The organism is Sphingomonas zeae, from assembly GCF_014197135.1.
GTDB lineage: Bacteria > Pseudomonadota > Alphaproteobacteria > Sphingomonadales > Sphingomonadaceae > Sphingomonas > Sphingomonas zeae.
Map to the genome: position 1 here is coordinate 1 of NZ_JACIFA010000001.1, position 114,254 is coordinate 114,254.

At 66.7% G+C, this 114,254-nt stretch carries 103 protein-coding genes, 1 tRNA gene, 1 other RNA gene and 1 riboswitch (1 of these 106 running past the window's edge); of the genes, 52 read left to right on the top strand and 53 right to left on the bottom strand.

Annotated elements, in window-relative coordinates:
* Positions 1-149 precede the first annotated feature (149 nt).
* Positions 150-236, bottom strand: a tRNA-Leu gene (locus tag GGR45_RS00005).
* 104 nt (positions 237-340) lie between these two features.
* Between GGR45_RS00005 and GGR45_RS00010 the strand changes: the two genes are divergently transcribed.
* From GGR45_RS00010 to GGR45_RS00045, 8 genes are all read left to right on the top strand, one after another.
* Positions 341-1,273, top strand: coding sequence for a complex I NDUFA9 subunit family protein (locus GGR45_RS00010; RefSeq protein ID WP_175313136.1), 933 nt, complete (start codon positions 341-343; stop codon positions 1,271-1,273).
* Between the two features lie 88 nt (positions 1,274-1,361).
* Positions 1,362-2,171: an undecaprenyl-diphosphate phosphatase gene (locus tag GGR45_RS00015; RefSeq protein ID WP_175313139.1), complete on the top strand. Its 810-nt coding sequence runs from the start codon at positions 1,362-1,364 to the stop codon at positions 2,169-2,171.
* Positions 2,172-2,324: 153 nt separating this feature from the next.
* Complete coding sequence (locus tag GGR45_RS00020; protein ID WP_175313141.1) at positions 2,325-3,776, top strand: NAD(P)-dependent oxidoreductase; 1,452 nt, start codon at positions 2,325-2,327, stop codon at positions 3,774-3,776.
* Positions 3,776-4,354, top strand: a complete 579-nt coding sequence (locus tag GGR45_RS00025) for a DUF2059 domain-containing protein (RefSeq protein WP_246358003.1) — start codon at positions 3,776-3,778, stop codon at positions 4,352-4,354. Before GGR45_RS00020 ends, GGR45_RS00025 begins: the two co-directional genes overlap by 1 nt.
* The gene (gene gltB, locus GGR45_RS00030) at positions 4,354-8,868 is read left to right on the top strand and encodes a glutamate synthase large subunit (protein WP_175313152.1); all 4,515 of its coding nucleotides are present in this window, start codon (positions 4,354-4,356) and stop codon (positions 8,866-8,868) included. Before GGR45_RS00025 ends, gltB begins: the two co-directional genes overlap by 1 nt.
* 132 nt (positions 8,869-9,000) lie before the next feature.
* Positions 9,001-10,083, top strand: coding sequence for an AI-2E family transporter (locus tag GGR45_RS00035; RefSeq protein WP_175313154.1), 1,083 nt, complete (start codon positions 9,001-9,003; stop codon positions 10,081-10,083).
* A gap of 122 nt (positions 10,084-10,205) precedes the next feature.
* Positions 10,206-10,754 (top strand): OmpA family protein, encoded by a 549-nt coding sequence (locus GGR45_RS00040; RefSeq protein WP_175313157.1) that lies wholly within the window; start codon positions 10,206-10,208, stop codon positions 10,752-10,754.
* 40 nt (positions 10,755-10,794) lie between these two features.
* Positions 10,795-11,136, top strand: coding sequence for a hypothetical protein (locus GGR45_RS00045; RefSeq protein ID WP_175313159.1), 342 nt, complete (start codon positions 10,795-10,797; stop codon positions 11,134-11,136).
* A 253-nt stretch (positions 11,137-11,389) separates the two neighbouring features.
* Here GGR45_RS00045 and GGR45_RS00050 read toward each other — a convergent pair whose 3' ends face one another.
* The gene (locus tag GGR45_RS00050; protein ID WP_217498112.1) at positions 11,390-12,433 is read right to left on the bottom strand and encodes a threonine aldolase family protein; all 1,044 of its coding nucleotides are present in this window, start codon (positions 12,431-12,433) and stop codon (positions 11,390-11,392) included.
* A gap of 57 nt (positions 12,434-12,490) precedes the next feature.
* Positions 12,491-12,600, bottom strand: a riboswitch (SAM-I-IV-variant riboswitch).
* 94 nt (positions 12,601-12,694) lie between these two features.
* On the opposite strand from GGR45_RS00050, the gene GGR45_RS00055 reads away from it, so the two are divergent.
* Together GGR45_RS00055 and GGR45_RS00060 are read left to right on the top strand one after the other, a co-directional pair.
* Complete coding sequence (locus GGR45_RS00055) at positions 12,695-13,762, top strand: LacI family DNA-binding transcriptional regulator (protein ID WP_175313163.1); 1,068 nt, start codon at positions 12,695-12,697, stop codon at positions 13,760-13,762.
* A gap of 402 nt (positions 13,763-14,164) precedes the next feature.
* A complete protein-coding gene (locus GGR45_RS00060; protein WP_175313165.1) occupies positions 14,165-15,586 on the top strand; it encodes a sugar porter family MFS transporter in 1,422 nt (473 codons plus the stop codon).
* 134 nt (positions 15,587-15,720) lie between these two features.
* Here the strand turns inward: GGR45_RS00060 and GGR45_RS00065 are convergent, their stop codons facing one another.
* The gene (locus GGR45_RS00065; protein WP_175313167.1) at positions 15,721-16,947 is read right to left on the bottom strand and encodes an ROK family protein; all 1,227 of its coding nucleotides are present in this window, start codon (positions 16,945-16,947) and stop codon (positions 15,721-15,723) included.
* Positions 16,948-17,126: 179 nt separating this feature from the next.
* Positions 17,127-18,329 carry a PQQ-dependent sugar dehydrogenase gene (locus GGR45_RS00070; protein WP_175313169.1) on the bottom strand — a complete coding sequence of 401 codons (1,203 nt, stop codon included), beginning with the start codon at positions 18,327-18,329 and terminating at the stop codon, positions 17,127-17,129.
* A gap of 175 nt (positions 18,330-18,504) precedes the next feature.
* On the opposite strand from GGR45_RS00070, the gene rimP reads away from it, so the two are divergent.
* The 6 genes from rimP to rbfA all read left to right on the top strand — a co-directional run bounded on the left by rimP (position 18,505) and on the right by rbfA (position 25,114).
* Entirely contained in the window at positions 18,505-19,083 is a 579-nt protein-coding gene (gene rimP, locus GGR45_RS00075; protein WP_175313170.1) for a ribosome maturation protein RimP, read from the top strand.
* Positions 19,083-20,708, top strand: coding sequence for a transcription termination factor NusA (nusA, locus tag GGR45_RS00080; protein ID WP_175313172.1), 1,626 nt, complete (start codon positions 19,083-19,085; stop codon positions 20,706-20,708). Before rimP ends, nusA begins: the two co-directional genes overlap by 1 nt.
* Entirely contained in the window at positions 20,708-20,944 is a 237-nt protein-coding gene (locus GGR45_RS00085) for a tautomerase family protein (RefSeq protein ID WP_175313175.1), read from the top strand. Before nusA ends, GGR45_RS00085 begins: the two co-directional genes overlap by 1 nt.
* The gene (locus tag GGR45_RS00090) at positions 20,925-21,728 is read left to right on the top strand and encodes a DUF448 domain-containing protein (RefSeq protein ID WP_246357968.1); all 804 of its coding nucleotides are present in this window, start codon (positions 20,925-20,927) and stop codon (positions 21,726-21,728) included. Before GGR45_RS00085 ends, GGR45_RS00090 begins: the two co-directional genes overlap by 20 nt.
* Positions 21,725-24,601, top strand: a complete 2,877-nt coding sequence (gene infB / locus GGR45_RS00095) for a translation initiation factor IF-2 (protein WP_175313177.1) — start codon at positions 21,725-21,727, stop codon at positions 24,599-24,601. Before GGR45_RS00090 ends, infB begins: the two co-directional genes overlap by 4 nt.
* Positions 24,602-24,706: 105 nt before the next feature.
* Positions 24,707-25,114 carry a 30S ribosome-binding factor RbfA gene (rbfA, locus tag GGR45_RS00100; protein WP_175313179.1) on the top strand — a complete coding sequence of 136 codons (408 nt, stop codon included), beginning with the start codon at positions 24,707-24,709 and terminating at the stop codon, positions 25,112-25,114.
* A 383-nt stretch (positions 25,115-25,497) separates the two neighbouring features.
* On the opposite strand, the gene GGR45_RS00105 is transcribed toward rbfA, so the two are convergent.
* Positions 25,498-26,082 (bottom strand): YceI family protein, encoded by a 585-nt coding sequence (locus GGR45_RS00105; RefSeq protein ID WP_175313181.1) that lies wholly within the window; start codon positions 26,080-26,082, stop codon positions 25,498-25,500.
* Positions 26,083-26,133: 51 nt separating this feature from the next.
* Between GGR45_RS00105 and GGR45_RS00110 the strand changes: the two genes are divergently transcribed.
* The 5 genes from GGR45_RS00110 (at position 26,134) to GGR45_RS00130 (ending at position 32,277) form a co-directional block, all read left to right on the top strand.
* Positions 26,134-26,745, top strand: a complete 612-nt coding sequence (locus GGR45_RS00110; RefSeq protein WP_175313183.1) for a thymidine kinase — start codon at positions 26,134-26,136, stop codon at positions 26,743-26,745.
* Between the two features lie 10 nt (positions 26,746-26,755).
* Positions 26,756-27,763 carry a tRNA pseudouridine(55) synthase TruB gene (gene truB, locus GGR45_RS00115; protein WP_175313185.1) on the top strand — a complete coding sequence of 336 codons (1,008 nt, stop codon included), beginning with the start codon at positions 26,756-26,758 and terminating at the stop codon, positions 27,761-27,763.
* 12 nt (positions 27,764-27,775) lie between these two features.
* Positions 27,776-28,045, top strand: a complete 270-nt coding sequence (rpsO, locus tag GGR45_RS00120) for a 30S ribosomal protein S15 (protein ID WP_007406197.1) — start codon at positions 27,776-27,778, stop codon at positions 28,043-28,045.
* Between the two features lie 245 nt (positions 28,046-28,290).
* The gene (gene pnp / locus GGR45_RS00125) at positions 28,291-30,639 is read left to right on the top strand and encodes a polyribonucleotide nucleotidyltransferase (RefSeq protein ID WP_175313187.1); all 2,349 of its coding nucleotides are present in this window, start codon (positions 28,291-28,293) and stop codon (positions 30,637-30,639) included.
* 231 nt (positions 30,640-30,870) lie between these two features.
* Complete coding sequence (locus GGR45_RS00130; protein WP_175313189.1) at positions 30,871-32,277, top strand: methyl-accepting chemotaxis protein; 1,407 nt, start codon at positions 30,871-30,873, stop codon at positions 32,275-32,277.
* Between the two features lie 30 nt (positions 32,278-32,307).
* On the opposite strand, the gene GGR45_RS00135 is transcribed toward GGR45_RS00130, so the two are convergent.
* From GGR45_RS00135 to GGR45_RS00165, 7 genes are all read right to left on the bottom strand, one after another.
* Positions 32,308-33,297 carry a glycosyltransferase family 2 protein gene (locus tag GGR45_RS00135; protein WP_175313191.1) on the bottom strand — a complete coding sequence of 330 codons (990 nt, stop codon included), beginning with the start codon at positions 33,295-33,297 and terminating at the stop codon, positions 32,308-32,310.
* Positions 33,298-33,331: 34 nt separating this feature from the next.
* On the bottom strand, positions 33,332-34,747 hold the full coding sequence (locus tag GGR45_RS00140; RefSeq protein ID WP_175313194.1) for a M48 family metalloprotease: 1,416 nt from the start codon (positions 34,745-34,747) through the stop codon (positions 33,332-33,334).
* A 372-nt stretch (positions 34,748-35,119) separates the two neighbouring features.
* Positions 35,120-37,219, bottom strand: a complete 2,100-nt coding sequence (locus tag GGR45_RS00145) for a RelA/SpoT family protein (RefSeq protein WP_175313195.1) — start codon at positions 37,217-37,219, stop codon at positions 35,120-35,122.
* 334 nt (positions 37,220-37,553) lie between these two features.
* Positions 37,554-38,090, bottom strand: a complete 537-nt coding sequence (gene nusG / locus GGR45_RS00150; RefSeq protein ID WP_175313196.1) for a transcription termination/antitermination protein NusG — start codon at positions 38,088-38,090, stop codon at positions 37,554-37,556.
* A gap of 10 nt (positions 38,091-38,100) precedes the next feature.
* Positions 38,101-38,298 (bottom strand): preprotein translocase subunit SecE, encoded by a 198-nt coding sequence (gene secE, locus GGR45_RS00155; protein ID WP_175313198.1) that lies wholly within the window; start codon positions 38,296-38,298, stop codon positions 38,101-38,103.
* A 415-nt stretch (positions 38,299-38,713) separates the two neighbouring features.
* The gene (locus GGR45_RS00160) at positions 38,714-38,896 is read right to left on the bottom strand and encodes a YbdD/YjiX family protein (protein WP_175313200.1); all 183 of its coding nucleotides are present in this window, start codon (positions 38,894-38,896) and stop codon (positions 38,714-38,716) included.
* On the bottom strand, positions 38,893-40,938 hold the full coding sequence (locus tag GGR45_RS00165) for a carbon starvation CstA family protein (protein ID WP_175313202.1): 2,046 nt from the start codon (positions 40,936-40,938) through the stop codon (positions 38,893-38,895). The genes GGR45_RS00160 and GGR45_RS00165 overlap by 4 nt, the downstream gene beginning before the upstream one ends.
* 264 nt (positions 40,939-41,202) lie before the next feature.
* Here GGR45_RS00165 and GGR45_RS00170 point away from each other — a divergent pair, with 264 nt between their 5' ends.
* Entirely contained in the window at positions 41,203-41,412 is a 210-nt protein-coding gene (locus GGR45_RS00170; RefSeq protein WP_175313204.1) for a cold-shock protein, read from the top strand.
* A gap of 57 nt (positions 41,413-41,469) precedes the next feature.
* Positions 41,470-41,655, top strand: a complete 186-nt coding sequence (locus GGR45_RS00175) for a hypothetical protein (protein WP_175313206.1) — start codon at positions 41,470-41,472, stop codon at positions 41,653-41,655.
* On the opposite strand, the gene GGR45_RS00180 is transcribed toward GGR45_RS00175, so the two are convergent.
* Positions 41,650-42,489 carry a MipA/OmpV family protein gene (locus GGR45_RS00180; protein ID WP_175313208.1) on the bottom strand — a complete coding sequence of 280 codons (840 nt, stop codon included), beginning with the start codon at positions 42,487-42,489 and terminating at the stop codon, positions 41,650-41,652. The two genes, GGR45_RS00175 and GGR45_RS00180, sit on opposite strands and share 6 nt — an antisense overlap.
* A 111-nt stretch (positions 42,490-42,600) precedes the next feature.
* Here GGR45_RS00180 and GGR45_RS00185 point away from each other — a divergent pair, with 111 nt between their 5' ends.
* Positions 42,601-43,194 (top strand): NADPH-dependent FMN reductase, encoded by a 594-nt coding sequence (locus GGR45_RS00185; protein WP_175313210.1) that lies wholly within the window; start codon positions 42,601-42,603, stop codon positions 43,192-43,194.
* Positions 43,195-43,465: 271 nt separating this feature from the next.
* Here the strand turns inward: GGR45_RS00185 and GGR45_RS00190 are convergent, their stop codons facing one another.
* Entirely contained in the window at positions 43,466-44,137 is a 672-nt protein-coding gene (locus GGR45_RS00190) for a nucleoside/nucleotide kinase family protein (protein WP_175313213.1), read from the bottom strand.
* A complete protein-coding gene (locus tag GGR45_RS00195; protein ID WP_175313215.1) occupies positions 44,137-44,415 on the bottom strand; it encodes a chorismate mutase in 279 nt (92 codons plus the stop codon). The genes GGR45_RS00190 and GGR45_RS00195 overlap by 1 nt, the downstream gene beginning before the upstream one ends.
* Before the next feature lie 109 nt (positions 44,416-44,524).
* Between GGR45_RS00195 and GGR45_RS00200 the strand changes: the two genes are divergently transcribed.
* The 3 genes from GGR45_RS00200 to GGR45_RS00210 all read left to right on the top strand — a co-directional run bounded on the left by GGR45_RS00200 (position 44,525) and on the right by GGR45_RS00210 (position 48,388).
* A complete protein-coding gene (locus GGR45_RS00200; RefSeq protein WP_175313217.1) occupies positions 44,525-45,535 on the top strand; it encodes a polyprenyl synthetase family protein in 1,011 nt (336 codons plus the stop codon).
* A 108-nt stretch (positions 45,536-45,643) separates the two neighbouring features.
* Entirely contained in the window at positions 45,644-48,094 is a 2,451-nt protein-coding gene (hrpB, locus tag GGR45_RS00205; RefSeq protein WP_175313219.1) for an ATP-dependent helicase HrpB, read from the top strand.
* Positions 48,095-48,106: 12 nt separating this feature from the next.
* Entirely contained in the window at positions 48,107-48,388 is a 282-nt protein-coding gene (locus tag GGR45_RS00210) for an ETC complex I subunit (RefSeq protein ID WP_058715464.1), read from the top strand.
* A gap of 434 nt (positions 48,389-48,822) precedes the next feature.
* Here GGR45_RS00210 and GGR45_RS00215 read toward each other — a convergent pair whose 3' ends face one another.
* From GGR45_RS00215 to GGR45_RS00230, 4 genes are read right to left on the bottom strand one after another with little or no spacing between them, the layout of a single operon-like run.
* Complete coding sequence (locus GGR45_RS00215; protein ID WP_175313221.1) at positions 48,823-49,356, bottom strand: NUDIX hydrolase; 534 nt, start codon at positions 49,354-49,356, stop codon at positions 48,823-48,825.
* Positions 49,353-50,018: a TPM domain-containing protein gene (locus GGR45_RS00220; RefSeq protein ID WP_175313223.1), complete on the bottom strand. Its 666-nt coding sequence runs from the start codon at positions 50,016-50,018 to the stop codon at positions 49,353-49,355. The genes GGR45_RS00215 and GGR45_RS00220 overlap by 4 nt, the downstream gene beginning before the upstream one ends.
* A 1-nt stretch (position 50,019) precedes the next feature.
* Positions 50,020-50,919, bottom strand: coding sequence for a TPM domain-containing protein (locus GGR45_RS00225; RefSeq protein ID WP_175313225.1), 900 nt, complete (start codon positions 50,917-50,919; stop codon positions 50,020-50,022).
* 10 nt (positions 50,920-50,929) lie between these two features.
* Complete coding sequence (locus GGR45_RS00230) at positions 50,930-51,523, bottom strand: LemA family protein (protein WP_175313227.1); 594 nt, start codon at positions 51,521-51,523, stop codon at positions 50,930-50,932.
* A 106-nt stretch (positions 51,524-51,629) separates the two neighbouring features.
* On the opposite strand from GGR45_RS00230, the gene mscL reads away from it, so the two are divergent.
* A complete protein-coding gene (gene mscL / locus GGR45_RS00235; protein ID WP_175313230.1) occupies positions 51,630-52,082 on the top strand; it encodes a large conductance mechanosensitive channel protein MscL in 453 nt (150 codons plus the stop codon).
* Positions 52,083-52,126: 44 nt separating this feature from the next.
* On the opposite strand, the gene GGR45_RS00240 is transcribed toward mscL, so the two are convergent.
* Complete coding sequence (locus GGR45_RS00240) at positions 52,127-52,558, bottom strand: RrF2 family transcriptional regulator (RefSeq protein WP_175313232.1); 432 nt, start codon at positions 52,556-52,558, stop codon at positions 52,127-52,129.
* A 37-nt stretch (positions 52,559-52,595) separates the two neighbouring features.
* On the opposite strand from GGR45_RS00240, the gene ssrA reads away from it, so the two are divergent.
* Positions 52,596-52,942, top strand: a transfer-messenger RNA (tmRNA) gene (ssrA, locus tag GGR45_RS00245).
* Positions 52,943-53,151: 209 nt separating this feature from the next.
* Here the strand turns inward: ssrA and mutS are convergent.
* Positions 53,152-55,722, bottom strand: coding sequence for a DNA mismatch repair protein MutS (mutS, locus tag GGR45_RS00250; protein WP_175314110.1), 2,571 nt, complete (start codon positions 55,720-55,722; stop codon positions 53,152-53,154).
* A 634-nt stretch (positions 55,723-56,356) separates the two neighbouring features.
* Between mutS and GGR45_RS00255 the strand changes: the two genes are divergently transcribed.
* Together GGR45_RS00255 and GGR45_RS00260 are read left to right on the top strand one after the other, a co-directional pair.
* A complete protein-coding gene (locus GGR45_RS00255; protein WP_175313234.1) occupies positions 56,357-58,615 on the top strand; it encodes an NADP-dependent malic enzyme in 2,259 nt (752 codons plus the stop codon).
* Positions 58,616-58,923: 308 nt separating this feature from the next.
* Complete coding sequence (locus tag GGR45_RS00260; protein ID WP_175313236.1) at positions 58,924-61,314, top strand: TonB-dependent receptor; 2,391 nt, start codon at positions 58,924-58,926, stop codon at positions 61,312-61,314.
* A 133-nt stretch (positions 61,315-61,447) separates the two neighbouring features.
* Here GGR45_RS00260 and GGR45_RS00265 read toward each other — a convergent pair whose 3' ends face one another.
* Positions 61,448-62,731, bottom strand: coding sequence for an Hsp70 family protein (locus GGR45_RS00265; RefSeq protein WP_175313238.1), 1,284 nt, complete (start codon positions 62,729-62,731; stop codon positions 61,448-61,450).
* Between the two features lie 119 nt (positions 62,732-62,850).
* Entirely contained in the window at positions 62,851-65,262 is a 2,412-nt protein-coding gene (locus GGR45_RS00270) for a ligase-associated DNA damage response DEXH box helicase (protein WP_175313240.1), read from the bottom strand.
* A gap of 19 nt (positions 65,263-65,281) precedes the next feature.
* On the opposite strand from GGR45_RS00270, the gene GGR45_RS00275 reads away from it, so the two are divergent.
* A complete protein-coding gene (locus GGR45_RS00275; protein ID WP_175314112.1) occupies positions 65,282-66,280 on the top strand; it encodes a ligase-associated DNA damage response exonuclease in 999 nt (332 codons plus the stop codon).
* 23 nt (positions 66,281-66,303) lie between these two features.
* Here the strand turns inward: GGR45_RS00275 and mdoH are convergent, their stop codons facing one another.
* The gene (gene mdoH / locus GGR45_RS00280) at positions 66,304-68,103 is read right to left on the bottom strand and encodes a glucans biosynthesis glucosyltransferase MdoH (RefSeq protein WP_246357969.1); all 1,800 of its coding nucleotides are present in this window, start codon (positions 68,101-68,103) and stop codon (positions 66,304-66,306) included.
* Entirely contained in the window at positions 68,100-69,623 is a 1,524-nt protein-coding gene (locus tag GGR45_RS00285; protein ID WP_175313242.1) for an OpgD/OpgG family glucan biosynthesis protein, read from the bottom strand. Before GGR45_RS00285 ends, mdoH begins: the two co-directional genes overlap by 4 nt.
* Before the next feature lie 211 nt (positions 69,624-69,834).
* Between GGR45_RS00285 and GGR45_RS00290 the strand changes: the two genes are divergently transcribed.
* Positions 69,835-72,771 (top strand): TonB-dependent receptor domain-containing protein, encoded by a 2,937-nt coding sequence (locus tag GGR45_RS00290; protein ID WP_175313244.1) that lies wholly within the window; start codon positions 69,835-69,837, stop codon positions 72,769-72,771.
* A gap of 105 nt (positions 72,772-72,876) precedes the next feature.
* Here GGR45_RS00290 and GGR45_RS00295 read toward each other — a convergent pair whose 3' ends face one another.
* On the bottom strand, positions 72,877-73,482 hold the full coding sequence (locus GGR45_RS00295; protein WP_175313245.1) for a TlpA family protein disulfide reductase: 606 nt from the start codon (positions 73,480-73,482) through the stop codon (positions 72,877-72,879).
* A gap of 16 nt (positions 73,483-73,498) precedes the next feature.
* On the opposite strand from GGR45_RS00295, the gene argH reads away from it, so the two are divergent.
* Genes argH through GGR45_RS00320 form a run of 5 tightly spaced genes read left to right on the top strand, consistent with a single transcriptional unit; the run spans position 73,499 to position 78,132 of the window.
* On the top strand, positions 73,499-74,866 hold the full coding sequence (gene argH, locus GGR45_RS00300; RefSeq protein ID WP_175314116.1) for an argininosuccinate lyase: 1,368 nt from the start codon (positions 73,499-73,501) through the stop codon (positions 74,864-74,866).
* On the top strand, positions 74,863-75,099 hold the full coding sequence (locus GGR45_RS00305; protein ID WP_175313247.1) for a hypothetical protein: 237 nt from the start codon (positions 74,863-74,865) through the stop codon (positions 75,097-75,099). The genes argH and GGR45_RS00305 overlap by 4 nt, the downstream gene beginning before the upstream one ends.
* Positions 75,099-76,361: a diaminopimelate decarboxylase gene (gene lysA / locus GGR45_RS00310; RefSeq protein ID WP_175313249.1), complete on the top strand. Its 1,263-nt coding sequence runs from the start codon at positions 75,099-75,101 to the stop codon at positions 76,359-76,361. The genes GGR45_RS00305 and lysA overlap by 1 nt, the downstream gene beginning before the upstream one ends.
* 47 nt (positions 76,362-76,408) lie before the next feature.
* Complete coding sequence (locus GGR45_RS00315) at positions 76,409-77,182, top strand: precorrin-2 dehydrogenase/sirohydrochlorin ferrochelatase family protein (RefSeq protein WP_175313250.1); 774 nt, start codon at positions 76,409-76,411, stop codon at positions 77,180-77,182.
* Positions 77,179-78,132: a zinc transporter ZntB gene (locus tag GGR45_RS00320; RefSeq protein WP_175313251.1), complete on the top strand. Its 954-nt coding sequence runs from the start codon at positions 77,179-77,181 to the stop codon at positions 78,130-78,132. Before GGR45_RS00315 ends, GGR45_RS00320 begins: the two co-directional genes overlap by 4 nt.
* A 69-nt stretch (positions 78,133-78,201) precedes the next feature.
* On the opposite strand, the gene fliS is transcribed toward GGR45_RS00320, so the two are convergent.
* From fliS to GGR45_RS00410, 18 genes are all read right to left on the bottom strand, one after another.
* Positions 78,202-78,621 carry a flagellar export chaperone FliS gene (gene fliS / locus GGR45_RS00325; protein ID WP_175313252.1) on the bottom strand — a complete coding sequence of 140 codons (420 nt, stop codon included), beginning with the start codon at positions 78,619-78,621 and terminating at the stop codon, positions 78,202-78,204.
* Between the two features lies 1 nt (position 78,622).
* Positions 78,623-80,119 carry a flagellar filament capping protein FliD gene (fliD, locus tag GGR45_RS00330; protein ID WP_175313253.1) on the bottom strand — a complete coding sequence of 499 codons (1,497 nt, stop codon included), beginning with the start codon at positions 80,117-80,119 and terminating at the stop codon, positions 78,623-78,625.
* A 103-nt stretch (positions 80,120-80,222) separates the two neighbouring features.
* A complete protein-coding gene (locus GGR45_RS00335) occupies positions 80,223-81,350 on the bottom strand; it encodes an EscU/YscU/HrcU family type III secretion system export apparatus switch protein (RefSeq protein ID WP_175313254.1) in 1,128 nt (375 codons plus the stop codon).
* The gene (gene fliR, locus GGR45_RS00340) at positions 81,350-82,123 is read right to left on the bottom strand and encodes a flagellar biosynthetic protein FliR (RefSeq protein ID WP_175313255.1); all 774 of its coding nucleotides are present in this window, start codon (positions 82,121-82,123) and stop codon (positions 81,350-81,352) included. Before fliR ends, GGR45_RS00335 begins: the two co-directional genes overlap by 1 nt.
* An 18-nt stretch (positions 82,124-82,141) precedes the next feature.
* Complete coding sequence (fliQ, locus tag GGR45_RS00345) at positions 82,142-82,411, bottom strand: flagellar biosynthesis protein FliQ (RefSeq protein ID WP_175313256.1); 270 nt, start codon at positions 82,409-82,411, stop codon at positions 82,142-82,144.
* 175 nt (positions 82,412-82,586) lie between these two features.
* Positions 82,587-83,480 carry a flagellar type III secretion system pore protein FliP gene (fliP, locus tag GGR45_RS00350; RefSeq protein WP_175313257.1) on the bottom strand — a complete coding sequence of 298 codons (894 nt, stop codon included), beginning with the start codon at positions 83,478-83,480 and terminating at the stop codon, positions 82,587-82,589.
* Positions 83,477-83,833 carry a flagellar biosynthetic protein FliO gene (locus tag GGR45_RS00355; protein ID WP_175313259.1) on the bottom strand — a complete coding sequence of 119 codons (357 nt, stop codon included), beginning with the start codon at positions 83,831-83,833 and terminating at the stop codon, positions 83,477-83,479. Before GGR45_RS00355 ends, fliP begins: the two co-directional genes overlap by 4 nt.
* A gap of 7 nt (positions 83,834-83,840) precedes the next feature.
* The gene (gene fliN, locus GGR45_RS00360; protein WP_042487397.1) at positions 83,841-84,131 is read right to left on the bottom strand and encodes a flagellar motor switch protein FliN; all 291 of its coding nucleotides are present in this window, start codon (positions 84,129-84,131) and stop codon (positions 83,841-83,843) included.
* A complete protein-coding gene (locus GGR45_RS00365) occupies positions 84,128-85,105 on the bottom strand; it encodes a flagellar motor switch protein FliM (protein WP_175313262.1) in 978 nt (325 codons plus the stop codon). The genes fliN and GGR45_RS00365 overlap by 4 nt, the downstream gene beginning before the upstream one ends.
* A 3-nt stretch (positions 85,106-85,108) precedes the next feature.
* On the bottom strand, positions 85,109-85,810 hold the full coding sequence (locus GGR45_RS00370; RefSeq protein ID WP_175313264.1) for a flagellar basal body-associated FliL family protein: 702 nt from the start codon (positions 85,808-85,810) through the stop codon (positions 85,109-85,111).
* Positions 85,811-85,820: 10 nt separating this feature from the next.
* Entirely contained in the window at positions 85,821-87,443 is a 1,623-nt protein-coding gene (locus tag GGR45_RS00375) for a flagellar hook-length control protein FliK (RefSeq protein WP_175313266.1), read from the bottom strand.
* A gap of 10 nt (positions 87,444-87,453) precedes the next feature.
* Positions 87,454-87,894, bottom strand: a complete 441-nt coding sequence (locus GGR45_RS00380) for a hypothetical protein (protein ID WP_246357970.1) — start codon at positions 87,892-87,894, stop codon at positions 87,454-87,456.
* Positions 87,895-87,919: 25 nt separating this feature from the next.
* Positions 87,920-89,257 (bottom strand): FliI/YscN family ATPase, encoded by a 1,338-nt coding sequence (locus GGR45_RS00385; RefSeq protein WP_175313268.1) that lies wholly within the window; start codon positions 89,255-89,257, stop codon positions 87,920-87,922.
* Complete coding sequence (locus GGR45_RS00390; protein WP_175313270.1) at positions 89,251-90,048, bottom strand: FliH/SctL family protein; 798 nt, start codon at positions 90,046-90,048, stop codon at positions 89,251-89,253. Before GGR45_RS00390 ends, GGR45_RS00385 begins: the two co-directional genes overlap by 7 nt.
* Positions 90,041-91,054: a flagellar motor switch protein FliG gene (gene fliG / locus GGR45_RS00395; RefSeq protein WP_175313272.1), complete on the bottom strand. Its 1,014-nt coding sequence runs from the start codon at positions 91,052-91,054 to the stop codon at positions 90,041-90,043. Before fliG ends, GGR45_RS00390 begins: the two co-directional genes overlap by 8 nt.
* Complete coding sequence (fliF, locus tag GGR45_RS00400) at positions 91,054-92,802, bottom strand: flagellar basal-body MS-ring/collar protein FliF (protein WP_175313274.1); 1,749 nt, start codon at positions 92,800-92,802, stop codon at positions 91,054-91,056. The genes fliG and fliF overlap by 1 nt, the downstream gene beginning before the upstream one ends.
* A 1-nt stretch (position 92,803) precedes the next feature.
* A complete protein-coding gene (gene fliE, locus GGR45_RS00405) occupies positions 92,804-93,178 on the bottom strand; it encodes a flagellar hook-basal body complex protein FliE (RefSeq protein ID WP_007406156.1) in 375 nt (124 codons plus the stop codon).
* Positions 93,175-94,458, bottom strand: a complete 1,284-nt coding sequence (locus GGR45_RS00410; protein ID WP_175313276.1) for a sigma-54 interaction domain-containing protein — start codon at positions 94,456-94,458, stop codon at positions 93,175-93,177. The genes fliE and GGR45_RS00410 overlap by 4 nt, the downstream gene beginning before the upstream one ends.
* Before the next feature lie 286 nt (positions 94,459-94,744).
* Between GGR45_RS00410 and GGR45_RS00415 the strand changes: the two genes are divergently transcribed.
* Positions 94,745-95,611, top strand: a complete 867-nt coding sequence (locus tag GGR45_RS00415) for a flagellin N-terminal helical domain-containing protein (RefSeq protein ID WP_175313277.1) — start codon at positions 94,745-94,747, stop codon at positions 95,609-95,611.
* Positions 95,612-95,823: 212 nt separating this feature from the next.
* Positions 95,824-96,669, top strand: coding sequence for a flagellin N-terminal helical domain-containing protein (locus GGR45_RS00420; RefSeq protein WP_175313279.1), 846 nt, complete (start codon positions 95,824-95,826; stop codon positions 96,667-96,669).
* A 131-nt stretch (positions 96,670-96,800) separates the two neighbouring features.
* On the opposite strand, the gene GGR45_RS00425 is transcribed toward GGR45_RS00420, so the two are convergent.
* From GGR45_RS00425 to GGR45_RS00465, 9 genes are all read right to left on the bottom strand, one after another.
* On the bottom strand, positions 96,801-98,030 hold the full coding sequence (locus GGR45_RS00425) for an FtsX-like permease family protein (protein ID WP_175313281.1): 1,230 nt from the start codon (positions 98,028-98,030) through the stop codon (positions 96,801-96,803).
* Between the two features lie 195 nt (positions 98,031-98,225).
* Positions 98,226-99,044, bottom strand: coding sequence for a sigma-70 family RNA polymerase sigma factor (locus tag GGR45_RS00430; protein WP_175313283.1), 819 nt, complete (start codon positions 99,042-99,044; stop codon positions 98,226-98,228).
* Positions 99,041-101,122 carry a flagellar biosynthesis protein FlhA gene (gene flhA, locus GGR45_RS00435; RefSeq protein WP_175313285.1) on the bottom strand — a complete coding sequence of 694 codons (2,082 nt, stop codon included), beginning with the start codon at positions 101,120-101,122 and terminating at the stop codon, positions 99,041-99,043. Before flhA ends, GGR45_RS00430 begins: the two co-directional genes overlap by 4 nt.
* 3 nt (positions 101,123-101,125) lie before the next feature.
* Positions 101,126-101,983, bottom strand: coding sequence for a lytic transglycosylase domain-containing protein (locus tag GGR45_RS00440; RefSeq protein ID WP_175313287.1), 858 nt, complete (start codon positions 101,981-101,983; stop codon positions 101,126-101,128).
* 222 nt (positions 101,984-102,205) lie between these two features.
* Positions 102,206-102,517 (bottom strand): flagellar protein FlgN, encoded by a 312-nt coding sequence (locus GGR45_RS00445; RefSeq protein WP_175313289.1) that lies wholly within the window; start codon positions 102,515-102,517, stop codon positions 102,206-102,208.
* Positions 102,514-102,807 (bottom strand): flagellar biosynthesis anti-sigma factor FlgM, encoded by a 294-nt coding sequence (gene flgM / locus GGR45_RS00450; RefSeq protein ID WP_175313297.1) that lies wholly within the window; start codon positions 102,805-102,807, stop codon positions 102,514-102,516. The genes GGR45_RS00445 and flgM overlap by 4 nt, the downstream gene beginning before the upstream one ends.
* 94 nt (positions 102,808-102,901) lie before the next feature.
* The gene (locus tag GGR45_RS00455; RefSeq protein ID WP_175313299.1) at positions 102,902-103,399 is read right to left on the bottom strand and encodes a flagella basal body P-ring formation protein FlgA; all 498 of its coding nucleotides are present in this window, start codon (positions 103,397-103,399) and stop codon (positions 102,902-102,904) included.
* Entirely contained in the window at positions 103,396-103,947 is a 552-nt protein-coding gene (locus tag GGR45_RS00460) for a hypothetical protein (RefSeq protein ID WP_217498114.1), read from the bottom strand. Before GGR45_RS00460 ends, GGR45_RS00455 begins: the two co-directional genes overlap by 4 nt.
* A complete protein-coding gene (locus tag GGR45_RS00465; RefSeq protein ID WP_175313301.1) occupies positions 103,944-104,639 on the bottom strand; it encodes a motility protein A in 696 nt (231 codons plus the stop codon). The genes GGR45_RS00460 and GGR45_RS00465 overlap by 4 nt, the downstream gene beginning before the upstream one ends.
* A 223-nt stretch (positions 104,640-104,862) precedes the next feature.
* Between GGR45_RS00465 and flgB the strand changes: the two genes are divergently transcribed.
* The 12 genes from flgB to motA form a co-directional block, all read left to right on the top strand.
* Complete coding sequence (flgB, locus tag GGR45_RS00470) at positions 104,863-105,213, top strand: flagellar basal body rod protein FlgB (RefSeq protein WP_175313303.1); 351 nt, start codon at positions 104,863-104,865, stop codon at positions 105,211-105,213.
* Positions 105,214-105,216: 3 nt separating this feature from the next.
* Positions 105,217-105,627, top strand: a complete 411-nt coding sequence (gene flgC / locus GGR45_RS00475) for a flagellar basal body rod protein FlgC (protein WP_175313305.1) — start codon at positions 105,217-105,219, stop codon at positions 105,625-105,627.
* Positions 105,628-105,644: 17 nt separating this feature from the next.
* The gene (locus GGR45_RS00480; RefSeq protein WP_336621448.1) at positions 105,645-106,328 is read left to right on the top strand and encodes a flagellar hook assembly protein FlgD; all 684 of its coding nucleotides are present in this window, start codon (positions 105,645-105,647) and stop codon (positions 106,326-106,328) included.
* Between the two features lie 28 nt (positions 106,329-106,356).
* Positions 106,357-107,646 carry a flagellar hook protein FlgE gene (locus GGR45_RS00485; protein ID WP_175313310.1) on the top strand — a complete coding sequence of 430 codons (1,290 nt, stop codon included), beginning with the start codon at positions 106,357-106,359 and terminating at the stop codon, positions 107,644-107,646.
* Positions 107,647-107,676: 30 nt separating this feature from the next.
* The gene (locus GGR45_RS00490) at positions 107,677-108,432 is read left to right on the top strand and encodes a flagellar basal body rod protein FlgF (RefSeq protein WP_175313312.1); all 756 of its coding nucleotides are present in this window, start codon (positions 107,677-107,679) and stop codon (positions 108,430-108,432) included.
* Positions 108,433-108,445: 13 nt separating this feature from the next.
* Positions 108,446-109,234: a flagellar basal-body rod protein FlgG gene (gene flgG / locus GGR45_RS00495; RefSeq protein WP_175313314.1), complete on the top strand. Its 789-nt coding sequence runs from the start codon at positions 108,446-108,448 to the stop codon at positions 109,232-109,234.
* 74 nt (positions 109,235-109,308) lie between these two features.
* On the top strand, positions 109,309-109,977 hold the full coding sequence (locus GGR45_RS00500; protein WP_175314122.1) for a flagellar basal body L-ring protein FlgH: 669 nt from the start codon (positions 109,309-109,311) through the stop codon (positions 109,975-109,977).
* An 11-nt stretch (positions 109,978-109,988) separates the two neighbouring features.
* On the top strand, positions 109,989-111,086 hold the full coding sequence (locus GGR45_RS00505) for a flagellar basal body P-ring protein FlgI (RefSeq protein WP_175313316.1): 1,098 nt from the start codon (positions 109,989-109,991) through the stop codon (positions 111,084-111,086).
* The gene (locus GGR45_RS00510) at positions 111,083-111,412 is read left to right on the top strand and encodes a rod-binding protein (protein ID WP_175313317.1); all 330 of its coding nucleotides are present in this window, start codon (positions 111,083-111,085) and stop codon (positions 111,410-111,412) included. The genes GGR45_RS00505 and GGR45_RS00510 overlap by 4 nt, the downstream gene beginning before the upstream one ends.
* Before the next feature lie 15 nt (positions 111,413-111,427).
* Positions 111,428-112,771, top strand: coding sequence for a flagellar hook-associated protein FlgK (gene flgK / locus GGR45_RS00515; RefSeq protein WP_175313319.1), 1,344 nt, complete (start codon positions 111,428-111,430; stop codon positions 112,769-112,771).
* Positions 112,772-112,776: 5 nt separating this feature from the next.
* The gene (gene flgL, locus GGR45_RS00520; protein ID WP_175313321.1) at positions 112,777-113,673 is read left to right on the top strand and encodes a flagellar hook-associated protein FlgL; all 897 of its coding nucleotides are present in this window, start codon (positions 112,777-112,779) and stop codon (positions 113,671-113,673) included.
* Between the two features lie 102 nt (positions 113,674-113,775).
* Positions 113,776-114,254: the 5' portion of a flagellar motor stator protein MotA gene (gene motA, locus GGR45_RS00525; protein WP_007406209.1), read on the top strand. Its footprint extends 385 nt past the window's final position; 479 of the gene's 864 nt are visible here — the first part of the coding sequence; the start codon lies at positions 113,776-113,778; its stop codon lies off the right edge, out of view.

Sequence of the window (114,254 nt, forward strand, 5' to 3'; positions counted from 1 at the left end):
GTAGCAAACGCGCTCCTCAGCAGGGACGGTTCTCCGCGACTTTCGGCCTGACGATAAGCCATTTTCCCGTAGCAATGTAGGGTAGCAAACGCTCTCGGGAGACCGTCTTTTCGACGATCTCCGTGCATTTTCAATGCTTTGAGAACAAATGGTGCCCAGAAGAGGACTCGAACCTCCACGACCTTGCGATCGCCAGCACCTGAAGCTGGTGCGTCTACCAATTCCGCCATCTGGGCACGGGGTAGGCCCGCGCCTTTAGGGTAGGCTTCGAATCCTTGTCAACGGCTTTTTTGCGGGGCAAAGGGGCGTTGCACAAAAAATCTGGCGAATAAGGACGGTCATGACGAACAAGCTGGTGACGCTGATCGGCGGCGGGGGCTTTCTGGGTCGCTATGTCGCACGCGAACTGATGCGCGACGGGACGCGCGTCCGAGTGGCGCAGCGCGATCCGCGCCAGGCCTATTTCCTGCGCACCCAGGGCGGACTGGGCCAGACCCAGTTCGTCGCGGCCGACATCGCCCGGCCCGAGACGGTCGCGCGCGCGGTCGAGGGGGCGGACGCGGTCGTGAACCTGGTCGGCGTGATGGGCGGCAATATGCAGCGCATCCATGTCGACGGTGCGCGTGCCGTGGCCGAAGCCGCTCGCAATGCCGGTGCTGGCGCGCTGGTCCATGTCTCGGCGATCGGCGCGGACGCGAGTGGCGCGGCGGCCTATGCCCGGTCCAAGGGGCAGGGCGAGGCGGCGGTCCGCGACGCCTTCCCGAATGCCACCATCCTGCGCCCCTCGATCGTGTTCGGGCGCGAGGATCAGTTCGTGAATCGCTTTGCGGGCATGATGGCCGCGCCGATCGTCCCGGTGCTTCGCGCGGGCGTGAAGTTCCAGCCGGTCTTCGCCGGAGACGTGGGCGAGGCGGTCGCCAACGCGCTGCGCGATCCCGAATCGTACGGGCACAAGACCTATGAACTGGGCGGGCCGGACGTGCTTTCGATGGGTGAGCTGCTCCGCTGGATTGCGCAGGCGCTGGGCCGCAAGCCCAACTTCCTCGAGATTCCCGATTTCGCGGGGGCGCTCCTGGCGCGGCTGCCGGGCTCGCCGATCAGCTGGGACCAGTGGCTGATGCTGCAGCAGGACAATGTCGTCGCCGCCGGCGCGCCGGGTCTGGCCGCGCTGGGCGTCGAAGCTGAGCCGCTCGCGGCGGTCGCCCCCGAATATCTGATCCGTTTCCGCAAGTCGGGCCGGTTCGGGCGTCGGGCGGAGACGCTGGCGGCCTGAACCGTCCCGACCTGACAGTCTTTATCATTTCGCTGACAGCCCCGTCGCCCTATGGCGGCGGGGCTGCCTTTGCTTGTGGGGGACTCGTGTGAACGATCTGATTGCCGCCATCATCCTCGGGATCGTCGAGGGTGTCACCGAATTCCTGCCGGTGTCCTCCACCGGCCACCTGATCCTCGCGGGCGCGCTGCTCGGCTATGACGATGCGCGCTGGCAGATGTTCAACATCGTCATCCAGCTGGGCGCGATCCTGGCGGTGGTGGTGCTCTACTGGCGGACCTTCTGGACGGTGATGGTCGGGCTGGCCAAGCGTGATCCGGGTTCGATCCGCTTCGTGCGCAACCTGCTGATCGCCTTTATCCCCGCCGCGGTGATCGGCGTGCTGGCCAAGAAGCACATCGAGGCGCTGCTGCTCCAGCCCAAGGTCGTCGCGATCGCGCTGATCGTCGGCGGCATCGCGATCCTGGTGATCGAGCGGGTGGTCAAGCCCGGCACGACGCGGGGCATTGCGGCGGTTCCGGCCAGGACGGCGCTGGGCGTCGGTTTCCTTCAGTGTCTGGCGATGATCCCGGGCGTCAGTCGGTCGGGCGCGACGATCCTGGGCGCGTTGACCCTGGGCGTCGAGCGGCGGACCGCCGCGGAATTCAGCTTCTTCCTTGCCATTCCCACCATGTTGGGCGCCAGCGTCGTCGAGACGGCGGGGCATATGGATGCCATGCGCGCCGGAAACAGCGTCGGGCCGCTGGAGATCGCGATCGGTTTCGTCGTCGCCTTCATCGTCGCACTGCTGGTCGTCCGCTGGTTCGTGGGGATCGTCGGACGCCATGGATTTGGTCCCTTTGCCTGGTACCGAATCGTCGCGGGCAGCCTCGCGCTGGCCCTGCTGACCCTGCATTGATACCGGATCGGACCCTTTTTGTTGCGGGTTTGTCGCAATAAAAAGGTGGGGGCCTCGAAATCCCATTTTAGTTAGTCAGTAATGCTGACCTATATGTCGATTTCGAGGTGACATCAGGGCGTTCGCGCAATATCCGCATCTTCGGAGGCGCATATGGCGAACGATTCTATGCTGAAGTTTGTGGGTCGCGAGCAGGTTTATCCTGCCAAGCGGGCCGCATCGGACCGTGCGGATGATTTCCGCGAGATTGCCGAACGCTATGCCCCTCCGGCGGCGGAGGACCAGGCGGGGCGCTGCTCGCAATGCGGCGTGCCCTATTGTTCGGTCCATTGTCCGCTGCACAACCATATTCCCGACTGGCTGCGCCTGACCGCCGAGGGGCGGCTGCGCGAAGCCTATGAACTGTCCAACGCCACCTCGACCATGCCGGAGATTTGCGGCCGCATCTGTCCGCAGGACCGTCTGTGCGAGGGCAATTGCGTCATCGAATTTTCGGGCCACGGCGCGGTCACGATCGGCTCGGTCGAGAAATTCATCACCGACACCGCCTGGGAAGAGGGCTGGGTCGAGCCGCTGGTGCCGGGGCCGGATCGGGGCCAGTCGGTCGCGGTGATCGGCGCGGGGCCTGCGGGCCTGACGGCGGCCGAATATCTGCGCGTGTCGGGTTATGAGGTCCATGTCTATGACCGGCACGACCGCGCCGGGGGCTTGCTGACCTATGGCATCCCCGGCTTCAAGCTGGAAAAGCCCGTTGTCATGCGCCGGGTCGAGCGCCTGAAGGCGGGCGGTATCGTCTTCCATGAGGGCTTTGCGGTCGGCGAGGATGCGACGCTGGAGGAATTGCGCCGTCGCCATGACGCGGTGCTGATCGCGACCGGCGTGTACAAGGCGCGCAACGTCGATGTGGACGGCGCGGGCGCGAACGGCGTGATCGCTGCGCTCGACTATCTGACCGCGTCGAACCGCAAGAGCTTCGGCGACACGGTCGAGGCGTTCGAGAATGGCTCGCTGAACGCCGAGGGCAAGAACGTCGTCGTGATCGGCGGCGGCGACACCGCGATGGACTGCGTCCGTACCGCGATCCGCCAGGGCGCCAAGTCGGTGAAGTGTCTCTATCGCCGCGACCGCGCCAACATGCCGGGCTCGCAGCGCGAAGTCGCCAATGCCGAGGAAGAAGGCGCCGAATTCGTCTGGCTGTCCGCGCCGCTCGGTTTCGAGGGCGGCGATACGGTGACCGGCGTCCGCGCCGCCAAGATGCGGCTGGGTGCGCCCGACGCCAGCGGCCGCCGTGCGCCGGAGGCCGAGCCGGGTGCCGACCATCTGCTCGAGGCGGACATGGTCATCAAGGCGCTGGGCTTCGACGCCGAGGACCTGCCGAGCCTGTTCGGCACCGCCGAGTTGGGCGTCAGCCGCTGGGGTACGGTGCTGGTCGACGGCCGCACGCTGATGACCAGCCTGGACGGCGTGTTCGCGGCGGGCGACATCGTGCGCGGTGCGTCGCTGGTGGTGTGGGCGATCCGCGACGGCCGCGACGTGGCCAAGACCATGCACCAGTGGCTGAAGGCGCGGGCGAAGACCGGCGCGCGTGAGAAGGTGGCCGCGTGATGCGCCTGCTCGCCGCGCTGGCCCTGCTACTCGCGGCCCCGGTCGCGGCACAGACGGGACCGACCGAGCCGACGCCCGATGCGGGCGGCCGGATCGAAACCGCCCGCGCGCTGGTCGCCAAGATGAAGCTCGATCAGATGCTGGATTTCCAGTTCGCGAACTTGATGCCGTTGGTAACGGGAAATCTGCTCGGTGCGATGCAGACGATGTCCGACGCGCCGAACGGGGTTAGGCCGCTCTTGGTGACTCCGGAGGGCAGGGCCAAGGTCAGCGCCATCGTCAGTGAGGAAATGATGGCGGCCATGCGCGCCCGCTATCCCGACATTCGCGAGGCGGCGGCCGAGGAATATCGCCGAAATTTCTCCGAAGACGATTTGAAGGCGATCACCGCCTTCTTCAACACGCCGGCAGGGCAGCACTGGCTCGCCCTGCAGCCGCAATTGCAGCAGCGTCTGGCCGAGTTCGGCAAGGGGATGGGCCGCGATGCCGGCATGGCCGCCTTCCCCAAGATTCGCGCGCGCATTGAGGCCCTGGCCAAGACTCAAGCCCCCGCCGCGACCAAGCAGGATAAGAAGTGATGACCGACCAGCGCCAATATTTCGCCGAGCATGGCATGTACCGCCCCGAATTCGAGGGCGATGCGTGCGGCGTCGGCATGGTCGCGGCCACCGATGGCCAGCCCTCGCGCCGGGTCGTCCAGTCGGCGATCGATGCGCTGAAGGCCGTGTGGCATCGCGGCGCGGTCGATGCGGACGGCAAGACCGGCGACGGCGCGGGTCTGCACGTCGACCTGCCGCACCGCTTCTTCGACGATGCGATCGCCGCGTCGGGGCATAAGGTCCTGCCCAACCGGCTGGCGGTCGGCATGATCTTCATGCCGCGCACCGACCTGGGCGCGCAGGAGACCTGCCGCACCATCGTCGAGAGCGTCATCATCGAGGCGGGCTACACCATCTATGGCTGGCGTCAGGTGCCGGTCGACGTCTCGGTCATCGGCTTGAAGGCGCAGGCGACCCGCCCCGAGATCGAGCAGATCATGATCGCCGGGCCGATGCCCGACGAGGTCGATGCCGCCGAGTTCGAGAAGAACCTGTACCTGATCCGTAGGCGGATCGAAAAGCGGGTGATCGCGGCGCAGATCAGCGGCTTCTATATCTGTTCGCTGTCCTGCCGCTCGATCATCTACAAGGGGCTGTTCCTGGCCGAGAGCCTGTCGGTCTTCTATCCCGACCTGCAGGACCACCGGTTCGAGAGCCGCGTGGCAATCTTCCACCAGCGTTATTCGACCAACACCTTCCCGCAATGGTGGCTGGCGCAGCCCTTCCGCTGCCTAGCGCATAACGGTGAGATCAACACGATCCGTGGCAACAAGAACTGGATGCTCAGCCACGAGATCCGCATGGCCAGTATCGCGTTCGGCGACAATTCGGAGGACATCAAGCCGGTGATCCCGGCGGGTGCGTCCGATACCGCCGCACTCGACGCGGTGTTCGAGGCGATCTGCCGCTCGGGCCGCGACGCGCCGACCGCCAAGCTGATGCTGGTGCCCGAGGCGTGGCAGAAGGACCTCGACACGCCCAAGGCGCATGCCGAGATGTACCAGTATCTGGCCTCGGTGATGGAGCCGTGGGATGGTCCGGCCGCGCTGGCCATGACCGATGGCCGCTGGGCGGTGGCGGGCATGGACCGTAACGCGCTGCGTCCGCTTCGCTATACGCTGACTGCCGACGGCCTGCTGATTGTCGGCTCGGAAAGCGGCATGGTCGTGGTCCCCGAATCGACCATCACCGCCAAGGGCCGACTGGGTCCGGGGCAGATGATCGCCGTCGATCTGGCCGAGGGCAAGCTGTACGACGATCGCGCGATCAAGGATCAGATTTCGGGCGAGCAGGACTATGCCGCGATGATCGGCGAGTTCCTGACCATGGACCAGCTGCCCCAGCCTTCGGAGGAAGAGGCGCTGGTACGGATGCCGCGCGGCGAAATGCTGCGCCGGCAGGTTGCGGCAGGCCAGACCATGGAGGATATGGAGCTGATCCTGTCGCCCATGGCGGAAGGGGGCAAGGAAGCCATCGGTTCGATGGGCGACGACACGCCGCTGGCGGTCATCTCCGACAAGCCGCGCCTGATCAGCCAGTTCTTCCGCCAGAATTTCAGCCAGGTCACGAATCCACCGATCGACAGCTTGCGCGAACGCTATGTGATGTCGCTCAAGACCCGGTTCGGCAATCTCGCCAACATCCTCGACACCGAGGATCGGCGCGAGCGTGTGCTGGTCCTGCCGTCCCCGGTGCTGACCGGCGCCGACTGGCACCGGCTGAAGGCGCATTTTGGCCGTTCGGCGGCCGAGATCGACTGCACCTTCGAGGCGGAGGGCGGCCCCGACCGTCTGCGCGCCGCGATCCAGCGCATCCGCAACCAGGCCGAACAGGCGGTGCGTGAAGGCCGGTCCGAGCTGTTCCTGACCGACGAGCATGTCTCCGAGGGCCGTGTCGCGATTGCGGGCGTGCTGGCGGCGGCGGCGGTGCATACGCATCTCGTCCGCCGGGGGCTGCGCTCTTATGCGTCAATCAACGTGCGGTCGGCCGAGTGCCTCGACACCCATTATTATGCGGTGCTGATCGGCGTCGGCGCGACCACGGTGAATGCCTATCTGGCCGAGGCCGCGATCGTCGACCGTCATGGCCGTGGCCTGTTCGGCGATCTGACCATCGAACAATGCCTGGCCAATCATCGCACCGCGATCGAGGACGGGCTGCTCAAGATCATGGCCAAGATGGGGATCGCGGTAATCTCCAGCTATCGCGGCGGCTATAATTTCGAGGCGGTCGGCCTGTCCCGTGCGCTGGTCAACGACCTGTTCCCCGGCATGCCCGCCAAGATTTCGGGCGAGGGGTATAACTCGCTCCATTACTCGGCCATGCTCCGTCACGAAGCGGCCTGGGACCAGCATGTCGCGACGCTGCCGATCGGTGGCTTTTATCGCCAGCGCGACGGCGGCGAGACCCATGCCTATTCGGCGCAGCTGATGCACCTGCTCCAGACGGCGGTCGCGACCGACAGCTACTCCACCTATCTGCAATTCGCGCGCGGCGTCGGCGACCTGCCGCCGGTCTATTTGCGCGACCTGCTCCAGTTCAACTTCCCGAACGAGGGCGTGCCGGTCGATCAGGTCGAGGCGATCACCGAGATCCGCAAGCGGTTCGTGACGCCGGGCATGTCGCTGGGCGCGCTCTCGCCCGAAGCGCATGAGACGCTGGCGATTGCGATGAACCGGATCGGCGCCAAGGCGGTGTCGGGCGAGGGCGGCGAGGACAAGCTGCGCTATCAGCCCTACGACAATGGCGACAACGCCAACTCGACGATCAAGCAGATCGCGAGCGGTCGCTTCGGCGTGACGGCGGAATATCTGAACGCCTGCGACGAGATCGAGATCAAGGTCGCGCAGGGTGCCAAGCCCGGTGAGGGCGGGCAGCTGCCCGGCTTCAAGGTGACCGAGTTCATCGCCAAGCTACGCCACGCAACGCCGGGCGTGACCCTCATCTCGCCGCCGCCGCACCACGACATCTACTCGATCGAGGATCTCGCGCAGCTCATCTATGACTGCAAGCAGATCAACCCGCGCGCGCGCGTCTGCGTGAAGCTCGTCTCCTCGGCGGGCATCGGCACGGTCGCGGCGGGTGTGGCCAAGGCGCATGCCGACGTCATCCTGGTGTCGGGCCATGTCGGCGGTACCGGCGCTTCGCCCCAGACGTCGATCAAGTACGCCGGTACGCCCTGGGAAATGGGCCTGTCGGAGGTCAACCAGACGCTGACCCTCAACGGCCTGCGCGGTCGTATCCGCCTGCGCGCCGATGGTGGCCTGAAGACCGGCCGCGACATCGTGATCGCGGCGATCCTGGGGGCGGAGGAATTCGGCATCGGTACGCTCAGCCTCGTGGCGATGGGCTGCATCATGGTGCGCCAGTGCCATAGCAATACCTGCCCGGTGGGCGTCTGCGTGCAGGACGAACGCTTGCGCGCCAAGTTCACCGGTACGCCGGAAAAGGTCATCAACCTGATGACCTTCATCGCCGAGGAAGTCCGCGACATCCTGGCGCGTCTCGGCGTACGGTCGCTGGACGAGGTGATCGGGCGGACCGAGTTGCTGCGCCAGGTCAGCCGCGGGGCCGAGCATCTCGACGATCTCGACCTCAATCCGGTGCTGGCCAAGGTCGATGCGACCGATGCCGAGCGGCGGTTCAGCCTGTCGACCTTCCGCAACGAAGTGCCCGACAGCCTGGATGCGCAGATCATCAAGGACGCCGCTGCCGTCTTCTCGCGCGGCGAGAAGATGCAGCTGACCTATTCGGTGCGCAACACGCACCGTGCGGTCGGCACGCGCCTGTCGTCGGAGATCACCCGCACGTTCGGGATGAGCAAGCTGGCCGATGGCCACGTCACCGTGCGTCTGCGTGGGAGCGCGGGCCAGTCGCTGGGCGCGTTCCTGTGCAAGGGCATCACGCTGGAGGTGTTTGGCGATGCCAATGACTATGTCGGCAAGGGCCTGTCGGGCGGGACCATCATTGTGCGGCCCGCGGTCAGCTCGCCGCTGGCCAGCCAGAACAATACGATCATCGGCAACACCGTCCTTTACGGCGCGACCTCCGGCAAGCTGTTTGCGGCGGGCCAGGCGGGCGAGCGTTTCGCGGTCCGCAATTCGGGCGCGACCGTGGTGGTCGAAGGCTGCGGCGCGAATGGCTGCGAATATATGACCGGCGGCGTCGCCGTAGTGCTGGGTCAGGTCGGCGCCAATTTCGGCGCGGGCATGACGGGCGGCATGGCCTTCCTTTACGATCCCGAGGAGCGCTTCGCCCGGCGCGCCAATCCCGAGAGCATCGTGTGGCGGCGGCTGGCCTCGGCGCACTGGGAAGGCGTGCTCCGCGACCTGGTCGAGGAACATGCCGCGCGGACCGACAGCAAATGGTCCAAGGGGCTGCTGGAGGACTGGGAGCGTGTGGCCGGGCATTTCTGGCAGGTGGTGCCCAAGGAAATGCTGACCCGGCTGGCGCACCCGCTTGACGACTCGATCGAGGCCGTGGCGGCGGAGTAAGCAGACGGTCCTCCCCGGCGGGGAGGACCGGGCTTCCCTATCCGTGACATCACCGTCATTCTCTTAACCCAGATCACGGAACCGTTCCGACGCCGTGACGGTTGGGGCGCGATGCGGAAAGGGGATAGCAGCATGACCATCGATCGCGACAGGATCGAAAGAGGGGGATTCATCCTCTTTCTGGCGCTCATCACCGTCGGGCTGGTCGCGGTCGTGTCCGGCTTTCTGGTCGCGATGCTCTGGGCGGCGCTGGCGGCGATCCTGTTCCGGGCGCTGTTCCACTGGCTGCTGGACAGGACCGGCGGACGACGCAATCTCGCCGCCGGACTGACCATGCTCATCATCACCTTTGCGGTGGTGGTGCCGACCTTGCTGATCGGCAGCATGGTCGTCGATCAGGCATCGGGCGTCTATCTGAAGATGCGCAGCGGCCAGATCGATTTCGCGCAATATTTCCAGCAGGTTCGCGATGCGCTGCCCACCCGCTTGCGGCAGGCGATGGACAATTGGGGCGTCGGCAGCATCGAAGGGCTGCAAGCCCGCATCTCGCGCACGCTCAGCAGCAGCGTCAGCCAGATCGCGTCCCAGGCGCTGTCGATCGGCCGCAACGCCTTTGCCTTTGCGCTGGCTTTCGGCGTCGGGCTCTATGTCGCCTTCTTCCTGATTCGTGACGGCGATCGGCTGGGTCCCGCCTTTGTCCGCGCGCTGCCGCTGGAGCAGGGCGTGGCGGCGCGGCTGGTCGATACTTTCGTGGCGGTGGTGCGGGCGACCATCAAGGGGTCGGTCATCGTCGGGCTGGTGCAGGGCGCGCTGGGGGCGATCACCTTCTGGATCGTCGGGGTACCCGCCGCCCTGCTCTGGGGTGTGCTGATGGCCATCGCCGCGCTGCTGCCTGCGATCGGCCCGGCGATCATCTGGGGGCCGGTCGCCATCTATCTGCTCGCGACCGGTGCGGTGTGGCAGGGCGCGGTGGTCGTCGCCTCGGGCGTGCTGGTCATCGGATTGGCCGACAATCTCCTGCGCCCCATCCTGGTCGGGCGCGACACCGGATTGCCCGACTGGATCGTGCTGCTGACCACGCTGGGCGGGATCGACCTGCTCGGTTTGAGCGGCATCGTCGTCGGCCCGGTGGTCGCCGCGCTGTTCTTGGCGGGATGGCGCATCCTGAGCGAGGAGCGCGGCGTGGTACCTGGAGAAGGCGAGGCGGCGGCGTAAAGGCTGGCCCAGATCGAGCCGTTCTTACCCACAAAGCCGGTTTGCGCTGCAACATCGTGCTGCCTATGGTCCGCGCCGTGCGGACCGCCCGGGGGGATCGGGCCGGATGATGGGGTAGCAAGATGCGATTGCCTTTGGGGGCCTGGAAATTGACGGCCGGGCTGGCTTGTATGCTGGCGGGGTGCGGCGGTGATGATGTCGCGCGCCAGGCGGGGGCCAATGGGGCCTCGATCGAAATGCCGGTGCCCGCGCCGTCTCCCTCGAAAGCGCCTGCCAAGGCCGACACCCTGCCCGGCGAGATCGCCGCCAACCCGGGCGCCAGCCTGACCACCATCGGCTTTCCGCAAGGCGGCGGCGGACTGAACGACGTCGCAAAGGCGGCGCTCGACCGGCTGGCGGCCGATCCGGCGGTCAAGGGCGGCAAGCTGATCCTGCGGGGGCATTCGGACAGCGAGGGCGATGACGAGGCCAACCGCATCATGTCGCGCAAACGGGCCGAGGCGGTGCGCGAGTATCTGGCTCGCAAGGGTTTGGAGCGGAGCCGGATGCGCGTGATCGCGCTGGGCGAGACCCGCCCGATCGCGCCCAATGCCAAGCCCGACGGCAGCGACGACAGCGCAGGCCGCGCGCGCAACCGCCGGGTGGAGATCGAGCTGGACCGCGCGGGCTAAGCCGATTGCCGACCCGGCCGCCGCGTCTTAAGGCCGGGGGATGGCCAAGGGTGATCGACTGGCGCGGCTCGACGCGCACCGCGAGGAGATGGAAAGCGAATATCGCGAGGCGCTGATCGCGGCGCTGCGGACGACGGCCGCTGGCAAATGGGGATTGTTTGACCATCGCAAGGACCGGGTCGCGCGCGCGGCGGCGGCTCCGATCGTAGCGCAACTGACCGACATGGGCGAGGAGATCGACGCGGCGCGGGAACAGCTGGGCCTGCCGCCCTTCGCGCTCCACGCCGAATTTCTCGCCTCGCGCGGGCCGGTGGGACCGGAAGCGGTGGGGGAACCGAAACAGGCCCAGGCCTGGCTCGATCGGCTGAGCGCGGAGGACTGAAAATCATTCCTCCTCTGCAAGGGGAGGGTGTGCTGGCTTTGACATGCCCCTGGCACGTCAAGATGGTGCCGGGGGCACCATCTCGCCCGCACACATGCGCAGCATGGTGGAGGGGAGTGGCAGGTCGAACCCGCCCTGCGGGTTCGAGGATTGCCGGGGGCAATCCGACCTGCCGCTCCCTCTCGATAGCGGGGCACCCCTCCGTCAGGCCTCCGGCCTGCCACCTCCCCTTACAGGGGAGGAATATTTGCCCTTACGCCGCCTGCAACGCCTCCGTCGCGACCTCGGCGATAGCGTCGCCCAGTTCGTCGACCCGCGCCGGATCGGCGTCCCAGGCGAACATGAACCGCGCCCCCCCGCCGATGAAGGTATAGAAGCGCCAGCCGCGTGCACGCAGGCCGTCGAGCACAGCAGGCGGGGCGCTGAGGAACACGGCATTCGCCTCGACCGGGAACATCGGGGCGATGCCGGGCAGCCCCGCCACCCGCGCCGCCAGCCGCTGCGCACAGGCATTGGCATGGGCGGCATTGGTCAGCCATGCGCCGGTGTCGAGCATCCCGATCCAGGGCGCGGCCAGATAACGCATCTTGGACGCCAGCTGCCCCGCCTGTTTGCAGCGATAGTCGAAATCCTCCGCCAGCACGGGGTCGAAGAACAGGATCGCCTCGCCGACCGCCATGCCGTTCTTGGTGCCGCCGAAGCACAGCACGTCGACGCCGGCGCGCCACGTCATATCGGCGGGCGAGCAGTTCAGCGCCGCACAGGCATTGGCGAAGCGCGCCCCGTCCATGTGCAGCCGCAGGCCCAGTTCGCGGCACACCGCCGACAGGGCATGGATTTCGGCCAGCGTATAGACCTGCCCCGTCTCGGTCGGCTGGGTGATCGTCACCGCACGGGGCTTGGGGAAATGGATGTCCGACCGGCCGGTGGCGAGCGCGCGGACGGCGTCGGGGGTCAGCTTGCCGTCCTCGGTCTGCGCGACCAGCAGCTTGGATCCGTTGGAGAAGAATTCGGGCGCGCCGCACTCGTCGGTCTCGACATGCGCGGAGGCCGAACAGATGACGCTGTGATAGCTCTGGCAGAGCGCGGCCAGCGCCAGCGAATTGGCCGCCGTGCCGTTGAAGGCGAAAAAGACCTCGCATTTGGTCTGGAACAGCGTGCGGAAGGCGTCGGCGGCGCGGTCGGTATAGGGGTCCTCGCCATAAGCCGGGACATAGCCCCGGTTCGCCTCGGCCATGGCGGCCCAGGCCTCGGGACAGATTCCGGCATAATTGTCGCTGGCAAATTGCTGGGGCATGGCCGTTTCCATCACAAATCCTTCTTGCCTATGGCGAGCCAGGATGAGGAAAGTGGCGGTTCGTCCCGTTGTTGCCGGTTCGGCCACATCCCTCTCCATCTGGAGAGGCACCACCTTGCCGGGGGGCAGGTTGGTGCCGGGCGACGGCCCGGCTCTTGATGCTGGCGCCGTCTTTAGCGAGACAGAGTGCGACGGGCAAGAGGACGCCGCAGCTTCGCAAAGCATTGCGTATCGCGGACGAAAGGTAGAAGCGTAAACGTTATGAGCATCAGGACTTCGCGCCGCGGCAGCAGCGCTCCCACGATCAGCGATGTCGCACGCGCGGCAGGCGTGTCATTGATGACCGTTTCGCGCGTCATCAACAACGAGGCCAATGTCCGCCCCGTCACCCGCGAAAAGGTTGAGGCGGCGATCGCGCAGCTCAACTATGCCCCCAACCCGGCGGCCCGCAGTCTGGCGGGCGCGGCGCAGATCCGGATCGGGATGCTCTACAGCAACCCCAGCCAGGGCTTCCTCAGCGAGTTCCTGCTTGGAACCCTTGATCAGGCGTCGCGGCTGGACGTTCAGATGGTGGTCGAGAAATGCGAGATCGGCGACCATGAGGTCGAGGTCGCGCGCCACCTGATCGCGGGGGGCATCGATGGGGTCGTCCTGCCGCCGCCGCTATGCGAGGCGGAAGCGGTGCTGACCCTGTTGCGTGAGGCGGGGGTGCCCGCGGTGGTCGTCGCGACCGGCCGTGCGCCCGAGGAGATGCCCGAATCGGCGATGGCGGTCCAGATCGACGACCGCGCGGCGGCCGAGGAAATGACCCGCCATGTAATGACTTTGGGCCATCGTCGGATCGGCTTCATCTGCGGCAACCCCAATCTGACCGCCAGCGCGCGCCGTTATGAGGGGTTCCGCGCCGCGCTGGAGGCGGTGGGCGTGCCGTTCGACGCGGAACTGGTCGCGCCGGGCCTCTATACCTATCGATCCGGGCTGGACGCGGCGGAGCGGCTGCTCGACCTGGCCGAGCCGCCGACCGCAATCCTCGCGTCGAACGACGATATGGCGGCGGCGACCGTGGCGGTGGCGCATCGCCGCGGACTGGACGTGCCGAGCGACCTGACCGTCTGCGGTTTCGACGACACCACCTTGTCGACGACGATCTGGCCCGAACTGACCACCATTCACCAGCCGATCGCCGACATGGCGCGCGCGGCGGTGGAGATGATGGCGACCGTCATCCGCCAGAAAAACGCCGAGCCGCCCGCGCATCGTATGCTCGACTACAGCCTGATCCGGCGTCAGTCGGACGCCGCACCCCGGCGCAGGCCACGCGGGATTTAGGCAGCAGTTCTTCCCTCGCCCCTCGCAGAGGGGAGAGGGTTGCGCAGACTTGGGCTTTGCGTAGCAAAGGCTTAGTCGGAGCTGGGTGAGGGGTGCTGCGCTCGCTGGGCGAGCGCGCGAGCCAAAGGCTGGCTCAACCCCTCACCCAAGCTGCGCGAGCCAGCCAAGCTGGCAAGCTCCGCTATCCCTCTCCCCTGTCCAGGGGCGAGGGGAAGAGTTGTTGCGCCCGGAACCGGGCGTCGCTCTGCGGCGAAGTGGGACGAACCACGCCTACAGGTGCTTGACGGCGCGATGTTTTAAGATAGCGTTACCATCATGGCTGGCCGTGCATCTTGCCCGGTGACAGGACATTGCCGTGCGGATAGGCCAAGATGCCACGCACGGATCAGGAGAGGGCCGGAAGTGACCGACACAAGGGGATTGGACGCCGCGCGCGTCAATCATGGTTTCATCGCCGCGATCGTCGTTGTCGCGACCATCGGCGGTTTCATGTTCGGCTATGACTCGGGCGTCATCAACGGCACCCAGAAGGGGCTGGAGGCTGCATTCGACCTCGGTCGCCTGGGCGTGGGCGTCAATGTCGGCGCGATCCTGGTCGGCTCGGCGATCGGCGCGTTCGGTGCAGGGCGGTTGGCCGACGCGATCGGCCGCCGCAATGTCATGATGTTGTCCGCCGCGCTATTCCTGGTCAGCGCGATCCTGGCCGGTGCGGCGAGCGCGTCGAGCATCTTCATCCTGGCCCGCATCATCGGCGGCCTGGGGGTCGGCGCGGCCAGCGTCATCTCGCCCGTCTATATCTCCGAAGTGACCCCGGCCTCGATTCGCGGGCGCTTGTCGAGCGTGCAGCAGGTGATGATCATCACCGGCCTGACCGGCGCCTTCGTCGCGAACTTCGCGCTGGCGCGCTATGCTGGCGGCTCGACCGCCGAGTTCTGGCTGGGCTATCCGGCGTGGCGCTGGATGTTCTGGCTTCAGGCGATCCCGGCGGCGATCTATTTCGCAGCGCTTTCAATCATCCCGGAAAGCCCGCGTTTCCTGGTCGCCAAGGGTCGCGATGCCGAGGCGCATACCGTGCTGACCAAGCTGTTCGGTGAGGCCGAGGCGACCCGCAAGGTGGCCGAAATCCGTGGCAGCCTGTCCGCCGATCAGCACAAGCCCAAGCTGTCCGACCTGATCGACAAGACCACGGGCAAGATCCGTCCGATCCTGTGGGCGGGCATCGGCCTGGCCGTGTTCCAGCAGCTCGTCGGCATCAACGTCGTCTTCTATTACGGCGCGACTTTGTGGGAAGCGGTCGGCTTCTCGGAAGATTATGCGCTTCAGACGAACATCCTGTCGGGCGTGCTGTCGATCGCGGCCTGCCTGTTCACCATCGCGACGGTCGACAAGATCGGTCGCAAGCCGCTGCTGCTGATCGGCTCGGCGGGCATGGCGGTGACGCTGGCGATCGTGGCCTATGCCTTCTCGACCGCCGTCACCGGCGCGAATGGCGCAGTGAGCCTGCCCGGCAACAATGGCGTGATCGCGCTGGTTGCGGCGAACCTGTACGTCATCTTCTTCAACGCCAGCTGGGGGCCTGTAATGTGGGTCATGCTGGGCGAGATGTTCCCGAACCAGATTCGCGGATCGGGCCTGGCCGTCTCGGGCTTTGCCCAGTGGATCGCCAACGCCGCCATCTCGGTCAGCTTCCCCGCGCTTGCCGTGTCGCCGGGATTGAGCGTGACCTATTTCGGGTACGCCTTCTTTGCGGCGGTGTCGTTCTTCTTCGTCCGCGCGATGGTCAACGAGACGCGCGGCCGCGAGCTGGAAGACATGGCGGGCTGATACAAGAATAGTCCCCGAGAGCCTGACAGGCCCGCTTCCCGATGGGAGGCGGGCCTTTTCTTTTGCCGGAACTCTACCGCCCTTCCGCCCGAACACAGTCGAAGGCTGAACGGCGGTCGGGAAGGCGGGAAGCTTTACCCGCGCCCGGCCTGGATCAGGATCGAGTCGGACGGCAACAGCCGGTCCATGAAGGGCAGCATCGCCGCGCCGATCGCGGGCGCGTCCTGCGCGGTGCGGGCGGGGCGGATCGCCGGGCGGACGGGCAGCTCGACCCCGGCCAGCCCCTCGCTCAAACCGTCCGCCAGCCGGCTCAGCAACCGGCCGGGCAGCCGGCCGCCGATCAGGATCGCATCGGGATCGAACAGGGTCGTCACCGCGACGATGGGCTGGAGCAGCGCGGCGATCGAATCCTCGATCCACTGGTCGATGATCGCGGCTAGTATCGGGTCGTCGCCGTCGGCCAGCGTCTCGGGCGAATCGAGCCGATAGCCCGCCGCCTTCAACCGCACCTCAAGGCCTGCCAGCGACACCGTATCCTGCACGATCGCGCCGGGCCGCCCCGCCGTAGGGTCGGGCATCAGCCCGATTTCGCCCGACCGGCGATGCGCGCCGCGATGATAGGTCCGGTCGATGACCAGCCCGCCGCCCAGCCCGGCGGTGATGAGCAGGTAGAAGAAGCTGGGGCAGGCGAAATCATGATCATGCTGCGCCTCACCCAGCGCGGCGGCCGCGGCGTCATTGTCGCGGTAGAGCGGCCAGGGGAGCAGCGGCGCGAGCAGCGCCTCCAAATCGACCCCGACCCAGGCGTCATAGCCACGCGTCTGGTTGGGCAGAGAGCGGTCGACGCCGTCCGGCATCGCCACCCCGACGCCTAGCACGCGCGAGCGGTCGACCTGCCCCTCGGCCAGCGCAGGCTCCAGCGTGTCATGGATAAAGGCCAGCACGTCACCGGGCGTCGCAAAGGCGATCTCGCGTTTCGCACGGGCTCGTACGGTGCCGCCCAGGTCGAGGATCGCGATGGCCAGGTGGTCGCGGTCGATGGTCAGACCGATGCCGAACGCACCGCTGGGGCACAGCTCGATGCGGAGCGCAGGCTGGCCCCGCCCACGATGCAGCCGTCCGGCGGTGCGGACCAACTCCATCTCGATCAGTCGCCCGGTGATATTGGCGATGGTCGCCGGGGTCAGCCCCGTCTGGTTGGCGATGGCGATCCGCGTCGTCTGGCGGTGGAAGCGGATGACCTGGAGCACGGTGCGCAGATTATAGTCGCCCGCCCGCTCCAAATTGGTGCCCGACAGGCCCCGCGACAGACGGGACTCGCGCGAATGCGCCTCGACGACAGGCCCCCGCTCCGATGACATGGGTTGCGATGATGACATCATCTGGTTGCGTCTCCTGCAGGTGGAGCGAACCTGGATCGCCCGTCTTTGCCACAGGATCGGCGCGGGGCCATGGCCGGTCAAGGCCCATCACGGTACCAGAGCATACCACCCTGAGCATTGGTCTTGTTTTCCAAGACTTAGCCCAGGGCGGTTTGAGATCAGGCGGGCGTCAGCTTGATGAGCCGCCCTTGCGAATCGCCGCCATCCTCCAGCACATAGATGGCGCCGTCCGGCCCCTGCTCGACCTCGCGGATGCGGGCGCCCATGTCCCACTGGTCGCCCTTGGCGGCGTTGGTACCGTTCAGGTCGACGCGGATCAGCGCCTTGCTCGAAAGCCCGCCGATAAAGACGTCGCCGCGCCATTGCGGGAAGAGCGAGCCCGAATAGATCATCAGCCCGCCCGGTGAAATCACCGGGTTCCACCAGACCTTGGGCGCTTCATAGCCATCGCCCGCGCGGTGATCGGGAATGTCGCGCCCGTCATAATGCGATCCGTTGGACGCATTGGGCCAGCCATAATTGCGGCCAGGCAGGATCAGATTGACCTCGTCGCCGCCCTTGGGACCCATTTCCTGCTCCCACAAATTGCCCGCGCCATCGAAGGCGATGCCCAGTAGGTTGCGATGGCCATAGGACCAGACGGCCGGATCATATCCTTGCGCTGCCAGCGGATTGCCGGGGGCGGGCTGGCCGTCCGGGGTCAGGCGCAGCACCTTGCCCAAAGTCGCCTTGGGGTCCTGGGCAGGCGTGAATTTCTGCCGATCGCCCGCCGTGAAGAACAGATATTGGCCGTCGGGCGAAAAGGCGATGCGGCCCGAATAATGGCCTTCGCCGGTGACGGCGGGGCTGGCGGCCCATAAGGTTTCGATGCCGGTCAGCTGCGCAGTGCCGTTCGCCTCCTGCAATCGCCCGCGCGCCAGCACGACGCGCTTGCCGCCATCCGCCGCCGCCGAATAGCTGAAATAGACGCGGCCGCTCTGCGCGAAATCGGGAGCCAGGACCACGTCCATCAGCCCGCCTTGCCCTGCCGCATCGACCGCGATCCGCGCGATCGTCTGCCGCTGCTGCCCGTCCGCCGTGACGAGCAGCATCCGCCCGTCCTTCTCGGTCACCAGCATCCGCCGGTCGGGCAGGAAGGTCATCGCCCAGGGCGCGTCGAAATCGGCGATGACGGTTCGGCCGAAGGGCTGCCCGTCCACGACCGTCGCGGGTGGCGTGGCCGAGGCGGACGGCGAGGGGCTGGGTGTGCCGCCGGGCGTGACCGTCACCGGGGGCATGCTGCCCGTCTCGTCGGGGCCGGGTCCATTGCCCGAACAGGCGAGAAGGGCCACCGGCAACGCGGCAAGCAATGGCAGTTTCATCTTATATTCTCCCGGTAAGGCCCCTGACCGGCCCGATGGGCCGACAACGCCTTGGCATGGATGCTTGTTTCGTCTGCGGTTCCTGTGTATAGACTGCACCATTCTCTTACATCGTCGGGTGAAAGAGGCTGCGGGACGGGTTCCGCGGCACCGATCCGGCACATCTGGAGCTTTCATGGCGGATATCGCCCTTCTGACGCAACTCATCGAACCCGAGGCCAAGGCGCTCGGCTTCGAGCTCGTGCGCGTGAAGATGTATGGCGGCACGTCGGACCCCACGCTCCAGGTGATGGCCGAGCGTCCCGACACGCGCCAGCTGAACATCGACGATTGCGCCGACCTGTCGCGCCGTATTTCCGACGTGATGGATGCGCTGGAGGAGCAGGGCCGCGACCCGATCGACCATGCGTACCGGCTGGAGGTGTCCTCGCCCGGTATCGACCGTCCGCTGACCCGGCTGAAGGACTTCGCCGACTGGGCGGGGCATGAGGCGCGGATCACGCTGGCCGAGAAGCTCAATGGCCGCAAGCAATTCAAGGGCGATCTGGCCGGGGTCGAGGGCGCGAATGTTGTCATCGTCGATGGGGAAGAGGTTCGCCACGAACTGCCTTTCACCGCGATCGAAGACGCCAAGCTCGTCATGACCGACCGGCTGATCGCCGCGACGGTGCCGCTGTCTCCCGAAGGCGCGGAAGAGGTTTATTATCAGGATGCGCCCGAACAGGACGGCGCCACCACGGAAGGACGGCACTGATGGCTACCGCCATTTCCGCCAACAAGGCGGAACTGATCGCGATCGCGAATGCGGTCGCCTCGGAAAAGATGATCGACAAGGGCATCGTCATCGAGGCGATGGAGGACGCGATCCAGCGCGCCGCCCGCGCCCGCTACGGCGCCGAGAACGACATTCGCGCGAAGCTCGATCCGAACTCGGGCGATCTGCGTCTGTGGCGCGTCGTCGAGGTGGTCGAGCAGGTCGACGACTATTACAAGCAGATCGACCTGAAGGGTGCCGAGAAGCTTCAGAAGGGTGCCGCGATCGGCGACTTCATCGTCGACCCGCTGCCCCCGATCGAATTTGGCCGCATCGCGGCGCAGGCGGCCAAGCAGGTCATCTTCCAGAAGGTCCGCGATGCCGAGCGCGACCGTCAGTTCGATGAGTTCAAGGACCGCCAGGGCGAGATCATCACCGGCGTCGTCAAGCGCGTTGAGTTCGGTCACATCGTCGTCGATCTGGGCCGCGCCGAGGGCGTGATTCGTCGCGACCAGCAGATTCCGCGCGAAGTCGTCCGCGTGAACGACCGCATCCGCTCGCTGATCCTGAACGTCCGCCGCGAAAATCGCGGGCCGCAGATCTTCCTGTCTCGCGCGCACCCCGACTTCATGAAGAAGCTGTTCGCGCAGGAAGTGCCCGAAATCTATGACGGCATCATCGAGATCAAGGCCGCCGCGCGCGATCCGGGCAGCCGCGCCAAGATCGGCGTCATCAGTCACGACTCGAGCATCGATCCGGTCGGCGCCTGCGTCGGCATGAAGGGCAGCCGCGTTCAGGCCGTCGTGCAGGAAATGCAGGGCGAGAAGATCGACATCATCCCCTGGTCGCCCGACACCGCGACCTTCGTGGTGAACGCGCTCCAGCCCGCGAACGTCAGCCGCGTCGTGATCGACGAGGAAGAGGACCGGATCGAGGTCGTCGTCCCCGACGATCAGCTCAGCCTCGCCATCGGTCGTCGCGGTCAGAATGTCCGTCTGGCCAGCCAGCTGACCGCCAAGGCGATCGACATCTTGACCGAGGCCGACGCGTCGGAGAAGCGCCAGAAGGAATTCGTGGCCAACTCCGAACTGTTCCAGAACGAACTGGACGTGGACGAGACGCTGGCGCAGCTGCTGGTCGCCGAAGGCTTCGGCGCGCTGGAAGAGGTCGCCTATGTCGAGCTGGACGAACTGGCCGCGATCGAAGGGTTCGACGAGGACCTGGCGCAGGAGCTGCAAAGCCGTGCGCAGGAAGCGCTGGACCGCCGCGAACAGGCCGCCCGCGACGAGCGTCGCGCCCTGGGCGTCGACGACGCGCTGGCCGAGATGCCCTATCTGACCGAGGCGATGCTGGTCACGCTGGGCAAGGCGGGCATCAAGACGCTCGACGACCTCGCCGATCTCGCGACCGACGAGCTGGTCGAGAAGAAGCGGTCCGAGCCGCGCCGCCGTGGCGACGATACCCCGCGCGCTGCCCCCAAGGGCGGTATCCTGGCCGAATATGGCCTGAGCGACGAGCAGGGTAACGAGATCATCATGGCGGCCCGCGCGCACTGGTTCACCGATGAGGAGGAACCCGTCGCCGCCGAAGCCGGTGCGTCGGAAGCGGAGGGCGAGGAAGCCTGATGCCGTTCGTCTCGATCCGTCTGGCGGGCACCGCCTCCAAGCAGCAAAAGGCCGAGATCGTCGCCGACGTGACTCGTTCGCTGGTGGAGCGGCTGGGTAAGAACCCGGCCGCCGTCCAGATCGTGATCGAGGAGGTTTCGACCGAAAATTACGGCGCGGGCGGCCAGCTGATCGCCGACCGTGATGCCCCCACCTCTCAACCCCGGGGAGACGCGCATGCGGAACCGGGACAATGAGCGTGGCGACGTAAAATCCTCTCCGGCCGCCAAGGGCCGGAGCCCCAGAGCCTCGGCGAAGGCCGCCCGCGACTCGATCGACGGGCCGGTCCGCCGCTGCGTCCTGTCGGGCGAGCATGACGCACGCCCGCACTTGATCCGTCTGGCGCTCGCGCCCGACGGGCGGGTGCTGCCCGATGTCCGCGCCAAGGCGCCGGGACGGGGCGGCTGGATCGGCGTGACTCGCGGCGAACTGGAAACCGCGATGGCGAAGGGCAAGTTGAAGGGGGCACTGGCGCGCGCGTTCAAGACGGGCGAGTTTTCCATTCCCGACAATCTGCCCGACCTCATCACCACGGCGCTGGAGCGTAACGCGCTCGATCGGCTGGGGCTTGAGTCGCGCTCGGGGATGCTGCTGACCGGATCGGACAAGATCGCGACGGCGGCGCGCTCGGGCCAGTTGCACGCACTCTATCATGCGTCCGATGCGGGCGAGGATGGATGCCGCAAGCTGGCGCAGGCATGGCGTGTGGGATCGGATCGTGAAGGTTCCGATCTCAAGGGGTTGGCACTGCCCGCCACACGCCCCATATTGTCAATGGCGTTGGGCCGCGAAAATGTGGTACACATCGGCCTGACAGATCGTAACGCGGCAAAGCGGGTGAGCGAAGCGCTCGACCGCTGGCTGCATTTTATCGGACCCGACCCTGTGGCAACGCCTTGCGAAACGGCCTCGCAAGGCGCATCGGCGTCCGACATTACCGGTGACCGAACGGCCGTGACCGTACACGAGGATTTTGAGTGAGCGAGACCGACAACGACAAGCCGAAACTCGGAATGCGCCAGCCTTTGGGGCTGAAGCGCACGGTCGAGACCGGCAAGGTGAAGCAGAGCTTCAGCCACGGCCGCTCGAACACCGTGATCGTCGAGACGAAGCGCCGTCGCGTCCTGGGTCCGCAGGGTGGCGCGCCCGAAACGGCCGCCCCTGCGCCGACTCCGGCCCCGGCCACGGCCGCCCCTGCGGCGGCGCCGGTCGCCCCGTCGCGTCCCGTTCCGTCGAACGAGACGGCGCAGGAGCGTCAGGCCCGCCTGTTGCGAGAGGCCGAGGAACAGCGCCTCGCCATGCAGGAGGAAGCACGTCGCCGTGCGGATGCCGAGCGTCAGCAGCGCGCCGAGGACGATCGTGCCCGTGCCGAGGAACGCGCCCGTGCGGAAGCGGAAGCCGCCGCTGCGGCTGCCGCGCCCGCTCCGGAGCCGACCCCGGCACCGGCACCGGCTTCAAACCCGGTCGCCGAAGCGCCTGTGCAGGCCGAAGCGCCCGCTGCGCCGACCATCTCGGTCCAGCCGCGTCCCTTCCGTCCGGTCGAGCGGCCGGTGATCCCGGCGCCGGAACCCAAGGCCGAGGAGCCCGCCAAGGAATCCGCAGTTGAGGCACCTGCCCCGGCGCCTGCGCCGACGCCCGCCCCGGCTCCGGTCGCGGCGAAGCCGGCGCCCGCTCCGGCCCCTGCGCCAGTGGTGACGACGCCCCCGATCCTGGGTCGCGATCCGTCGATGCCCGCGCCGCGCCGCTTCTCGCCGGTGCAGCGTCCCGAGATTCCGAAGCCCGCGCCCAAGCCCGCAGCGGCTCCCGCGCCCGCTGCGACGGCCAGCACGCCGAGCGCGCCAAGCAACAACGCCGCGTCCGCCCCGTCGGGCGGTGCTCCGCGCTCGATGCCCTCGGGTCAGCCGACGCCGCGTAACGCGCCTCCGGGCCGTCCGCAGCAGCGTGACCGCAAGGGCGACGAGCGTCGCGGCGGCAAGCTGACCGTCACGCGCGCGCTGAACGAGGACGGCGCCCGCGCCCGCTCGCTCGCCGCGCTCAAGCGTGCCCGCGAGAAGGAGAAGCGTGGCTTTGGCGGCCCGCGTGAGCCGCAGATCAAGCAGGTCCGCGACGTGCAGGTGCCGGAAGCGATCACCGTCCAGGAACTGGCCAACCGTATGGCCGAAAAGGGCGCGGATCTGGTCAAGGCACTGTTCAAGATGGGCATGCCCGTCACGATGACGCAGACCATCGACCAGGATACGGCCGAGCTGCTGGTGACCGAATTCGGCCACAACATCGTGCGCGTGTCGGACAGCGACATCGACCTGGCGCTCGACACCACGGAGGATGCGGTCGAATCCTTGCGTCCGCGCCCGCCGGTCGTGACGATCATGGGCCATGTCGACCATGGCAAGACCTCGCTGCTCGACGCGCTGCGCGGGACGGACGTGGTGCGCGGTGAGGCCGGTGGCATCACCCAGCATATCGGCGCCTATCAGGTCACGCTGAAGGACAAGTCGAAGGTCACCTTCCTCGACACGCCGGGCCACGAGGCCTTCACCCAGATGCGCGCCCGCGGTGCCGACGTCACGGATATCGTGGTGCTGGTGGTGGCGGCCGATGACGGGCTGATGCCGCAGACGATCGAGGCGATCAACCACACCAAGGCGGCGGGCAAGCCGATGATCGTGGCGATCAACAAGATCGACAAGCACGACGCCAATGCCCAGCGCGTCCGCGAGCGTCTGCTCGAGCATGACGTGCAGGTCGAGGACATGGGCGGCGAGACCCAGGACGTCGAGGTGTCGGCGCTCAAGAAGATCGGTCTGGATACGCTGATCGAGAAGATCCAGCTTCAGGCCGAACTGCTCGAGCTGACCGCCAACCCCGATCGTGCGGCCGAGGGCAGCGTGGTCGAGGCCAAGCTCGACAAGGGCCGTGGTCCGGTCGCGACCGTGCTCGTCACGCGCGGCACGCTGAAGGTCGGCGATGTGTTCGTCGTCGGTGCGGAAAGCGGCAAGGTCCGTGCGCTGGTCGACGACAAGGGCCGTCAGGTGAAGGAAGCGGGTCCGGCGATGCCGGTCGAGGTCCTCGGCCTGTCGGGCGTGCCCCAGGCGGGCGACCTGCTCCAGGTCGTCGAGAACGAAGCCCGCGCCCGCGAGGTCGCCGAATACCGCCAGAGCGTGCTGCTCCAGAAGCGCACGACCTCGGCCCCGGCCAGCCTGGAGTCGATGTTCTCGGCTTTGAAGGCGAACCAGGCCAAGGAATATCCGCTGGTCGTCAAGGCGGATACGCAGGGCACGGTCGAGGCGATCGTGGCGTCGATCAACAAGATCGCGTCCGACCTCATCAAGGCGCGTATCCTGCACTCGGGCGTCGGTGGCATCACCGAGTCGGACGTGACGCTGGCCGCCGCGAGCGGTGCGCCGATCATCGGCTTCAACGTCCGTGCGAACGCCAAGGCGCGTGAGATCGCCGAGCGGAACAAGGTGGCGCTCAAATATTACGACGTCATCTATGACCTGATCGACGAGATTCGTGCGGGCATGGCCGGCGAGCTGGGTCCCGAGGCTTTCGAAACGGTCGTCGGCCGCGCCGAAATCCGCGAGGTCTTCTCGGCGGGCAAGATCGGCAAGGCCGCCGGTCTGCTGGTCACCGAGGGTGTCATCCGCAAGGCGCTCAAGGCGCGCATCACGCGCAACGACGTCATCATCTACCAGGGCGAGATCAACTCGCTCCGCCGGTTCAAGGATGATGTCGCCGAGGTTCGCGCCGGTCTGGAATGCGGTGTGACGTTCACGCAGAACTTCACCGACATCAAGCCGGGCGACTATCTCGAAACCTTCGAGGTCGAACTGCGCGAGCGTTCGCTCTGATGATCGCGGGGCGGCGGGACAGGTCCTGCCGCCTACGCATCATGCCGGAATGGATCGCGGTCGCCTGCCCGGCGGCCGCGATTTTCGTTTGAGAAGAAACTGAACATGGTCCAGTCCAAAAACCCCGCCGAACCCTCGGTCCGCCTGCTGCGCGTCGGCGAGCAGGTCCGCCACATCCTGTCCGAAATCCTCGCGCGCGGCGACGTGCATGACGAGACGCTCGCCAAGCACATGGTCAGCGTGACCGAAGTGCGCATGTCCCCCGACCTGCGCCACGCGACCGTCTTCGTGAAGCCGCTGCTGGGCAAGGACGAGGAGGTGGTCATCAAGGCTTTGCGCACCAACACCGCGTACCTGCAGCGTGAGGTCGCGCACCGGGTGAAGATGAAATATGCCGCCAAGCTGAAGTTCCTGGCGGACGAGAGCTTCGACGAGGGCAGCCATATCGACTCGCTCCTCCGCTCGCCCAAGGTGTCGCAGGATCTGGACGAAGGAGAGCAGGCGGAGGGCTGACACTCGCCCTCTGTTCAGCGAAGGCCACGTTGAGACGGCCGGGAATAGGGTTCACGCGAAGCCGCGAAGCCGCGAAGGTTTTTGGTTCGCGCAGAGGCGCAAAGAGCGCAGAGAAGAAGACCCTGCGTCCGATAGGGCACCCCGCCCCGGCGAAGGCCGGGGTCCAGTATCTTCCGGGTCAATGGAGCGCTACGCCAAGGCGGGGAGGCAAATGCCTCGCGCCATCGTATATCCATCCCAACTAGACCCCGGCCTTCGCCGGGGTGGTGCAGTAGGTGGCCGTTTGGCGAAACCTTCTCTGCGTCCTCCGCGCCTCTGCGCGAACCAAGATCAAACCGTTTCCCTTGGCCTTCGACTTCGCTCAGGCTGAACGGGGGTAGGGGTTACCCCCCGACCGGCAGCAGATCCGCGTCGATCCCGATCGTCACCAGCCGCCCGACGATCAGCGGATAGGCCGTCATTCCGAAGTCCCGCCGGTCGATCCGGGTCGTGGCGGCGATATGCACCGACTCCCGCCCCGTCATCGCGGCAAAGTCGCGCGAAAAGTCGACCGCCAGCATCGCCGGCCGGGTAACACCCCGGGCGGAGATCGTACCCGTTACCGTCGCGCTGTGCGGCCCGGTGCGGGTCAAGCCGGTCGCATGGAAGGTGACGCGGGGATAATGATCGACATCGAAAAAGTCCGGCCCCCGCAATCGCGATCGGGTGAGCGCGTCGCCCGCCTCCAGCGTCTGGGTATCGATCCGCACGTCGAGCGTCACCGCCTTCGCATCGCGGTCGGACAGGGCGACATGCCCCTCGATATGGGGGAAGCGCGCGGTCTTGCTGCCCAGGCCGAAAAAGCCGACCTTGGCCTGTACGCGGGCATGGGCGGGATCGATGGTGTAGCTCATCGCGCCGGTGCCGCTGGCCGGGGCCATCGTCCCCAGCGTCGCCATCGCGACCGCCACGACTTTTGCAATTCTCAACCCACGCACCCCATGCTCGATATGACGGCGTCCTTCCGATAAGGGCGGCGCATGGCCAAGCTCTATTTTTACTATGCCAGCATGAATGCCGGGAAATCGACCATGCTGTTGCAGGCTGATTTCAACTATCGCGAGCGCGGAATGAACACGATGCTGTTCACCGCCGCGATCGACGATCGCTTCGCCTATGGCACCATCGCTTCGCGCATCGGCCTGTCGCAGCCCGCGACGCCGTTCCACGCCTCGACCGATCTGGAGGCCTGTGCGCTCGACCAGCACGGTCGCACGCCGCTCGCCTGTATCCTGGTCGATGAAGCGCAGTTCCTGACGCCGGACCAGGTGGATCAGTTGGCCCGGCTCGCCGATCGGCATCGCATTCCGGTGCTGTGTTATGGCCTGCGCACCGACTTCAAGGGGCAGTTGTTTCCCGGATCGGCGCGGCTGCTGGCGCTCGCCGATGCGCTCAGCGAGATCAAGTCGGTCTGCGTGTGCGGGGCCAAGGCGACGATGAACCTGCGTGTCGACGGGCAGGGCAAGGCGATTGCCGAGGGCGCGCAGACCGAGATCGGGGGCAATGACCGCTATGTCGCGCTGTGCCGCCGCCATTTCGGCGAGGCGCTGGCGGGGGAGCCGGTGCTTGAGGGGAAAGCGAAGCCCGACTAACGCCTTGGCAATGCATGGATGGATCATTCTCGACAAGCCGCTGGGGCTGGGTTCGACGCAAGGGGTAAGCGCGGTCAAGCGCTGCTTGCGCCAGGGCGGCTATGGCAAGGGCATCAAGGTCGGGCATGGTGGGACGCTCGACCCGCTGGCGATCGGCGTGCTGCCGATCGCGGTGGGCGAGGCGACCAAGCTGGCGGGGCGGATGCTCGACAGCGACAAGGTGTATGACTTCACCATCCGTTTCGGCGAGCAGACCTCCACGCTGGATGCCGAGGGCGAGGTGGTGGCGACCAGTGACGTTCGCCCGACTCGCGCGGCGCTGGAGGCGGTGCTGCCGCGCTTCACCGGGCCGATTAACCAAGTGCCGCCCGCCTATTCCGCGCTGAAGATCGACGGCGAGCGGGCGTACGACCTCGCCCGCGCCGGGGAAGAGGTGGTGCTGGCGAGCAGGGCGGTGACCATCCACAGCCTCATATCCTCCCCGGAACGGGGAGGGGGACCGTTCGCGCCAGCGAATGGTGGAGGGGGAGAGCCTCTAAGTGATTCCGTGGAGGAAGCCCCCCTCCACCATCCTGCGGATGGTCCCCCTCCCCGTGCCGGGGAGGATATATTGGAGAACATCACCCTTACCGCGCATGTCTCCAAGGGCACCTATATCCGCTCGCTCGCCCGCGACATCGCGCTGGCGCTTGGCACGGTCGGCCATGTCACCATGCTTCGCCGCATCAAGGCTGGGCCGTTCACCCTGGCCCCGGCGATATCGCTGGACAAATTGAACGAAATGGGGCAGGCGCGCACCCTTGAACAGATACTCCTGCCGCTGAGGGCGGGGCTGGACGACATCCCGGCTCTTGCTCTCGACCCCGACCAGGCAGGGGCGCTCCGTCAGGGGCGTGTGCTGGCCGGGATTGCCGTGGACGATGGCCAATATTTCGCGATGCTGGGGGAAACCCCGGTGGCGCTGGTAGAGGCGCTGGACGAACAGGTCCGGGTCGTTCGGGGTTTCAACCTCGATTAAGAAAGGATCACGATGTCGATCACCGCTGAACGCCGCCAGGAAATCATCAAGGATCATGCCCGCGCCGAGGGTGACACGGGTTCGCCCGAAGTCCAGGTCGCGATCCTGACCCAGCGTATTCAGAACCTGACCGAGCACTTCAAGACTCACGCGAAGGACAACCATTCGCGTCGCGGCCTGCTGATGCTGGTCAACAAGCGTCGCTCGCTGCTCGACTATCTGCGTCATAAGGATGGCGATCGCTATCTGGCGCTGATCGCCAAGCTCGGCCTGCGCAAGTAAGCCACGGGCGAACGCCACGAGAAAGGGCACTCCCATCGGGGGGTGCCCTTTTTTGTTGGCTGGTGTATGAAGCACCGGGCCGACCGGATGCCGCAAGAGCGCATCCCCAAAGCCTCTATGTCATGAAACCCGTCGAACGCGGCGGGTAGGATCGGAGGATCGGCAATTCGGCCGAACTCCAGAGCCAATCTTGGCTCAACCCATAGGCCCCGGCGGGATAGGCCCGTCGGAGTGAAGGATATTCCATGTTCAATACCAAGAAAGTGGCCATCGAGTGGGGCGGCAAGACGCTGACCCTCGAAACCGGCAAGGTGGCCCGTCAGGCCGACGGCGCGGTGATCGCGACGCTGGGCGAGACGGTGGTGCTGTGCGCCGTGACGGCCGCGAAGACCGTGAAGGAAGGGCAGGACTTCTTCCCGCTCACCGTTCACTATCAGGAGAAGTTCTCGTCGGCGGGCCGTATCCCCGGCGGTTTCTTCAAGCGCGAGCGCGGTGCGACCGAGCGTGAGACGCTGATCAGCCGCCTGATCGATCGTCCGATCCGCCCGCTGTTCCCCGAAGGTTTCTACAACGAGATCAACTGCATCTGCCAGGTGCTCTCCTATGATGGCGAGAACGAGCCCGACATCCTGGCGCTGGTCGCCGCGTCGGCCGCGCTCACCATCTCGGGCGTTCCCTTCATGGGTCCGATCGGTGCGGCGCGCGTCGGCTATGTCGATGGCGAGTATCAGCTGAACCCGACCGACGCCGAGGCGCTGGCCGGTGACCTGGACCTGGTCGTCGCCGCGACGCACGACGCGGTGATGATGGTCGAGTCGGAAGCCAAGGAGCTGTCCGAAGAGGTGATGCTGGGCGCCGTCATGTACGCGCACAAGGCATCGCAGCAGATCATCGACGCGATCATCGACTTGGCCGAGCAGGCCGCCAAGGATCCGTGGGAGCTGAAGGTCGGCGACGACCAGAAGGCGGTCAAGGCCGAGCTGAAGAAGCTGATCGGCAAGGACATCACCGCGGCCTACAAGCTGACCGACAAGCAGCAGCGCCAGACCGCGCTGGGCGAGGCCCGCGCCAAGGCGAAGGCCGCCATGGCCGACCGTACGCCGCAGGAGCAGCTGGTCGCCGCCAAGCTGGTCAAGAAGCTGGAAGCCGAGATCGTCCGTACCGCGATCCTGAAGGACGGCCGCCGCATCGACGGTCGCTCGACCACGCAGATTCGTCCGATCGAGGCCGAAGTTCACTTCCTGCCGCGTTCGCACGGCTCGGCGCTGTTCACGCGCGGCGAGACCCAGACGATCGCGACCACGACGCTGGGCACCCGCGATGCCGAGCAGATGATCGACGGCCTGAACGGCCTGTCCTACCAGCACTTCATGCTGCACTATAACTTCCCGCCCTATTCGGTCGGCGAAGTGGGCCGCTTCGGTGCGCCGGGCCGTCGCGAGATCGGCCATGGCAAGCTGGCATGGCGTGCGCTGCACCCGGTGCTGCCGACCAAGGAAGAATTCCCCTACACCATCCGCGTGACCAGCGACATCACCGAGTCGAACGGCTCGTCGTCGATGGCCACCGTCTGCGGCGGCTCGCTGTCGCTGATGGACGCGGGCGTTCCGCTGAAGCGTCCGGTCTCGGGCATCGCCATGGGCCTGATCCTGGAAGGCAAGGACTTTGCCGTCCTGTCCGACATCCTGGGTGACGAAGATCACTTGGGCGACATGGACTTCAAGGTGGCGGGCACCTCCGAGGGCATCACCTCGCTCCAGATGGACATCAAGATCGCCGGTATCACCGAGGAGATCATGAAGGTCGCGCTGGCGCAGGCCAAGGAAGGCCGTGCGCATATCCTGGGCGAGATGAACAAGGCGCTGGGTGAGACCCGCACCGAGCTGTCGGCCCATGCCCCGCGCATCGAGACGATGACGATCGACAAGTCGAAGATCCGCGACGTGATCGGCACCGGCGGCAAGGTGATCCGCGAGATCGTCGCCACCACCGGCGCCAAGGTCGACATCGACGACGAGGGCGTGATCAAGATCAGCTCGTCGGATGGTTCGCAGATCGAAGCCGCGATGAACTGGATCAAGGGCATCGTCGAAGAGGCCGAGGTCGGCAAGATCTACAACGGCAAGGTCGTCAACCTGGTCGATTTCGGCGCATTCGTGAACTTCATGGGCGGCAAGGACGGTCTCGTCCACGTCTCGGAGATCAAGAACGAACGCGTCGAGAAGGTCTCGGACGTCCTGAGCGAAGGCCAGGAAGTCAAGGTCAAGGTCCTCGAGATCGATCCACGCGGCAAGGTCCGCCTGTCGATGCGCGTCGTCGACCAGGAAACCGGCGCCGAGCTGGAGGACAATCGTCCGGCCCGCGAACCGCGTGAACCGCGCGGCGATCGTGGCCCGCGCGGCGACCGTGAAGGCGGTCGCGGTCCGCGTCGCGACGGCGGCGACCGTGGTGGCGAAGGCCGTGGCGAGCGTGGCGGTGAAGGCCGCAGCGGTCCGCGTCGCGACCGTGGCGACCGTCCCCGTCGCGAAGGCGGCGAACAGGGCGGCACGTCCGAATTCGCCGCGCCGGCCTTCTTGACCGGTGATCGCGACTGATCCTGATACCATCGGCGTATCAAAGGGAGGCCCGGAGCGATCCGGGCCTCTTTTTATGTCGCCCTGCGGGCAACAGCGGCGAGCGTGAAAATATTTCTATGATGTTAAGTGGCTGATTTATAAACTATTGCGTTTTGCGCTCCCGCTGGTGCTCGCGCGCGTACAATAAGTCGTTAAAACGTCCTGGCCTAGCGACCCTGTCGATACTGAAATTCGAGCGGGGAAACGTGAATGCTTGCGATCAGGAACAAGCTGGAATGGCTGGCCACCCTCTCCAATTATTCGGGCGTTGGCTTATGGGATGCCGTGATCCACGACGGCGACGAGACCCATGCGAAATCGCGCTGGACCTGGTCGTCCGAATTTCGCCGCCTGTGCGGCTATACCTCGGAAGCCGATTTCCCCAATCTGATGACCTCTTGGTCGAATCTGCTCCATCCCGATGACGTTGCGCTGGCCTTCGCCGCTTTCCGCGAGACGGTGGAGACGGGAAACCCCTATAACGTAACCTACCGGCTGAAGGTGAAAAGCGGCTCCTATCGCTGGTTCCAGGCCACCGGCGGGGTCGTCAAGGACGGCAGGGGCAAGGTTCGCCGTGCCAGCGGTTCGCTGGTCGATATCCATGAATCCAAGATGCTCGAACTGGAGCAGCTTCAGGCGGTAACGGTGTTGCTCGACCTGATCCGGGGCCTGGCCGCGGGGAAGCTGACCGGGCGTGTCGGCGACGATTTCCCGCCCCGTTTTGCGGAATTGAAGAACGATTTCAACGCCGCGATGGACTCGCTGTGCGCCGCCATAGGCAGCGTGTCACACACGTCGGGGGTCATTCGCAACGGCACGAATGAGATCCGCGCGGCTTCTGATGATCTGTCGCGCCGAACCGAACAACAGGCCGCCTCGCTGGAGGAAAGCGCCGCTGCCATCGGGGAGATCACCGATACGGTTCGCCGTTCCGCCGAAGATGCCGGTCGGGCAAGCAGCCTGGTTGCGCAGGCGCGCCAGGAAGCGGACGAGTCGGATGACGTCGTGCAACGCACGATCGGTGCGATGCGCGGTATCGAACACACCTCGGGCGAGATTGCCGAGATTATCGGCGTGATCGATGGGATCGCCTTCCAGACGAATTTGCTCGCGCTTAACGCCGGGGTCGAGGCCGCGCGGGCTGGCGATGCGGGCAAGGGCTTTGCCGTCGTCGCGTCCGAAGTCCGCGCGCTGGCGCTGCGGTCGGCCGAAGCGGCCAAGGATGTGAAGCTGCGGATTACCGCCAGTTCCCAACAGGTCGGCACCGGCAGCAAGCTCGTGGTCGAAACCGGCCAAGCGTTGCAACGGATCAGCGGCCGGATCAACGAGATCAGCGGTCTGATGACGGGCATGGCCGTGACCGCCAAGCAACAGGCCTCGTCACTGGAACAGATCAATATCGCGATCGGCGAGATGGACGGCGTGACCCAGCAAAATGCCGCGATGGTCGAAGAGGCCACCGCATCGGCGCGCCAGCTGGCGTCCGAGGCGGGCCGGCTGAGCGACCAGGTCGCGCGGTTCGATGTCGGGGATCTCGGCCGGTATGACGATCGGTCGAGCCATATGGCGGTGCGTGGTGCGGGACGGCCCGCCCTGCGCGCGGTGGGGACGAACTGAAGCCGACTCCCCGCAGAACGGGGCGGCTAATCAGCGCGGCGCCGCCCCCTCATGCGCGCTGTAGCCCAGCCGGGCATGGCCCTGCACCGGCCCGGCGACATCGGCGACCAGATAGAGCGGGCGGCGCTTCGATTCGATATAGAGCCGTCCCAGATATTCGCCGATCATGCCCAGCACGAACATCTGCACCGCGCCCAGGATGACGGTGACCAGCATGGTCGAGGTCCAGCCCTGCACCGCCGAGCCGGTCAGCCAGCCGATCGCGATATAGACGATCAGCAACAGCGACGCCGCCGTCAGCGCCAGCCCGATATGGCTGGCCCAGCGCAACGGCGCGGTCGAAAAGCCCGTGACGGCGTCGAAGGCGAGCGCGATCATCTTGCCCAGGGGATAATGGGTCTCGCCGGCATGACGCTCGGCCCGGTCATAGGGGAAGGGAACCTGGCGAAAGCCGACCCAGGCGACCATGCCGCGAATGAAGCGCGCCTGTTCGGGCAGCGATTGCAACGCGTCGAGCGCCCGCCTGCTCATCAGTCGGAAATCGCCCGTGTCGAGCGGGATCGGCGTGTCGGTCAGCCGGTCGAGCATCCGGTAGAAGACCGCCGCCGTCGCCTTTTTGAACAGCGTCTCGCCCGCCCGTTTGCGGCGTACGGCATAGACCACGTCCGCACCTTGCGCCGCCATGGTCGCGCGCATTTCGGTCAGCAGTTCGGGCGGGTCCTGAAGATCGGCGTCGATGATAAGGATCTGCTCGCCCGCGCACAGGTCCAGACCTGCGGTCAGGGCGAGCTGGTGGCCGTGATTGCGCGACAGGTTGATCGCCACCAGATGCGGATCGGCGGCGGCGAGCCGCTGCATCACCGGCCAGCTGTCGTCGCGCGAGCCGTCGTTGATCAGGACGATCTCATAATCCTCGCCCACCGCCGCGCGCGCCGCGCCGGAAATGCGCGTGTGCAGCACGTCCAGACAGGCGGCTTCGTTATAGCAGGGGACGACGACGGACAGGGCAGGGCGCTTCATGACGCCGCCGGTTTAGCGGCGTCGGAGGCGTCCGTCACCCGTTGACGACCAACTTGACCAAACGACCCGGTGTCAGCGCTTGTTCCGGGTCCAGCCCGTTGAGCGTGATGAACCGTTCGCGCCGCTGATCGGGAAAGGCCATGCGCGCCGACAGGCTGTCGATCGTGTCGCCCGCCTTGACGGTGACGATGCTGATCTTCTTGCCGCGAATGCCATTGGCCTCGGCAGTGGAGAGCGGCGCGACCGAGGCGAGCAGCGGCTGGAACGGCCCGATCCCCGAGCCAGCTGGCGTCACCAGCGTGAAGGTATAGGTTGCCGAGGGGAAGCGGTAGGCGACCACCGTGGCGTCGACCGCACGGTTGTTCGCGGCGGCGCGGGTGGTGACCCAGGCATAGGGGATGCCATTGGCCGTGCCGTTCTGAAGCTGGCCCGAGGGCGTGCCGGTGCCGAGCTGGCCGAAACGCTGGGTGATCGCCTGGCCTAGGTCACTGCCCTGCGCGAGCCGCATCTCCGCCTGGCCGCCCTGGCCGACGATCGTCACCGCGTCGCTGCTATTGGCGATCGCATAGCCGGTCGGAGCGGTGAATTTCAGCTTGAGGCCGGGATGGCGGAAGGTCTGGCCGTCGACAATGCCTTCCTTGGGATCGTCGCCATAGGGCATTCCGTCGAGCATCCGCAGGAAGGCGGTGTCCTGCGGCGGGGTGGTTTCCGGGCGGCCGGTCTGCTTGGCGAGCGCGGCGGCACGGCGCACGCGGTCGGCGCTGTTAGGGTGGGTGGAGGCCCAGGTGGGAATGGCATTGGCGTCCTTGCCCGCCGTCCGTGCCGCCAGATCGCTCGACGCCGCCAGCGAGGCGAGCATGTCGGCCGAGGCATAAGGATCATAGCCCGCGGCGGTCATGTAGCGGATGCCCAGGCCATCGGCCTGATATTCCTGATCGCGGCCATATTTCAGCGTGTAGAGCTGCGCGCCGGTGCCGACCAACTGGGTCGCCAGATTGCTGCCGGTCAATAGACCTGCCCCCGCCGCCAAAATCGAGCCGATGGTCGAGCGGGTGTTGCGGCTTTGCGAATGGCGCGCGGCGACATGGCCGACTTCGTGGCCCAGCACCGAGGCGAGTTCCGCTTCCGAATTCATCAGCGCGAGCAGCTGGCGCGTGACATAGATATAGCCGCCGGGGATCGCGAAGGCGTTCTCGACCGGAGAGTTGAGCGTGGTGACGATGAAGTCGCCTTGCGCGTTGGACAGGCCCGACTGAACCGCGACGCGCTTGCCGACGCGCTCGACAAAGGCCGCCTGCGGACCGGTGTAGCGGCCGCCATATTGCTTGACGAGTTCGGGATTGGCCTGCGCGCCTTGCGCCTTGTCGGACGCGGAGATGGAGCGCGTTTGTTGTGCGGCAACGGGTGCGGCGACAAGCGCGAGCATGGCGGCGGCGGTGGCGAAACGCATCGATGACGGACTCCCTGTTCGCGCTTTTCAAAGCGCGTGACGGGCGCGGGTTCCAGTATTTTGTTACGGGGGCGTCATTTCCATTTCACGATTCCCGTTCCCCGGTGACGGCCGGAATCCAGTTTCTACGCGACCGATGGCGCGCGAAACGCTACGAGGGAGGTGCCTGCGATGGTTCGCGGTAACTGAGTCCCGGCCTTTGCCGGGGAACGAAGAGGATTGGGTTCGCGCGGAGGCGCAGAGACGCGGAGGCGGTTCGTCCCGTGCAGGCGGCAGCCCTTTTCAAACAAGCGGCTTCGTCTTCCGGTCGAAAGGTCGTATTCCGGGATCGGCGAGGCCAGACATCTCCGCGCCTCCGCGCCTCCGCGCGAACTAAACCCGCTCTACCAGACTCACCACATCCGCCGCGCGCAAGGCGGCGATCAGGCGCATCAGATGCTGGACGTCGTGTACCTCCACATCGATCAGGTTGGTGTGGAACCGCGTGTCGCGCGTATCCAGCCGGACGTTGATGATGTTCGCCTTATGCTGGCCGATGATCGTCGCCAGGATGCCGAGCGCCCCAGGCTCGTTCTTGACCATCACCGAGATGCGCGCGGTCGCGCCCTCGCTGTCATCGCCCCAGGAAACGTCGACCCAGTCGGTTTCCTCGTCGGTCCGGTCCGCCAGTTCGGCCAGCACCGGGCACTGGATGGCATGGACTTCGATCCCCGCATCGGGGCGGCGCAGGCCGACGATGCGATCCCCCGGCACCGGATGACAGCATTGGGCAAGGTCATAGGCGACACCCGGCGTCAATCCTTTGATCGAGATCGCGCTCGACTGTGGCGCCAGTGCGGCAACGTCCGCGCCCGCCGATCCGGGCATCAGCGCCTCCATGACGGCGGCGTCGGAAACGGTGCGACGCGCGATGGCGATCATCAGATGTGCCTCGTCGGGCATCTTCAGCCGCTGGAGCGCATGGGTCAGCGCATCCGCCCCGATCTGGGCGGGCAGGCGGCGGACGATATCCTCATAAAGCTTGGTGCCGAGCGTGACCTGCTCGGCGCGCTCGGCATGGCGCAGGTGGCGGCGGATTGCGGCCAGCGCCTTGCCGGTGATCGCCAGGTTCAGCCAATTGGCCTGCGGCGTCTGCCCGGCCGAGCGCAAAATCTGGACCTGGTCGCCATTGGAGATCACGGTCGACAACGGCACGACACGGCCGTTCAGCTTGGCCCCCACGGCCTGATCGCCCAGATCGGTGTGCACGGCATAGGCAAAGTCGATCGGCGTCGCGCCCTTGGGCAACTGGATCAGCTCGCCCTTGGGGGTGAAGGCGAAGATGCGATCCTGGTACATCGCCATCTTCGTATGTTCGATCAGCTCTTCGGGGCTGCCCGAGGTGTCGAGGATTTCGACCAGGTCGCGAATCCAGCTGACCTGCGCGTCGTGGCGCGTCGCCTGTTTATAGGTCCAATGCGCGGCCAGGCCGAAATCGGCCTCGGCATGCATTTCGGGCGTGCGAATCTGAATCTCGATCCGTGCATTGTCGGCATGGATGACGCTGGTGTGCAGCGATCGGTAACCGTTGCGCTTGGGCGTCGAGATATAATCCTTGAACCGCCCCGGCACCATCGGCCAGCGGCGATGGATCAGGCCGAGCACGCGGTAGCAATCCTCCTCGGTCGGCACGATCGCGCGGAACGCCATGACGTCGGACAGCTGCTCGAAATTGATGTGCCGCTCGTTCATCTTGCGGAAGATCGAGAAGGCGGATTTCTCGCGCCCCGTCACGTCCGCCTCCACGCCGCCGCGCGACATCAGCAGCTTCAGGCCCGACGCGATCTTGGCTATCCGGTCGCCGCCGCCCTCCTTCATCTGCGCAAGGCGAAGCGTGATCGATTCATAGGCTTCGGGTTCGAGCTGCTGGAAGGAAAGCATCTGCATCTCCTTCATGAACTCGTACATGCCGATCCGCTCGGCGAGCGGGGCATAGATGTCCATCGTCTCCTTCGCGATGCGGCGGCGCTTTTCCGGCTTCGCGATGTGATGGAGCGTGCGCATATTGTGCAGCCGGTCGGCCAGCTTCACCAGCAGCACGCGGATGTCGTCCGACATGGCGAGCAGGAACTTGCGCAGATTCTCGGCGGCGCGCTCGCTCTCGGTCTGCGCCTCGATCTTGGACAGCTTGGTCACGCCGTCGACCAGCCGCGCGACATTGGGACCGAACAGCCGCTCGATCTCGTCATAGGTGGCGACGGTATCCTCGATTGTGTCGTGCAGGATGGCGGTCGCGATCGTCTCGTCATCCAGGTGCAGGTCGGTCAGGATGCCCGCCACCTCGATCGGATGGCTGAAATAGGGATCGCCCGAGGCACGCTTCTGGCTGCCATGCGCCTTCATCGAGAAGACATAGGCGCGATTGAGCAGCGCCTCATCGGCTTGGGGGTCATAGTCGAGCACGCGGTCGACGAGTTCATACTGGCGGAGCACGAAATCAGATTTGCGGGGTAGGGATACGCATTGCAACATTTTTGATGCGATCAGGGTGATCGGAAGGCCTTCTCAAGCTCTCGCGGCAGGGACCGGCACGTGTTTCGACATCGCTCAGCCCGAACGGGGCCGGGAGGAACGGCTGGGGGGCGGTGTCAGGAAACGCGCATCCTCGCGCACGCTCGACCAAGCCTCACGCCGTTCGCACCTAGCGATGTCGAAGCACATGGCATTCGCGCGCGGGTGGCATCTCGTTTTCCGACGACCCCGCTAGCCATAAGAAAAGGGCCGGTGGCGTCGCCGCCCCGGCCCCTGTTCCGTCGATCCGACAGGCTTACTTCGAGCGTTCGACCTGCTCGAAATCCAGTTCCACCGGGGTCGCGCGGCCGAAGATCGACACCGACACCTTGACCTTGGACTTGTCGAAATCCAGTTCCTCGACCACGCCGTTGAAGCTGGCGAAGGGGCCTTCGAGCACCTTGACCGCGTCGCCGATTTCGTAATCGACCTTGACCTTGTGCTTCGGGGCGGCGGCGGCTTCTTCCTTGGAATTCAGCATCCGCGTGGCTTCCGCCTCGCTGATCGCTTGCGGCTTGCCCATCGCGCCCAGGAAGCCAGTCACCTTGGGGGTGTTCTTGACCAGGTGATAGACCTGATCGTTCATGTCGAGCTTGGCGAGCACGTAACCGGGCATGAACTTGCGCTCGACCGCGATCTTTTTGCCGCGGCGGGCCTCGGTCACGGTCTCGGTCGGGACTTCGATCTGCGCGACGAGATGGTCGAGGCCCAGACGGGTCGCCTCGGCCATGATCGAATCGCGGACCTTGCCCTCGAAACCGGAATAAGCGTGGATGATGTACCAGCGCGCCATGAGAACCCTTTTACTTCGCGAGCGACAGCAGCGCGCGGACCAACGCCTCGAAGAACGAGTCGACCGCCAGGAAGAAGATGGCCAGGATCGTGGTCATCACCACAACCATCACGCCGGTCATCACCGTTTCGCGCCGCGTCGGCCAGACGACCTTCTTGGTCTCGGTCCTGACCTGCTGGATGAATTCGATGGGGGTCGTCTTCGCCACTCGTGCCGTTCCCGCACCTGCGTTGAAATTACTGTCAGCGGGGCATGGGTCCGCCGTCGCCTGCCCAAGGGGCCTGCGACGAAAGGTCCGTCCGCGCTGTTCGGATGGGAACGCGATGTAGCCGTGGCTTGGGTAAAAGGCAAGGGTGGGGGCGGGGTAGGGGTTTGCTGTTCACGCGGAGCCGCGATGGCGCGAAGGTTTTTGGTTCGTGCGGAGACGCGAAGACGCGGAGATTTTGAGGTTCGCGCAGAGGCGCGAAGGACGCAGAGGGGGAGTGGCGGTTTTCACGGTCCCTCATCCAAACCGCTGTTCAGGCTGAGCGGAGCTTGGAGTAGGGGCGCTCACTCTTTCCCTCCGCGTCTCCGCGCGAACCAACCTTCTTCCTCTTCGCGTCCTCGCGGCTTCGCGTGAACAATCAGCAGCAGCGCCCGCCATTCTTCCCGCCATAGCGCGCCTGTTGCCGCTCGCGGAAGAAGGTCACCTCGTCCATCGGCTCGCGGTCGGGATGCTTGGCCGCCATATGCGCCACATAGGCGTCATAGCTCGGCATCCCGACCATGGCATTGCCGATCTCGCGCAGGCGGGACAGCCAGCTCATTCGGCGGCGACCATTTCCGGCGGTACTTCGGTCACGCTCGGCCGGTCGATCCTGCGCGCGATCAGGCAGGTGCGCACGGCATAGATCAGGATCGCCAGCACCACGCCCAGGAAGATCGCGCACAGCCCGGCGTCGATCCGGTCGTTGAACACGATCCGCCCCATCTCCGCCATGGTCTTGGCAGGGGGCAGCACTTTGCCTTGCGCCGCCGCGCTGGCGAACTTGTCGGCATGGGCGAGGAAGCCGACGCGCGGGTCGGCTGAAAAAATCTTCAGCCATCCCGCGGTCAGCGTGCAGGCGAGCAGCCAGACGGTCGGGATCACGGTGATCCAGGCGTAGCGGTCCTTCTTCATCCGGAACAGCACCACCGTTGCCAGCATCAGCGCCACGGCGGCGAGCATCTGGTTGGAGATGCCGAACAGCGGCCATAGCGTATTCACCCCGCCCAGCGGATCGGTGACGCCCTGATAGAGGAAGAAGCCCCAGGCCGCGACGCACAGGGCGGTCGCGATCAGACCCGGCGCGACCTTCGACGATCCCCGAAAGCCGGGAACGACCAGCCCGATCAGGTCCTGCAGCATGAACCGCCCAGCGCGGGTGCCGGCATCGACGGCGGTCAGGATGAACAGCGCCTCGAACAGGATGGCGAAGTGATACCAGAAGGCCTTCATCGCCTGTCCGCCGAACAGGTGGCTGAAAATCTCCGCCATCGCCACCGCCAGCGTCGGCGCGCCGCCCGCGCGGGAGATGATGGTATGCTCGCCCACGTCCTTGGCGACCTGCGTCAGCGTGTCGGCCGAGATGGGGAAGCCCATCGCGGTGACGGCCGCGGCGGCGCTGGCCGGATCGGTGCCCAGCACCGCGGCGGGCGCGTTCATCGCAAAATAGACGCCCGGATCGAGGATCGAGGCGGCGACCAGCGCCATGATCGCGACGGCGCTTTCCATCAGCATCGCGCCATATCCGATGAAGGGCGCGTCCTTCTCGCTGGCGATCAGCTTGGGCGTGGTGCCGCTGGCGATCAGCGCGTGGAAGCCCGACACCGCGCCGCACGCGATGGTGATGAACAGGAAGGGGAAAAGCGGCCCCGCCCAGACCGGCCCGCTGCCGTCGATGAACTTGGTCAGCGCCGGCATCTTGAGCGGCGGCGCCATGATGACGATGCCGATGGCCAGCGCCAGGATCGCGCCGATCTTGAGGAAGGTCGAAAGGTAATCACGCGGGGCGAGCAGCAGCCATACCGGCAGGACCGAGGCGACTGCGCCGTAGCCGATCAGCAGGAAGCAGAGCTGCACCGGCGTGAAGGTGAACAGCGGCGCCAGCACGGCCGACTGCGCGACCGATTGGCCATAGACGATGGCGAGGATCAGGCCGATAAAGCCGATGATCGACACCTCGCCGATCTTCCCCGGCCGCACCCAGCGGGTATAGCCGCCCATCAGCATGGCCAGCGGCACGGTGGCGGCCACCGTGAACAGGCCCCAGGGGCTTTCGGCCAGCGCGCGCACGACGATCAGCGCCAGCACGGCCAGGATGATGACCATGATCATGAAGGCACCGAACAGCGCGATGGTGCCCGCCACAGGCCCCATCTCCATGCGAATCAGTTCGCCCAGCGAACGCCCGTCGCGCCGCATCGACAGGAACAGGACCAGGAAATCCTGTACCGCACCCGCCAGCACGACGCCCGCCAATATCCACAGCGTCCCCGGCAGATAGCCCATCTGCGCCGCCAGCACCGGCCCCACCAAAGGCCCCGCGCCCGCGATCGCGGCGAAGTGATGGCCGAACAACACGGTGCGGTCCGTCGCGACATAGTCGAGGCCATCGGCGCGGCGGATTGCCGGGGTGGGGCGGCTGGGGTCGATGCCGATCACCCGTGCGATGAACAGCGCATAGTAACGATAGGCGATCAGATAGACCGAGACGGCGGCGGCCACGATCCACAGCGCGTTGACGGGCTCGCCGCGAACGCTCGCCACCACGCCCAACGCCCCCGCTCCGACGATTGCCAATGCTATCCAGGGAAGGTGCTTCGTCATGCCGGGTCGGTCCTCCTGTTATGCTCTTGACCGCCTTTCTAACCCTCCAGCGGATGCACACCACCCCGAAAGTCGGCTTCGGCATAGGCGCGTGGGAAAGGATATTTTCCGGTCGGCCTTGTAGATTTAGATCAGGAGGCCCACATCTCATGCTGCTAAAGTCGCAAATCGACGGTTCTCTGCTTTGCGGCTCGTTCCTTCTTTCCCTGCACCGCGGCCCCGAATTCGGCCTCGCACCGGGTTCATCATCATGAAGGAACGAATATGAGCATCACCGGAACCGTCAAATTCTTCAACGCTGACAAGGGTTATGGCTTCATCGCCCCCGAAAATGGCGGCGCAGACGCCTTTGTCCATATCAGCGCGGTCGAGCGCGCGGGTATGATCACGCTGAACCAGGATCAGCGGATCTCCTACGAACTGGAGCAGGATCGCCGCGGAAAGATGGCGGCGGTCAATCTCCAGCCCGCTTGAGTGTCGAAGCGGCAGCCGGACCGGCTGCCGCTTTTTTTATGGCCGAAAGGATAATCCATGTCGCGCGATGCCATTTTCTTCCGCAATCAGGCCGAGATCGAACGGACCAATGCCGCGGACGCGACCTTGCAGAATGTCCGTGAACGTTGCGAGCGTGCCGCCGCTTCCTGGGACGCGATGGCCGTCCGGGCCGAGCGGGCGGAACTCGGACGCGCAGCGGCAGCGGCTCGATCGGCGCTATAGGCCGAAGCGGAATCCGTATCCCAGTCCCAGCGTCGCCTGCATCCGCCGTCCCCGCTCGCGGATCAGAGGCGAGTCGGCGGCGGGGCTGCCCAGTCGCTCCAGGCTGGTGAACAGGGTGATCGCGCTGCGCCGGTCCAGCGGACGGACCATATTGCCGCCCAGCCCATAGGACAGCACGCCACCGTCCGCGCGATAGGGCGTCAGTCCGGTACGCGCCGATTGCGCCGCCGAAATGCCGAAATAGGTCCGCATGAAGGCATCGCTCGCCAGCGTCATGCGCGGCCCCGCGCTGACGATCGCGCGACCGATCCGGGTGCGATAGGCGGCCGAAAGGTCCGCAACCACGCCGTCATGGCCGCCGAACCCCTGCCGCACCTCTGCCCGCGCGCGCCAGGCCCTGCGCGGGCCGAACGCCTTTTCGACAAAGCCGCCGACCTCGCCCGCCGACTTGACATCGCCCATGCCCGCCAGCGCGTCGCTGCCGCCTGCGATCAGGAAGGGCGAGCCGCCATTGCGCTCGTCCCGGCCGAAGCGGATCTTCGCCAGGGGTCCCGCACGCCAGCCGTCGCGGTTGACGGCGTTCCACCCGATCCCGTCGGGCACCGAGGCGAAGATCGTGTCGCCATAATTCACGCGCAGATCGGGAAATAGCGACAATGCCATGTCACGCGATCCCTGCCAGGCCGGACTAAGCACCGGAGCGGCGCCGATGGTGATGCTCCACCCGCCGGGCGCGCCGGTCGCGGCGCCAGGCGGGGGTGCGCTTTGGCGCACCTCCTGCGCTTCGGCCGGACAGGCCAGCAGCATGGCAAACCCCAAGGTCCCTGCACGCATCCTTCATCTCCATGTCATCTGGGATAGGACGGGACCGGCATCGTCGCAATGGAAACGGCTGCGCGAACTTAGCGCTTGCCCCGCCGCGCGGTCCGGGGTGAAAGGCTCGGCATGGCCAGCGCATCCTCTTCCCCGCTCGTCGTCGGCATCGGCGGCACGATCGGCAGCGTCTCCTCGACCGAGCGCGCGCTGCGCACCGCGATGACGGCCGCCGCCGACGAGGGGTTCCGCACCCATGTCTTCGGCGGCGAGGATCTGGCGCGGCTGCCGCTCTACAACCCGCGCGCAGGCGAGCGGACGGAGGCGGAGCGCGTCTTTGTCGAGACGGTGCGCCAGGCCTCGGCGATCATCATCGCCAGCCCCGGCTATCATGGCAGCATCTCGGGCCTGGTGAAGAACGCGCTCGATCTGCTGGAGGAAACGGCCAAGGACGAACGGCCCTATTTCGCCGACCTGCCGGTGGGGCTGATCGCGACGGCCTATGGCTGGCAGGCGACGGGTTCGACCATCGCGGCGCTGCGCTCGATCGTCCATGCATTGCGCGGCTGGCCGACGCCCTTCGCGGCGGCGGTGAACACGCAGCAGACCCGCTTCAATGAGGAAGGCCGGATCAGCGACCCGGCGGTCGAGGGGCAGTTGCGCCTGGTCGGCCAGCAGGTCGCCCGCTTCGCCCCGCTGGCGGGGACGATCCGCGCGTCGAACTGAGCGGCGTCTCCGGAATCTTGGTTCACGCGAAGCCGCAAAGCCGCGAAGGTTTTGTTCGCGCAGAGGCGCGGAGGACGCAGAGATGTATCGCGCGGCAGCGCGCAGTCCTCTTTCCTCGATCGCTCAAGGAAGAAGGGCGGCAAGCGCCGCAGGTACGACACCTCCGCGCTCTCCGTGCCTCCGCGCGAACCAACATTTTCTCTTCGCGCCATCGCGGCTTCGCGTGAGATAAATGATTTTATCCCCCGCCTGGCCTTCGCCGGGGAACAGGTTAGCCCAGGCGCCCCGTCACCAGCGCGGTGATCTCGTCCGCGATCTCCGCCGGGTCACGCAGAGCCCCGTGCGCCACCGTCGACACGGTCGCCCATTCGCCCAGCATCGCGCCGTCCGCCATCGCGGCATAGTTCGCCCGCACACGCGCCTGAAGCCCCAGATCGGCTTCATACGCGTCATAGGTGTCGTCGGTATAACTCCGCTTGTGCTTGCGGGCGATCAGGTCGCGCGCTACGTCGAGCGGCGTGTCGAGATAGACCGACAGATGAGGGGCGGGCAGCCGGAACTGGACCGTCTCCAACTGCTCGATCCATTGCAGCAGCGTCCCGGCCCGCTCGGGCGGAACCTGCGCGGCCTGATAGGCCATGTTCGACGCGATATAGCGGTCGAACACGATGACGTCGTGGGCCTCCGCCAGTTCGATCAGATGCGGGCGCGATTCGAATCGGTCGAGCGCATAGAGCGTCGCGGCCGTCTCGGGCGCCGCCGCATGGGGCAGGCGACCCGCCAGATACTCGCCCAGCGCCCAGCCGCCGACCGTCTCGGCATAGCGCGGAAAGGACAGCGCCGCCGCCGACAGCCCGGCCGCGTTCAGCCGCTGCGTCACCGCCGCCGTCGCGGTCGCCTTGCCAGCGCCGTCCGCGCCCTCGATCGCCAGCAGGAACGCCATCAGCCGCGCAGCCTTTCGTGGTGGCGGATCACCTCGTCGATGATGAAGCGCAGGAATTTCTCGGAAAATTCGGGGTCGAGCTGCGCATCGCTCGCCAATTGGCGCAAGCGGGCGATCTGCGCCTCTTCGCGGCCCGGATCGGCGGGGGGCAACTCGTTTTCCGCCTTGTACCGTCCGACCGCCTGGGTGATCTTGAACCGCTCGGCCAGCATGAAGACCAGTGCGGCGTCGATATTGTCGATCGACTGGCGATAGCCGGTCAGCACGGTGTCGGACATGAGTGGCGTAGCTCCCTCTGGCATGTGCGCGGCACATGAATTCACGCACGCCCTTTCGCGCTTAGGCTTGCGTTCGGCAAGCGTTGTCGCCAGAGGCTCTTACCTGCCCATGACCGTAACCGCCACCCGCCTCGCCAAGCCTGCGCCCTCGCTGGACCCGATGATCCGGCTGGTGGCCAACGACATGAACGCCGTGAACCAGGTTATCGTCGACCGGATGCGGTCGGAGATTCCGCTGATCCCGCAACTGGCCGGACATCTGATCTCGGGCGGGGGCAAGCGGATGCGCCCGATGCTGACGCTCGCGAGCGCCCAGCTGCTGGGCTATCAGGGCACCAGCCACCATGTCCTGGCGGCGGCGGTCGAGTTCATCCACACCGCCACCTTGCTCCACGACGATGTCGTCGACGGATCGGACCTGCGGCGCGGGCGGCGCACCGCCAACATCATCTGGGGCAATCCGGCGAGCGTGCTGGTCGGCGACTTCCTGTTCAGCCGGTCCTTCCAGCTGATGGTCGATGCGGGCAGCCTGAAGGTGCTGAACATCCTGTCGGGCGCCTCCGCCGTGATCGCCGAGGGCGAGGTGAACCAGCTGACCGCCGTGCGGCAGGTGGGACTCCCTGAGGAACGCTATCTCTCGATCATCGACGCCAAGACCGCCGCGCTGTTCGCCGCCGCCTGCCGCATCGCCGCCGTCGTCGCCGAGCGGCCCGAGGCGGAGGAACTGGCGCTGGAGGCCTATGGCCGCAACCTCGGCATCGCCTTCCAGCTGATCGACGATGCGATCGACTATGTCTCGGACGCCGGCACCATGGGCAAGGATGCGGGCGACGATTTCCGCGAGGGCAAGATGACCCTGCCGGTGATCCTGGCTTATGCCCGCGGCAACGAGGAAGAACGGACCTTCTGGAAGGACGCGGTCGAAGGACGGCGCACCTCGGACGAGGACTTCGCCCACGCCATCGCGCTGGTCCGCAAGAGCCGCGCGGTCGACGACACGATGGCGCGCGCGCGGCATTATGGCGGCCTGGCGATCGAGGCGATCCGGGGCTTTGCCGATGGACCGGCCAAGGCGGCGATGATCGAGGCGGTCGAGTTCGCGGTCGCGCGGGCTTACTGAGCGGTTCGACCCCGCATCTTACCCATCCTCCGCTCGGGCTGAACAGAGGGTGGGGTCTGGTCGGACGAGGTCCTTCACCCCGCCCGCCAAACCCCGTATCGCACCGCCATGACCCTGCCCGTCAACGCCGTCCTGCCCGACCTGCTGACCGCGCTCGCCGACGCCCCCAACGCGGTCCTCGTCGCACCGCCGGGCGCTGGCAAGACCACCGCTGTCGCGCCCGCGCTTCTCGGCCAGCCCTGGTGCACAGGCGAGGTCCTGCTCCTCTCCCCCCGCCGTCTCGCCGCGCGCGCAGCCGCCGAGCGGATGGCGGCGCTTGCCGAGGAGCCGGTCGGGCGCACCTTCGGCTATGCGACCCGCATGGATACCAAGGTCAGCGCCGCGACCCGCGTGACCGTCGTCACCGAAGGCATCTTCGTCGCGCGTATCCAGGCCGATCCCGAACTGGCGGGTGTGTCGGCCGTGCTGTTCGACGAAGTGCACGAACGCAGCCTGGACGGCGATTTCGGCTTGGCGCTGGCGCTGGATGCGCAAGGAGGATTGCGCCCCGATTTGCGACTGGTCGCCATGTCGGCGACGCTCGACGGTCGCCGCTTCTCCAGCCTGATGGGTGACGCGCCCGTCATCGAGAGCGAGGGGCGCAGCCATCCGCTGACCCTGCGCCATCTCGGCCGGGCGGCGGAGGCCCGCATCGAGGACTCGGTTGCCGCCGCCATTCGCCGGGCGCTTCAGGAGGAAACAGAGGGCGACATCCTTGCCTTCCTGCCCGGCACCGCCGAGATCGCGCGGACCGCCGAGCGGCTGGCCAGCCTGCCCGCCGACATCGCGATCCACGAACTCCACGGCTCGCTCGACCCGGCGGCGCAGCGCGCGGCGATCCGGCGCGATCCCGAGGGGCGGCGGCGGATCGTGCTGGCCACCTCGATCGCGGAAACCAGCCTGACGCTCGACGGGGTGCGGATCGTCGTCGATTCGGGGCTGGCGCGCCGTCCGCGCTACGACCGTGCGGCGGGGATGACCCGGCTCGTCACCGAGCGTGCCAGCCAGGCCGCCGTCATCCAGCGCGCGGGCCGCGCCGCGCGCCAGTCGCCCGGCGTCGCCTATCGCCTGTGGGAGGAAGCGGCGACGGCGGGTCTGCCGCGTTTCGACCCCCCTGAAATTCTGGAGGCGGACCTGTCGGCGCTGCTGCTCGGCACCGCGCTCTGGGGCGTCGGCGATCCGCGTGCGCTGCCCTGGCTCGACCCGCCGCCCGAGGCCGCTGTCGCCGAAGCCCGCACGCGGCTGACCGTGTTGGAGGCGCTCGACGACACCGGCCGCCCGACCGGGCATGGCAAGGCGATCGCCGCGCTGCCCATGCCGCCGCGCCTGGCGCATATGCTGATCCGCGGCGGCGAACGCGGTCTTGCCGCCGTCGCGGCCGAGGTTGCCGTGCTGCTCGGCGAGCGCGGCATCGGCGGTCAGGATGTCGATATCGAGCAGCGCCTGCGCCGCTGGCGGACCGAGCGCGGCCCCAAGGCGGAGGCGGCGCGGCAGATGGCGAAGCGCTGGACAAGCATCGCCCCCAAGCCTGTCGAACAGGAGACATGGGACCATGCGGCGGGCGTCTGCCTTGCGCTCGCCTATCCTGACCGGGTGGCGCGACGTCGTGACGGCACGGGGGAGAATTGGGCGAGCGTGGGCGGGCGCGGCTTTCGGCTCGATCCGGCGTCGGGACTGGCGAGTTCGGAGTGGTTGGCGGTGGGGGAGACGCAAGGGGCGGCCTCAGGCGCGCGCATTCTGTCCGCCGCGCCGATCGACCTCGCCACGGTCGAAGCGCTGTTCGCCGACCGGATCGAGGCGCGGCGCACCGTTACCTTCAACCCCGCGATCGGCGGCGTCGAGACGCTGCGCGAACGGCGATTGGGCAGCCTTCGCCTTTCGAGCGGCCCCGATTCGGGGGCATCGCCCGAAGCCATTGCGGCGGCGCTGGTCGAGGGGGTGCGGACTCACGGCCTGTCACTTCTCCCATGGAGCGACGGGGCAGGGGCCTACCGCGCGCGCGCGGCCTATGCCGGGGTGGCGTTGGACGATGAGACGCTGATCGAACGGCTGGACGACTGGCTGCCCGCGTTAGTGGCGGGCAAGCGGCGGCTGGACGCTATCGCGCCCGGCGCACTGACCGAGGCGATCCGCAACCTCGTCGACTGGAACGACCAGCGGCGGATCGATTCGATGGCGCCTTCGCACTTCACCAGTCCGGCGGGCAGCACCCATGCGATTGATTATGCGGCCGAAGGTGGCCCTCGCGTCGAGCTTCGCGTGCAGGCGCTGTTCGGTCTGGCAACGCATCCGGTGATCGGGGCCGAGTGCGTGCCGCTGGTCCTCAGCCTCACTTCGCCCGCCGGTCGGCCGATCCAGACGACACGCGACCTGCCGGGCTTCTGGGCCGGAAGCTGGAGCGCGGTGGCCAAGGAAATGCGTGGCCGTTATCCCCGCCATCCCTGGCCCGACGACCCGGCGGCGGCTTCTGCGACGCTGCGCACGAAAAAGGCGGATGCAAGAGCCGCCGGTTCGCGATAAGGGACAAGAATTATGGCCACTGCTCGCATCTTCCAGCGCCCCAAGAACGCGATGCAATCCGGCAAGTACCGGACCGATCGCTGGCAACTCGAATTCGAACCCGTCGAGGCGAAAAAGCCCGATCCCCTGACCGGCTGGGCCGGTAGCGGCGACACGCAGGAACAGGTGCGCCTGACCTTCGCGACGCTGGAAGAGGCGATCGCCTATTGCCAGCGCGAAGGACTCGACCACCATGTCGTGCCGACGCCGCAAAAGACGTTGAAGCTGCAAAGCTACGCCGACAATTTCCGTTGAGTTTTGAGCGCTCCGGTTGAAACCGGGGCGCTTTTTCTTTCCCGCGCGCAGCGCTTGAGAAGATTGGTTCTCGCGGAAGCGCGGAGGTGTCGCACCCGGCGGCAGCCGAACCGCGTCATCATCGGCTTGTTGAAGATTGTCTCTGCTGCCGCGCGCGATACCCCTCTGCGTCCTCCACGCCTCTGCGCGAACCGGCCTTCTCTAGGGCTACTCGTGGGTTCCGGTGTGTCGCCATTGCTCGCGCGAAGCCGCGATGGCGCGAAGAATCAGAATGGGTTCGCGCAGAGGCGCAGAGAGCGCGGAGGCGCCGTGTCCGGTGGCATCGGAATCGCGCCAGAAATGGCTGTTGAAAAGATATTTCGCTGCCGCGAGCACGGTCCCTCCGCGCCTCCGCGCGATAAATCTTCTTCGCGTCCTCGCGGCTTCGCGCGAACTCAAAAGCCCAGGATGCCGCCACCCAACAGCAGAAGCAGCTTGGCATCCATCACCACACCCGCCGCACGGCGCTCCGCGATGAACGCCAGAACCTCGGACAGCTTCACCCGGTGCACGACGATCTGCTCGTCCGAATCGCCACCGCCTTCGCCGACCTTCACCAGGCCGGTCGCACGAACCAGCGTGAACCGCTCCGACGTCATCCCCGGCGAGGAACAGAATTCGCCCAGCGCCTCGATCCGCGACGGGCGATAGCCGGTTTCCTCCTCCAACTCGCGCGCGGCGCCGTCGATCACCGCTTCGCCCTCGGTCTCGTCACCGATCAGGCCCGCAGGCATCTCCAGGCAGGGTGCGCCCAGCGGGATACGAAATTGCTCGACCAGCAGGATATGCTCATCCTCGATCGCCAGGATCACGGCGGCGCGGATATCGCGCGGGCGGTCGGCATATTCCCAGGTGCCACGCTTGCGAAGCGCCAGGAACCGCCCCTCGGCCAGGGTTTCGAGCGGAGCGTCCATGCGGGGATCGGTCATAGCGAGATGGGTCTGTCCGGCAGTTCGTTGGTGTCGGCCGCCGTCTTGGGGAAATGCGCCGCCAGCACAAGCCCGATACGTTCGACCGCCGCGCTCAGCCCTTCGCCGACATTCCCGCGCGCGACATGGGGCAGCATGACGGCCATCGCTTTGCCCCAGGTTTCCGGCCCTACCTTGCCGGTCAGCCCGGAGTCGGCGACGATCTCGGCCATATGCTCGTCCTCGGACAGATAGAGCAGCACGCCATAGCGGCTGTCGGTCCGCCGCTCGGCCGAGACGCGGAAGAGCAGGACCGCGCGCGCCCGAACGCGGGCATGGCGGATGCTGCGGGGCACCAGCGCGATCCGGCGCGTGAAGGGACCGAGCAGCGCGAAGACCAGGCCGAAGACGAGGATTTGTACGAGCATCAACGCCCCCAGGATCAGGTCCTCGCCCGGCGCGCTCCATGCATCATGGACCAGAGCGAGCAGCTTGAGCCCCAGATCGGGAAACAGCGCGGCGAACAGCGGCACCAGCAGCATGGCAGGTACGGCAAACCACAGTGCAACGTCACGATACTCGTCCGACCGGGGTGCGACGATGGTGACGATCTCGGCATCGGTCATCGCCTCGGCGCGCGCGACGGCGGCGGTGACCAGATCGCTATCGGCTTCGCTCAACATCTCACCAATCCCCCGATGCGCCGCCGCCGCCGAAATCACCGCCCCCGCCGCCGGTAAAGCCGCCGCCGAACCACGATCCGTCGCTGCCCCCGCCCGACGATCCGCCCGAACTCCAGCCGCCGCCTGATCCGCCGCCGCTGCCCCAGCCGGGACCCCAGAGAATGATCGGCCAGCCCCCGCCGCCACGACGACCGCCCCCGCCGCCGCGATCGTCATCATCGTCGTCGTGGAAGCGCTGGCCCTGCTTGCGACGCAGGATCGAAAGCACCACGAAGCCGCCGATAAAGATGACCAGCACGATCAGGATCGGAAAGCCGTTGGAATCGCCGCCGCCGCGCCGATGCTGGCGATCGAACTGCTTGGCGGCCTCGGTCACCTTCGCCTGCGCCTCTTCCGGCGACGCGCGGAGCTGCGCGATCACGGCGTCCGCCCCTGCATTCAGCGCCCCCGATATGTCGCCCGACTCACGCAGGCGGGGGATCATCAGGGTGCGGATCATCTGCGATGACCAGGCGTCGGTCAGGATCGGCTCAAGCCCGCGTCCCACCTCCAGCCGGGGGCCGCGCTGCCCCTTGCCTTCATTGGGGGCGACGAACAGGATCGCGCCATTATCGGCATCCTTTAGCCCGACGCCCCAAGCCCGGCCCAGCCGATAGCCATAATCCTCGATCGGATAGCCCTGCAGGTCGGGAATGGTCGCGACGACCAGCTGGCGGCCGGTATCCTTTTGCAGCGACTCCAGCTTCTGCTCGAGCTGCGCTTTGGTCGCAGGGTCGATCTTGTTCGCCGCATCGACGACCAGCCCGTCGAACTTGGGAAAACTCTGCGCCATCACGGGGACGGCGCAGAGGATCAGCCAGAGCCCAAGGACCGGGCGGAGCAGCCGGGTGAACCGGGGCATGGATGTGCGATCAGGCGCCGAAATTCACCTTGGGTGCGTTCTCGGCCCCCGGCGTGGTCGCCTGATAGGGCGCCTTGGGCTTGGCGCCGTAGAACACCTTCGCGCCGATCGCGTCGGGGAAGGTGCGGATGCGGGTGTTGTAGGCCTGCACCGCCTTGTTATAATCGCCGATTGCGATGTTGATGCGGTTCTCGGTGGCTTCGAGCTGGCTCATCAGGGTCTGGAAATTGTCCTGGCTCTTCAGGTTCGGATAGGCCTCGACATTGGCGAGCAACCGGCTGAGCGAGCCGCTGAGCTGGCCCTGCGCCTGCGCAAACTGCTGCATCTTGGCGGGGTCGGACAGGTCGGCGCTGTTCACCTGGACCGAGGTCGCCTTGGCGCGCGCGTTGACCACATCGGTCAGGATCGCCTTTTCCGATGCGGCGGCGCCCTTCACGGTCGCCTCCAGATTGGGGATCAGGTTGGCGCGGCGCTGATAGGCGGCCTGGACGTCGGCCCATTTCGCGTTCACATTTTCCTCCGCCGTGGGCACGCTGTTCATGCCGCAGCCGGACAGAGCGACGGCCATCACGACCGGGGTCAGGGCAAGAACGGGACGACGCATTCGAATATTCCTCCGTCAACTGTCCGGTTCATATAAGACGCCCGGGCCGCTTGGCGAAGGGGAAAAGCGACGATACCCTATCGTCACGGAAACAAAGGGAGCGGCGATGCTCAAGGAATTTCGCGCCTTCATCGCGCGGGGCAATGTCTTGGACCTGGCGGTGGCGGTGATCATCGGGGCGGCGTTCAGCAAGATCGTGACGTCGCTGACCGACGACGTGTTGATGCCGGTGATCGGCAAGGTTTTCGGCGGGCTGGATTTCTCCAGCTATTTTCTGCGCATGGGGCCGGTGCCCGCGACCTATACCGGTTCGCTGACCGATTATGCCGCGCTGAAGAAGGCGGGGGTGCCGCTGCTGGGATATGGCGCGTTCGTGACGCAGGCGGTCAATTTCGTGATCGTCGCCTTCATCATCTTCCTGCTCGTTCGCACGGTGAACCGCGCGACCGCCCTGTTCGAGCATGAAAAGGCCAAGGCGGCCGAGGAGCCCAAGGCCGAACCGGCCGATGTCGCGCTGCTTCGCGAAATCCGCGACGAACTGCGCGCGCGGCGGGGGTAAGGACATCTCCCGTTCCTCCCCTGCAAGGGGGGGAAGTGACGTGTTTATGCCGCCGCCAGCTTTCGGGCGGTGGCGTCCGCCAGGCTGGTGCCGTCGAGAATCCGCGCCGTCTCGTCGCGCACCCGCATCATCGCGTGGCGGATGGCGCAGTCAGCTTCGCTCTTGCAGTCATTGCAGGGGCGATAGGCGGTCCGGCTGACGCAAGGGACAAGCGCCAGCGGCCCTTCGATCGTGCGGATGATGTCGCCCAGCGAGATCAGATGCGCAGGCCGCGCCAGGCGGTATCCGCCCATCTTGCCCCGCTGGCTATCGAGCAGCTGCGCGCCTTTCAGGTCGGCGAGAATCAGCTCCAGGAACTTGCGAGGCACATTGGCCTCGGCCGCAATGCGCGTCATCGATGTCGGCGGACCGGCAGGCGGCATCTCTGCGAGGAACAGCATCGCGCGCAGCGCATAACGGGACCGCTGGGTCAACATGGCCGCTTCCATGGACCCAAAATAGGGCGAGCGAAAGGCATTTGCGTAAAAGCCAGAGGCTACCTATATCCGTCTTGCCGGGTTTCACCCGGCTATGACGATAAACTGCGGCGAGTAATAGACGCAGCGGACCCGGGGGCAGTACCCGGCGGCTCCACCATAAGGTGGTGTATCTGGACACCGTTTCTGACGGGGCCGAACCAGGATCGACGTGTGTTGAAAAGCGCTGTTTTCGTTCGGAATGGGACCACCGCAACGGCCCATTACACACAAGTGCCAACGATAACGAAGCACTCGCGATTGCGGCGTAATTGAGGGCCTCACGGCCTGAGATTACACCAAAATAGCGCGGTCGGACCCCACCGGGCAACAGAAGGGGATTCCAGCGGTACGGGGAGCACCGGGCAACAGAAGCTCCCCACTTTCCCCGATTTTGATGTGATGGTGGGCGCTGGGCACCTTGCCAGCTAGCCCCAACCTCCGTTCGCACTGAGCGAAGTCAAAGTGCGCGGGTTGCGCTTGCGGCGACACGGGGGCGTGGCCTTCGGCGCCGCTCAGGCTGAACGGGGGTTGGGGGTATTTGAAGGGCTAGTTTACCCCTCCCGCGCCAATGCCTTCAGTTTATACAGCGCATCCAGTGCCTCACGCGGCGACAGCGCGTCGACGTCCAGTTTCTCCACCTCGGCCCGGATCGCGTCGCACTGCTCCTCCTCGGCCTGCACGGCGGCGGCGAAGAGCGGCAGGTCGTCCAGCCCCGCCGCCAGCCCGCCCGTTTTGGCGCGGCCCGCTTCCAGCTTCGCCAGCACAGCCTTGGCACGCGCCACCGTCGTCGGGGGCATCCCCGCCAGCCGCGCCACCGCCAGGCCATAGGATCGATCGGCAGGCCCCTCCGAAACCTCGTGCAGCAGGACCAGCTCGCCCTTCCATTCGCGCGCGCGGACATGGTGGAGCGTCAAAGCCTCGCACCGTTCGGCCAACCGGGTCAGCTCGTGATAATGGGTCGCGAACAGGCAGCGGCAGCGATTATCCTCATGGATCGCCTCGACCACCGCCCAGGCAATGGCAAGCCCGTCATAGGTGGAGGTGCCGCGCCCCACCTCGTCGAGGATCACGAAGCTGCGCGGCGTTGCCTGCGCCAGGATCGCGGCGGTCTCGACCATCTCGACCATGAAGGTGGAGCGCCCCCGCGCCAGATTGTCCGACGCGCCTACCCGGCTGAACAGCCGGTCGACCAGCCCGATCCGAGCATGGGTCGCGGGGACATAGGAGCCCGCCTGCGCCAGCACCGCGATCAGCGCGTTCTGGCGCAGGAAGGTCGACTTGCCGCCCATATTGGGGCCGGTGACCAGCCAGAGCCGCGAGGCCTCCGACAACTGGCAGTCATTGGCAACGAACCGCTCGCCCGAACGCGCCACTGCCGCCTCGACCACCGGATGGCGCCCGCCCGTCACCTCGAAACAGCTATGGTCGACCAGTTCGGGCCGGACCCAGCCGCCCTCGACCGCGCGTTCGGCCAGGCCGCTCGCGACGTCCAGCCGGGCCAGCGCGTCCGCCGTCGCGGCGATGGCCTCGCGCGAGGCGAGCGCGGCGGTGGTCAGCTCCTCGAGATGCGCGGCTTCGGCAGCGAGCGCATGGGCGCCCGCCTGCGCCACCTTGCTGGCGACCTCGTGCAGTTCGGGGGTGTTGAAGCGGACCACGCCCGCCAGCGTCTGGCGGTGGGTGAAGCCCGAGTCCGGCTTCATCAGCGCATCGGCCGAGCGCGCGGGCACCTCGACATGATAGCCGAGCACGCCGTTATGGCGGATCTTCAGCGCGGTGATGCCGGTCTTCTGGCGAAACTCGGCCTCCAGCGCGGCGATGGCGCGGCGGCCCCCGGCTCCGGCATCGCGCAGGTCGTCGAGCGCCACGTCATAGCCCGCCGCGATATAGCCGCCCTCGCTCGCCTCGATGGGGGGCGAGGGGACAAGCGCGCGGCGGAGCAGGTCGATCAATTCGCCATGCCCGCGCAGCCGGGGCGTCGTCTCGCGCAGCAGGGGAGGGCCATTGCTCAACTGCTCCGACAACGCCCAGGCCCCGTCCAGCCCGTCGCGCAGCTGCCCCAGGTCGCGGGGGCTGCCCCGCCCCGCCGCGATCCGGCCAATGGCACGGCCGATATCGGGCAGCGCCCGCAACGCCGCCCGCAACCTTTCGCGCAGCGCGGCATCGTCATGGAAATGCTGGACCAGATCGAGCCGCGCCTCGATCGCATCGCGGTCCATCAGCGGCGCGCCGATATCGCCCGCCAGCGCCCGCGCGCCTGCGCCCGTCACCGTTCGGTCCACCGCGTCGAGCAGCGAGCCCTTGCGCTGGCCATTGGCCGTCTGGGTCAGCTCCAGGCTCTCGCGCGTCGCCGCATCGATCGCCATCGCGCCTGCCGCCTGGGAGAGGACCGGCGGGCGGAGGAAGGGCAGCGCGCCCTTGGCCGTATGGTCGAGATAGGCGACCAGCCCGCCTGCCGCCGACAGCCCGGCCCGGCTGAACTGGCCGAAACCGTCCAGCGTCGCGACGCCGTAAAGCCGCTTCAGCCGATCCTCGCCCTGGCCGCTGTCGAACGTCGCGGAGGGGCGCAGCGTGGTGGCCGCATCGGCGTGCGCGGCATTTTCGGCCGCGACCACCTCGGCGGCGGCCAGGCGGGCGAGTTCGGCCCCCAGCGCATCGGCCTTCACGTCGATCACCACGAACCGCCCGGTCGAGATATCGGCGGCGGCCAGCGCCACCGTGCCGCCCGCCTCGCCGATCGCGACGCACCAATTGTCGCTTTTGGCGTCGAGCAAGGCCTCCTCGGTCAGCGTTCCCGCCGTCACCACCCGCACGATGCCGCGCGACACCAGCGCCTTGGACCCGCCGCGGGCCTTGGCTTCCGCTGGCGTCTCGGTTTGTTCGGCGATGGCGACGCGGTGCCCAGCCTTGATGAGGCGCTGCAGATAAGCGGTCGCGGCATGGACCGGCACGCCGCACATCGGAATTTTCTCGCCGCCATGCTCCCCGCGCGAGGTCAGCGCGATGTCGAGCACGCCCGAGGCGATCCGCGCATCATCGAAGAACAGCTCGAAGAAATCGCCCATCCGATAGAAGAGCAGGCAATCCTCGGCCTCGGCCTTCAGCGTCAAATACTGCGCCATCATCGGGGTAGGGGTGGTCATTGAAACGTGTTTTCCAGAATCGGGCTAGGCGGCGGTATGGATAGCGCCGATGCGCTAAGGCGATCGGGCTAGGGAGAACCAACATTCATTTCATTCCTCCCCTGGAAGGGGAGGTGGCAGGCCGAAGGCCTGACGGAGGGGTGTCCCGGCCTGAGGAGTCGGTCAACGATCACGACCGGGGACACCCCTCCACCATGCTGTGCATGGTCCCCCTCCCCTTGCAGGGGAGGAATTGAAGGGGGACTGAATGTCGATCTGCCCGAGGTCAAGGCCCAATGGCGGCCGAAGGGGTAAGCGATCAACTGTTCGCTGCGAGCCATTCGCGAAACGGCACCCGTTCCGGTGTACCCCATGTTTGCAGCCAACGCGCAACGACCGCGTGCTCGTAATAGCGTCCAGCCCCAAAATCCGCCCATGCCCGTAGGTCCGCAGCGTATTCCGCCTGTTGGTCATGGCGCTCGAAAATGCCGGGCTCATGCTCCATGGCCGACCTTATACGGCTGATGGCTTGCCTTGCCTAGGGCAGCAAAAGTCGCGCGCGACAGGGTTGTCAGCCGGAACCGAAAGCTTCAAGAGCCGTAGCGTCCCTCTATCCACAGCATCGAAGGCCGCGCGCATGACCGACGAACCCACCGACCAGTTTTCCGAGCGCGAGGCCCTGCTGTTCCATTCCGAGGGACGCCCCGGCAAGATCGAGATCATCGCGTCCAAGCCGATGGCGACGCAGCGCGACCTGGCGCTGGCCTATTCGCCCGGCGTCGCGGTGCCGGTGCTCGCCATCGCCGAAGACCCCGCCACCGCCTATGACTATACCGCCAAGGGCAATCTCGTCGCGGTCATCTCCAACGGCACCGCCATCCTGGGCCTGGGCAATCTGGGCGCGCTCGCGTCCAAGCCGGTGATGGAGGGCAAGGCGGTGCTCTTCAAGCGGTTCGCCGACGTCGACTCGATCGATATCGAGCTGAAGACCGAGGATGTCGACCGGATCATCGACGCGATCGAGTTGATGGAGCCGAGCTTCGGCGGCATCAACCTGGAGGACATCAAGGCCCCCGAATGCTTCATCATCGAGCAGACGCTGCGCGAGCGGATGAACATCCCGGTCTTCCATGACGACCAGCACGGCACCGCGATCATCTGCGCGGCGGGGCTTATCAACGCCTGTCTGCTGACCAAGCGGCGGTTGGACGAGATCAAGGTCGTGGTCAACGGCGCGGGCGCGGCGGCGATCGCCTGTACCGAGCTGATGAAGGCGATGGGCGTCCGCCACGAAAACGTCATCATGTGCGACCGCACCGGCGTGATCTATCAGGGCCGCGAGGACATCAACCAGTGGCAGTCGGCGCACGCCGCCGCCACCGACCGCCGCACCCTGACCGAGGCGCTGTCGGGCGCGGACGTGTTCCTGGGCCTGTCGGCGGCGGGCGCGCTTAAGCCCGAGATGGTCAAGGACATGGCGCCCTCGCCGATCATCTTCGCCATGGCCAATCCGGAACCGGAGATCCGCCCCGAACTCGCCAAGGCGGCGCGACCCGACGCGATCGTCGCGACCGGGCGTTCGGACTATCCGAACCAGGTCAACAACGTCATCGGCTTCCCCTTCATCTTCCGCGGTGCGCTCGACGTGCGCGCGACCGGCATCAATGACGAGATGAAGATCGCTGCCGCCAACGCCATCGCCGAACTGGCGCGCCAGCGCGTGCCCGAGGAAGTCGCGCTGGCTTACGGCACGCAGCACACATTCGGCCCCGAATACATCATTCCCGCGCCGTTCGACCCGCGCCTGATGGAACTGGTCCCCTCTGCGGTGGCCAAGGCGGCGATGGATTCGGGCGTGGCGACGCGGCCGATCCTCGACATGGAGGCCTATCGCCAGAAGCTGCGCGCGCGTCTCAACCCGACCACCTCGGTGCTGACGCTGGCTTATGAAGGTGCCCGTGCGCATCCCAAGCGCGTGCTGTTCGCCGAGGGCGAGGAGGAAGTCGTGCTGCGCGCCGCCATCGCCTTCAAGGAAGGCGGTTACGGCACCCCGGTGCTGGTCGGGCGCGACGACGTCTATGACCGCCTCAAGGCGCTGGGCGTCACCAACCCCAAGGAATATGAGGTCCACAACAGCCGCACCTCGGAGATGGTGCCGCAGATGGTCGACTTCCTGTACGAACGGCTCCAGCGGCGTGGCTATCTGCGTCGTGATGCCGAGCGGCTCATCAACCAGGATCGCAACATCTTCGGCTCGGTGATGCTGCAACTGGGGCAGGCCGATGCGATGATCACCGGCATCACCCGCACCTATGCCCAGAGCTTCCGCGAAATCCGCCGGGTGATCGATCCGGTCGACGGCAAGGTGCCGTTCGGTATCCATCTGCTGGTGGGTCAGAGCCACACCGTCTTCATCGCCGACACCACGGTCAACGAGCGTCCCTCGGGCGAGGAGCTGGCCGACATCGCCGAGCGCACCGCCGCGGTGGCGCGTCGCATGGGGCATGAGCCGCGCGTGGCCTTCCTGTCCTACTCCACCTTCGGCAACCCCGAAGGCCAGTGGATCGACAATGTCCGCGACGGTGTGGCGGCGCTCGACAAGCGGCAGGTTGGTTTCGAATATGAGGGCGACATGGCCCCCGACGTCGCGCTGAACCCCAAGCAGATGGCGAATTTCCCCTTCTCGCGCCTGTCGGGGCCAGCGAATGTGCTCATCATGCCGGGGCTTCAGTCGGCGAACATCTCGGCCAAGCTGCTGCGCGAGCTGGGCGGCGACAGCATGATCGGCCCGATGCTGATTGGCATGGAAAAGCCGGTGCAGATCGCACCGATGACCTCGACCGCGGGCGATCTCGTCACGCTGGCGGTGCTGGCGGCGGGCGGCATCGCGCGCTGATCTCCGGGGATCGGTAGGAAAGGGGCTGGGCAGCGAGAGGCTGCCCGGCCCTTTTTTTATCCTCCCCGGTACGGGGAGGGGGACCATGCGAAGCATGGTGGAGGGGGATGGCCGCCAGGGAAGCACCTTTACGAAGCCCCCTCCGTCAGGGCTTCGCCCTGCCACCTCCCCGTGCCGGGGAGGATCGTGCCCCCAAAGCCACAACGCCACCCCGTCACAAACCGGTCATTACGCTGTCGCGACGGTGTCACGCCGCGACCCCATGCGCCCGCTCCATTGGGTTAACAAGCCATATGGGGACCAAGTTCATGGTGAAGTTTTTGATCGGTGCCGCGCCGCTGGCGCTGATCGCATCGGGCGCGTCGGCGCAAACGCTGCCCGTGCAAGCCGTCGTCACGGGCGCCGCCGCCGATCCGGTCGCGGCCGATCCCGTGTCCCCCGAGGGCGAGCAGGCCAATGTCCCCGCCGATGTCGTCGTGCTCGGTTTCGGCCAGAGCCGCCAGGTCCAGACCGTCACCGCCGCCGATCTCGACCGCCTGACCCCCGGCACCTCGCCGCTCAAGGCGATCTCGAAGCTGCCCGGCGTCAATTTCCAGTCGGCCGATCCCTTCGGCGCCTATGAATGGTCGACCAGCATCACGCTTCGCGGCTTCAGCCAGAATCAGCTGGGCTTCACGCTCGACGGCGTTCCGCTCGGCGATATGAGCTATGGCCCGACCAACGGCCTGCACATCAGCCGCGCGATCATCTCCGAAAACATCGCCTCGACCAGCGTCGCGCAGGGCGCGGGGGCGCTGGGCACCGCGTCGACCAGCAACCTGGGCGGCACCATCCAGTTCACCAGCCGCGCCCCGTCCGATCAGGCCGGCATTGCCGCCTCGGGCACCTATGGCAGCAACGACACGGCCCGCGCCTTCGTTCGCGCCGACAGCGGTGATCTGGGCGGCGGGCTCAAGGGCTATCTGAGCTACGCCTATCTGACCACCGACAAGTGGAAGGGCTATGGCAGCCAGCGTCAGCATCAGGCCAATGCCAAGATCGTCAAGGATTTCGACGGCCGAGGCTCGATCACCGGCTTCTTCAACTTCTCTGATCGCCGAGAGAATGACTATCAGGACCTGAGCCTCGATATCCTCAAACGGCGCGGCTATTATAACGACAACATCACCAACAATTATCCGCTCGCCATCCTCTATGCCAAGCAGGCGACCAACGGTGCGGCGGCGGCGGCCTATGCCAAGGCCAATAACGGCTCGCTGACGGGCTTCACCGCGCCCTATGCCGGCGTGCAGATCGGCCTGCCGACGGGCATCACGCTGGACGACGGCTATTATGATGCCGCGGGTCTGCGTCGCGATTATCTGGGCGGGATCACCTTCGACGCCAAGCTGACCGAGAACCTGTCGCTGACCTCGACCAGCTATTATCACCATAACAAGGGCCAGGGGTCGTGGATCACGCCTTATAACCCGACCATGGCGGGCGCGCCCAACGCGGACGGCACGCCGATCACCAACCCGGCGCCGCTGTCCTTCCGCACCACCGAATACAGCCTCGACCGGGCGGGGACGATCGCCAAGCTGGCGCTGACCACGGGGGCCAACAAGCTGGAGCTGACCGGCTGGTATGAGAGCAACACGCTGCATCAGGCGCGTCGCCTCTATGGTATGACCGACACCGCGACGCCCAATCGCAACGCACTGGATTTCCAGCAGAACCCGATGTCGACGACCTGGAACGGGAAGTACGATACCGAGACGCTGCAATATTCGGTCGGCGACACGCTCGACATCGGCCAAGTGACGCTGAACGGCGGGTGGAAGGGCGTGCGCGTGCGGAACCAGGCCAATGTGCTGGCGGGCTCGCTGGCGCGTGGCAAGATCCAGAGCGAGGACTGGTTCCTGCCGCAGGTCGGTGCGGTGCTGCACCTGGGCAACCAGGCGGAGGTCTTCGCCAGCTATACCGAAAATATGCGCGCCTTCATCGCCGCCGCGACCGCGGCGCCCTTCTCGATCACCCAGGCCGCGTTCGATGCGGTCCGGAACACCGTGCGCCCCGAAAAGTCGAAAACGGCCGAGGGCGGTGTGCGCTATCGCACCGGCGGGTTGCAGCTGTCGGCGACCGGTTATTATATCGACTTCTCGGACCGTCTGCTGACCTACTCGATCGGCACCGCGATCCAGGGCATTCCGCCGACGCTGAACAATGTCGGCGGCGTGGAAAGCTATGGTGCGGAAGTTTCGGCCTTTTATCGCCTGACCCCGGCCCTGTCGGCGCTGGCGAGCTATTCCTACAACCATGCCACCTATCAGCAGACGGTACGCGACGGGCAGGGCAATCTGCTGGCGGAAAAGGGTCGCTATGTCGTTGGTCAGCCGCAGGACATGGTGAAGGGCGAACTGGTCTATGACGACAGCCATATCTTCGGCCGGGTCGGCGCGGACTATATGTCGAAACGCTACTTCACCTATCTGAACGACCAGTCGGTCGATGGCCGCGTCCTGGTCGATGCCAGCATCGGCTATCGTTTCCCGTCGGAATGGGGCGGCTTCTCGATCGAGGGCAGCGTGACCAACCTGACCGACAAGAAATATATCGCGACCGTCGGCACCAACGGCTTTACCGCCAGCGGCGACAACCAGACGCTGCTGGCGGGCGCGCCGCGCCAGTGGTTCGTGACGTTGAAGAAGGGGTTCTGATAGAGAACCATATTATCCCGTGACGCTCCCCTCCCGCAAGCGGGAGGGGATGGGGGAGGGCAGGGAGGCTCACCGAGCCTGTCGCTCGCGGCCTCGCCCTCCCCAAACCCTCCCCCTGCCGGGAGAGGGGCTTTCACACAGCCCAGGCCCCGATATCCGCCTGCTCGCCGATCAGCGCCAGGCCATGCGCGATCGAGGTGAGTTCGCCGCCCGTCGCGATCTTCCTCTCCCCGAAGCGGGCCTCGAACATCCGCCGGATCGCGGGCATCAGGGAGGTGCCGCCGGTCAGGAACACCCGGTCGATCGCTCCCGCCTCGGTCGCCGCCGCCGTCAGCGCCCGGTCGACCGCCTGCTCGATCCGCGCGAGGTCGGGGGCGATCCAGGCCTCGAAATCGGCGCGTTTCACGTCCGCTTCGATCGACAGGCCACCGCCTTCGAAGTGGAAAAGGGCGTCGTCGGCGGCGGAAAGATCGCGCTTCACCCGGCCGACCGCGTCGTACAGGCGATAGCCCTGCTCCTCCTCGATGATCGCGATCATCCGCCCGATCGCATCCGGATCGATGGCGGCGCGGCGCAATTTCTCCAGCTCGGCCAGCGTCTTGCGATTGCGCATCAGCGCCAGGCGCGACCAGTCGCCGAAATCGGCGAAATAGCCGCGCGGAATCTCCAGTATCTTGTCGAACGAGCGATAGCGCCCGCCCGCGCCCAGCAGCGGCAGGACGAGGTGATCGATCAGCCGCTGGTCGAACCGATCGCCCGCAATGCCGACACCCGCATGGCCCAACGGTTCGCAACGGCGCGCGGCGCCGGGTGCGGCGATGCGCACCACGGAAAAGTCGCTGGTGCCGCCGCCGAAATCCGCGACCAGCACGGTCGCGGGTTCGGTGATCCGCGAGGCGTAGCTGAACGCCGCGCCCAGCGGTTCGTAGACATAGTGAATCTCCGCGCCCAGCCGCGCGAACATCGCGTCATAGCGCTGACGCGCCAGGGCTTCGTCGGGCCGGTGTCCGGCATATTCGACCGGCCGCCCGATGACGATCCGAGCCGCCTTGCCGTCGAGCGCGCCATCGCTGCGCGCGGCCATCCGGTCGAGGAACAGGCGGCCCAGTTCCTCGAAGCGATAGCGTTTGTCGAAGACGGTGGCGTGCTCGAACACGGGAGAGGCGGCGACCGACTTGAACGACTGGATGAACCGGCTGCCAGCTGGGAAATCGAGATATTCGGCGATCGCCCAGGGGCCGGCCTCGACCTCGATCCCGTCATCCTCCCAGAAGCAGAGCGCCGAGCGGAAAACGGGGTCTTCGCCCTGCGGGCTTTTGAGGGGGACGAGGTGCGACTCTCCGCCTGCGGCGCTGGCGACGACCGAGTTGGTGGTGCCGAAGTCGATGCCAAGAATGGGGCGCAGGGAGTCGGTCATGCGGCGTCCGCTACACGATGTTATGCGTCAGGATAGGGCTTTTGTTCCTGTGAAAGGACAAAGGCAATTCATGCGTTTCCCCTCCTGCGAGCCGGAGAGGGGCAAGGAATTCCTTCACATCACGCCTCCATAGCCTCCGCCGCCAGTGCCTCCGCCTCGATCAACAGGTCGTCGTCCGCGCTTCCCGTCGCCACCTTCTCGCGTCCGATCAGCACCAGCACCGGCACGGCGAGCGGGCTCACGCGCTCCAGATCGACATGCAGCATCGTGCCGCCCGCCCGGTCGAGCAGATTCGCCAGCCGCCCCACATCGGTCATCCGCGCGCGTGCATCGTCCCACGCCGCCTGAAGCAGCAGATGACCGGGCTCATATTTGCGCAACACGTCGTAGATCAGGTCGGTCGAAAACGTGACCTGCCGCCCGGTCTTGCGCTTGCCGGGATGCTGGCGGTCGACCAGCCCGCCGATCACCGCCACCTCGCGAAAGGCGCGCTTCAGGAGGTGCGATTGCTGCACCCAGTCGACGAACTCGTTTTCGAGGATGTCGGGGGAGAACAGGCTGGCCGGGTCGGTCACCTTCTCCAGCCCGTAACAGGCCAGCGCATAGTCGCTGGCCACGAAGCCCAGCGGTTTCAACCCTTGCGCCTCCATCCGCCGGGTGATGAGCATCCCCAGCGATTGATGCGCGTTCCACCCCTCGAAGCTGTAGGCGACCATGTAATGCCGCCCCTCGCGCGGGAAGGTCTCGACCAGCAACTGGCCAGGGCGGGGCAGCACCGAGCGGCGGTCCTGCATCTCCAGCCAGTCATGCACGTCCGCCGGAAAGCGATCCCATTCCTGTCGGTCGGACAGGAATGCGCGGACTCGGTCGGCAAGGCTGGTCGACAGCGGCAGCCGGCTGCCGCCATAGGTCGGGATGCGCGCGGGGCGGCTGGTGGCGCGCACGATCAGATCCTCGCCGTCGATCGATTCCACCTCCAGGCTCAAACCGGCGAAGAAGAAGGTGTCGCCCGGCGCGAGCGTCGCGGCGAATCCCTCCTCGACGCGGCCCAATTGGCGGCCGTTGCGGAAGCGGACCTTCAGCATCGTCGCTTCCACGATGATCCCGGCGTTCAGGCGATGTTGCGCGATGAATTGCGGATGGGTGACGCGCCACGTTCCGTCCGCCTGCTGGACCAGCCGCTTGAACCGGTCATAGGCACGAAGCGCATAGCCGCCATCCGCGATGAAGCGCAGCACCCGGTCGAACGTTTCGTCGTCCAGCGCCGAATACGGCATGGCCGAGCGGATTTCATCCAGCAGCGCACCCTGCTCGAACGGCGCGGCACAGGCGCAGGCCATGACATGCTGCGCCAGCACGTCGAGTGCGCCGGGGCGGAACAGGTCGGGGTCGAGCTCGCCCGCCTCCACCGCGTCGAGTGCGGCGCGCGCTTCCAGATATTCGAAGCGGTTGCCGGGGACCAGGATAGCGCGACTCGATTCGTCCAGCCGGTGATTGGCGCGCCCGATCCGCTGGAGCAGTCGCGAAGAGCCCTTGGGTGCGCCCATCTGGATCACGCAATCGACATCGCCCCAGTCGACCCCCAGGTCCAGGCTGGCGGTAGCGACCAGCGCGCGGAGCTTGCCGTCCGCCATAGCCGCTTCGACCTTCTGCCTCGCCTCCAAGGACAGTGAGCCGTGATGGACGCCGATCGGCAGGCTCTTGTCATTGGCCTTCCACAGATCCTGGAAGATCAGTTCGGCCAGGCTGCGGGTGTTGCAGAACAGGATGGTCGTCCGGTTCGCCTCGATCACCCGCATGACCTGCGCGGCGGCATAGCGGCCCGAATGGCCTGCCCAGGGGATGCGGTCCTCGGGCAGCAGGATCGTGATGTCCGGCGGCGCGCCGGGCTCGCCGGTGACGAGGCCGACCGCATCGATGTCGCCATCAGGCGCCAGCCAGGCGCGGTAGCCGTCGGGGTCCGCCACCGTCGCCGACAGCGCGACGCGGCGTAACAAGGGGGACAGACGCTGCAATCGCGCCATGCACAGGGACAACAGGTCGCCGCGCTTGCCGGTGGCGAAGGCATGGACCTCATCGACGACGATCGTCTTGAGGCTGGCGAACATCGTTTCGGCATCCGGGTAGCTGAGCAACAGCGACAGCGATTCGGGCGTGGTCAGCAGGATCTGCGGCGGCTTGACCCGCTGTCGTGCCTTCTTGTCCGACGAGGTGTCGCCGGTCCGCGTCTCGACCCTTATGTCGAGCCCCATCTCCTCGATCGGCGTGACGAGGTTGCGGCGGATGTCGACCGCCAGCGCCTTGAGCGGCGACACGTACAGCGTGTGCAGCCCTTCGGACGGCTGCTCGATCAACTCGGTCAGCGTCGGCAGGAACCCCGCGAGCGTCTTGCCCGCGCCCGTCGTCGCGACCAGCAGCGCGTGCCGCCCGGCGCGTGCTTCGTCCAGCATAGCCAATTGGTGCGTGCGCGGATGCCAGCCCTTGGCGGCGAACCATTCGGTCAAAGCGGGGGGAAGGGAACCGGGGGGCATCCCGAAGGATATAGGTATGATGGTCAAGCTCGGCGACTGGATACAGCCCCATAAACACGGGATTTACGTGGCCCCCGCCGATGTGTGGGTCGATCCGTCCGAACCGGAGGCCAAGGCGCTGGTGACGCACGGTCATGCCGATCATGCGCGCGGCGGCCACGGCACGGTCTGGGCAACGCCGGAGACGCTGGCGATCATGGCGGCGCGCTACGGCCCGCAGAACGGCATCGCCGTCGGTTACGGCGAGACGATCCGGCTGGGCGAGGTGGATGTGAGTTTCGTCCCCGCCGGGCATGTGCTGGGATCGGCACAGATCGTGCTCGATTATCGCGGCGAGCGGGTGGTGGTGTCGGGCGATTACAAGCGCCGCGCCGACCCGACCTGCGCGCCGTTCGAGCCGGTCCCTTGCGACGTGTTCGTCACCGAGGCGACCTTTGCGCTCCCCGTCTTTCGCCACCCCGAAACGGGTGACGAGATCGACAAGCTGATCGCCCGGCTGCACGCCAATCCGACGCGCTGCGTGCTGGTCGGCGCCTATGCGCTGGGCAAGGCGCAGCGGGTCATCGCGGAATTGCGCGTGCGGGGGCATGAGGCGCCCATCTATCTCCACGGCGCACTGGCGCGGCTATGCGCGCTCTATCAGGAACTGGGCGTCGATCTGGGCGCGTTGCGCATGGTGGCGGACACGCCCAAGGCGGAGATGGCGGGGCATGTCGTGCTCTGCCCGCCCGGCGCGCTCAACGATCGCTGGTCGCGGCGGTTGCCGGAGCCCATCACCGCGATGGCGAGCGGCTGGATGCGGGTGCGTCAGCGCGCGCGGCAGAAGAATGTCGAGCTGCCGCTGATCCTGTCCGACCATGCCGATTGGGACGAACTGACCCAGACGCTGACCGAAATCGCCCCACGCGAGGTGTGGGTGACGCATGGGCGCGAGGAGGCATTGGTCCATTGGTGCGAGACGCGGCAGATGAAGGCGCGGGCCTTGGCGCTGGTGGGGTTTGAGGATGAGGATGATTGATTCCCTTGGCCCAGGTCCAACCCTCACGCCAAAGCCATAGGCCGAACCGGCTCCGCCACCTCCGACCCCGGCACCGCGAACACGCCCTTTTTCGCCAGCCGCTCCCCAGGCCGCACCTTGGCCGTCTCCATCGCCAGCCAGGTCGACAGCAACAGACCCAGCGTCACCGGCGACAGCCAGGCCCCCAGCATCGGGTTCAGGAACGACACGAACACCAACACCACGCCGATCCCCAGATGCCAGCGATAGCGCGGCATCGCGTCCGCCGCGGCCAGCCCGTCGCGCACCCGGCTCTGGGGGTTCCAGCCCGATGGTTTGCCGCGCAGGATGTTGATGAGATCGATCGTCTGGGTCAGCGCAATGGCGGGCGCGGTGAGGATCGACAGCGGTACGTCAAGCGCGACCGAGCTGAAAATTCCCGACACCCCGCCATAGCTGGCCCGACGTTCCCGGTCCGCCATCGCCCAGATGATACTGAGGATCTTCGGTCCGAACAGCAGGACCAGCGTCACTGCCAGCACCCGGGCCGAGGTAACAGCGCGCACCGTCGCCGCATCGTCGGACAGGCTCTGCGCGATCGAGGTGGCGATCAGGATCAGCCAAGCGGGCGACATCAGATAGGCGAGCGCGCCGATGAACAGCTGCAACCGGCTGATCCAGTGGAAACCGCTCGACCCCAGCAGCTTGAGGTGCTGAGTGTTGCCCTGCGCCCAGCGGCGGTCGCGCACCGCCTGGTCGATCAGGGTGGGTGGAAACTCCTCGAAACTGTCCTCGACCATCAGCATGTGCAGCCGCCAGCCGCGCCGCCGCAGCAGCGCCGCCTCGACCATGTCGTGGCTCATGATCGTACCTCCGAACGGAGGGCGCCCGGGCAGGTCGGGCAGCCCGCAGCTCTCGGCAAAGGCGCGGATGCGGATCAGCGCGTTATGCCCCCAGAAGGTCGATTCGGACCCCGACCACCAGACGAGGCCGGCCGTCGAGATCGGCCCGTAAAAGCGGCTGGCGAACTGCATCCAGCGCTGGAACAGGGTCGTCGCGCCGATGATCATCGGCACCGTCTGGAGGAGCGCGATCGAGGGGCGCTGCTCCATGATCTGCGCCATGCCCACGATCGTGTCGCCGCCCATCAGGCTGTCGGCGTCGAGCATCAGCATGAAGTCGTATCCGCCGCCATGGTTGCGGATCCACTCGGCGACATTGCCGGGTTTCCGCCCGACATTCTCGGTCCGGCGGCGATAGTAGAGCGGCACGCGTAGGCGGGGTGCCAGGCGTTCCCAGGCGGCGCGCTCCTCCACTTCGGCGGCTTCGCCGGAGTCGGAGAGGACGAAAAAGGCGAATTGCCCGGCGGCCCCTGCCCGGTCGATCATCGTCGCCATGCGCGCGATCCGATCGAAGACGGCGTCGACATCCTCATTATGCACCGGCACCAGCACCGCCGTCCTGGCGGTCGGCGGCGCGCTGCCGCGCGGGGCGGGGGTGATACCGGGATGCGCGCGCGAGATCAGCAGGATGAAGCCGATCGCCGCCGTCACGAAGCCGAAGGAAATCCAGGCGAACAGCGGGAAGAACAGCAGCAGCAACAGCCCGTCGAGCAGGCTGAACCCGTCGCTGAGCAACGCTTCCTTGACTGAGGCGGAGGCGGCGGTCGCCAGCAGCCCGGTCAGCAGCACCAGCAGCAGGCGGCGCGTCAAAATGTCGTCGGGCGACAGGTTGATGCCCTCACGCGGCTCGGGTGCATTGTGCGGCGGCGGCGGGCCGTCGAACCGCTGGGTGGGCATCTCCAGCGGGGCGGGCGGCGGCATCACCATGGGCAGGTCGTTCATGGCAGGAAGACCGGCATCAACACCGTCTCGCTCAGCGCCTTTGCGTTCTGCTTCAGATACAAGCGGACGTCGGCCGGGCCGTTCGCTTCCGGCGCGATATCGGCGGTCACGCGCCAGCGGTTCGACTGGCCGACCACCGGATAGGCGGCCTGGGCCAGCAGCTTGCCGCGCGTCACCGCGATGTCGGCGGTCACGCCGCTCTGCCGGTCGAGTCCCGCGAGGGCCGGGCCGACGAAATCGACGACCAGCTTGCGCGCGCCGGGCGTCGGCTCGGCGCCCGGCCGACCGGCATCGCCCGTCCAGCTGTCGACCGCATGGGCGATCGCGGGCACGACGGTCGGGTCGGTCGAACCCCAGCTCAGCCGATAGTCGAACTGCCGCTTCTGCCCGGCCTTGGGCGCGTCGGCGGGATTCCAGAAGGCGACGATATTGTCGACCGTCTCGCTCGCGGTGGGAAAGGCATAGAGCATCACCTGTCCGCGCCCCCAATCGCCTTGCGGCTGTACCCACAGGTTCGCGCGGCGGTCGTAAAAGGCACCGTCATCCTGATAATGGTCGAAGTCGCGGTCGCGCTGGAGCAGGCCGAAGCCGCGCGGATTGCTATCGACGAAGCTGTCGAGCGTGGGACGCGGCGGATTGACCAGCGGCCGCCACAGCCGCTCGCCGGAGCCGGTCTGCAGCGCGAGGCCATCCGAATCGTGAATCTCGGGCCGCCAGTCACGAGCCGCGGAGCGGTTGCCCTCGCCATACCAGAACATGCTGGTCGCGGGCGCGATGCCCAGCCGTTCGACATCGCGACGGAAGAACAGGACGGCGGAGATTCGCTGCTCGACGCCGCCAGCGCCCCTTTGCGACTCGATCCGGTACGCGCCGCTGACGCTCGGCCCGTCGAGCAGCGCATAGACGGTATAGTCTTGCGTACCCGCCCGCTCGATCCAGAAGTCGGTGAAGGCGGGAAACTCCTCGCGTCCGTCGATGCCGGTGTCGATGGCGATGCCCCGCGCCGACAGGCCATATTGGTCCTGTGCCCCGGCGGTGCGAAAATAGGAGGCGCCCTGAAAGGCCAGCCAGTCGCTCTTGCCGTCCGCCGTCATCGCGCGGAACCCGGCGATGCCCAGCGGCGGCGCATGACCCGCCTCGGCGGTGAACAGCGAGGCAGAGAAGGGGACGGCGCGGGCCTGGCCGTTCTCGACGATATGGATGCCGACCGGGCTGGGGGCATAGCGGCCCAGGGGGAACAGGCGGATGCCGCCAAGCAGCGTCCGGTCGTCGCGGTAGCGGATGGTGCCGACCGCGTCGTAACCGATCGCTTCTGCCGCCGCGACCTTGGCCTGCGGCCGATAGGGCTGCCGCGCCAGCGCTTCGGCCTCTGCTTGCAGGGCGGCCCAGGAAAAGGGCTTGGGCGCGCCGAGCTTCACCCCACCGGTTGATCCTTGCGCGGCGACACGCGCGGCCGCCATCGGGCTCAGCCCCAGAACGGCAAGCGCCGCGACCAGTTCTCGACGATTGGCCTGCATCATCGGTTCAGCTTCTCCCGAAACGGCCCGGAACGGAACGCGCATGACGGCTGCGCGAGGTTCGGCCGGTTGTGCAACGCAGCGTGCGACGATCGGTTGCCGAGGCGCGATTAGCTGGACGATCTACCGCGCCTTCTAATACCGTATATTATATTTGACTAAGGAGGACTTTTTCGTCAGAAGAAACATAATAAAATCAATTGGGGGCGATTTCATGATTGGAAATTACCGGCGCCTGGCCTGTTCGGCCGGGGCTATTGCGATCGCGCTGCTTTCGGTGTCGCCTGCCCAGGCGCAGGACAAGCCGACGTCCGATCAGGTTTCGGACGACAAGGCCGCTTCGACCGAGGGTGAGGCGATCGTCGTCACCGGCACCCGGCTTCAGCGTCCGAACTTCACCAGCAACAGCCCGCTGACCGTCGTCGATGCGACCGAAATCCGCTATCAGGGCGCGATCCAGGTCGAGAATGTGCTGAACCGCCTGCCGCAGGTGACGCCGGATTCGAACGAGAACGGTTCGAACGGGTCGGACGGCACCGCGCGCGTCAATCTGCGCAACCTGGGCAGCAACCGCAACCTCGTGCTGGTCAACGGCCAGCGCATGCTGCCGGTGCAGGCCAACGACCTGAACTTCATCCCGGCCGCGCTGATCAAGCGGGTCGACGTCGTCACCGGCGGCGCGTCGGCGGTCTACGGCTCGGACGCGATTTCGGGCGTCGTGAACTTCATCCTGCGCGACGACCTGGACGGCGTGCGCACTGACATCCAGTACGGCTTTGCGCAGCATCAGAACGACAATGCGTTCGCGCGCGGCGTGCAGAGCCAGGCCAATTACCGCCTGGCCCAGCCGATGATCCTCGACGGCCAGAAGCTGGACGTGAACGTGGCCTTCGGCACCAATTTTCCCGATGGGCGTGGTAACGTCACCGCCTATTTCGGCTATCGCGATACCAAGCCGGTGCTGCAGGGCGATCGCGACGTGTCCGCCTGCGCCTTCGATCCGGCGGGAACCGGCAATTCGACGCTGACCTGCGGCGGGTCGAGCAACAACCAATATGGCCTGTTCGATCCGATCACCGGGCCGAACGCCGATTCGGGGTCGTTCAACAACACGCGCGACGGCAACCGGACCTGGGTGCCGTATGACCGCAGCTTCCGCTACAATTACGCGCCGCTCAACTATTTCCAGCGCAACGACACCCGCTACACCGCCGGGGCCTTTGCCAAGTACGAGATTTCGCCTGCGATCGAAGCCTATGGCAGCTTCATGTTCATGGACGACCACACCAATTCGCAGGTCGCCCCGTCCGCGCTTTTCCAGGGCTATACCTATTCGATCAACTGCGACAATCCGTTCCTGAGCGCGCAGCAGGGCCAGATCCTGTGCGGCAACGCCTATGGCACCAATGCCACGCAGCAGGCCTATATCGGCTATCGCCCCGTCGCCGGAAACGCCCGTCCGCGTCGCGACGACCTGCGCCACACCGATTTCCGCGTCACCGGCGGCGTGCGCGGTGAGATCGCGCCGGGCATCCGCTATGACGCCAACGCGCTGTTCTCGACGGTTCTCTACAACGAGACCTATGAGAACGACATCGACCCGTCGCGCGCCAATCGCGGTATCCAGGTCGTCAACCGCAACGGCACCCCGACCTGCAAGTCGGTGATCGACGGCAGCGACCCGCAGTGCGTGCCGCTCGACATCTTCCGCTATAACGGCATTTCGGACGCGGCGTTTGGCTATATCTACGCACCGACCTCGACCCGCGGCGTCGACAGGGAAACCGTGCTGAGCGGCAATATCAGCGCGGACCTGGGCACTTACGGCGTCAAGTCGCCCTGGTCGGACGACGGCATCGGCGTCGTGCTGGGCATCGAGCACCGGTATGAGAGCCTGGAGTTCAAGGCCGACGCGCTGGCGCTGCAAAAGGGGACCAAGGAAACCCAGGGCCGCTTCGACGTGAACGAGGTGTTCGCCGAAATCGAAGTGCCGATCATCCAGAACAGGCCGTTCGTCAAGGAGCTGGCACTGAACGCGGGGTATCGCGGATCGGACTATTCCAACCTGTCCAAGATCGTGTCGACCTACAAGGCCGAGCTGTCCTGGGCGCCGAGCAGCGACATCCGCCTGCGCGGCAGCTATAACCGCGCGATCCGTGCCGCCAACGTGTCCGAGTTGTTCGGCCCGCAGTTCAACGGTAACGTCAGCGCGCAGGACCCCTGCGCCACCGCGACGCCGACCGCGACCTTCGCCCAGTGCGCGCGCACCGGCGTGACCCAGGCGCAGTATGGACGCATCACCGACTGCCCGGCGGAAACCTGCACCGCGCAGTTCGGCGGCAATCCGGCGCTGAAGCCCGAAACGGCCGACACCCTGACCGCCGGTATCGTGTTCACGCCGACCTTCCTGCGCCGCCTGTCGCTGACCGTCGATTATTTCGACATCAAGGTGCGCGACTATATCAGCTCGATCTCGGTTCCGCAGACGATCAGCCAGTGCATCGCGACCGGCAATCCGTTCTTCTGCAGCCTGTTCAAGCGTGATCCGCGCGGCGGCATCATCTTCGGCGATCAGGGCTATATCGTTTCGACGACGCAGAATACCGGCTCACTGCGTACCTCGGGCGTCGATTTCGGCCTCAGCTATCTCCAGCCGCTGGGCGGCGCGGGTTCACTCGCCGTGGATTTCCAGGGCACCTGGAACCGCAAGCTGGTGAACGAGCCAGTCCCCGGCCTCGGCTCCTTCGATTGCGTCGGCTATTTCGGCCCGACCTGCGGCCAACCCATGCCGGAATGGCGCCACCAGTCGCGCTTCACCTGGACCGATGCGGCCAAGGTCGGCTCGATCTCGCTCAACTGGCGCTATATCGGCCCGACCAAGCTGACCAACAATTCGACCGATCCGAACCTGGCGGGTACGCCGTCGATCTTCAACAGCCGGATCAAGGCGTACAATTACTTCGATCTGGCGGGCACGGCCAAGGTCCAGGACGGCATCGTCTTCCGCGCCGGTGTAAACAACCTGTTCGACCGGGATCCGCCGATCATCGCGCAGGGGCTGCTGGCCGCGTTCGGCAACGGCAACACCTATCCCGGCATGTATGACGCGGTGGGCCGCACCGTCTTCATCGGCCTGACGGCGGAGTTCTGATGCGAAAAGGGGGCGGTCGAGCGCCGCCCCCTGATCCAACGGCTTTACCCAGCCTACCCGTCCGGTTCATGCCGGGCGGGATTTTTTTTTATGAAAAGGCGGCGCTTACTTGGCTTCGGCGAGCAGCTTTTCCGCCTCGGCCCCGGCCCAGTCGAAGCCGCCGGTCACGCGCCAGATTTCCTTGCCGTCCGCGCCGTAGAGGATCGTGGTCGGCAGATTGGCCTTGTAATGGACGCTCAAGGTCAGCTTCGGGTCGAGATAGACGGGTAGCGCCTCCAGTTTCTTGCCCGCGAGGAACGGCTTCACCTTCGCCGCATCGTCCTGCGCCACTGCGATGACCGCGACCTGATCCTTCAGCCGCTGCGCCGTGGCGGCGAGCGTCGGCATTTCCGCGACGCACGGTCCGCACCAGGTCGCCCAAAGATTGACGAGCAGCGGCTTGCCCCGGAAATCGGCGAGGGCGGCCGGCTGGCCGTCCAGCGTCGTGAAGCCGAGCGTCGGCGCGGCCTCGCCCTTGTGGCTGCGGTCGACCGCGCCGGCGGGCTTGGGGGCCTCCGGGGCGGACGTACCGGACGCCTCGCCGCTGGTGACTTCCCCGCTCGAAACTTCCCCCATAGAGGTGTTGGCGGCTTGCTCCGGGGCGGGGCTTTGCCTATCGCACCCGGCGACCATCAGCCCCAGGAGACAGGCGATCACGGTACGCGACGACATGGGCGGCTCCAACGCAATGTGGGGCGGGCGCTTCGCAGAAGGTCCCGCCGCGGTGATGCGCGAGATAAACGCGTCCATCCCCTTCGACAAGCGACTGTGGAAACAGGACATCGCCGGATCGAAAGCGCATGTCGCCATGCTCGGCAAACAGGGCATCGTATCGGCCGAGGACGCCGCGACGATTTCCGCCGGGCTGGACCAGGTCGCCGAGGATTATGCCGCCAACGGCGTGTCCGAGGATCTGACCCTCGAAGACATCCATATGCAGACCGAGGCGAAGCTGGCCAAGCTGATCGGCCCGGTCGCCGGACGCCTGCACACCGCGCGCTCGCGCAACGACCAGGTGGCGACCGATTGCCGCTTGTGGGTGCGCGACGCGATCGACGAGACGCTGGCGGCGCTGGGTGCGCTGCGGAATGCGTTGCTGACCCGCGCCGAGGAACACGCCGACAGCGTGATGCCGGGCTTCACCCATCTTCAGTCCGCACAGCCGGTGACGCTGGGCCATCACCTGATGGCCTATCACGAGATGATCGTGCGCGACGCCAGCCGCTTCGTCGCCGCGCGGGCGCGGATGAACCAGTGCCCGCTGGGTTCGGCGGCGCTGGCGGGGACGGGCTTCCCGGTCGACCGGCACATGACCGCCGAGGCACTCGGTTTCGACGAGCCGACGCGCAATTCGCTCGATGCGGTCAGCGACCGGGACTTCGCCATCGACTATCTCCAGGCCGCGACCAACTGCTCGCTGCATTTGTCGCGGCTGGCCGAGGAGTTCGTGCTGTGGGCGTCGCAGCCCTTCGGCTTCGTGGCGCTGTCCGACCAGTGGTCGACCGGCAGCTCGATCATGCCGCAGAAGCGCAATCCCGACGCCGCCGAGCTGGTGCGCGGTCATGCCGGACGGATCATGGGCTGCATGACCAGCCTGATGGTCACGATGAAGGGGCTGCCGCTCGCCTATTCCAAGGACATGCAGGACGACAAGCCGCCGGTGTTCGAGGCGCACGACCTGCTGGCGCTGTCGATCGCGGCGATGACCGGCATGGTGCAGAGTGCGACCTTCCGCACGGATCGGATGCGCGCGGTGGCGGAGGCGGGTTTTTCGACCGCGACCGATCTGGCCGACTGGCTGGTGCGCGTCGGCGGTATTCCCTTCCGCGAGGCGCATCACATCACCGGCCGCGCGGTGAAACTGGCCGAGGAGAAGGGCGTGATGCTGCATCAACTGTCGATCGACGAATTGACGGGCATCGACGCACGCATCAACGAGAGCATCTATGACGTGCTGTCGGTCGATGCCTCGGTCGCCAGCCGGGTCAGCTTCGGCGGCACCGCGCCCGCCAATGTGCGTGCCGCGATCGCGACCGCACGGGGGCTGCGCGCATGAAGCCCGCCATCGCCCTGCTGGTCGCGCTCGGCCTGACCGGCTGCGGCGCCGCCAACCGGCTGCAACCGGCCAAGGGCGAGAGCCTGCCCGTGGCACCGCGCGGCGCCACCGCGACCCCGACGCCGAAGCAATTGCTGACGGCCACCCCTCAACAACGCCCGCAACGCTCCGATGAACTGATGACCCAGTCGCAGGACCGGCGTTCGGACGAATTTGATTTGCCTCCCCGCTGATGGACCATTTTCATTTCTCGAACGGCGAACTCCATGTGGAGGACGTCCCCGTATCCAAGATCGCGGCGGAGGTCGGCACGCCGGTCTATATCTATTCCGCCTCGACCTTCCGTCGCCATGCGCAGGTGTTCCGCGACGGGCTGAGCGCGCTGCCGCGTGTCCATCTGGCCTATGCGATCAAGGCGAACCCGAACATCGCGGTGCTGCGCGTGCTGGCCGATGAAGGCTATGGCGCCGACGTCGTCTCGGTCGGTGAGATGCGCCGGGCGCTGGCGGCGGGCATGAAGGCGCAGGACATCGTCTTCTCGGGCGTCGGCAAGACGAAGCGAGAGTTGGTCGCAGCACTCGAGGCCGGGATCGGCCAGTTCAACCTCGAACTGGAGGAAGAGGGCGCGGTGCTGGCCGAGCTGGCACACGAGCGCGGGCTGGTCGCGCCGGCCACGCTGCGCGTCAATCCGGACGTGGATGCGGGGACGCACGCCAAGATTTCCACGGGCCGCAAGGAAAACAAGTTCGGCGTGCCGATCGACCAGGCGCTGGGCATGTTCGACCGTTTGGCGGGCCTGCCCGGCATCGACCTGAAGGGTGTCGCCTGTCACATCGGCAGCCAGTTGGGCGATCTCGCGCCGCTGGAGGCCGCGTACAAGCGCGTCGGCGAGCTGGTCGCCGAGCTGCGCGGGGCGGGGCACCGCATCAGCCGCGTCGATCTGGGCGGTGGCCTGGGCGTGCCGTACAAGCCGGGCGATGTGATGCCTGCGCCCGCCGCTTATGGCGAGATGGTGGCGCGCGTGACCAGGGATTGGGACGTCGAGCTGATGTTCGAGCCCGGCCGGGTGATCGCGGGCAATGCGGGCGTGCTGGCGACCGAAGTCGTCTGGGTGAAGCCGGGCGTCGCCAACCCTTACGTCATCGTCGATGCGGCGATGAACGACCTGATGCGGCCCGCGCTGTACGATGCCCATCACGATTTCGTCGCGGTTCGCCCGACCGGCGAGACGATGATGGCCAATATCGCGGGGCCGGTGTGCGAGACGGGCGACACCTTCGCGATGAACCGCGAGATCGACGTGGTGAAGTCGGGCGATCTGGCCGTCTTCCGCACGGCGGGCGCGTATGGAGCCACCATGGCGTCGACCTATAACAGCCGCCCGCTGGTGCCCGAAGTGATGGTCGAGGGCGACCGTTTCGCCGTCGTCGCCGATCGCATCGCCGCCGAGACGATCATCGCCGCCGAGCGCGTGCCGGAGTGGCTGAAGAAGTGACGCCAGCGCCTGCCGCCTTCTCCCCCTGGCAGGGGGGGAGCTGAACGGTGAGTCTTGGTAGTCTGCCGCTGTTCGTCCGTTTGAACGGCCGTCCGGTCATTCTGGTCGGCGAGGGAGAGCCGGCCGAGGCCAAGCGGCGTCTGCTCGATCGGGCAGGCGCGCGGGTGGTCGGCGAGGAGGCGCAGGCCGCGCTCGCCATCGTCGCGATCGAGGATGAGGACGAAGCGCAAGGGGCCATAGCGCGGTTGAAGGCGCGCGGGGTCCTAGTCAACGCGGTGGACCGCCCGGCCGCCTGCGACTTCACGCTGCCCGCCATTGTCGAGCGGGGGCCTGTGATCGTTGCGATCGGCACGGGCGGGGTGTCGGCGGGTCTGGCGGCGGCGCTGCGTCAGCGGCTGGAGACACTGCTCCCCGCCGGGCTGGGCGCGCTGGCCGAGGGGTTGTACGCCGCCCGCGCCGCCCTGCGCGCGCGCTTTCCTGACGGGGCAGAGCGGCGGCGGGCAATCGGGGCGGCGCTGTCGCCCGGCGGGCCGCTCGATCCGCTGGCGGGCGAAACCGATGTCGATGGGTGGCTGTCGCGTGCCCACCGACCGGCGGCGCGGGTCGAAGCGTTCGTGTTGACCTCCGCCGATCCCGACGACCTGACCCTGCGACAGGCGCGTGCCCTGGCGGCGGCCGACCGCGTCTATCATCGCCGCGACGTGCCGCCCGCGATCCTCGACCGCGCCCGCGCCGATGCAGTACGTCTGGAATGCGACGCACCACCAGCGGAACCCGGCGAGGGGCAGATCGTCGACCTCGCCATGGCCCCTGGCGCATGACCGGCTTCGCGTACCGCATCGACGGCGGAAAGGCCGAAGCCGTCCCGATCCGCGACGCGGCGTCGGCGCAGGGGCGGTTGGTGTGGGTGCATCTGGAAACCAATGACGCCGTCGCGCAGCGCTGGCTGCGCGAGTCGGCCCATGTCGCCGATTATGTCGTCGACGCGCTGACCGCCACCGAGACGCGCCCCCGCTGCGAAGCGGTGGGTGAGGGAGCGTTCCTCAACCTGCGCGGGCGGAGCAGCGAGCCGCTCGACGGATCGGACATGCTCGCCTCGGTCCGTATCTGGGCGGTCAAGGGCCGGGTCTATTCGGTGACGCGCCGCCCGCTGCTGGCGGTCGATACGGTGCGCCAGTGCGTCGAGCGTGGCGAGGTGAAGGACCCGGGCGATCTCATCACCGCCTTCGCCACCGCGATTACCAACGACCTTGACCCCGATGTCGCGCGTTTGGGCGACGATCTGGACGATTGCGAGGAGCAGCTGGACGAACGCCGCGTCTTCCAGCTGCGCCGCACGGTCAGCCGGGTACGCGTCGCGGCGATCGGCTATCGCCGCTTCCTCAATCCCCAGCGTGCCGCGCTGGAAAAGCTGGCGGCGCTGCCGGGCGACTGGCTGGCCGATGACGACCGGCTCCACCTGTCCGCCGCCGCCGACCGCGCGGCGCGCATGGCGGAGGAACTCGAATCCATCCGTGAACGCTCGGCGTTGATCCACGAAACGCTGACCGACCTGCGCGCCGAACAGATCGACAATCGCGCGCTGGTCATCTCGATCGTCGCGATGGTGTTCCTGCCGCTGACCTTCATCACCGGGCTGTACGGGATGAACGTCAAGGTGCTGCCCTATGCCGAAGAACCCTGGGCGTTCGATGCGATCCTGGGCGTCTGCGCGCTGATCTCGGCCGGGATCGTCGTTTATTTCGTCCAGAAACACTGGTTCCGGCGGTAAAGGCGCGACATCGTCCCTGCGCTGCGACCTCGCTCTGCGCGCACGGATGAAACGAATCCGCGTGCGGGTTCAGTTGCCCTTCTTCGAATCGTTCATCTTCCGCACCGTTTCCCAGGCTTCGGCGATGTCGGCGATGCTGGCCGCGACGTTGCGGAATATCTGCGCGTCCTGGCCCAGCGAGGCGTCGACGATCTGCTTGCGTGCGCCGCCATAGAGCTTGGCGAAGGTGATCGACATCTCGCCGCCATGCTCGAAATCGAGCCCCGCCTCCAGCGCGAACAGGATCGCGGTGGCGCGCGTCACCCGCTCGCTCTTGCGCGCGAGCTGGCCATGGTCGGTTGCCCAGGCGGCGGAGCGGAGCGCGGAAATCAGTTCCTCATACAGCAGCTGCACCAGCGCGGGGCCGTCGGCCATGGCGGTGCGGCCGACTACGTCGATCTGGCGATAGACGGCGGCGGGATCGGTAAGAAGGGCCGAGGCATAGGTCATATCAGTTGCTCTTCGTCCACATCTTGACCTGCTGATCCATGAAGCTCTGCACCGATTTGTAAGCTGTGACGCGGCTGTTCATGGCCGAGAAGCGCGCGGTCAGCGCGTCGCTGGCCCGTTCGCGATTGTCCGACAGGCTGCTTTGCTGATCCGCCAGATCCTTCTGCGCCTGCGTCAGATTGTTGTAGGAGGCGGTCAGGCCGTAAACGCTGCTGGTCGCCGACAGCTGGACGCTGTTCATCCGCGCCGACAGCCCGATAAGATTGTCGCCACTGGCCTGAAACATCTTCTCGACCGAACTGGGATAGCTCGACAGTGCCTTGGCCAGCCGCGTCTGGTCGATGCTGAGCGTGCCGTCCTTCTCGGTCTTCACACCCAGATCGGCCAGCGTCTTCGGCCCCAGATCGGTATCGTCGCCGGGCACCAGCTTGGTGGTGGTCAGCGTGCGCATCGTCTGGGCCAGCGAGCGCGCCGCCGGGTCGCTGCGCAGGTCGCCGCTGATCGGATCGATCGCCTTGTTCAGCGCGGTCATATTGTCGTTATAGGTCAAGACGAAATTGGAGACGACACTGCTCAGCGCCGCGGTGGGGCTGGAGCCGGTCAGCGACAGCGGCTTGGTCGACACGGCCGACAGCGTCATCGTCACGCCGGGTACCAGGTCGTTGACGGTGTTGCTCGCACGCTCGACCGTGACCCCGTCCATGGTGATGCTGGCATTGGCCGCCGTCGATGAGGTGGTGGTACCGGTCGCCCCGTTGCCGACGTTAAGCCGGGCGAGCCCTGCCGTATCGCCCTCCGTGGCGGTGATGGTGAAGCTGTTGTCCTTGCCGCTGGCCCCGGTGAAGGACAGAAAGGCATTGCCGCTGGCGTCGGTGACGACCGAGGCGGTGATCCCGGTATTGGCGGCGTTGATCTTCGCGGCGAGCAGGTCGGGCGTCGAATCGTCGGCGCCGAAGGACACCGACACGGCATCCTTGGATCCGACCTTGATCGACAGGCTGCCCGTGCCCAGCGATGCGGTCTTCGAAAACGCCGTCGTGGTCGATGAGACCTGCGCGCTCGCCAGCGCATTGATGGTGATCGACTTGGACATGCCCGACAGCTTGGCGCCGGCCGCCGTCGTGACGCTCATCGTCGAGGGGTCGGAACTGGTCGCCTGCGTCGCCAGCGTCCCGCCTTGCGCCAGCGAGGCAAGCGCCGCGGCGAAATCGGTGATCGCGCTCTTGATCGACGACACGTCCGAAATCTGCGCGGTCAGCGTGTCGGACTTCGCCTTCAGGGCGGCGGTCTTGGCGGCGAACTGCGCCTCGATCAGCGAGGGGACGACCGTCGACAGATCGATGCCAGATCCCGTCTGCAACGAGTTGAACAGCGCCTGCGCGGCGGTTTTGGTCGCGTTCTGCGTCGCGCTGCCCGCGGGCGTCGAGCTTGAGGAGGTCGACGTGCTGCTGCTGGTCGTCGCCGTGTTGGGCGATGTACTCGAAGAAACGGTGGTCATCGACGATACTCCGGCGCGCGCTTGTCCTGCTTAACGGCCGCGAACGGCCGGGCTTTAGGGCGATGCGACGAATGGCGGGGCGGGGGAGCGATCACGACGGGCATCAGGGTTGGGCCACGCCGTTCTCGTCGAAGCGCGCCGTGACCGGCACGTCGACCGGCGGCTGCGACGTGCCGCCCGCGCCCGCGTTGAGGCCAAAGACGAAGGCGAGGACGACGGCGATCGCCTGATACAGGTCGGCGCGCACTTCCTGGCCCTCGCGGCTGGTATAATAGACCGCGCGGGCGAGCTGCGGATATTCCAGCACCGGCGTGTCCAGCTCGGCTGCCAGTTCGCGAATGGCAAGCGCGGTCGCGCCGCGCCCCTTGGCGACCACCACGGGCACCTCGTCCTGACCCCGGTCGTAGCGCAGGGCGACGGCGAAATGGGTCGGGTTGGTCAGGATGACATGCGCCTCCTGCACCGCCGCCCGCACCGCACGGCGCGACATTTCGCGCTGCTTGCCGCGGATATGCGCCTTGGCCTCCGGATTGCCTTCGCTTTCCTTATGCTCGTCCTTGACCTCCTGCTTGGTCATCTTGAGCTTGGAGAAGAGTTGGACGATCTGGATCGGGACGTCGAACCCGGCGATCAGGATCAGGCCGAAGCCCATGACCAGCAGGATCGTGATGAAGGTGCCGCCCAGCGATCCGATCGCGCTGTTCAGGTCGGACTGCGCCAGCCCCAGGGTGGCGCGCGACGACTTCCACAGCATGTAGCCGCCGATCGCGCCGAGCAGCACGACCTTGAGCAGCGACTTGCCGAGTTCGGTCCACCCCTGCGCACCCAGGATGCGCTTCAGTCCCGAAGCGGGGTTGAGCTTGGACGGCTTGGGGGTCAGCGCCTTGGGATTGAACTGGAGCGACCCGAGCCCTGCCTGCGACGCGATGGTCGCGACGATCGTGACCGCGAACAGCGAGGCGAGTGAGGGCAGCAGCTTCCACCCCGCCTCCATCAGCGGGCGGAACGGCTCGAAATCCTCGACATCGGCATGGGTGAACTGAAAGCTTGTCGCCATCACCGCCTTGCATGCGCCCAGCAGCGTGGGGCCGGCGAACATCAGCCAGGCGATACCCGCCATCATCACCAGCGCCGCCGCCAGATCCTTACTGCGCAGGATCTGCCCATCTTCGCGCGCTTTGTCGCGGCGCTTTTGGGTTGGGGCTTCTGTCTTTTCGCCGCCCTCCGACATCAGCCGATCACCAGATTCTGCGTGGCGGCGAGGGCCTCGCGGATGATGACGAGCATATAGTCCCCCATCGCGGGGAAGGCGACGGCGATGGCGATGACGCCGACCCCGAGCGCGGCGGGCAGACCCACCGAAAAGAGATTGAGCGAAGGCGCGGCGCGGCTCATCATGCCGACCACCAGGTTCAGGCAGAGCAGCAGGAACCCGACCGGCAGCGCCAACAGCAATCCGGCCAGAAAGGCATAGCTGCCGAACAGCGCGATCGCGCGGAACTGCGCCGGTGCCATCCAGACCTGCCCGGGCGGCAATGCCTCATAGCTTTTCACGATCGTCTCGACGAGGACGAGGTGCCCGTCGACCGACAGGAACAGCAGGGTCAGCATGACGGTGAAGAACTGGCCCAGCGCCTGGGTCGAACGGCCGTTGAGCGGATCGATGGTAGAGGCGAAATTGATCCCCATCGATCCGCCGATCAGTTCGCTGGCCACCAAAGGCGCGGTGAAGGCGACCTGCAGGATCAGGCCGAGCGCCAGCCCCACAATGGCCTCGGCCGCGACCGACATGATGGTGGGTACCGAGAAGATGACGGGTGGCGGCACGACCGGATGAACCGAGTTGACCAGGAAGGCGATCGCGCCCGCTAGGCTGATCCGCACGGGCAGGGGGATCGACACCGCGCCGAACACGGGCGCGGTGATGAAGGCGGCCCCGATGCGGATCATCAGGAACAGGATCGCCCAAGCCTGCGGCTCGATCGAGAGGCCGAAGCCGAGCATGTTATTTCAGCCGAACCCTTACTTCACCAAGTCCGGGATGCGCTCGAACATGCTGACGGTGAAGTCGCTCAGCAGGCCCATGATGAGGCTTCCGAAGATCAGGATCGACGCGGCGACGACGATCAGCTTGGGGACGAAGGACAGGGTCTGCTCGTTGATCGAGGTCGCGGCCTGGATCATGCCGATCACCAGACCCGAGACGAGCACGGGGAGGAGGATCGGCGCGGCGGCGAGCGCCAGCACCCACATGGTCTGGTTGGCCAGCGTCAGGAAATATTGGGCGTCCATGATGCGGTCTTGGTCCCGAATGGGTGAGGTTTTCCCGTGGCCTTCGACTTCGCTCAGGCTGAACGGATCATGCCGCGAAAATGGTTAACGAACACCTGCGGCTCCCGGCCGTTTACGCCGGTTGAAGTCGTCCTAATCTTCCCTCGCCCCTCTCAGAGGGGGAGGGAAAAAGTAGCTATGTCGCGAAACTGTTCGCCAGACTGCCCATGGTCAGCGCCCATCCATCGACCAGGACGAACAGCAGCAGCTTGAACGGCAGCGATATGATCGACGGCGACAACATCATCATGCCCAGCGCCATCAGCACGGTGGCCACCACCAGATCGATGACGATGAAGGGCAGGAAGATCAGGAAGCCGATCTGGAACGCGGTCTTCAGCTCCGAGGTGACGAAGGCGGGAAGCAGTACCGCATAGGGAATGTCCCTGGGGCTGGCATAGGGGCCGGACTTCGCCATCTCGGCGAACATCGTCACGTCCTTGATCCGCGTCTGCTTGGCCATGAAGGCGTGGAGCGGGGCGCCGGCGGCCTTGATCATCTCGGTGCCGGGCAGGCGGCCCTGCGCATAGGGCTCGATGGCGTTCGCATTGATCTGACTGATCGTCGGGGCCATGATGAACAATGACAGGAAGACCGACAGGCCGATCAGCACCTGGTTGGGCGGCGTCTGTTGCAGGCCCAGCGCCTGGCGCAGGATGGCCAGCACGATCACGATCCGGGTGAAGCTGGTCATCATCAGGATGATGCCCGGCAGGATCGTCAGCAGGCCCATGATGATGAGGACCTGGAGCGACAGGCTCAGCGAGCCCGAATTCCCGTTGCCGCCACCGCCCAGTTGGCCGAGTGCCCGGTCGACCGCGTCGCCGACGCCCGGGGCCGGAGCCGCGGCGGGTGCGGCGGCGGGGGCGACAGCCGGGGTCGCCTGGGCAAAGGCGGGCATCGCGATGACCAGCGCCAGCAGCAGCGCCAACACGATCCACAGCGGCTTCAGGCTGCGCGTGGGCATGTCACCGCCATGGGCGCGGATCAGCGCGGGGCCGGTGCCCCGGCGGGTCACGGAAATGCTCATTGGTCGAACTTCTTGGGCGCGAAGCGCGAGACAAAATCGGTGCGGCGCGGGGCGGTCGGCGTCATCGGCGCCGGGTTCGGCGTAGCGGGCGTGGTCCCGTTGCCCTCGACTTTGTCGACCAGCTGGACGCCGCCGCGCCCGACCGAGACGAGCAGGTTGCGCCCCTCGAACTCGATGACCGCCAGGCGCAGGCCGGGGGAGATCATCATCGTCTCGCGGACATGGATCAGCCGCGTCGCGGGCCGACCCGGCATCCGGCTTTCCAGGCGCCGCCAGAGATACAGGCAGCCGATCATCAGGCCGCAGATCAGCGGCAGCAGGACGACCAGCTTCAAGACATAGGACCAGAGCATCGGCGGATCAGCCGCGCTTGTCGGGGTTGACCAGCTCGGTCAGGCGCACGCCGAACCGATCGCCGACCGTCACCACCTCGCCACGCCCGATCAGCGTGCCGTTGACCAGCACGTCGAGCAGTTCGTTGGCCTGACGGTCCAGTTCGATCACGCTCGATTCGGACAACGCCAGCAATTCGCGCAGCGACAGCTGGGTCGAGCCGATCTCCACGGTCAGCTTGACGTCGACATCCTGGAGCAGCCGGAAATTGGCCGCGACCGATGTGTCGACGGGGAAGCCCCCGGCCATATCGTTCATTCTTCGGGTCCTTCGTAAGCACGGGCCAGTCCTTCGACGGACCGGTTGAGCGAGGTAAGCTGGACGGCGGCGCGGCCATTGGCGGTGCCGACCGTGGCCATGCCGAGCAGGTCGCCGCCGACCATCACCGGCACTTCGGGGCCGAAACTGATCGGGATCACGTCACCGATCTTCAGCTCCATCAGGCGGCTGAGCGACACGACGGGCTCGGCCAAGACCGAGCGAACGGGGAAACGCACCGTCATCACCGCGCGGGTCAGATCGCCGCGCCAGGCGGGATCGACCTCGGCCTGCTTGTCGACGACCTTGCCGGTCAGGGCGGAGCCATGCGGCTTCAACGCGCTGACGGGGTAGAGGATGTCGATCATGGTCGGGCGGCGGTTGCGTCCGTCGATGCCGAAGCGGGTGACGATCATGGCGTCGTCGCCCTCGATTCCCGACAGCATGGCGGGTGAGGATTCGGGACGGCCGGCGCGAAAGTCGATACGGGCGAGCGATTCCCAGGCACCGCGCAAGGGTGCAGCCATCATGACGCCGAGCTGACTCACCATCGCCTCGGCGGCGGGCGAGAATTCGGGCGGCAGGATGTCGGGCACCATGCCCGTGCCACCGAACAGCAGGTCGATCAGCGCCAGGCTGAACGCGCCGTCGATGACGATCAGCGCCTGGGCATCGGCGGTGCTGCCGCTGGCCGAGCTCATCGCCATGGGCAGCCACGCGCTCAGGCCGTCGCTGCGCTCGGCCCGGTAATCGGCGAAGCGCTGGACGACCAGCGGCTCCGCCCAGCAGCGCAGTTCCTCGCGAAGAAGGGATTCGAACAGCCCCCGCAGCGACCGCGCGAGACGCGCGGACAGATGCTGCATCGTGTGCAGGTCGCCGAACGGATTGAGCTTGGTCGTGCCCAGCACGCCATGATCGGCGGTCTGTTCACGATCGCGTTCGCGGCGTTCAACCTGGGGGGCGGCGTTAACCATGTCTCACTGAACAACGAAATTGGTAAAGTAGACGTTAGCAACGCCTCCGAATCCCTCCTTTTGGCGCAGAATCTCGTTGATCGCGTCGACCAGCTTGCGTTGCAGCTGGCGCTTGCCCTCGCTGCTGAACACCTGTTCCTCATTGGCATCGCCCAGCGTCATCAGGATCGCCGAGCGGACCGCCAGATCGTTGGTCTTCAGATTGTTGATGACCGTGTCGTCATAGGGGGTCGAGACGGCCAGCCCCACCTGGATGATATGCACCGAGTCGCGCATGTTCGAGGTGAAGTCCTTGGGCAGCTCGTAATAGTTGGAGGCATAGCGTTCGCCGCCGTCGCCCACCGGCGTCGGCATGCCCGTATGCTCCTTGGCCTCGCCGCCGCCTTCGCCGTGACCGCCCTCGCCACCACCTTCGCCGCCGCCGCCATGACCGCCTTCGCCGCCTTCCGCGCCCTCGGCGCCCGCACGCTTCTGCTCGGACTTGGGGACCAGCTTGGGGCCGGGATGCTTGGCCTCGGCTTCGGCCTCGCCATTGTCTTCCTTGGCATGGCCGCCGCCGCCGATCAGGCCGGAATTGGCGGCGTAGAGCCCGGCGCCCACGCCCCCGCCCAAGAGGACGAGCACGCCGACCACCATCACGATGATCTTGCCCAGCTTGCCCTTCTTCTTGGGCGCCTTTTCTTCGGTTTCCTTGGTGTCACTCATGGCTCATTCCTCAGGCGATTCGGGTGGAGGCGGCGACCGTGTCTCCGGCGTCGCTCGAAGGGGAGGCGGCCGCGAAGGCCGGGCGGGTGGGTTGCACGGGGTCGGGGCGGCGTGGCGGCGCCTGTCGCTCGCCGCCTGCGCCCGACTGGCCCAGATCGACCGCCGTCTGGCCAAGCCGCATTCCCTTTTCCTCGGCCAGCCGCGCCAGCGTCGGCTGGGCATCGGCGAGCAGGGTGGCGGTTTGCGCCTGGTCGGCGGTGAAGTGGATATGCGTCGCGCCGCCCTCATGGCGCAGGTTCACCGCGATGCCGCCCAGCGCGTCGGGCGACAGCTGGATACGGGTATCGGCGGTGGCTGCGTCTTCGCGCATCCGGTCGATCCGGTCGATCATGGCTTGCGGCCAATGTGCTTGCGTCATGTCGAGCGGCGCATGTTCGGCGCCCGTCGTCGCGAGGATCGGTGCGGCGGTCAGCGAATCGGCGCGCGTCAGCGTCGCGGCGTCGACCGACAGCGCGGCCTCGTCCTTGCGGCGATCGGTGAGCGGGTTGGAGCCGCCCTGCTCGGCGCGCCGCGCAAGCCCGAAAAGCTCCAGGGCGGGCGCGGTCTGGCCTGGTTGCATCAATGGGGCAGGGGCCGCGATGGGCAGCGGCGCGACGACCGGCGCGGACGCGCTCGTCACCGCAAAGCGGAGCGGCATGTCCTGCCGTGCGGGCATGGCGGCCATGGGACCGGATGATAGGGTGGTGGACGCCACGTCGCCCCGAATCGCAAGGGGGGCGGCCGGAACTGCGTCATGGGCTGCCGGGGCGATCATGATGGTCGGCATATCCGCGCGTGTCGTGATCGGAATCGTTCGGGCTGTATCCGGACCCGTCGGGTTGGTCATGGCGGTCGGCGCATCCGCGCGGGCCATGACGATCGGCGCGTCGGCGCGCATCTCGATGGGATGCGCAGAGCCGGCGCCTTGGGTCGCCGGGGCGCTTATCGTGGTCAGCGTAGCGCCGCGCATCTCGATGGGAATTGCAGGTCCGGTGCCACGCGCCGCGGGGGCGGCCATGGCGGTCGACGCGTCCGGCCGTATCGTGACCGGCATCGCTGGGTCGGCGTCGCCCGTCATGGGAGCCGTCATGGCGGGCGGAACCGGCATCGTCCCCTTTAGGGGATCGAAAGCGACGGGCATGGCCGGCGAGACAGGTGGCTGTTTCGGGTCGGCCGCCATGGCAACGGGCGCAGGTGCCGGGGAGGCCCCGACGTCCGGCAGGGTCGGCGTCGTCGCCAGGAATGTGGTGATCGGCGCGGCCGAGGGGCCGGTCGTCGCGGCGGGGGGTGCAGCGGGCTCGGGTGCCGGAAGCGGCAGGGTCGGAACCGCCACCGGCATCACCGGCAAGGTGGCGGCATCGCTCGGCAAGTCCTTGCCGTCCTTTTCCGACGTGCCGCCGTCTTGGGCCATGCCGTCTTCCGCCTTGGGCTGGCCATCGCCGTTATCCGCCCCGGCGGTCGCATCGCCCATGCCCGGCATCAGCGCGAAGAGCATCGCGAAGGCCGAGGCCATCGGATCCCCCGTGCCCGCCCCTGCCTGCAAGCGGGCGGCGGCGGTGCCGGAAGGCGTGATCGAGGAGAGAGGGGACATCATGACAAGTCTGTCAGCAAGGATCGTGCCGATTCCGACGCGACGCGCCGCCAGCGGCCGGCATATCCTCCAGCGCGCGCATCTCGGCGCGGATCGCGGCCATGCGCGCGCGGTCCATCAGCTTCTCGACGGCGGTCTGGTCGCGCTTGGCGGCCTTGGTCTGTTCGCCTGCATGGGCGGCGCGCTGTTCGGCGGCGCGGATGCGCGCGGCCGCGGCATCGGCCGATTCGAGCAGCCGGTGACGGAAATGCGCATTCGCCATCAGCGAGGCGGCCGACGCCGTTGCCGCCGGTGTGGGCGTCACCGCCTCGATCAGCTGGCCGATGCGGTGCGACAGCTGATGCTCGGAGGCGACCCGCTCCTGCGCGCGCGCCTCGTCGGCCATGGTCAGGTTGAGTTGCAACGTGCGGACCCGGTGGAGCCGGGTCAGCATCGTCTGTTGCCGGGATGCCATGTCTGTTTCCCCCCTTGGAAACGGATCAGCCGAGCGGCTGACCGAAAATGCCCACCAGTTCCTCGACCGCATGGTCGAGCGGCACGACCTCGTCGGCGTCCTGCCGGATATATTCCATCACCGCCGGGTGGCAGGCGATGGCGGCGTCGATCGCGGGATCGGCGCCCGCGCGATACGCGCCCATCAAAACGAGATCGCGATTTTCCTCATAGGTCGCCAGATGACGGCGCAGCGTCCGCGCCGCCTGAGCATGAGGGCGTCCGACGATATCGGTCATCACGCGGCTGACCGAGGGACCGATGTCGATCGCGGGATAGACGCCGCGCTCGGCCAGATGGCGGTTGAGCACGATATGCCCGTCCAGGATGGAACGCGCCGAGTCGACGACCGGATCGTTGCCATCGTCGCCGTCCGCCAGCACCGTGTAAATGGCGGTGATCGAGCCCGGCCCGTGCGCATCGGCGCCCGCCCGCTCGATCAGATTGGGCAGCATCGCGATGGCCGAAGGCGGATAGCCGCGCGCCGAAGCCGGTTCGCCCAGCGCCAGTCCGATCTCGCGACCGGCATGGGCGACGCGGGTCAGCGAATCCATGATGAGCAATACCTTCTTGCCCTCGGCACGGAACGCCTCGGCAATCGCGGTGGCGCGCAGAGCCCCGCGAATGCGCAGCACCGGTGAATGGTTGGCCGGCACCGCGACCACGACCGAGCGCGCCCGGGCCTCGCCCGCGACCTTGGTTTCCAGAAAGTCCGCGACTTCGCGGCTGCGCTCGCCGATCAGGCCGATGACGATCACATCGGCCTTGGCGGCGCGGACCATCATGCCCAGCAGCACCGACTTGCCGACGCCCGAGCCCGCCATGATGCCGACGCGCTGGCCCTGGCCGATGGTCAGCAGGCCGTTGATCGCGCGCACGCCGACATCCAGCGGTTCCAGCACGCGGCCCCGGTCGAGCGGCGATTGCATCTTGCCCGCCAGCGGCCAGTGGTCGGCACCACGAATGGGGCCGAGACCGTCGATCGGCTTGCCCGAGCCGTCGACCACGCGGCCCAGCATCGCCGCCCCCACTTCCGCCTCGCCCGGAGGACCGAGCGGGCGCACCGGCGCGCGCGGGAGCAGGGGGGCAGGGCCGCCCAGGTTCATCATCAGCGTGCGGCCATTGCGGAAACCGATCACCTCGGCCTCGACGCAGTGGCTGCCCTTGTCTCCGATCGCGCAGACGGTACCGACCGGCAGCGACAGGCCGACGGCCTCCATCAACAGGCCGTCATACGACGCCAGCCGCCCCGCGACCGCCGCCCGCGGCGCGAAGTCCGCCTGGGCCAGCGTCTCCAGATAATCGGTCGTGAAACGGTTCAGCATTGCGGGACGGGCACCTTGTCTATCGCGGCGGCCAGTTGGTCGAGCCATAGCGACGGGCCGTCCTCGACGATGGTCGAAGCGCTTTCGAGGACGAAGCCACCGCGCTCCACATTGGGATCGCCGACCGGGAAGACGGTCTGCGGCAGGCGCTCGGCCAGCAGCGCGACATCGTCGGGATGGACGCGCAGCATCGCGGCTTCCTTGGCATCGGACAACAGGTCGATCGCCGCCTCGATCCGGCCAGTCAGCCGGTCGGCATCGACGCCGATTTCGCCCACCAGCTTGCCGACGAGCATCAAGACCGTCTGGCGCAGCTGTTCGGCCATCGCCTGGCGATCGACGCGCGCGGACAAAGCCTCGGCGATCGAGTCGATCATCCGGCCGTCGCGCGCCTCGGCCTCGGCCTGCGCCTGGAACTGTCGCGTGGCGGCGGCCAGCCCTTCGGCATAGCCCTCGGCATGGCCGGACGCATGGGCCGCGGTGATCGGATCCACCGCCGGTTCGGCGACGCCCTCGCACGCGGCAAAGGGGTCCCAGCCCTGGGTCGGGTCGTGATCGCGGCTGGCGGGATGGAAATGGCGCGGATGGCCGGGCGCGGCGTCGTCCGCCGCGGTCGCCCCCAGGCCGCTGGTGGGTGCTCGCGGCCGGAACGAGATCGGCCCCGAATCCAGGTCGATATTGAGGCCCGGCATCCCCGAGGGGGCAAAGCCCCCCGGCGGCGCGAAGGCCTGTTGCAACGCGGCAGCGGCGGCATTCTGGCGTGCGGAAAAGCCCGCGACGAAATCAGACATAATCGTCCTCGCCTCCGCCCATCATGATCGTGCCTTCCTTGGCCAGGTTGCGCGCGACGGTGATCATCGCCTTCTGCGCCTCCAGCACTTCGGACAGCTTCATCGGCCCGCGCGATTCGATCTCGTCGCGGATACCGGCCGCCGCACGTGCCGACATGCAGCCCAGGAAGCGTTCGCGCGCGGCCTCGTCCGCGCCCTTGAGCGCGCGGGTGAGAATTTCGCCGTCGACGTTGCGGATGAGCGTGCCGAGGTTCTTGTCGTCCATATCGAGCAGATTTTCGAAGATGAACAACGCTTCCTCGATCTGCTTGGCGACGTCGCGGTCGATCTTGAACAGCTTGGGCATGACCCGCTGCTCGGTCGCCTTGCGCGCGCTCGACAGGATCTTGGCCGCTTCGCGCGAACCGCCCATCGCCAGGCCCTGGCCGCCGCTGCCGCCCTCGCTCCAGCGCTTGAGCACGCCGTTCAGCGTGTCGATCGCCTGCGGCGTCACCGGACCCAGCCGGGCGACGCGGTGCAGGATATCGGGTTGCATCGCATCGGGCAGCAGTTCCAGCACCTTGCCCGCGACGGCGGGATCGCAATTGGCGATCAGGACGGCGCCGATCTGCGGATGTTCCTTCTCGACGATCTTGGCGATGTCGATCGGATCGAGCCAGCCGAGCATCTCGATCTCGCACTGCGCCTCGGCGGGGACGATACGCGACAGCACGCTGCTGGCACGTTCGGGACCGAGCGCACGGTTCATCAGATTTTCGACCGTCGGCTTGGGCTGAAACGCGATCGAGGCACGGGCGCGGGCACAGCCGACGAAATCGTCCAGCACGAAGCCGACATCCTGTTCGCTGACATCGGCGATCGAATACATCGCCTTGCCGAGTTCGCGGACCTCGTCGGGCTCCAGCTTCTGAAGGATCGCGGCGGCTTCTTCCTCGCCCACCAGCATCATCAGGACGGCGGCGCGTTCGACGCCCGAATAGACGCGCCCCTCTTCGGTCGACGCCATTACTGCTGCGCCTCCGAACGGATCATGTCGCGAACAGCGAGCGCGGCACGCGCCGGGTTGTCACGGGTGAAACCGCGCACCTTGGTAATGCGATCGTTGAAGTTGTTGGTATCCTCGATTTCGTCGAGCGTCACGGCGGGCTGCTGGACCCCGATCGTCCCGGCGACGGGCTGTCCGTCGGGGCCGATCTGCACCGCGTTGGCGCCGGTTGCGCCGTCGCCGGCGCCATCGGCCGCCCCCATGGGCAACGCCTTGGCGGCCTCGGCCTCATCCTTCCTCTTGGTCATCGCCTTGACCAGCGGACGCACGCCCAACAGCAGGACGAGGAGCGCGATGACCAGCGCGGTGGCGTTGCGGGCGACGATGGGCAGCCAGCTATTATCATACCAGGCGCGCTTTTCTTCGGTCGTGGCGTCGGCGAACTTGCGGCTGATGACGGTGACATTGTCGTTGCGCTGCTGATCGAAGCCGACCGCCGACTTCACCAGGTCGGAAATCTGGGTGATCTCCATCTGGCTGCGCTTGCCGGTGGCGGGGTCGCGCAGCAGGACGGCCACGGTGAGCCGCTTGATCGAGCCGGGTGCGGCGCGGGTGACCGAAACTTCCTTGTTCAGGTCGTAAGCGCGCTGGAAGGCGTCGGACTGCTTCTCCGGATTGACCCCGGGGCCACCGGCGACCGGCTTGCCGTCGGCGGGCGGGGCGCCCGAGGCACCGTTGGCGGCCTGCGGCTGCTGCAGCGTGCTGGCGGGCGGCGGCGTGTTGGACAGGGCGCCGGGAATGCCGCCGGGCGTGGTCGGGTCCTTCTGATTGCCGGTCCAGTTGCCGGTTTCGGCCCGGAGCGCACCCTCCTTGTCATAGGTTTCGCGGGTTGCGCTGGTCTCATCCAGATTGACCTCGGTCTGCACCTCGGCGGTGAAATTGCCCGCGCCGACCAGCGGGGTCAGCAGCTGGATCAGCTGGGTGCGGTATTTCTCCTCCAGCCGACGCTGGAATTCGATCCGGCGATCGTCGCTGTTCGCCCCCTCGGCGCCTTTTTTGGACAAAAGACCACCCATCTGGTCGACGATGGTCACGTCCTCCGGCTTCATCCCCGGCACCGAGGAGGCGACCAGGTTGACGATCGACTGGACCTGGGATTCCGACAGCGAGCGTCCGGCATTGAGCTTGAGCACCACCGAGGCGGAGGGCGAGGCATGGTCGCGCACGAAGACCGACGCCTCCGGCATGGCGAGGTGCACGCGCGCCTCGGCCACCGCGTCGATCTCCTCGATCGAGCGGGCCAGCTCGCTCTCGCGCGCCTGGCGAAGGCGTTCGCCCTCGACCGCGCGGCTGACGCCCATCGGCAACTGGTCGAGGATGGCGTAGCCTCCCGGCGCCTGCTTGGGCAGGCCCTGGCCCGCCAACAGCATCCGCGCCTTGGAGTAATCCTCCTCATTGACGGTCAGCGCGCCGGTGCCGTCGTTGATCCTGCTCTTGATGTTCGCGGCCGACAGCGCGGTCGTGACCGCCTGCTTGTCCGCGTCCGACAGATTGTCGAACAGCGTTTTTTGCGGCGGGCTGGACAAAGCCATCCAGGCGAATGCGGCGGCCGCGATCAGTCCGATCAGCAGCACCATCGGTGCCGAACGGCGGACGGCGGGCTGCGCCATCACCGTCTTGATCTGGCGAAGCGGGTTGGCGAACTTTTCCGGCAAGGGCGGCAAGGCCGGTGCGGGATTGGTCGATGCGGGGGTGAGGGCAGTGCTCATCTTACACCGGCATGCTCATGATGTCCTTATAGGCGGACAAGAGTTTATTACGGACTTGCAGCGTCGCCTCGAACCCGACCGACGCCTGCTGGCGGGCCATCATCACCTTGGCGATGTCGACCGTTTCGCCGCGTTCGTAGGATTCGGACAGGCGGGCGGCCTGCTGCTGGCCTTCGTTCACGCCCTTCAGCGCGGACTCCAGCGTATCGGCAAAGCTGGTCGGCGGAGCGACCGGCTGAGTCTGGGCGGCCTGTGCCGCCTGGTTGGCACCGGCCTGGCTTGCCGCCTTGAGCGCCTGATTGCGTTCCAGGATCTGGGCGCGCAGCGCCATCACCCGGTCGACGCTCATCGCGCCGCCGACACCGCCGACGCTCATGCCATCACGGCGCGACTAGAGGGCCGGATGATTTCCTCACCCTGTTCGCGCGCCTTGGCGAGGCGGTAGCGCAGCGTGCGCTCCGAAATGCCCAGGCGCTTGGCGGTCTCGACCCGGTTGCCGCCGCACGCGGCCAGCATCTCACGGATCGCGGCGAACTCGCTCATCTGCACGACCTTGCCCAGAGTCGCTTCCGCGGTCGTCACGGTCAGCGGCTCGTCATCCAGGTCGTTGGCGATCATCGGCCGGTCGAACACGATATGCTCGGGCTCGATCGTCGCGCCGCTGGCGAAGAGCAGCGCGCGCTGGATGACGTTTTCCAGCTCGCGGACATTGCCGGGCCAGTTGTGCTGGGCCAGCTTGTCGATCGTCGCCGCGCTCGGCCACGGAATGGTGGTGCGGCCCGCGGCGTGACGCAGGATCATCGTCGCGGCGAGCGCGGGAATGTCCATGCGACGCTCGGCCAGCGCCTTGGTGGTCAGCGGGAAGACCGACAGGCGGTAGTACAAGTCGGCGCGGAACCGGCCCGCCGCCACTTCGGCCTGCAGGTCGCGATTGGCGCAGGCGATGACGCGGACGTCGACCGACTGCGGCATCGAGGCGCCAAGCGGGATCACCTCGCGCTCCTGGAGCACGCGGAGCAGCTTGGCCTGAAGCTGGAGCGGCATCTCGGCGATCTCGTCGAGGAGCAGCGTGCCACCATCGGCCGCGCGGAAGAAACCTTCGCCTGCCTGCGCCGCGCCGGTGAAGGCGCCCTTCTGGTGACCGAAGAGCAGCGCCTCCAGCATCGATTCCGGCAAGGCGGCACAGTTGATCGCCACGAACGGCTTGGCGGCGCGGGCGGAGCGCGCATGGATGGCGCGCGCCACCACTTCCTTGCCGGTGCCGGTCGGCCCATTGATGAGCACGGTGATGTCCGACTGGGCGACCCGCTCGGCCAGCGTGAAGAGCGCCAGGCTCTCCGGGTCGGCGGCGGTCGGCATGGCGGACCCGGCAAGCAGGGCGCGGACGAAACTGTTGCCGACGCCGGATTCGGCGGCGGAATAGGTCACGCTCGCGGGGCGGTTGCCCATCGCGGGGATGATGGCGGGGACCGGGCCGTCGGTGACGACGACGGTGCGCGCCGGATGCTCGATCACGTCGCCCTCGGCCATGAGGAACAGGTCCCCGGCCTGCGGTGCGGCGCCAGGCTCGGCAAGGGCCATGCCCTGGGCCCGCAACCCGGAAATCAGCGCGTATTTCTGCTTAACGAGCGCAGCGGAGGGGTGAATCGACGACATCTGGCGTGGAGTCCTTTCGTGACTCCGCAATGCCCCCTGTTTGGTAAAACCGTAGTTAATGCGGCAAGCCGGGCGGCAAGTTTTTTCCGGGCGCGACGCGCGCCCGTATGTGTGCGGGCGACGCCCCGGCGCGCGCGCGACCGTTCCGGCAAAACCGGCAAGGCGACCGGCAAAAATTTGCATGGAACCGGCTAAAGCCTGCCGGAAAGCGGCCGTTACTCCATTCGGCGGCTCGGTGGTCCAGAGGGGACACAGACGGATCGCCGAGCAGATATGGAGACATCACATGACCGTTATTTCTAGCAATGTCAGTGCTTTGCGAGCCACTGCTGCTTCGACCTCGGCCTCGCTGGCGCTGAGCACCTCGATGCAGCGCCTGTCGACGGGCAACCGCATCAACTCGGCAAAGGACGACGCGGCGGGTCTCGCCATCAGCAACTCGATGACCGCGCAGATCCGCGGCATGGCGCAGGGCATCCGCAACTCGAACGACGGCATTTCGATGGCCCAGACGGCCGAAGGCGCACTGAACGAAGTCAGCAACATGCTGCAGCGTATGCGTGAGCTGAAGGTTCAGTCGTCCAACGGCACCTATTCGGCCGACGACAAGACGAACATCACGAGCGAACAGGCTTCGCTGGCCGCGCAGATCAGCTCGGTCGTCAAGAATACCAAGTTCAACGGCACCGCCCTGTTCAACGCCGCGTCGACCGTGTCGATCCAGACCGGCGCGACGACCGCCGACACGGTCAGCATCAATCTGCGCGATCTGACCGCCACCTATGCGGCCGGTGCGGCGGGTGCGCCGGACACGGGTTCGAAGCTGAGCGACGTGGTCGACTTCACCGCGGCGACCGACGCGGCCTCGCTGAAGACGGCGGGCGACACGCTGGCGAAATATGACGACGCCATCGCCGACGTGTCGAAGATCCGGGCTGGCCTGGGTGCGGTGCAGAACCGGCTCCAGTCGGCGGTCAACAGCGCGACCTCGAACATGACCAACCTGACCGAAGCGCGCAGCCGCATCCAGGACACCGACTTCTCGGAAGAAACCACCGCGCTCGCCAAGGCGCAGATCCTGAGCCAGGCGTCGACCGCGATGCTGAGCCAGGCCAACCAGTCGCAGCAGGGCGTGCTGAAGCTCCTCGGCTAATCGCCCTGGGCGAATGCCGACCGCGGTTTTCCCCTCGGTCGCGGAAGGTGGACCCCCCGATGCCTTATAATAAGGTGTCGGGGGGCTCCGCCCGAAAAAATGCGCCCATTTCACTTTTTCTCTAAAGCCCGTCTCCAAGCGGTCGTTACCCGTCTTGGCAGCTCGACCTTCGCCTTGGGGGCGGCGGAGAGCTCCGGCTTTGGAGAACGACCATGACGGTTATCGCCAGTAATATTTCGGCGTTACGCGCCTCGAGCGCCAACGGCGCCGCAACGGAAGCGCTGAACGTTTCGATGCAGCGCCTGTCCACCGGCAAGCGCATCAATTCCGCGAAGGACGACGCTGCCGGCCTCGCCATCGCCGCCTCGATGACCTCGCAGGTCCGCGGCATGAACCAGGCTATCCGCAACTCCAACGACGGCATCTCGATGGCGCAGACCGCCGAAGGTGCGCTGGACGAGGTGAGCAACATGCTCCAGCGGATGCGCGAACTGGCGGTGCAGAAGGCCAACGGCATTTATTCGACCAACGACAAGGCGAACATCACGGCCGAGCAGAACGCGCTGGCCTCGCAGGTGTCGAACATCCTGTTCAATACGCAGTTCAACGGTCAGAAGCTGCTGGACGGTTCGGCGGGTACCGCGGGGGTCGTCTCCATTCAGGCTGGCGCGAACACCAGCGACGCCATCAATATGACCTTCACCAACCTGACCACCGATACCGATATCAACGGCGCGATTGCGGTCGTCGACCCCGGTACGGGTCCGAGCACCGTTGCTGCCGCTGCGACGCTCGAAAAGTTCGACGCCGCCATCGGCAAGGTCGCCAATATCCGCGCAGGCCTCGGCGCCACGCAGAATCGGCTTCAGTCGGCGGTCAACAACCTGACCTCGAACGTCACCAACCTGACGGACGCGCGCAGCCGCATCGAGGATACCGATTTCTCGGCGGAAACCACCGCGCTGGCCAAGGCCCAGATCCTGAGCCAGGCGTCGACCGCGATGTTGAGCCAGGCCAACCAGTCGCAGCAGGGCGTGCTCAAGCTGCTCGGACAGTAATTCCCGGATCCTGAGCGCCCCGGCACCGCGCCCCCACTCGGGTGGCGGGGCCGACCGGCCGCGAGATCCTCACGGACCGGTTTGCAGGACAAACCCCGGCGGCAGCCTTGCCGCCGGGGTTTACTCGCGTTCTATCCGTCGGCGCGCAACACCAAGGCCGGCGAAGTCCGCCCCGCGCGCCAGGCGGGATAAAGGCTGGCCAGCACAGACCCGGCCAGAACGCTCAGCCCGATCACCGCCAGTTCGCGTGCCGAAATCCCGATCGGCAGCGACAGGAACACGTCCCATTCCGCCTGCCGCGCCGGGGACAGACGGCGGACGCCGGAGACGATCGCGCCGCGTTGGGTCAACAAGGCGGCGGCCAGCGTCAGGCCGATGCCTGCGCCGATCAGCGCGATGATGCTCCCCACGGTGGCGAAGATTCGCATGATGCTGCCTGCCGACACGCCCATAGTGCGCAGGATCGCGATCTCGCGCCGCTTGGCCCGCGCGAGCAGGGTCATCGATGACAATATGTTGAACAGCGCGACCAGGGTGACGAGCCCGACCGCGATGGTCATGCCGATCTTCTCGGTGACGAGCGCGGCGAGCAGCGCGCGATTGGCCTGTTGCCAGCTGGTGATCGGATAGCCGGGACCCAGCCGCCGCCGGATCGCGGCCGTCACCGCCCCTTCCTGGGCCGCGCCCGTCAGCACCACCGCGACGTGACGGGTGACGACCGAATCGTCGCGAAGGACGGGCAGCGAATCGAGCGGCGCGAACAACGTCACCTGGTCGCTGCCCTTATCGTCGTCCGGATAGAAGGCGGCGACGCGCGCGGGGGTCAGGTCGAGCGACAGGGTGCGGTCGGGGCCGACCCGCACTCGACCGATCGCGATCCGGTCGCCGGGGAACAGGCCGAGTTGCAGCGCGGCACTCTGCCCGATCGCCACCGCGCCCGCCGGATCGGGGCCATGCGCCAGCGCCGAGCGCATCGTCGGCACGAGTCTATAGAGTGTCTGCGGATCGCGACCCTGTAATTTCACAGGCGTGATCCGGCCGTCGATCGACAGCCCGGCGGTGATTTCGCGAATCGGTTCGGTCCGCGCGACGCCTGGTAACGGTGCGATCGCGGCGGCGACCTGCGCCTCGGTCAGCGCGGCGCCGGCGGGCAAGGTGACACTGAGATGTCCGTCGACCGGCGCGACGCTGTCGGCCAGCCTGGTCTGCGCGCCGTTCATGACCGCGATGACCAGCACCAGCGCAGCGACGCCGATCATGACGCCGGTGCAGCCGATGCCTGCGACCAGCAGGACCAGCCGCCCGCCTGCACCCGGCCACAGATAGCGCGCGATCAGATGGCGTTCATGGCGTGCGAGCATCGGCGTCCCCGGTCATCGGGGACGCGCTTAGTCTAAGTGGAGCCTGTCGGGAATTGTCATTGCAATCCTCCCCGGCACGGGGAGGGGGACCAGCGAAGCTGGTGGAGGGGGTTCACCGCGAGGGACGACCTGTGTGGAAGCCCCCCTCCGTCAGGGCTTGCGCCCTGCCACCTCCCCGTGCCGGGGAGGATCAAATTATCGCTGGCTGGCGAGGGCCTTTTTCAGGCGGGCATGGGCCGCGCTCTTGATCTGGCAGACGCGCGCCGCGCCCACGCCTAGCACCTGGCCGATTTCCTCCAGATTGAGTTCCTCGACATAATAAAGCTGGATCACCATCGCCTCACGCTCGGGCAGCGCGGAGATGGCGGCGATCAGCGCGTCGCGCAGGTCGCTTTCGGCCAGCTGCTCGAAGGCGTTGGGCGTGTCGTCCGCGAACCAGGGCAGATCGTCGGCATAGACGTCGTCGATCGCCTCCATGCGCACGGCTTCGGCGGTCTTGTAGTCGGCGCGCAGCCGCTCGACCGTCACGCCCAGCTTTTCGGCGACCGCCTCGTCAGCCGGGGGCTGGCCCGCGGTCTGCGACAGCGCGGTGACCGCCTCATGATACTGGCGGCGCCGCCGCATCGCGCCGCGCGTCGTCGTTGCCTGACGCCGGAGCTCGTCGATCATCGCGCCGCGCAGGCGCGACTTCAGATAATGGCCGAACTCGACGCCGCGCTCTTCGAACGAAGCGGCGGCCTCGACCAGCGCGACCAGGCCGACCTGGACCAGATCCTCGACCTCGATCAGGCTCGACATCGATCCGTGCACATGCCACGCGATCCGGCGGACCAGCGGCAGATGCTGGCGGATGACGGCGTTCGCGTCGCCGCCGGGCATCCCTGCGCGACGCGGCGCGGGACGATAGGTCAGCGGCTGATCGGCGACCGTGGGATTGGCCAGCGCGGGATCGAAATTGGCGGGGTTGAAGGGCTGCGCGTCCATGAACGCGCCGCTCAGGGGATGTGCGCTCATGCGGCCAACGCCTGTTGCTGGGGATGATGGGGAGCGCCGATGACGGCGACGACTTCGACCGCCTTGTCCTCGGGCACTTCGAAGAAGGACAGGACGGGGGTATCGGGCAGGCAGGTGCGCAGCAGCTTGCGCATCGCGATCCGCACGCCCGGCTGGACGACCAGCGCGAAGGGCTTGGCCTCGGCGATCAGCGGCTGGGCGGCCTGGGTCAGCGCCTCGGTGATGCGGCGGCCCAGATCGGGTTCGATCACATGGCGGCGCGCCGTGTCGGCGCGCATGGCCTGGCCCAGCAGCCCTTCGAGCTGACCGTCCAGCGTCATGACGCGCAGCGGTTCGCGCATCCCGCACAGCTTCTGGATGATGAGCGCGCCCAGCTGCGGCCGGATCAGCTCGACGATTTCCTCGGCGTCGAGCGTCTTCTGGGCCGCCACGGCGATCGCGCTGGCGATGCGGCGGAACTCCTTCAAGGTGATATTCTCCGAAAGAAGGCCCTTGAGAACCTGGGTCAAAGTGGTGAGCGGCAGCGGGTTGGGGCTGAGCGAGGCGGCGAGTTGCGCGGCGCGCTCCTTCAGCCCGTCGAGCAGCGACTGGACCTCGTCGGGGCCGAGCAGCTCGGCGGCGTTCGAGGACAGGATATGGTTCAGGTGCGTCGCCATGACGGTGCCCGGATCGACGACCAGGTAACCCATGCCGGTGGCGGCATCGGCGTCGCCCTTCAGGATCCAGGTGGCGGGCAGGCCGAAGGTCGGGTCCTTGACCGGCTTGCCGTTGAGCTCGCCGAACGCCTGGCCGGTGTCGAGCGCCAGCATCTCGTCGGGCGACACCTGATCCTCGGCGGCGACCACCCCGTTGATGAGGATGCGATAGCTATAGGGCGCCAGGTTGATATCGTCGCGGACCCGCGCCTGCGGCACGACGAAGCCCAGATCCTTGGACAGCTGGCGGCGGACGCCGGTGATGCGCGCCATCAGCGGCGCACCGCGACGCTCGTCGACCAGCGGCACCAGGCCGTAACCGATGTCGATATGCACCTGCATCCCGTCGATGACCTCGTCCCAGCCGATGCGCGAGGGGTCGACCGGCTCGGGCGCGGGGGGGGCGGGGGCGATGACCGGGCGCTTCTCGATCTGGCGCAGCTTCCAGGCGGTGAACCCGGCGATCCCGGCGGCGGGCAGCAGCACCAGATGCGGCATTCCCGGCAGCATGCCCAGCAGGCCCAGGATCACGGCAACCGGGATCCAGGTCTTGGACGCACCGAACTGCGACCCGATCTGGCCCGCCAAATCCTTGTCCGACGATACGCGCGTCACGATGGCGGCGGCGGCGATCGACAGCATCAGCGAGGGGAGCTGCGCAACCAGCGCGTCGCCGATGGCGAGCAGGATATAGGTCTTGGCGGCGTCGGCGATGCCCATGCCATGGCTGACCGGACCCAGGATCAGGCCGCCGACGATGTTGGCCGCCAGGATCAGCATCGCAGCGACGGCGTCGCCCTTTACGAACTTGGACGAACCGTCCATCGAACCGTAGAAATCGGCTTCGGTGGAAACCTCGACACGGCGCGCCTTGGCCTGGTCCGGCGTGATCAGGCCGGCGTTCAGATCGGCGTCGATCGCCATCTGCTTGCCGGGCAAGGCGTCCAGGGTGAAGCGCGCCGAGACTTCCGACACGCGCCCTGCGCCCTTGGTCACGACGATCAGGTTGATGATCATCAGGATCGCGAAGACGAAAAGGCCGACGACATAGTCGCCGCCGATCAGGAAGGTGCCGAACGCCTCGATGACATGGCCCGCCGCGCTCTCGCCCTCATGGCCATGGACCAGCACGATGCGGGTCGAGGCGACGTTGAGGCCCAGGCGGAACAGGGTGGCGAACAGCAGCACGGTCGGAAAGGCCGAGAAGTCGAGCGGCTTTTCCGCATTCAGCGCGACCATCAGGACCGCGAGGCTGATCGCGATATTGGCGACGAAAAAGATGTCGAGCAGCGCCGGCGGGATCGGCACGACCATGACCAGCACCAGCAGCAGGATCGCGGCGGGCAGGGCCATGGTGCGGCCATTGGCGAAGATCTTGCCCATCGCTTAGCCACCCATCCGTGCGAGCATCATATAGGCGAGCCGCGCATGATCGGGCTTGGGCCGCAGCACGCTGTCGCCGGTCGCCGCGTTTCCGCGCATCCCCAGCTGGTTCATGGTGCTGTTGGCCCAGGCGATCGCATCGGCGGCGCTTTCGTTGTTGCCGGTGACGACGGTCGCGTCGCCGTTCATGCCCTGCAGCGCGAGCGCCTGCGCGGCGAATTGCAGATTGGCGGCGCGCGTCTCGTCGCTGTCGGCCTGGCTGCCCGCCAGCTTGGCGGAGAAGCGGTCGTAAATGTCGGAAAGCGAACGCGGCTGGCCGTTGGCGGCGTAGAAGACCGAACGATTGGCGCGCGCGGCGGCCGGGAACATGGATGCGCCGCTGGCCTGCGGGGTGCGGGCCATCTTGTCCAGGAACTTGGTCGCGCCGCCCAGGCCGAGGAAATGCGCCATGTACAGGTCGGTGCCGTTCGCCTCACGACCCAGCGTCGATTCCAGCGCGGACTTGTTGTCCGACGCATGTTCGGCCGCCATCAGCGAGGCGGCGGTGGGATCGTTGCGCAAGCCCATCACCGCCGAGCGCGCGCCGCCAGAGACATAATAGCGTCCGCCCGACTGGCCGATCGCATCGGCCGCCCAGCCCAGGCCATGCTCGGCGCCGTGCTTCTTGACGACCGCCAGCCAGCTCTGCTCGACGAACTGATACAGACCCGAGGCCGAGGAAGTGCCGGCGCGGGCATTGGCGTTCAGCCCGGATTCCAGCTTCGCCTGGCCGAGCAGATAGCCGAAATCGACGCCCGTGCGGCTGGATGCCAGCGCGATGGCCGATTGGATTCTGGCGTGAGAGACGGGTTGGACGGTCATGCTGAGTTAGAAAAGCCCTTGTTCGGGCCATACTCAGCAAGGGGCGTGCCAATTTTTGCGGGTGCCGGTTCGATCGTACCGAAAATCGGCGTCGGATATGAAAAAAGCCCGGAAATCCGGGCTCTTGGCTGTTTGGTGGATCAGGAGGTGTAGCCGGTCTTGCCGGGGTCGCCGCCGCCGATCCGGCAAAACGGCAAGGCGCTGCCGCCCGGCAAACGGCAATCAGGCGTAAGCGCGCATCGCGGGGCGGTAGCCCATGCCGGAGTCCCCGGTCAGCGTCTGCAGCCGGCGGCGGACATTGGCCGCCATCAGGTTGACATAGATGCGGCAAGTCTCGTTCAGGCGATTGGCCTCATCGGCCAGCTCGCGCAGTTCGGGGCCTGCGGGGCCGGTGCCGAGCGCAGCGACCTCTTCGATCGCGGCCAGCTTCTCGGTCGTTGCGCGTTCCAGCGCGGCCACGTCGTTGACCTTCAGCGCCGCGATTTCGCGGTGGAGGGCTTCAATGACCCGGATCAGGGCGTCACGGCGCGTCATTTACCATTCCAGTCGAGCTTCAGCGCAATCATCTGGTCGGCGATGGTCGCCGGCAGGATCGGAAAATCGCCATTGGCGATGGCCTTTTTGATCTGGGCGACACGATCCATGTCGACCGGCGGCTGCGCCGCCAGATTGCGGGCCATGTTGCTGACGCCGCTCATCTCGTTGTTCGCCTTGGCCAGGTTCGGCGCGGTCTGTGTAGAGCTGGCGAGCGCGTTGGGACGCGTTACGCCGGCGATCCGCGCGACCCTCGCTTCCCCGGCACTCAGCCTTGTTACATCCACCATGTCCGCACCCTTTGGTTCCGCTGACATGGAGTATAACGGCCAAGGGCCAGGGTTTTTTAGCGGAAAGTTACGCCTCGTGTCGCCTTTTTCGCGGTCACTCGGACCAGCCGGGCAGGGTCGCGCGACCGCTGGCCAGCGCCACCGCCTGGATCGGCTGGCGGGCGGATTCGATGCGTACCGGGAAGTGACCGCCCGGCGCCGCATCGGCCATGGCAACCCCTTCTCTTGTAATGGAAAATCCATCTGATCCGGCTTCGATCACGACCGGGTCGCCGCGCCTGATGACGGGCTCTGCCTTGACCGCGACGGCGGGGATCACGCGTGCCTCGGGCGCGGGCCTGGGGGCCGAGAGCACGGGCACGAAGATGCGCCATTGCGGGCTGGAGCAGGTGACGACCACCGCGTCATGCGCCTCCGTACGCCATGACAGCGCGACCGTCGGACACTGGGCCAGCTTCAACCGGTTGTCGATTGGTGAGCGGGGGCCGCCCTCCACTCCGACCGGGCGGCCGGTGAAGGCGGTGACGGCCGCGTCGAGCGCGGCGACATCCTGGAAACCGGCGGCACCGGCCAGAAGCAGGGACAGGATCATCGTGAGGGTCTCCGTGAAGGCTCACCGGCAAAGACCAGAGTGACCATCGCGACGCGAGGTCCGGACTTCCCGGCGGTGGACAGGATCAGGCGGTCGGTTGCGGCGGGGCCGATCAGCGCGGCCGCGGCGCGGGCACGATCGGCGGCCAGCACGACCGCGCTATGGGTGACGGGATCGACATCGGCGGCGCTGCCATCGGTCGAGCCGACGATCGACAGGCGGACGCGCGGATCGGCCAGCGCCTCGCGCGCCCAGGGGCCGAACAGCGGATCGGGCTCGACCGGCCTGGCCGATCCCTGGGCGAAGCTCAGTGAGGCGGCGGCGACCGGCATGGCGGGCGGCGGGGGAGGCGGCGCCCGCAATGCCTGGTCGACATGGTCGCTGCTGCCGAACTGCGCGCGCAGACCGTTGAGCAGGGCCGGGCGTCGCTCCGCGCCGGTCGCCTGGACCAGAACGAGGAAACCGACCAGCAACAGGGCCAGGTCGGCGAGCGTCATCAGCCAGATCGGGCGTGCGGGTGCGGCCTCGGGGAAAAAGGGTTCGGTCATGCGACGCTGACCAAATTGGGGCCGGACTTGGGACCGGGGCTGGTCCCGCGCGACGGACGCGGTGCCTCGCGCGCGGCGAGGGCGGCCAGCGGCGCGACGATGCGGGTGCGTTCGAACGCCTCGATCCGGGCGGCGCGGCGCAGACGCATCGCGATCGGCTGCGCGATTAGATTGGCGAACAGCGCGCCGTAGAGGGTCGCAAGCAGCGCGATCGCCATCGCGCCGCCGATCCGCTGCGGATCGTTCATCGTCGCGAACATCGTCGCCAGGCCGATCAGCGTCCCTACCATGCCCATGGCGGGCGAAACCTCGGCCGCGCCGGTCCAGATATCGGCGACCGCGACATGCCGCTCGACCCGCGCGGTGCGCGCAAGGTTCAGGCGACTGGTCACGGCCTCGGCCCCTTCGCCGTCTACGATCGCGGCGACCGCCTCGGCCATGTCGGGATCGGTAATGACCGAGCGGTCGAGCGTCAGGACGCCGTGGCGCTTGGCCATGCGCGACAGGTGCGCGATCTGCTCGATCAGCGGCTCGGCGGAGAAGGGGCGCCTGGGCAGCACCGCCAATGCCCGCATCGCCCGCCTGGCATCGCGCCAGGGCGTTCGGAGCAACGTCGCGATCAGCGTTCCGCCCAGCACGATGGCAAGCGCCGCGGAATCGAAGAACTGATGAAGCGGAGGAAATGCAGTCATGCGCGCTCCCACGCAAAGACCGGGCCAAATCGAAGCGCGCCGGGGGGCGGGTGGCCGTGCACGAGGGACGCTGCCGCTTCGTTGCCGCCCACCGGCAAAAACCGGCAGCCGGTTGCCGGAAACGCCGTGCCGGTGGCCCCTCACCCTCCTGTTGGCGAAATTGGCACGGTCATTGCGAGAGCCCGGCCATCGCGAAGTCCCGCGTGGGAAAGGAGGTTGATCGATGGCCGCAGAAACGCTTTTTGGAGTACACGGTGCCGCACTGGAAGTGCGGGCGCAGCGCATGGGTGTGCTGGCGTCGAACATCGCCAACGCCTCCACCCCGGGCTTCAAGGCACGCGACATCGATTTCAAGGCGGCGCTCGCCTCGGTCGAGGACGGTCAGGATCGGGGGCAGGGCATCGGCGATGCGCTGAAGTACCGCGTGCCGACCCAGACCTCGCTCGACGGCAACACCGTCGAACTCAATCAGGAACAGACCGCCTTTGCCGAGAATGCGGTCCAGTATCAGACGACCTTGTCGTTCCTGAACGGTCGCATCTCCACCATCACCCGCGCGCTGAAGGGCGAATAAGCGATGCCGAACGGACCGCTTTCCATCTTCCAGGTCGCCGGCCGCGCCATGTCGGCGCAGATGGTGCGGATGAACACCACTGCGTCGAACCTGGCCAATGCCGGTGGCATCGCCGGGTCGGTCGACACCGCGTACAAGACGATGAAGCCGGTATTCCGCACCAGCTTCGACGCCGCGACCGGCCTGTCCACCGTCGATGTCGAAAAGATCGTGACCGCGGGCGAAGACCCCACCAAGCGCCACGATCCCAATAATCCGCTCGCCGACAAGGACGGCAACGTCTTCGAGGCGGCGGTCGACGAAACCCGCGAGCTGGTCGACATGATGGAGACCGCGCGCACCTATCAGAACAATGTCGAAGTGATGCAGACCGCCAAGTCGCTGATCCTCGATACCCTCAAGCTGGGCCGCTGAACATGACCTCCACCGCGATGAGCTCGACGCTGGACAATCTGGGCATCAAGCGTGCCGGTGCGACCACCACGGCCACGACGACGAAGCCGGCCAAGAAGTCGGCAACGACGCTGGACCAGGGCGATTTCCTCCAGCTGCTGACCGCGCAGCTGAAGAACCAGGATCCGTTCGCGCCGATGGACAATACCCAGATGGTCGCCCAGATGGCGCAATTCTCCAGCGTCGCGGGCATCTCCGAGATGAACACCACGCTCGGCGCCATCGCGACCAAGCTGAACGCGACGACGCCGTCGGACGCGATGAACTATGTCGGCAAGACCGTGCTGACGCAGGGCAACACCGCTTATGGCCGGGCCAGCGGCGGCCTGGCTGGCCAGATCGAGCTGGACGGCGCGGCCTCGGACGTGGCGGTGACGATCGCCGACGCCAATGGCGCGGTCGTCAAGTCGCTGTCGCTGGGCAGCCAGCAGGGCGGCACCGTCGGCTATGACTGGGACGGCAAGACGGCGGACGGCAAGGAAGCCGGGGCCGGTCCCTTCACCATCTCGGTTTCGGCAATGAACGGCAACACCGCCGTCGGTAGCCGCTCGCTCGTCTGGGCGCCGGTCCAGTCGGTGTCGATGCCCGCCACCGGTTCCCCCGTCCTGACCGTCGCCGGTCTCGGCCAGGTCCAGCTTTCCGCCGTCCGTTCGGTCGGTTGATCCCCTTTACGCACCAGGAAGATAGCCCATGTCCTTCTACACTTCGCTCAGCGGCCTTCAGGCTTCGCAGACCGACATGTCGGTCATCTCGCACAACCTCGCGAATGTCGGCACCAACGGCTTCAAGAAGAGCCGCGCCGAATTCGCCGACGTGATGGCGGCCAATTTCTCGACCGACCCGTTCAAGCAGGTCGGCTCGGGCACGGTGGTCAAGGCCAACCGGCAGGAGTTCAAGGAAGGCAATTACACCAGCACGTCGAACGCGCTGGACCTCGCCATTTCGGGCGACGGCTTCTTCACGGTGCAGTCGGGCGGCACGACCGGCACGCTGCAATATACCCGCAACGGCTCGTTCCAGGTCGACACGAACAATTACGTCACCGACACGCAAGGGAACCGGGTTCAGGTGTTCCCGGTCGACAAGGACGGCAACGTCACCTCGTTCGGCAATGACGGCCTGACCAGCCTGCAGCTGCCGCCGACCAGCGGCACGCCGGTTTCGACCAAGAACGTCACGCTCGACATCAACCTGTCGAGCACCGCGGTCGCCCCGACCGGCGCGTTCGATCGGACCAACATGGGCACGTACAACAACACGACCCAGACCAAGATCTACGACACGTCGGGCAATGCCATGACGTTGACCAACTATTATGTCCGCAAGCCATTGCCGCTGGATGCGAACAACAAGCCGATCCAGCCTGCCGACGGCAGCAGCACTTGGCAGGTCTACAGCTACGTCAACGATCAGCAGATGACGCAGAACGGCTCGACCGCGCCGATCGAGATGACCTTCGACTCGGGCGGCAACCTGAAGGCGCCGATCGGGCCGGTCAAATTCGACGACTATACGCCGCGCACCTCGATCACCGCACAGCCGCTGACCATCGACTATACCGGCTCGTCGCAGTCGGGTTCGATCTTCTCGGTCGCCTCGCGCACCCAGGACGGCAAGGCGGTCGGCCTGTTGTCGGGCGTGTCGGTCGGTGACGACGGCCTGGTCACGGCATCGTTCACCAATGGCGAGACGGCCAATCTGGGCAAGGTGGCGGTGGCGACCTTCGTGAACATGCCGGGCCTGCGCCAGGAAGGGAACAGCTATTGGGAAGCGACCGGCAAGTCGGGCGCGGCCAAGTTCGGCACCGCCAATGAAGGCGCATACGGCGCGATCCGGTCGAGCACCATTGAAGGCTCGAACGTCGACATCACCGAGGAGCTGGTCAACCTGATCGCCGCGCAGCGCGATTTCCAGGCGAACGCCAAGGCGCTCGATACGTCGAGCCAGATCTCGCAGACCATCTTCAACATCCGCAGCTAAGCGAGAGCCGGGGGCTAACGGGGAACCGCGATGGACAAGCTGGTCTATACGGCATCGACGGGAATGCGGGCGCACATGGCGGCGCAGACCGCGATCGCCAACAACATGGCCAATGCCTCGACGATCGGTTTTCGCGCCGATCGCGTCGTGTTCGACCGCATCGACCTGAAGGGTGGCGGCGCGGCGTTCGAGGCGCGGATGCCCACCGCCGAGGAAGTGACCGACGCTGATCGCGCGCCGGGCACGGTCCAGCATACCGGCAACGCGCTGGACATCGCCATCGCGACGTCGAGCGCCTGGCTGGCGGTGCAGGCCCCGGACGGCTCCGAAGCCTATACCCGTCGCGGCGACCTGGAGGTTACGGCTTCGGGCGTGCTGCAGACCGGCGACGGCTATCCGGTGATCGGCCAGAACGGCCCGATCACGGTGCCGCCGTACAACTCGATGACCATCGCCCCCGACGGCACGCTGTCGATCATCCCCCTTGGGGCCGGGCCGGATACCCAGCCCCAGGTGATCGACCGGATGAAGCTGGCCGACACGCGCGGCACGCAGACGGTCAAGGGGCTCGACAATCTGCTGCGCGTCAAGGGCGGCGGCGCGATGCCGCAGGACATGGACGCCACCGTCCAGTCGGGCGCTCTCGAAGGGTCGAACGTCAACATGACCCAGACGCTGGTCGACATGATCGAGAACCAGCGCAGCTACGAGGTGCAGGCCAACCTCATGAAAGAGGCCAAGTCGTTGGATGAGAACAGCGCATCGCTGATGCGTCTGCCAAGCTGAGGAATAAAGGGTTATGTCTTCCGCCGCTTTGCACGTCGCGCGCACCGGGCTCGATGCCCAGGATATGCGTATGCGGGTCATCTCGAACAACCTGGCCAACGTCAACACGACCGGGTTCAAGCGCGATCGCGCCGCGTTCGAGACGCTGGCCTATCAGACGATCACCGCGCCCGGCGCCGCCAGCTCGACCGAGAGCAAGTACGCGACCGGCCTGAACCTGGGCACCGGCGTGCGCATCCAGGGGACCGCGCGCATCAACACGCAAGGGTCGATGCAGACCACCAACAACAGCCTCGACCTGGCGCTGGACGGTGACGGCTTCTTTCAGGTGCAGATGCCCGGCGGCACGCTCGGCTATACCCGGGCGGGCAATTTCTCGCGCTCGGCCGAGGGGCTGCTCGTCACCGCCGAGGGTTATCAGGTGATGCCGGGCATCACGATCCCGGAGGGCACGACCCAGGTCACGATCGGCACCGACGGCACCGTCTCGGCAACCCTGCCGGGCCAGACCGCGCCCGCCGAGATCGGCCAGATCCAGATCGCCAGCTTCCCCAACTCCGCCGGGCTTCAGTCCAAGGGCGACAATTACCTGACCGAGACCGCCGCCTCGGGCGCCGCCAATATGGGGGTCGCCGGGCTCGAAGGGCGCGGCCAGATCCGGCAGGGAATGCTCGAAGGCTCGAACGTGAACGTCGTCGAGGAGCTGGTCGACATGATCGAGACCCAGCGCGCCTATGAGGTCAACTCGAAGATGATCAAGTCGACCGACGAGATGCTCCAGTACGCCAACCAGAATCTGTGACCATGACCCTGCGCCTTCCCACCCTGCGTTTCGACTATTGGACCGAGCTGGCGCTGTCGGCGGCGGCGGGCACCATGGTCGCCGTCGCGCTGATCCCCGCGCCCGCTCATGCCAGCCTGTTCGGCCGCAAAAAGCCTGCCGAGGATTTCTCGACCGTGCGTCCCGCGCCGATGCCGATGCAGCCGGTCGCGCAACCCGTCCAGCCCAATGGCGGCATCTTCCAGGTGTCGGACGGCTATGCCGCGCTGTACGAAGGCTGGCGCGCGCGCAAGGTCGGCGACCCGCTGACCATCGTGCTCGTCGAGCGGACGGCGGCGTCCAAGTCGGCCAATTCCAAGCTCGGCTCGAAGGGCGATCTGGGGCTGGCCCCGCCGACCACCGGTCCGCTGGGCTCGCTGCTCAAGTCGACCGATATCGGCATGAGCGGCAGCCGCAACTTCAACGGCTCGGGCGCGGCCGATCAATCCAACTCGCTGTCGGGCGAGATCAGCGTGACCGTCGCGCAGGTGTTTTCGAACGGCACGATGCTGGTCCAAGGACAGAAGCGCGTGACGCTGAACCGCGGTGACGAGTTCATCCAGATCAAGGGGCTGGTCCGCATGGCCGATGTCGGCATCGACAACCGCGTCGAATCGACCCGCGTCGCCGATGCGCAGATCGCCTATACCGGCAAGGGCGATGTCGCCCGCGCCAGCCGCCAGGGCTGGCTCAGCCGCTTCTTCCAAGCCGTCAGCCCGTTCTAAGGCAATAGTACATGATCCTCCGCTTCCTTCTCGCGCTCCTCGCCACTTTCGCGATCGCAGGTCCGGCTTCGGCCGACCGGATCAAGGATCTGGGCGGGTTCCAGGGCATCCGCACCAACCAGTTGACCGGATACGGCGTCGTCGTCGGCCTGCCGGGCACGGGTGATGACAATCTGGAATATACCGTCCAGTCCTTGAAGGCCGTCGTCTCGCGCTTCGGGCTGCAGCTGCCGCCGACCGCCAATCCGGGTATGAAGAATGCCGCGGTGGTGATGGTCACGGCCGAGCTGCCGCCTTTCGCCAAGCCGGGCCAGAAGCTGGACATCACCGTCGCCTCGATGGGCAAGGCCAAGTCGCTTCGTGGTGGCAGCCTGATCCTCACCCCGCTTCAGGGTGCGGATGGCCAGATCTACGCGATGGCGCAGGGCAATCTGGCGGTCGGCGGTCTGGGCGCGGAAGGCGCGGACGGATCGAAGATCGTCGTCAACATCCCCTCGGTTGGTCGTATCCCCGAAGGGGCGACGGTCGAGCGCGCGGTCGCCACCGGCTTCGACACCGCGCCCAGCCTGACCTTCAACCTGGCACGCGCCGACTTCACCACCGCGCAGAATGTCGCGCAGGCGATCAACGCGCGCCTGGGGCTCGGCACCGCGCAGGCGATGGACGCCGTGTCGGTCGCGGTGCGCGCGCCGATGGGCGCCGATGTCCGCGCCACCCTGATGTCCGAGATCGAGAATCTGAACGTCGCTTCGGCCGAACCGCCCGCCAAGGTCATCGTCAACGCGCGTACCGGCACCGTCGTCATCAATTCGGCTGTTCGTGTCGGCCCGGCCGCCGTCACCCATGGCAAGCTGACCGTGAAGATCGACGAGCAACAGCGCGTCAGCCAGCCCGGTCCCTTGAGCGGCGGCCAGACGGCGGTGACGCAGAAGTCCGGCGTCTCGGTCGAGGAGGAGAAGCGTCCGATGTTCATCATGGCCCCAGGGCCCAAGCTGGCCGACGTGGTCAAGGCGGTGAACGCGATCGGCGCGGCTCCGTCCGATCTGGTCGCCATTCTCGAAGCGCTGAAGGAAGCCGGCGCGCTCAAGGCGGAGTTGATCGTCCTGTGACCCAGAGCATCGCACCCACATCGCCAGCGACGGCGGCCTCCGCCATCGCGGGCACCGTGTCCACCGACACCCGCCGCCTGTCGAACGGCGCCAATCTGGACAAGGCGGGCACCCAGTTCGAGGCGATCTTCACCGGCATGATGCTGAAGGCGATGCGCCAGACCAAGCTGAGCGACACGATGTTCGACTCCAAGGCGCTCGACACATTCCGGGACATGCAGGATCAACAAGTTGCCCAGACGATGGCGACCCAAGCCCCGCTCGGGATCGGCAAGGCGGTAACGGCATTCCTGGCGAAATCTCAACCCGCTGTTAACCAGACATAACGTAGTCCGACTCGCATGAGCGACCTGCTCTCTATCGGCGCTTCGGGCGTCCGCGCATATCAGACCGCGCTGACCGCCGTTGGTGAGAATATCGCCAATGTCGGAACAGAAGGCTATTCGCGCCGGACGATCACGATGCAGGAGATTTCGCCGGCCGCAGGGCTCGCGGCGAACAAGGTCTCCGCAGGCGCGGGCGTCATGGTGGTGGGCATCGCGCGTGCCACCGACGTCTATGCCAGCGCTGCCGTGCGCGCGGCCACCGCCGACCTGTCCCGCACTACGACCGGCGCGACCTGGCTCAGTCGGATCGAGGGCGCGATGACCGGCGACCAGGTCCAGACCCGGCTGACATCCTTCTTTACCGCCGCGCGCACGCTGGCGGCAGAGCCGACCTCGACCGCACTGCGCGCCACGATGCTGGAAACCGCGCGCTCGACCGCGACCGCGTTCACTGCGACCGATTCGGCCTTCGATCAGATCAACGCCGACTTCGATGGCCAGGCGCGGCAGGCCGCGCATGATTTGTCGTCGCTCGCCACCTCGCTGGTCCGCGTCAATGACGGGCTGGGCCGAACCCAGCCCGGCACCGCGGCAGCGGCGCAGCTGGCCGATCAGCGCGACCAGATCCTGACCCAGATGAGCGCGCTGTCCGACATCACCAGCACGACCGATGAACTCGGCCGCGCGACGGTGCGGCTGGGCGACCGGGCCGGCCCGATCCTGGCCGCGACCGACACCACCGGCTCCGTCACCTATCAGCGTGGAGCCGATGGCGGCGTGTCGTTTCATGTCGCCTTGCAGGGGCAGATCAGCGATTTCGTGCCCGGTGGTGGCGCGATGGCGGGGATGCTGGACGGGGCCGAGCGGATCAACGCGACGCGCGGTGCCTTCAACCAGGTCGCCAAGAGCTTCGTCGAGACGGTCAACGGTCTCCAGGCTGCCGGGCAGGATCTGAACGGCAATACCGGCCCGGCGATGTTCGGTCTGACCGCCGGGACCGCGCAGATGAGCCTGTTGCTGACCGATGGTTCGACGATCGCGGCAGCGCGGGGCAATCAGGGTTCGCGCAATTCCGACAATCTCGATGCGCTCGAAACCGCGCGCGGATCGAACGGCTTTGAACTCAAGCTGACGCAAATCATCACCGACAATGCGACCACGCTGAAACAACGCCAGACCGTCGCCGACGCGCAGACGGCGATCAGCGACGGGGCCAGGGCGACGCTGTCGGCCGCATCGGGCATCACCCTCGATTCGGAGGCGGTGACGCTGATGCGCTTTCAGCAGGCCTATTCCGCCACGAGCCGGGTGATTCAGGCCGCACGCGAAACCTTCCAATCCATTCTCGAGCTCCGGTAACGGTCATGCAGATTTCCACCAGCGTCTTTTACGACACCGCCTCGCGGCGGATGACCGCGCTGACCGGCAAGGCGAATGCGTTGCAGGTCCAGATTTCGACCGGCAAGAAGCTGACGAACCCGTCGGACGATGCCGCCGCCGCCGCCCAGGTCGCCGAGTTCGATCGCCGCGACGCCGACGATGTGGTCTACAAGACCAATCTGACGCTTGCGGGCTCGTTGCTGCAACAGGCCGACACCACGCTCGGCCAGATCGGCAACCAGGTGCAAAAGGCGCTGGAATTGACCACCCAGGCGGCCAATGGCACGCTGTCCGATGCCAATCGGGCCAGTGTTGGCGACCAGCTGGCCTCGATCCGCGACGCGCTGGTCGGCCTCGCCAATTCCAAGGATGCGCGCGGTCTGCCGCTGTTCGGCGCGGCGGCGGGCACCGATGCGGTGACCATGACGAATGGCCGGTACAGCTATTCGCAGGCCAATGTGTCCGAAATTCCGATCGCCGACGGCCAGACGGTTGATGTCTCGGTCGGTGCGGACCGCGTGTTCAAGGCAGGGGCGAACGACGATACGCTGAACGTCCTCAACACGCTCGTCACGGCTTTGAAGACGGGCGGCAGCGATGTCGGCGCGACGATCAAGGATGCGATGGACAAGCTGCACGCAGCCAACGACAATGTCGCGACCGTGCAGGCGTCGGTCGGCGCGCGCGAGGCGCGGGTCGAGTTGCAGCAGGGGCTGCAACAGGCGGCCAGCACCGACCGGGCGCAGCTCCGCTCTAGCATCGAGGATGCAGATCCCGTCGCCACCATCACCCAGTTGCAACAGACGATGACGGTCCTTCAGGCGACCCAGGCCAGTTTCACCAAGCTGACCAGCCTGTCGTTGTTCGATTATCTGAAATGATCGCGTCCGGGCGTGAAGCCCGGTAACTCTATTTTGACCTTACGCGTCTAGGCCGGTGATCCGACAGGCGCTGAAGCCGGTCTTCGGGAGTTTCGGTTCACCATGTTTCCTGCCATTGGCCTCGTCATTTTGCTCGGCATGGTCTTCGGCGGCTTTGCCATTACCGGCGGTCAGCTGGGGCCGGTATTCCATGCGATCCCGCACGAAATGCTCATCATCGGCGGCGCGGCCGTCGGTGCGCTCGTCATCGGCAATTCCGGCAAGGAGCTGAAGGCGCTGGGCGGCGCGATGGGCAAGATCTTTAAGGGGCCGAAATACAAGAAGCAGGACTATCTGGACGTCATCTTCCTCGTCTCGAAGCTGATGAAGATGCTGCGCACCGAAGGTCCGATCGCGCTGGAGCCGCATGTCGAGGATCCGAAGTCCTCCTCGGTCTTCGCTGAATATCCCCGGCTCGTCGCCGACCATACGCTGGTCAACCTGATCGCCGACACGCTGCGTCTGGTCGTGGTGTCGTCGGGCACGCTCGACGTGCATGCGGTCGAGGAGGTCATGGACAACGCGATCAAGACCCATCACCA

Excerpts from the sequence above, each read along its gene's own strand:
- mutS (WP_175314110.1), bottom strand. The coding sequence starts at position 55,722 with ATGATGGCGCAGTATTTGACGCTGAAGGCCGAGGCCGAGGATTGCCTG.
- flhA (WP_175313285.1), bottom strand. The coding sequence starts at position 101,122 with ATGGGCAAGATCTTCGCCAATGGCCGCACCATGGCCCTGCCCGCCGCG.
- GGR45_RS00380 (WP_246357970.1), bottom strand. The coding sequence starts at position 87,894 with ATGGCATCCCGGCAACAGACGATGCTGACCCGGCTCCACCGGGTCCGC.
- GGR45_RS00180 (WP_175313208.1), bottom strand. The coding sequence starts at position 42,489 with ATGCGTGCAGGGACCTTGGGGTTTGCCATGCTGCTGGCCTGTCCGGCC.
- GGR45_RS00505 (WP_175313316.1), top strand. The coding sequence starts at position 109,989 with ATGATCCTCCGCTTCCTTCTCGCGCTCCTCGCCACTTTCGCGATCGCA.
- GGR45_RS00255 (WP_175313234.1), top strand. The coding sequence starts at position 56,357 with ATGACCGACGAACCCACCGACCAGTTTTCCGAGCGCGAGGCCCTGCTG.
- GGR45_RS00240 (WP_175313232.1), bottom strand. The coding sequence starts at position 52,558 with ATGTTGACCCAGCGGTCCCGTTATGCGCTGCGCGCGATGCTGTTCCTC.
- GGR45_RS00430 (WP_175313283.1), bottom strand. The coding sequence starts at position 99,044 with ATGAGCGCACATCCCCTGAGCGGCGCGTTCATGGACGCGCAGCCCTTC.
- GGR45_RS00415 (WP_175313277.1), top strand. The coding sequence starts at position 94,745 with ATGACCGTTATTTCTAGCAATGTCAGTGCTTTGCGAGCCACTGCTGCT.
- GGR45_RS00445 (WP_175313289.1), bottom strand. The coding sequence starts at position 102,517 with ATGACGCGCCGTGACGCCCTGATCCGGGTCATTGAAGCCCTCCACCGC.
- GGR45_RS00220 (WP_175313223.1), bottom strand. The coding sequence starts at position 50,018 with ATGTTGAGCGAAGCCGATAGCGATCTGGTCACCGCCGCCGTCGCGCGC.
- GGR45_RS00290 (WP_175313244.1), top strand. The coding sequence starts at position 69,835 with ATGATTGGAAATTACCGGCGCCTGGCCTGTTCGGCCGGGGCTATTGCG.
- GGR45_RS00040 (WP_175313157.1), top strand. The coding sequence starts at position 10,206 with ATGCGATTGCCTTTGGGGGCCTGGAAATTGACGGCCGGGCTGGCTTGT.
- GGR45_RS00090 (WP_246357968.1), top strand. The coding sequence starts at position 20,925 with ATGCGGAACCGGGACAATGAGCGTGGCGACGTAAAATCCTCTCCGGCC.
- GGR45_RS00390 (WP_175313270.1), bottom strand. The coding sequence starts at position 90,048 with ATGTCTGATTTCGTCGCGGGCTTTTCCGCACGCCAGAATGCCGCCGCT.
- GGR45_RS00140 (WP_175313194.1), bottom strand. The coding sequence starts at position 34,747 with ATGCGTTTCGCCACCGCCGCCGCCATGCTCGCGCTTGTCGCCGCACCC.
- GGR45_RS00035 (WP_175313154.1), top strand. The coding sequence starts at position 9,001 with ATGACCATCGATCGCGACAGGATCGAAAGAGGGGGATTCATCCTCTTT.
- GGR45_RS00455 (WP_175313299.1), bottom strand. The coding sequence starts at position 103,399 with ATGATCCTGTCCCTGCTTCTGGCCGGTGCCGCCGGTTTCCAGGATGTC.
- fliF (WP_175313274.1), bottom strand. The coding sequence starts at position 92,802 with ATGAGCACTGCCCTCACCCCCGCATCGACCAATCCCGCACCGGCCTTG.
- GGR45_RS00055 (WP_175313163.1), top strand. The coding sequence starts at position 12,695 with ATGAGCATCAGGACTTCGCGCCGCGGCAGCAGCGCTCCCACGATCAGC.
- GGR45_RS00375 (WP_175313266.1), bottom strand. The coding sequence starts at position 87,443 with ATGATGTCCCCTCTCTCCTCGATCACGCCTTCCGGCACCGCCGCCGCC.
- GGR45_RS00275 (WP_175314112.1), top strand. The coding sequence starts at position 65,282 with ATGGTCAAGCTCGGCGACTGGATACAGCCCCATAAACACGGGATTTAC.
- flgG (WP_175313314.1), top strand. The coding sequence starts at position 108,446 with ATGTCTTCCGCCGCTTTGCACGTCGCGCGCACCGGGCTCGATGCCCAG.
- GGR45_RS00135 (WP_175313191.1), bottom strand. The coding sequence starts at position 33,297 with ATGAAGCGCCCTGCCCTGTCCGTCGTCGTCCCCTGCTATAACGAAGCC.
- GGR45_RS00465 (WP_175313301.1), bottom strand. The coding sequence starts at position 104,639 with ATGACTGCATTTCCTCCGCTTCATCAGTTCTTCGATTCCGCGGCGCTT.
- GGR45_RS00305 (WP_175313247.1), top strand. The coding sequence starts at position 74,863 with ATGAAGCCCGCCATCGCCCTGCTGGTCGCGCTCGGCCTGACCGGCTGC.
- rbfA (WP_175313179.1), top strand. The coding sequence starts at position 24,707 with ATGGTCCAGTCCAAAAACCCCGCCGAACCCTCGGTCCGCCTGCTGCGC.
- nusA (WP_175313172.1), top strand. The coding sequence starts at position 19,083 with ATGGCTACCGCCATTTCCGCCAACAAGGCGGAACTGATCGCGATCGCG.
- GGR45_RS00295 (WP_175313245.1), bottom strand. The coding sequence starts at position 73,482 with ATGTCGTCGCGTACCGTGATCGCCTGTCTCCTGGGGCTGATGGTCGCC.
- gltB (WP_175313152.1), top strand. The coding sequence starts at position 4,354 with ATGACCGACCAGCGCCAATATTTCGCCGAGCATGGCATGTACCGCCCC.
- hrpB (WP_175313219.1), top strand. The coding sequence starts at position 45,644 with ATGACCCTGCCCGTCAACGCCGTCCTGCCCGACCTGCTGACCGCGCTC.
- rpsO (WP_007406197.1), top strand. The coding sequence starts at position 27,776 with ATGTCGATCACCGCTGAACGCCGCCAGGAAATCATCAAGGATCATGCC.
- flgC (WP_175313305.1), top strand. The coding sequence starts at position 105,217 with ATGCCGAACGGACCGCTTTCCATCTTCCAGGTCGCCGGCCGCGCCATG.
- GGR45_RS00490 (WP_175313312.1), top strand. The coding sequence starts at position 107,677 with ATGGACAAGCTGGTCTATACGGCATCGACGGGAATGCGGGCGCACATG.
- lysA (WP_175313249.1), top strand. The coding sequence starts at position 75,099 with ATGGACCATTTTCATTTCTCGAACGGCGAACTCCATGTGGAGGACGTC.
- nusG (WP_175313196.1), bottom strand. The coding sequence starts at position 38,090 with ATGGCGCGCTGGTACATCATCCACGCTTATTCCGGTTTCGAGGGCAAG.
- flgK (WP_175313319.1), top strand. The coding sequence starts at position 111,428 with ATGAGCGACCTGCTCTCTATCGGCGCTTCGGGCGTCCGCGCATATCAG.
- GGR45_RS00320 (WP_175313251.1), top strand. The coding sequence starts at position 77,179 with ATGACCGGCTTCGCGTACCGCATCGACGGCGGAAAGGCCGAAGCCGTC.
- GGR45_RS00190 (WP_175313213.1), bottom strand. The coding sequence starts at position 44,137 with ATGGCGTTCCTGCTGGCGATCGAGGGCGCGGACGGCGCTGGCAAGGCG.
- pnp (WP_175313187.1), top strand. The coding sequence starts at position 28,291 with ATGTTCAATACCAAGAAAGTGGCCATCGAGTGGGGCGGCAAGACGCTG.
- GGR45_RS00195 (WP_175313215.1), bottom strand. The coding sequence starts at position 44,415 with ATGTCCGACACCGTGCTGACCGGCTATCGCCAGTCGATCGACAATATC.
- GGR45_RS00385 (WP_175313268.1), bottom strand. The coding sequence starts at position 89,257 with ATGCTGAACCGTTTCACGACCGATTATCTGGAGACGCTGGCCCAGGCG.
- fliG (WP_175313272.1), bottom strand. The coding sequence starts at position 91,054 with ATGGCGTCGACCGAAGAGGGGCGCGTCTATTCGGGCGTCGAACGCGCC.
- GGR45_RS00170 (WP_175313204.1), top strand. The coding sequence starts at position 41,203 with ATGAGCATCACCGGAACCGTCAAATTCTTCAACGCTGACAAGGGTTAT.
- GGR45_RS00270 (WP_175313240.1), bottom strand. The coding sequence starts at position 65,262 with ATGCCCCCCGGTTCCCTTCCCCCCGCTTTGACCGAATGGTTCGCCGCC.
- GGR45_RS00020 (WP_175313141.1), top strand. The coding sequence starts at position 2,325 with ATGGCGAACGATTCTATGCTGAAGTTTGTGGGTCGCGAGCAGGTTTAT.
- rimP (WP_175313170.1), top strand. The coding sequence starts at position 18,505 with ATGGCGGATATCGCCCTTCTGACGCAACTCATCGAACCCGAGGCCAAG.
- fliQ (WP_175313256.1), bottom strand. The coding sequence starts at position 82,411 with ATGGACGCCCAATATTTCCTGACGCTGGCCAACCAGACCATGTGGGTG.
- truB (WP_175313185.1), top strand. The coding sequence starts at position 26,756 with ATGCATGGATGGATCATTCTCGACAAGCCGCTGGGGCTGGGTTCGACG.
- argH (WP_175314116.1), top strand. The coding sequence starts at position 73,499 with ATGTGGGGCGGGCGCTTCGCAGAAGGTCCCGCCGCGGTGATGCGCGAG.
- GGR45_RS00335 (WP_175313254.1), bottom strand. The coding sequence starts at position 81,350 with ATGTCGGAGGGCGGCGAAAAGACAGAAGCCCCAACCCAAAAGCGCCGC.
- GGR45_RS00500 (WP_175314122.1), top strand. The coding sequence starts at position 109,309 with ATGGTCGCCGTCGCGCTGATCCCCGCGCCCGCTCATGCCAGCCTGTTC.
- GGR45_RS00010 (WP_175313136.1), top strand. The coding sequence starts at position 341 with ATGACGAACAAGCTGGTGACGCTGATCGGCGGCGGGGGCTTTCTGGGT.
- GGR45_RS00425 (WP_175313281.1), bottom strand. The coding sequence starts at position 98,030 with ATGCTCGCACGCCATGAACGCCATCTGATCGCGCGCTATCTGTGGCCG.
- GGR45_RS00065 (WP_175313167.1), bottom strand. The coding sequence starts at position 16,947 with ATGTCATCGGAGCGGGGGCCTGTCGTCGAGGCGCATTCGCGCGAGTCC.
- GGR45_RS00365 (WP_175313262.1), bottom strand. The coding sequence starts at position 85,105 with ATGGTTAACGCCGCCCCCCAGGTTGAACGCCGCGAACGCGATCGTGAA.
- fliP (WP_175313257.1), bottom strand. The coding sequence starts at position 83,480 with ATGAGCATTTCCGTGACCCGCCGGGGCACCGGCCCCGCGCTGATCCGC.
- GGR45_RS00045 (WP_175313159.1), top strand. The coding sequence starts at position 10,795 with ATGGCCAAGGGTGATCGACTGGCGCGGCTCGACGCGCACCGCGAGGAG.
- GGR45_RS00085 (WP_175313175.1), top strand. The coding sequence starts at position 20,708 with ATGCCGTTCGTCTCGATCCGTCTGGCGGGCACCGCCTCCAAGCAGCAA.
- GGR45_RS00175 (WP_175313206.1), top strand. The coding sequence starts at position 41,470 with ATGTCGCGCGATGCCATTTTCTTCCGCAATCAGGCCGAGATCGAACGG.
- GGR45_RS00050 (WP_217498112.1), bottom strand. The coding sequence starts at position 12,433 with ATGCCCCAGCAATTTGCCAGCGACAATTATGCCGGAATCTGTCCCGAG.
- GGR45_RS00485 (WP_175313310.1), top strand. The coding sequence starts at position 106,357 with ATGTCCTTCTACACTTCGCTCAGCGGCCTTCAGGCTTCGCAGACCGAC.
- GGR45_RS00110 (WP_175313183.1), top strand. The coding sequence starts at position 26,134 with ATGGCCAAGCTCTATTTTTACTATGCCAGCATGAATGCCGGGAAATCG.
- GGR45_RS00420 (WP_175313279.1), top strand. The coding sequence starts at position 95,824 with ATGACGGTTATCGCCAGTAATATTTCGGCGTTACGCGCCTCGAGCGCC.
- GGR45_RS00025 (WP_246358003.1), top strand. The coding sequence starts at position 3,776 with ATGCGCCTGCTCGCCGCGCTGGCCCTGCTACTCGCGGCCCCGGTCGCG.
- fliS (WP_175313252.1), bottom strand. The coding sequence starts at position 78,621 with ATGACCTATGCCTCGGCCCTTCTTACCGATCCCGCCGCCGTCTATCGC.
- fliR (WP_175313255.1), bottom strand. The coding sequence starts at position 82,123 with ATGCTCGGCTTCGGCCTCTCGATCGAGCCGCAGGCTTGGGCGATCCTG.
- GGR45_RS00440 (WP_175313287.1), bottom strand. The coding sequence starts at position 101,983 with ATGACCGTCCAACCCGTCTCTCACGCCAGAATCCAATCGGCCATCGCG.
- mscL (WP_175313230.1), top strand. The coding sequence starts at position 51,630 with ATGCTCAAGGAATTTCGCGCCTTCATCGCGCGGGGCAATGTCTTGGAC.
- flgL (WP_175313321.1), top strand. The coding sequence starts at position 112,777 with ATGCAGATTTCCACCAGCGTCTTTTACGACACCGCCTCGCGGCGGATG.
- GGR45_RS00230 (WP_175313227.1), bottom strand. The coding sequence starts at position 51,523 with ATGCGTCGTCCCGTTCTTGCCCTGACCCCGGTCGTGATGGCCGTCGCT.
- fliE (WP_007406156.1), bottom strand. The coding sequence starts at position 93,178 with ATGAGCGTCGGCGGTGTCGGCGGCGCGATGAGCGTCGACCGGGTGATG.
- GGR45_RS00225 (WP_175313225.1), bottom strand. The coding sequence starts at position 50,919 with ATGCCCCGGTTCACCCGGCTGCTCCGCCCGGTCCTTGGGCTCTGGCTG.
- GGR45_RS00460 (WP_217498114.1), bottom strand. The coding sequence starts at position 103,947 with ATGACCGAACCCTTTTTCCCCGAGGCCGCACCCGCACGCCCGATCTGG.
- GGR45_RS00070 (WP_175313169.1), bottom strand. The coding sequence starts at position 18,329 with ATGAAACTGCCATTGCTTGCCGCGTTGCCGGTGGCCCTTCTCGCCTGT.
- flgB (WP_175313303.1), top strand. The coding sequence starts at position 104,863 with ATGGCCGCAGAAACGCTTTTTGGAGTACACGGTGCCGCACTGGAAGTG.
- GGR45_RS00480 (WP_336621448.1), top strand. The coding sequence starts at position 105,645 with ATGAGCTCGACGCTGGACAATCTGGGCATCAAGCGTGCCGGTGCGACC.
- GGR45_RS00130 (WP_175313189.1), top strand. The coding sequence starts at position 30,871 with ATGCTTGCGATCAGGAACAAGCTGGAATGGCTGGCCACCCTCTCCAAT.
- GGR45_RS00370 (WP_175313264.1), bottom strand. The coding sequence starts at position 85,810 with ATGAGTGACACCAAGGAAACCGAAGAAAAGGCGCCCAAGAAGAAGGGC.
- GGR45_RS00410 (WP_175313276.1), bottom strand. The coding sequence starts at position 94,458 with ATGTCGTCGATTCACCCCTCCGCTGCGCTCGTTAAGCAGAAATACGCG.
- GGR45_RS00165 (WP_175313202.1), bottom strand. The coding sequence starts at position 40,938 with ATGACGAAGCACCTTCCCTGGATAGCATTGGCAATCGTCGGAGCGGGG.
- GGR45_RS00265 (WP_175313238.1), bottom strand. The coding sequence starts at position 62,731 with ATGACCGACTCCCTGCGCCCCATTCTTGGCATCGACTTCGGCACCACC.
- GGR45_RS00160 (WP_175313200.1), bottom strand. The coding sequence starts at position 38,896 with ATGAGCTGGCTGTCCCGCCTGCGCGAGATCGGCAATGCCATGGTCGGG.
- GGR45_RS00200 (WP_175313217.1), top strand. The coding sequence starts at position 44,525 with ATGACCGTAACCGCCACCCGCCTCGCCAAGCCTGCGCCCTCGCTGGAC.
- GGR45_RS00285 (WP_175313242.1), bottom strand. The coding sequence starts at position 69,623 with ATGATGCAGGCCAATCGTCGAGAACTGGTCGCGGCGCTTGCCGTTCTG.
- flgM (WP_175313297.1), bottom strand. The coding sequence starts at position 102,807 with ATGGTGGATGTAACAAGGCTGAGTGCCGGGGAAGCGAGGGTCGCGCGG.
- GGR45_RS00210 (WP_058715464.1), top strand. The coding sequence starts at position 48,107 with ATGGCCACTGCTCGCATCTTCCAGCGCCCCAAGAACGCGATGCAATCC.
- fliN (WP_042487397.1), bottom strand. The coding sequence starts at position 84,131 with ATGAACGATATGGCCGGGGGCTTCCCCGTCGACACATCGGTCGCGGCC.
- mdoH (WP_246357969.1), bottom strand. The coding sequence starts at position 68,103 with ATGAACGACCTGCCCATGGTGATGCCGCCGCCCGCCCCGCTGGAGATG.
- GGR45_RS00260 (WP_175313236.1), top strand. The coding sequence starts at position 58,924 with ATGGTGAAGTTTTTGATCGGTGCCGCGCCGCTGGCGCTGATCGCATCG.
- GGR45_RS00355 (WP_175313259.1), bottom strand. The coding sequence starts at position 83,833 with ATGCTCTGGTCCTATGTCTTGAAGCTGGTCGTCCTGCTGCCGCTGATC.
- GGR45_RS00215 (WP_175313221.1), bottom strand. The coding sequence starts at position 49,356 with ATGACCGATCCCCGCATGGACGCTCCGCTCGAAACCCTGGCCGAGGGG.
- fliD (WP_175313253.1), bottom strand. The coding sequence starts at position 80,119 with ATGACCACCGTTTCTTCGAGTACATCGCCCAACACGGCGACGACCAGC.
- GGR45_RS00185 (WP_175313210.1), top strand. The coding sequence starts at position 42,601 with ATGGCCAGCGCATCCTCTTCCCCGCTCGTCGTCGGCATCGGCGGCACG.